This is a genomic window from Adhaeribacter aerolatus (assembly GCF_007991635.1).
Lineage (GTDB): Bacteria > Bacteroidota > Bacteroidia > Cytophagales > Hymenobacteraceae > Adhaeribacter > Adhaeribacter aerolatus.
In genome coordinates this window covers 1-102,577 of record NZ_BJYS01000030.1, presented here as the reverse complement: position 1 = coordinate 102,577, position 102,577 = coordinate 1, and the positions used below count along the sequence as shown (strand labels likewise).

Sequence of the window (102,577 nt, the reverse complement as noted above, 5' to 3'; positions counted from 1 at the left end):
AACTTGGTGAAGCACTAGTAGTGGAAAGGGCTTTCTTTTATTAGGTGGTTAAACCATTTAATAAATTTAAAATTGCGTTTATGCCCGGCTGAACTTGCCAGGCTTTTTCTTTTTAAAGCAACCAACCCGTAATGAAAGCAGTAGATAAACATTAAAATATTTAACTATTGCCGCATGCCTTTCCCCAATTTTCTTAGGTTGTATTTAACCATTTTAAGGGGTAAAACCTTTGCCAATTATTTACCCGGCGAAATTGTATTTGTCTGTTCCGGATTAACTTTGGTGCCGGCCAAACCTTTTACCCTTATAAATTAATACAGCCCCAGCAATTAAAGTTTAGCAGTTAAAAAAGAATTTTGTGGAAAGGACCGAATTAAAAAAGGCCAGCGGGGATGTTTTTCTGGTGGCAGAAAGAATGCCAAACAACACCTATATACTGGCGCATTGGATAGGCTTGCAAACCCTGGAAACGGTTAAAGCGGGTGGCACCTTTTACCCCAGCTGTTTGTAGTCTTCCGCAGGAGACTACAAATTTTTAATGAAACTGGAGGAACTCTGTTCCGGTAAATACGGATAAGGTTTTCCAGCTTCTTTACCAAAGTCTTTGCTCTCTTAGATGTGCAGAGATGTAATTAGCAAACGGCTTCCTTTCTGCCGCTGAAGGCATCAACCTTTCACCAGCAGTCTAATTCGCTAGACGCTGTCTGGCAAGTTGGTCCCGGCTATTTAGAGTTCTCTTGCAGACTACAAACAGCTGAGCTTCACCATCCGCATTAGTTTTATATTATGCGACCAGGAAAGTCAGGAATTACGAGAGGTTGTCTCGTAATTTAATGAATTAACGTTCTATCTTCAATTTCCGCAAAGAGGTCGCGGATTTCAAAAGTTTATCTTTTAGTCAGATTTCGTCAACGGCGTTGACGAATTTAGGTGTGTGTAAGTTTATATAGAAAAAACAGCTCTGTTCCCGCTTCGCACCTCTATGGCACAAGCATACGCTGGCGCTGAAAGGGGGATTCCCATGTTGGGTAATAGTTTTAAGCATTTCCACTTATCCCCGATAGCGCTATTTACGGGTTTTTCCCATACTTAGGCATTACTACCAGAAAAGTCTGTATCCATATTATCTGATTTTGTAGATTTGTTCAAGAACGGATGGTAGCGGAATGTATGAAACGTTGCTGCACCAATTTTAACCCAGGAGGATAGAAATTTAATGCTTACACCAACAATCAGGCTCGCCTTGCTGCTCGTGCTTTCCCTCACGCTGCAACTTACCGCTTTGGCCAAAGAAGTATTCCCGGATGGCACGCCCATACCGGACTGGTTCCGGCAAAACAAACCGACCGATATAACCAAATTAGGCAAGCCGTACCGCATTACCGACTATAACGTCACCAACGACAGCACCCGCCTCCAGACCCAACTTATACAGGCCGTGATAGATAAAGCCGCAACGGAGGGGGGCGGCGTGGTGATTATTCCCAAAGGGACCTTTTTGAGTGGCTCGCTTTTCTTTAAAAAGAATACGCACCTGCACCTGGAAGCCGGCGGCAAGCTAAAAGGCAGCGACGACATCAGTAATTTTCCGCTGGTTACGACCCGTATGGAAGGCCAAACCCTGAAATATTTTGCGGCGCTGGTGAATGCCGACGGTCTGGACGGCTTTACCTTATCGGGGAAAGGCACCATCGACGGTAACGGGCTGCGCTACTGGAAATCATTCTGGCTCCGGCGGGCCTTTAATCCCCAAACCACTAATATGGATGAAATGCGGCCGCGGCTGGTATATATTTCCAACTGCAAAAACGTGCAGCTCTCGGGCGTAAAACTAATCAACTCGCCGTTCTGGACGACACATTTGTATAAAAGCGAAAACGTTAAACTGCTCGATTTGTACATCTACTCGCCGGAAAAGCCGGTAAAAGCCCCGAGCACCGATGCCGTGGATATAGACGCCTGTAAAAACGTGCTCATCAAAAACTGCTACATGTCGGTGAATGACGATGCCGTCGCGTTGAAGGGCGGCAAAGGTCCGCGGGCCGATAAAGACCCGAACAACGGCGGCAACTACAACATCATCATCGAAGATTGCACCTACGGGTTCTGCCACGGCGCTTTAACCTTCGGCAGCGAGTCGGTGCACGACCGCAATATTATTTTGCGCCGGATTAAGATAAACCACGCCGAACGGTTACTTTGGTTTAAAATGCGTCCCGATACCCCGCAGCTTTACGAATACGTGCTGGTAGAAGACATCGAGGGCCACGACATTGGCAACTTCCTCTACATCCGCCCCTGGACCCAGTTCTTCGACCTGAAAGGCGAACCGGTATCGGGCACGTCTAACGTCCGGCACATAACCATGCGCAACATAAAACTGGATTGTACTAACTTTTTTAACGTGGGCGCGGCCAAAGAAACAAAGCCGGCACAAGGCTTTGGTTATCAGTTATCAGACTTCCGGTTTGAGAATATTCAGGTAACGGCCAAAAATTTCCTGGAGATAGCCCCTGCTGTTATTCAGAATTTTAAAGGGAAGAACGTAATTGTTAACAGGAAGAAGCTTTATTAGAAACTAATCGTTCCTGAAGATGCGCCGGCTGAAAGAATGAAACGTTCTGCATAGCCGGCGCGGGCTGGCAGTTCGGGCTTATCTTATTTAATAATTGTAGCCGGTTTGCCTGCACCAGCGGCGGGATGCAGATTATTCAAAAACACTCCTACGCAAGAAACTGCCCTTAAAAAAAGAGCTGGTTATTTAATGGGGTTACCACCGCAATAATCCTGAATTTTACCAGGTTTTAAAAAAAACAAATAGCCCCAACAGCCAGGTTATAAATTAAGTATTTCAACCTAAGTGGTATAAAATACGTATGCCTTATAGATTAATACTTAAAGCTTAGAACTATGAATACTTACAATAATAATCTAAATAATGATCGCCGCGACGATTTGTTCGATGGCACCGAATTACGGGCCCGCGGCAACTGGACCGAACTGAAAGGCAAGGCCCGTCAGCAATACGGTAACCTAACCGACGATGATTTTGAATATGCCGAAGGCAAACAAGAAGAATGGCTGGGTAGTCTTTCTGCTAAAATTGGCCGTTCGATAGACGATGTAAAATCCTGGTTCAGAAGCTTATAAACAGGTAAATTTCTGAAATATTTGAAACCCGTTTAGTTAAAACCTAAACGGTTTTTTTATTTAGCTGGTCTCAGGAAACTTGCCGCCTGATTTTCTAATCAGATAAATTCTTAGAAGGCAGGTAGTAAATACCTTTCTCTTGTGGATGCATAACCAGCTTTGATCACAGTTTTGATTAGAAAAATATTACTATCGGCCGACTATATAAAAAAGGAGCGGAAATAATTTCCGCTCCTAAGTATATCTACCTAATAATTTCTGGCAAAATTATTTCAACCAGGATATATGTTACGGTAAACCGCCGCCACCCATGGCGCCATAAACCTGGCCGGTGGTATAACTGGCATCAGGGGCCGCTAATTGCACGTAAATAGAAGCTAATTCGGCCGGTTGTCCGGGCCGTTCCAGGGGCGTATCGCCGCCGAAACTTTTGAGTTTTTCCATGGTAGCGCCGCCGCTCACCTGCAGCGGGGTCCAGATGGGGCCGGGCGCTACGCCGTTCACCAAAATGCCTTTGGGCGCCAGTTGTTTGGCCAGCGACCGGACAAAGCTGGTGGTAGCGGCTTTGGTTTGGGCATAATCGTACAACTCCGCCGAGGGCGTGGTGGCCTGCTCGGAGGTAGTAGCAATAATGGCGGCGCCGGGTGGCAAATGCGGCAGGGCAGCTTTTATAATCCAGAAAGGCGCATAAATATTGGTTTTAATGGTGCGGTCAAAATCTTCGGAGGAAATATCCAGGATAGATTCGTGGGTCTGCTGATACGCTGCATTGCTCACCAGAATATCCAGTCCGCCCAGTTCGCGCACCGCTTCCGCTACCAGTTTTTGGCAAAAAGCCTCGTCGGTAATATCGCCCGGCAGGGCCACGGCTTTCCGGCCTTCGGCTTGAATAAGCGCAATTACTTCCTGCGCATCCGGTTCCTCGGTGGGGTAATAATTAATGGCAACGTCGGCGCCTTCGCGGGCGTACGCAATGGCGGCCGCCCGCCCCATACCCGAGTCGCCGCCCGTTATCAGGGCTTTACGGCCGGTTAGGCGGCCGCTGCCTTTGTAGCTTTCTTCGCCGTGGTCGGGCTGGGGTTCCATTTGCCCCGCCAGGCCGGGCCAGGGCTGCTTTTGTTCTTTAAAAGGTGGCTTCGGATATTTCTCCAGCGGATTTTCCAGCTTTGTTTTATTTTCGTCTTTCATGGTATTTCAGGCTTTATTTAATTTTTATTAAACCCATTAGCCTTCGGAAAGGTTGTTCTATACCAAGGCGAAGTAATGGCTCAATCAGCAAAACTGGAATAGCATTCTTCTTCGCTGAAATCCGTTCTGGGCGGTAAGGCCGGCGTCCGGTAGATTCGCTTATTTTTTACGGTCTCTTTTTTAAGCCAAGCGCGGGTAGTTTATCCTGGATGTAATTCAAAGAGAGAACCCCTGTATCTGATTCCCTTATTTGCGCGACTTACAAGTAATTCCTATTTCTAACCTTTAAAAATTTATTTTACTTTAGCAGAATAGCTCAAGCCCCTGCCCCATGCAAAGATTCTTATTTTTCCTTTTAATTTGTTTCTTATCGAGCGCCTTCTCCCCTGCTGCTTATACCTGGGTGGCCATCGGCGATTCTATTACTTATCTGAACGACCACCAGGAACAAACTGGAAACCGCGTAACCAAAGGTTACCTGACCCTGGTAACCGAAGAACTGCCGGGAATAAAATACATTAACCAGGGGCATAATGGCTGGACAGCCGGCGGCATTGCAAATAAAATAGAAGATTTGGGTTTGGTAAAAGCTGATGTGTATTCGGTTTTTCTGGGCACGAACGACTGGTGGCAGGGCCGCCCCATTGGCACCCTGGCCGATTACCGAAACAACACCGGTAACAACACTTTTTACGGCTCTTACCGGATTATTATAGATAAAATTCGCAGCCTGAACCCCAAAGCGCCGATACTATTAATGACACCCATGCAGCGAGTAGATTTTGTGTACATCAACAACTATAAAAATAATGCTTACGGCTCCTATAAAGATAAAAATGGCCAATCGCTGGCGGCTTTTGCCGAGGCGATTAAAGCTGTAGGCAAGCACGAAAAATTACCGGTGGTGGATTTGTACAACAAAAGCGGCATGACGCTGAAGAACCTGGTGAAGTTTAAGCGCTTAAAAGATCCGGCTACCGGTGCGTACAAAAACTACCCTTACCCGCAGTTTATCCATATTCCGTTTAACCCCGAAACCGATGAATACCCGTACCCACCCGAAGCCATTGACATGACCTACGATGGCCTGCATCCTTCAGATAAAGGTTATGCAATTATTTCGCGCATGGTAGCCGGTGTCATGAAAAAAGAGTTGAAACTAAAGAAGGCCAAAGCGCAGTAATTATTCCGGCATCATAACTCCGAAATTTGTAGTGCTGCATTGCAACCACAGAGTAACAACAGTTCTTGTGTACGCTCGACAGCGTTTCGCTGTTGATTATTTTATTGGACGCTGTAGTAATACAAACCCTATTTATTGCCTGCGTATATAGTCCGGTAGCGAAAAATATTAGTCCAGGCAGAACGCCCACGCCAGCAAAAGAGCAAAAGCACCGTAAATATGCTGGTTTAAGCTTTTTCTGAAATCAGACGCCGGGCGATGGTAAGGTTTTCAAGCGCATGAAACGACTATTGGTAATTTTTTTATTTTGCTGCGGGCTGGTTATTACCACTTTTCTGTTGTTCGAAGAGGTGGAACACTGGATTACAGCCCATGTTCATTCCGGTCAGTCCAAAGCCACTTACACCTTGCTGAGTTTTTCTTTTATGGCCCTGGATACTTTGTTGCCGGTCCCTTCGAGTTTGCTGATGATTCTGAACGGGAAAATATTGGGTCCTTTCTGGGGCACTTTGCTCTCCTGGGCTTCGAGCCTGCTGGCTTCCTGGTTTGGGTTTTACCTGGGCCGCAGCGCCAATCCATACTTCGATAAATTTTTCTCGGCTCAGGACAAAGCCTATAGCAATAATTTATTCCGAAGGTTCGGGAATCTGGCCATTACTATTTCTAAAGCCTTGCCCGTGCTATCCGAAGCGATTTCTTTTGTAGCCGGCACCACCACAATGCCCCTGAAAACTTTTCTGTTGTATTCGGCTATTGGTCATTTGGTGGTATCGGTGGGATACGCGTACCTGGGAAGTTTTTCTAATGCGATTAATTCGGGTTTAGTTACGGTAATTATTATTGTGTTTGCTGTTCTGTTGGGCTACGGGACGCAACTGGTACTTAAGCGCCGGCACGGACAGAAAGAACTGTCGTAAGCAATTACAATTTTAGTAGGCTTAATAAATTGGGCTAGCCAAACGCTATTTGCGGCCGTCGCCGAGTAAGGCTTGTAAAAAAGCTGGGTAGGTTTCTCCCCCGGCGGTTCCCTGGCCATCCATAAAAGCACCGAAAGTGATGCTATCGCCGAAGCAAAGTATCTTTTTGTTCTTTTTCAGCAGGTGATTTGCTTGCAGGAAATCGTACAAATGCTGCGCCATAAACCGGTAACCCGCTGCGGTAGGGTGCACACCATCGGCTTTGTTAAAATTAGCCTGGTTAATTAGCAACGATTGGGCGCTCGGGTTAGGCGAGCCGGCAGCTTTAAATAGCTTATTTAAATCCATAAAATAAATCTGATTAACCTGCGCCAGTTGCCGGATGATGCTGCTGACGGAATCAATTTTATGGTTAGGGTCTTCGGTAAAAAGCGCTCTTTGGTGCCTTTTAAATAAGTATGCGGTATCTACCGGCGGCGGACTCATAACTACTACGCTAATGTTTTGGGCTTTGAGCTTATTTAGCATGGCCGCATAATTAGCCTGAAACTGCCCGTAAGAAATAAACTTGCCGGAGTTGAGCATATCGTTGGTACCCACCAGCATAATTACCAAATCCGGCTTTTCGGCTAGTACATCCTGGTCTATTCTTTTTATTAAATCGTTGGTGCTGTTGCCCGCAATGCCTTTGTTAAGTACTTCATGTTTTACAGCACAGGAACCCAGCATCAGAAAAGAAAGCGCTATCATCAGCTTCCTTGGTATTCTAAACATCCTATATAATTTTAAAGATAATTTCTGCTTTTAATGGTTCCTCCGTTCGTATTATATCAATCAAACATTATAGTAACCAAACGGTACAAAATTAGAAGCTTTAATTATATGGCGGGTAAAACCAATAAGCCTAAGCAGCTTTTTTTTGACTGAAATAACCTGTTCACAGAAATTAGATTTAGAACGCCCAACTGTTTCTTCTCAAAACTGCTTTTATTTTCTATATTCAGGTTCATTTACCCTAATATTTCCGGCCTGATGCACCGAACACCACAACATACAAATGAGCAAAAAACAATAGCCGATTTTCTGGCCGGGAAATCCGAACATACCGTGGCCTTGTTTAACCATTTTGTACAGCAATACCAGTTAATAGGTCCCGTAACCTTACACCCTGCCAAAACCATGATTGGCATGGCTACTCCCCAACGCCGCATTGCTTACATAACCCAGTTGGGCAAGAATTTTATGCAGGTGGTATTTCCATTCCAGCAGCCCTATCGGGATAATTTATGCTTTGAAAAAATTGCCCAGGTTCCCGGCCAGAATCACCAATATAATCATCATTTCCGCATGTATGCGCCGGAAGACGTAAACGAAGAAATTCAGCAGTTTATGCAAATAGCTTATAACCTCGGCAGCTAAACAATCCTTACCGGTATTGCCCCTCGGTTACAGAACAGACATCGGCTTACTTATTATCTCCGTATTATTTAACGGACTTATAAGAATCTGACTGGCTCTACTTTTTACTTAAATCAACCGGCTCGAAAGAAGTAAAAGCCGTTTCGGGCACCTGCTCCAGCACCTGGAGGTTCGTTAATTTGGCCTGGCCACGGTCGCCGGAAAGTTTGATGTTGCCGTAGGTCTTGTAGTCGAGCCAGGGCATAACAAAAGCCGGAATAGAATCCTGGGCATTTTTGTAATAAGCCCATTGGGCAACGAGGTGGTTATTTTTATCGACGTATACCTTGTATTTGTTGTCGGGGGTAACGCCTACATTCTGGTAAGTAAGCTGCAGCACGTGGGTATCAGGTCCGGTTGGCAGTTTTTCTTCGCCCAAATATTTCAGGGTTACGCCGGAATCTTTCAGTTTAAAGGGCATTACCAGCCAGTAAGAATCGTTAATCCAGGCTTCTTTGCCTTTTTGCAGGTATTTGGCCAGCGAATCGGGTTGGGTTACCTCGGCCCCGTTTTTAAATACTTTGCCTTTGCCCGTATTAATATTTACGAGCGTTTTCGTGTCGTCCTTCAGGTTTTCTATCCGTACGTCGCCGGTATATTTATCCCAAAGCAGCTTCCGGGCATCAAAAAATTGCCACGCAATATACCGGGTAGCATCCCAGTTCTTCCGGCCACCCTGGGCCGCCATTACCGAATCGGCTAGCGCAATAGCTTTGGCATCAGAACCCTGCGCATTAAAACCCTCCATGGGTGGGTTTCCTGCGGTCTCGTTTTCTTTGGGGTTACATTGCTGAAAGATAAACAACAGAAATAAGGCTGGAGTTAGTGTTTTACAGAAAATTTTCATCTGGTAAGCATTAGGAGTGCACCGGAAAAGTTAAAGATATATTTTAATATTTTAACTATAAGCGCGGTAAATATTGCCTTGTTTGGCTTAATTCAAAATTAATCTCCTCCAGGAAAGCTTCATAAGTTGCCTGCCATAATTTAACAGCCGTAACAGCTTAGTTTTATTCTCTGTCAGCATCCGGCGCCATTTTAGATGTTATCACCGCCCATGCTAAAACTTCTGGCAGACTATTAGCTGGTGAAAATCCAAAGTAAGGGCACCAGTCTATTATATTTTTGAAGGCGAACCAGCTTCGAAGTAAAAGCGGTAAACCCCCTGGCTTAATTCCAACTTCTTCCGGTTGATTAAACAGTCCCAAAAAATATTTCTTTATTCTCAAAAAAATATTCTTTACTTAAATAATTTATATTAATCTGGTCTCCCCATTTTTAAATCTACCAACCCAGGCTATGGTTTATTATCACATTTAATCTAATAGCCCAATTATTACCTTCAAATTTTACTTATTTAACTTCATTAAATAAAAAATTAATATTCTGTGCGTATTGGATTATTCTCATACAAACTTATTAGATTAGTATAATCACAGACGCTTTCAGTGCAATTTTCCAGCCAACAACTATAATATTTAAAAGAATTAACAAGACTTCTTGTTTCTACCCAAAATCCGGTTGCTCTATTTAGTACGTAGGTTTCCGCAATCAATACCCAGTTTAATTTTTATTCAACCTTAAACAATTAAAATCTTATGGGAGTTTTTACAAGAACAGGACCAAAGCTCTTGCTGACGGGACTGGCGATAGCAGGGCTATCTGCAATTGGTTTAAAGTACAACAACCTCGAATCGTCCAGCCACCGGGAAGCCCCGATGATAATGAACGACCCGCTGGCGGATAACACCGATGTGTATGCCTTCCGCAACCCGGCAAACCCGAACAATATGATTATTATTGCTAATTATATTCCGGTGCAGGCGCCCCACGGCGGCCCCTATTACTACAATTTCGGGGAAAATATTGCCTACGATATTCACATTAAAAACAATGCCACTACCGCTTACGACGACATTATTTACCGGTTTGAGTTTGTGTTGAAGAATGAGGATCCGACAACTTTCTTTAAATACCGGTTGGGTAAGGAAAATGTAAAGGCCAATTATTTCTGTAGCAAAAGTTTAGATGGCGGTAAAACCTGGTCCCGGATTGTATACCTGGGTAAAGTAGCGCCGCCGGATGCCGGTCCGCGGTCTATTGAAAGTGCCGTTGGCTTAAACACTCCTTACGATGCCTTATTTAATGCGGCTATTGAAACTTCCGGTCAGCGGGAAAAAATATTCGTTGGTCAAGTAGATGATCCGTTCTTTGTTGATATTGGCGGTATTTCTGACTTAGGTAATATTCGTCCGGGTAATGCACCAGATGGCTTAGCCAAATTAAACGTGCATACCATTGCCATGGATATTCCCATCGAAAACCTGCAGAAAGATAAAAAATATGCCAGCCAGGCTAAAAATATTCTGGATCCGGATTATGTAATCGGGGTTTGGGCTTCGGCCAGCCGCCGGCAAATGACTGTTCGTAACCCGGATGGTACTAAGACCGAAAGTGGCCCTTACGTGCAGGTTTCCCGTTTGGGTATGCCCCTTACCAACGAGGTGATTATTCCGGTGGGCCGCAAAGACGAATGGAATGCGATCCCTTCTTCAAAGGATAACCCTAAGTTCGAAAAATACTTTACCAACCCCGAACTGGCGCTTTACATGGATGATGATGATTTTGGTAAGGCGGTCCCGGGATTAGCTAAATTACGAATTCAAAAAAAATCTTTGGGTCAGTTTGACTTTACAAATAATGCCAATGGTTTAGCTGGCTTAAAAGGAAATCCGGCTTTGGCTGGTACCGCCTTAGACGATAAGCTTTTTGGTAATTATTTGCTGCGTCCTGGCCAACCCCGGTCCGTAGATCTTTTACCAATATTTATGACCGGTGTGCCTAACCTGCGGCCTTACCAGTTAGCAACCGGCAAAAATGGTAATCCACTGGCAGCTGGTAAACCACTTATCCATAACTTCCTGCCAACATTCGGCGATATGCTGCGGGTAAACATGGCTACGCCGGCTACTCCCCGGAACCACCCTCAATTTAGCAGCGAAGGTCTTGTGGCCGCTGCCGCCCTGGGTCTAACCACGGCACCTTATAATACTAACAGCAATCTGGAGTTTATTCCTAACATGGATGGCTTCCCGAACGGTCGCCGTTTAGAAGATGATGTAACCCGGATTGAATTACAAGCCGTAGGTGGCGCCGTTCTGGCTGCTATTGGTCTTTGGTACGATGACTTTATCCCAGGAACCAGCGAATCTCCTGTTACCCCGGATTTGGTAGATGTTCTAACCTTTACTACCGGTGTTGAGAAAAACGACAAGCCTTTTATGGCTAGCTTCCCTTTCCTGGCTAAGCCCTGGGACGGCTTTGAGGATGGTCATATTAAGATTAACTGTGATATAAATGGCAACCCAATCTCTACGGTGTCGGCCATGCAACCCGGCGCCAAAGTACCCGGCTCTATGAACCTGGCTACACCCGAAATAATGCTGAAAAAGGTAGAAGCTTATCCGAATCCGTCCCGGAATACCACCACTTTCCGGTATCACCTGGCCGAACCGACCAACGTTTCTTTACAAATTTTTGATTTGGCAGGCCGGTTAGTAGCCAGTCCGGTTGTAAATCAAAATATTAAGGCTGGCACCCACGAAGTACCAGTAAATGTGAGCAAGCTGGATAGAGGCACTTACATTGCCCGTATCCAGAATGGCAACAACGTTTTACAATCGCTGAAATTTACAGTAGATAAATAACCATTTAAGGCCGGGTACAGCTTACCCGGCCTTTTTATTCATTTTTCCTTTACGCGTTACTTATACCAAAGCAGAAACAAGATGAAAAAGAGCTACCTCCTTAATGGCGTATTAGTACTTATAATAGTAGCGGCAGCCGGTCTTTTTTACCAATATCGTAATGTACAAGATCCCATTCCGCCCCTCAAAGAAAGAACCGGGCCCATTTCGGTTACCAGCGAATGGCTGAACACCAAAGCGGCTATCCAGGGCCTGCAACGAAAACTACGCGATAAACCGAATGATTTGAAAAGCAAACTGTTACTGGCCTTTGCCTATATGCAGGAGGCCCGTATTACCGGAGAACACCCTTATTACTATCCGGCCGCCCTTAAGTTAATAGATGATATTTTAGATCAGGGACCGGACGATCCAGCTCTGCTGTACGAGGCAACGGTGGCAAAAGCATCTATCCAACTCTCGCTTCACCAGTTTAACGAAGCCCTGGCAACCGGCAAAAAAGCCTTAGCCATTAACCCCAATATTGCCTCGGTTTACGGCGTGTTGTGCGATGCCAACGTAGAACTGGGCAATTACGAAGAAGCCATTAACATGGCCGACCGAATGACCGCTATCCGTCCCGACCTGAAATCGTATTCCCGAATTTCGTACCTGCGCGAAATTCACGGCGATTTACCCGGTGCCATTGAGGCTATGGAACAGGCCGCTGCCGCTGGCTATCCGGGCTTAGAACAAACCGCCTGGACCCGCTTTACTTTGGGCAGCTTATACGAAAAAACCGGTGATTTGCAGAAAGCTGCCGCCGTGTACGAACGCGCCCTGGCCGAATACCCGAAGTATGCTTTTGCCATTGGCGGGTTAGCCCGCTTGGCCGAAAAAAAGAACAACCCCCAAGATGCTATGCGATTGTATACCGAAGCCGCTAATGTCTTACCCGAATTCTCTTTTCAGGAAGAATTGGTACGTCTTTACCAGCAACAAGGCGCAACCAGAAAAGCGAACAATTTAATGGAGGAACTTATTGCGGGCTTGAAAGAAGATCAGAAATCCGGCCACCTGATGGATCTGGAATTAGCTAATATTTACCTTAACCTGAAAAACGACCCGGATAAGGCTTTGGCATACGCCCGCAAAGAATATAAAAGAAGACCGGAGAATATAGATGTTTGTAAAACACTGGCCGCTATCTATTATAAAAAACAAGATTATCAGCGCGCGAACGCGTTTTTACAAAAAGCAACCCGCACCAACAGCCAGGACCCCACGCTTGTATGTTTAAATGGCTTGGTAAAATACCGGCTAGGCGACCGGGTAGCCGGCGAAACCCTCATCCGGAAATCGTTAGCAACTGATCCCTTTCAGTATACCGCTTACAGCACGGAAGGAAAAAGTTTACTCAGCCAATCGGTAACCAAACTATAACCTTACCGCAGACCCAATATCCCCAATACAGGCAGAAAAATTCCAGCCGGACGCTTGAACCAGCTTTATAAGGGAATACACTTTAGTAGATTTCGCCCCAAACAATTCCACCCGGCGGGCTGCCGAAAGCAGCCCGCCCGGGGCGGAGTTCCGCTTGAGCAAACAATCCATGATCCACCTTTTTTAAATCTTAAGGCAACCCTTTCTACAAACCAAACAGTGTGAAAAAACTTTACTTCTTTCTGTTATCCTTCCTAACGGTTACCACCGGTGCTTTTGCCCACCAACTCGCTATAAAAGGCGTAGTTTACAGCAAAAGCACCAATACGCCCTTGGCCGGCGCTACGGTATCCATACCCGCCATTGATAAAATTTCTACTACCGACCGCTTTGGAGTTTATACTTTTCATGACCTGGCAGCCGGTAACTACGAATTAAAAATAACTTACTTGGGATTTGAGCAGGAAAAGAAAATGGTAGAAGTTAATCCGCTGACTCCACCGGTGCTGGCTACTTCTTATTTGTCCAGTGGCAGCTTACAATTAGCCGAAATAGCCGTATCAGCCAGCCAGGCAGAAACAGCTAATATTATCAGTGCCGTAGACGTACAGCTCCGGCCCATTCAAAATTCCCAGGAAATATTGCGCCTGATTCCGGGATTGTTTATTGCCCAGCACGCGGGCGGCGGCAAAGCCGAGCAGATATTTCTGCGGGGTTTCGACATCGACCACGGCACCGATATTAACTTAACCGCCGACGGCATGCCGGTAAACATGGTTTCGCACGCCCACGGTCAAGGCTACTCCGATTTGCACTTTCTTATTCCCGAAATCATCCAGAACGTAGATTTTGGCAAAGGTCCTTACCGGGCCGATAAAGGGAATTTTGGCACCGCCGGCTACGCCGATTTCCGGACCCGCAGTGCTTTAGATAAGAACAGCATAAAACTGGAGGCTGGCAAATTCGATAATTACCGGACAGTAGGTATGTTTAATTTGTTAGGTGCCCGTGCTCGGCAAAATCAGCAGAATGCTTATTTAGCTACAGAATATTTATTCAGCAATGGTTACTTTCAGTCGCCGCAGGGTTTAAACCGCTTAAATTTGTTTAGCCGCTACCAGGGGGTGTTCCGGAACAACACTATTCTGAGCGGCTCTTTATCGGCTTTCCGGAGTACCTGGGATGCCTCCGGCCAAATTCCGGAACGGGCGGTAGCCGATGGCACCATTACCCGCTTTGGTGCGATTGATGATACCGAAGGCGGCCAAACGGCCCGCTACAATGCCAACCTGAGTTTAGATAAAACTTTCACGGATGGCAGCTACCTGAAAAACCAGGTATATTTTGTCAAATACGATTTTGAGCTGTATTCCAATTTTACCTTTTTCCTGAACGACCCGGAAAACGGCGACCAAATCCGGCAAAAAGAGAAAAGGCAAATTTATGGCTACCAGGGCACTCACCAGAAAGAAGCAACTTTCATGGGCCGCCCGCTCCGGCAAGAAGTGGGTATTGGCTTGCGCTACGACGATATTAATGGTTCTGAATTATCCCGGACGCGCAACCGAAAAACAACTTTATTGGCAGTACAAAAAGGCAATATCCAGGAATTAAATACATTTGCTTACCTGAACCAAACCTGGGATGTTTCTACCCGCTTTTCCGTGAATGCCGCTCTGCGGTTTGATCGCTTATTTTTTAATTATACCAGCCTGTTGGAGGCAGATGCCAGCCGTGCTACCCAAAAAAGTGCAGCAAGCCGGGTTAGTCCTAAACTTAATTTCACTTACGCGGTAACGCAAGCCTTACAACTGTACTTAAGTTCCGGCATGAGTTATCATTCCAACGACTCTCGGGTTTCGGTTACAGCGGTCAGAAAAGAAGCTTTACCCGCTGCTCGCGGGGCAGATTTAGGGTTGAAGTTTAAACCTGTAGAGCAGCTTTATGTAAACGCCGCCCTTTGGTTTTTAGACCTGGACCAGGAATTTGTATACGTCGGCGACGAAGGCATTGTGGAACCATCAGGCAAAACCCGCCGGTACGGGTTGGACCTTTCGGCCCGCTACCAGTTTAATAAAAATTTATTTCTGGATACGGATTTGAACCTGGCCCGGCCCAGAGCGCGCGACGAAGCAAAGGGCAATAATTTTATTCCGTTAGCCCCTGCCATTACCAGCACTGGTGGCCTTAGTTACCAAACAACCCAAGGTCTAAAAGCCAATCTCCGCTACCGCTACCTGGGCCATCGTCCCGCCAACGAAGACAACAGCCTGACCGCCGAAGGCTACTTTCTGGCCGATGCCGTAGTTAGCTATACTTTTAAAAACCTTGAATTTAGAGTAAGCGGTGAGAATTTATTTAACAGCAACTGGAAAGAAGCCCAATTCGAAACGGAATCGCGGTTAAGAAATGAAATAGAACCCGTATCGGAAATTCATTTCACGCCCGGAACGCCCTTTTCCGTAAAGGCCGGCGTTACCTTTTCTTTTTAGAAAATTTCTCCTGGAGTTAAATATTAATTCAGGTTTCGCTGAAGATAATAGAGCCCTAATTTTTTCAGCGGCCAGATGCCGGGTAAAATAGACACGGGCGAGACGCCCGCGCTATAATAAACGCCGAGCCCTATAGCGTTGGCACTGACCTAATATTTTATCTCCAGTATTTTACCTTTGCCTGATGCCCATTGAATATTATTCTCCTTTTAACAACCGGCGGGCAGCAGCTTCATCTACTAACCATATTGGTTCGTTTTGTGGTTGGATAAGTTGGGAAGGGTATTGCTCCGGATTTCTTTCGCCTTCTAAAACTTCGTATAAAGCATCGGCTTTCTTTTCGCCGAAGGTAAGAAAAGCAATTTTACGGGCCTGGTTAATGAATGGTGCCGTTAAAGTTATCCGGTAAATTTGTTTGGGTTCTAAATAATAGGCTACTACCCACTTTTCTTTTTCGTGGAGAACGGCAGTACCCGGAAACAGTGAAGCCGTGTGGCCATCATCGCCCATGCCCAGCAATATTAAATCGAAGCCGGTGTTGCCAAGGTGTTCACGGAGCGTGGCTTCGTACTGTTGCGCAAATATTTCGGGTTCCTGGTTCCCCCACATCGGAAAAATTTGGGATTTGGGTACCGGCACGTGGTTCAGCAACGTTTCAAAAGCCATTTTGGCGTTACTCTGCTCGTCGGTTAAAGGCACCCAGCGCTCGTCGCCCCAAAAGACATAAGTCTGCTCCCAGGGCACCTGCTCCCGGTAAGGCGATTGCGCGAGCAACTGGTGCATTTGGATGGGCGAAGAACCACCCGTCAGGGCTACGTTAAAGCGTCCTTTTTCCTGCACGGCCTCGTTGGCAGCTTGCACAAATAATTCGGCGGCGGCTTGGCTCAGTTCCAGGGTATCTTTAAATATTTGGATCATCCGTTATGCTTGTTTGTAGCTAGATTTAAATGGCTCTGGGCGTGGTAACCGACCAGGTGTGACCTTCCCGGGCAATTAAGGCTTCGGCATTTTCAGGTCCCCACATACCGGCGGCATAATTTGGAAATTCCAAAGACGGCCGGGCTTCCCAAGTTTCCAGAATAGGCGTAATTACATCCCAGGCTACTTCTATCTGGTCGGCCCGCATAAACAAGGTAGCATCGCCCTGCATGGCGTCCAGCAAAAGGGTTTCGTACGCTTCCGGCGAATTCTGCGAATAAGATTTAAAATCAAACACCATTTCGGCCGGGGTAAGCGCCATTTCCAGTCCGGGCCGTTTGGCCGTGAACCGCAGGCGTATATCCATTTGCGGCTGAATATCGATGGTAAGCCGGTTCGGCAGCATATTTTCGGCTAACGACGACGGAAAAGTTTTGTGCGGCACCGGCCGAAACTGTACCGTGATAGAGGAAGTTTTATTTTGCAGACGCTTGCCGGTACGCAGGTAAAAAGGTACGCCCTGCCAACGCCAGTTATCGAGGTAAAACTTAACGGCCGCGTAGGTTTCGGTATTGGAGTTAGGTTTAACGCCTTCTTCTTCGCGGTAACCAGGCACTTTCTCGCCCTCTTTCCAGCCCGGGCCGTACTGGCCGCGTACGGCATATTGGTTTACTTCTTCGTAGGCGAGGCGCCGGATGGCCCTCAGCACATCTACCTTCCGGTTTCGGATTTCTTCGGCCTGGAACATAACCGGCGGCTCCATGGCCACCATGCACAATAGCTGCAACAGGTGGTTCTGAATCATGTCGCGCAGAGCACCGGCTCCTTCGTAATAACCGCCTCTATCCTCTACTCCTACCTGCTCGGCTACAGTTATCTGCACATAATCAATATAATTCCGGTTCCAGAGGGGCTCGAACAAGGCATTGGCAAACCGGAAAGCCAGAATATTCTGCACCGTTTCTTTGCCCAGGTAATGGTCTATCCGGTAGATCTGTTTTTCCTGAAAGGTTTGCGTAAGCAATTGGTTCAGGCTGCGGGCGGTAGCTAAATCTTTGCCAAAAGGCTTCTCCACTATAATGCGGTCGCAGTCTATATTATCGGCTACATTAGCTTGTGCTAGGTTAAGGGTAACCGCTTCAATAAATTGCGGGGCTACCGATAAATAAAATAGCCGGTTTGCCCGCTGGCCCCAGGCAGCATCAAACGCATTAAGCCGCTCGGCCAGTTGCTGGTAAGAATCAGGGTTATTTATTTCGGACTGTAAATACGTAATGTTGTTTTCGAAGGCAGCCCATTTTTCGTCGGTTGGTTGTCCACTCCGTGAAAATTGCGTTAATCCCTCGAACAAATGGCTGCGATAATCCGGATCGTTAAACTTAGAGCGGCCCAGGCCAATTATCGCAAAATTATCCGGCAGCCAGTTTTCCAGAAACAAATTATAAAAAGCAGGTAATAATTTTCGCTTGGTTAAATCGCCGGTACCTCCAAAAATAACAACAACCGTGGGCACGGCTACTTTGGCTGAATTCATTAGTTTTTAATTAAAGCCTCCTATAGGTAGGCTCAAGATAAAAAAGAACTTTATAAAGGTCCGGCAATTGGGCTTTACTACCCAATTGCCGGGCAAATTAATCTCTTAGGCAACCGGCGGAATAGCCGGGGTCCAATCGGTATGAAAAATACCTTCCTGGTCTATCCGCTCGTAAGTATGCGCGCCAAAATAATCGCGCTGCGCCTGAATTAAGTTAGTAGGTAATATTTCGCTGCGATACGCATCAAAATAAGCCAGCGCCGACATAAGAGCCGGTACCGGAATACCTTTGTCTACAGCTAATTTTATGATGTTACGGGTATCGTCCTGGCGCTTTAATAAATCCTGGCCAATTTGCGGGTCGAGTAAGAGGCTGGGCAATGCCGGGTTTTTAGCATAGGCTTGCCGGAAATCTTCGAGGCAGGCCGCCCGGATAATACAGCCGCCGCGCCAGATTTTAGCTACTTCTTCCAGTTCCAGTTCGTACTTGTATTCCTGGGAAGCTAGCCGGAGTTGTACCAAGCCCTGGGCGTAAGTAACCAACATAGCAAAATAAAGGGTGTTGCGGAGTTGGTTCACTATGTCCTGTTGTGCAGTGTTCAACCCGGCAACTGCGCTATTACTGGCCAGCAACTGCGCCGCCTGTACCCTTTCTTCTTTGTATTTAGACATATCGCGCATGACCACGGCCATATCAATAGTTGGGATAGGCGCCTGTAGATCCATAGCATTTTGCGAAGTCCATTTGCCGGTGCCTTTGGAGCGGGCGCGGTCCGAAATAACGTTTACCAATCTTTTACCCGTAACGTCATCAGTTTTTTGCAGAATTTCGCCGGTAATCTGGATTAGGTAAGATTGTAATTCGGTCTGGTTCCATTCCTGGAATATTTGTTGCAGTTCGTCGTCGTTCAGGCCCAAACCCCGCTTCATCAGGTCGTAGGTTTCGGCAATGAGTTGCATAATGCCGTACTCAATGCCATTGTGCACCATTTTTACGTAGTTACCCGCTGAGCCATTGCCCAAAAATGCCACACAGGGTTCGCCGTTTACTTTAGCGGCAATGGCTTCAAACACCGGGCGCAGCCTTTCGTAAGCCTGCCGGTCGCCGCCGGGCATCATACTGGGGCCAAAGCGGGCACCTTTCTCCCCGCCGGATATTCCCATCCCGAAAAAATGAATGCCCGAAGTAGCCAGAGTTCCCACCCGTCGGTCGGTATCGGCAAAGTAAGAGTTGCCGCCGTCTATTACAATATCGCCGGGTTCCAGCAAAGGCAATAAACTGGCAATAACCGCATCTACGGGGTTACCGGCCGGCACCAGTAGCATTAAAGCCCGGGGTTTGCGCAAAGCATTAATAAATTCCGGTGCGGAGGTGGTACCACGTACGGTTCTATCCTGGTTGTTTTCTTTTTCCAGGGCGGCCGCTTTTATGGGGTCCAGGTCCAGGCCTATTACCGCAAAGTCGTGATCAGCCATATTCAGGAGTAAGTTCCGGCCCATTACGCCCAGGCCAACTATGCCAAAATCGTATTGTATATCGTTCATAAATGCGCTTGCATTGGGTTTATCTATTTAAAAAGCGGAGCAACAACAATACGATGCTCCTTGCAATACCTACTTACCGGCCTTTTCGTTCCAGAGCAATTACTTTATCCAGCCGCCGCTGAAATCGTTCTTCTGCGTTATAGCGGGCTTCTAAAAATGTTTGCACCAACTCCCACAATAACATCGGGCCAATTACCCGGCCACCCAGGCAAAGCAAATTCATATTGTCGTGTTCCACACCTTGGTGCGCCGAATACGTTTCGGTAATCAGGGCCGCACGTACACCCGCAATTTTATTAGCCGCCACCGAAACGCCTACCCCACTTCCGCATACCGCAATCCCCCGCGCTACTTCGCCGACGGCAATTGCCCGGGCCAAAGGTAAAATAATATCCGGATAATCATCGCTGGCATCGTACTGGTAGGCGCCATAATCTTTTACCTCGTAGCCGGCCTCGCGGAGTTGCGACAGTAATTTTTCTTTTTGCTCAAACCCGGCGTGGTCGGCAGCTATACCTATCTTCATTGGCCAAAAATATTTAAAAATTTTCTTTGTAAGTAACTTAAATAAAAGCTGTACGCCTGATGCTTCTAAATGCGGTGGAGGTGCAGGAACAAGAGGATGAACTTACTACAAATTAAGGTAATGGACTTACCTTGTTAAATTTAAAGAAAAGCTATTCAAAGTATTTCTTTAACATTCCTTTAATTAAGAAAGTGGTTTATACCTGCGTTTGTTTTAGAAAATAAAGCTGTTCCGCATTTTAAAAATGGACTGAAACAGCTGTCCTTGCGGTGAAGATACCAGCAAGTAATATGGCAGAAGCGTTAAATTTGGCAGTGATAACACCACTAAAGATACCAGATTCTTTTCTAAACCGATATACGAAACACCTTGCATGGGAAATTTCAGGTACGTGTTTGTCTTTCGGATTAAGAATTCCCGAAACGCTACGAGAAAACTTCTGGGCTGTATTATCCCAAGGAAACATAGTACTTTCCTGAATATAAAAAACAGTAAGGCTCTGGCAGAACCTTACTGTGTAATCTTACGAAAGGAGATTCATGGATAGCCACAAAAGCTACCCACAAATCCACCTTATATTTTTGTTCTGTTTATTTATGCCAATTAGCAGAAGCAGCGCTTTGGAGCATTATCTCAGCCTGCCCTAATTAAGTTAAATTAATTGTCAGGAAGGTTACAGCTGCTTTAATCGCATATTCCGATATTCTACTTTCATGGGCGGGCCCACGTGCACCTGTACTCCCAGCAAACCCGACATTTTCCGGTTAGCTGTGTCGTTGTCGGTTACATCGCTCATTAGTACACCATTTACATAATGCTGCAAGCGGTTGCCTTTTACCACCAGGTGTATTTCGTTCCAGTCTTCACTTTTAATTTTGCTCTGCAATTCTTCGGCAGTACCCAAAGCGCTGGTTACATCAGTTTTGGTCCAGGCATTACTCTTAATGCTGGCCTGCAGCGGCCCTGGCGCATCGGCACCGTTTACTACTACTTTCTGGCCGCGGTACGCCAGCGTGGTACGGCCCCGCTCTTCGTAATTTTGTCCGGTATAACGGTTCCGGCCATCTATATCGGCCTGGTAACCGCGCAGCGCATACGGTACATCGGGTAAGCGCTCGCTGCGGTAATTAATACCACTGTTGCCGGTGGCGGTAATCCGGCAATCTACTTTCAGTTCAAAATCGGCGGGCTGACCACCCTGCCAGACAATAAAGGAGTTTGTTTTTAATAGGGTACTGGGTGTTATTTCACCCACCAGGTTGCCATCTTCAATCCGCCAGTAAGTAGGGTCGCCTTCCCATCCTTTCAGGGTTTTTCCGTCGAATAATTTTACAAAACCTTCTTTGTCTTTTTTTTGATTCTGAGCTGTAACTGCGCAACTGCTGATAAAAAAAAGGACCAGCATCATTGCTGCCTGAATTGCTTTAAACTTCATTTTGTCTGTCATTATTATTTATAAGAATAAAATTGCTGTGTCTGAAAAGTTCAGCCTAATAAACAAAGTCCCTGCAGGTTTTAATTTTTATTACCCTAAATACTTTTACCAGGCCAGGTACCTATTTGCTAATATATTATTATAAATGACTTTGCCTATCCTGTTGTATCCTGTTCCGGGAAATATTGTGTAACCCGGAGACGGATGCGGGTTACCCTAATTTACTTCTAACCCGTCTGTTAAGCGCTAAAATCAAGTTACTTATTACCTTCCTCGCTGCTGCTGGATTATTTTATTTTGCCCTGGCGGCTAACGGCAACTTTAGGTTGCGGCTGACTAACCTAAATCGGCTGTTTATTCTGGCATTTAACTTTACCAATACTCCTAACTTATTGAACGTGTTGAGCCTGGGTTCAGACAAAAGCGCCATTTTAAAAATTATAATATTTTATTCAAAATTTACTTATCTATAAGCCTGATGCTTGAATATTTCACAACCAATTAATAATTACCCAATATTACAGCTACTAAGCAGGATAGAACAGGATGCAAAGCATTTAATTTATAGCTATTTTAGGAAATATTTAACAAATTCACTAAACAAAATGCCTATGTAAATATGAATCGCCCATAAGTTTATAGTCTTCAATAATTACCACGGAAAGTACCCTCTTTTATATAATCCACCTTTAATTAAAATCCAACAAACATTATGAAGAACAAACTACTCCAAAAGACGAGGTATTGGTATATACTTCCTCTGTTACTATTACTTTTATCAACGGGTGCCCGGGCCCAAAACACGAGCATTAAAGGCAAAGTAACGGATGAGCAGGGCAGCGGCTTGCCCGGCGTAACCGTGCTGGTAAAAGGCACTACCAATGGCACCGCCACCGATGCTACCGGGGCTTATTCGCTGAATGTACCTGGCGGTACCGGTACGTTGGTGGTTTCTTTTGTAGGTTACCAAACCAAAGAAGTAGCCATTAATAACCAATCGAGTATTAATATTACGCTGGCACCGGATGCCAAAGCCCTGGAAGAAGTAGTAGTGGTAGGTTATGGCAGCCAGCTTAAAAAAGAAGTAACCGGTGCAGTACAAACGGTAAGTGCCAAAGAAATAAAAGACATACCCGTTTCGCAGGTTACGCAAAAGCTGCAGGGCCGGGTAGCTGGCGTACAAATTAACCAGGCAACGGGCAAACCGGGTCAAGGCATGTCGGTGCGTATCCGGGGGCAGTTATCGGTGAGCGGTGGCAGCGATCCGTTGTACGTAGTAGACGGTTTCCCAATTACCGGCGGTATTGGTGCCCTTAACCCCGACGAAATAGAAGATATTTCTATTCTGAAAGATGCCGCGTCTACAGCGTTGTATGGTTCACGGGCCGCTAACGGCGTGGTGCTGATTACGACCAAGAGAGGCAAAATAGGCCAGACCAACGTTAGTGTCAGTGCCTACGGTGGTATTCAGCAAGTACCCGAAAAAGGCCGCATCGACATGCTGGATGCCGTGGAATTTGCCACCTTTAAAAAAGAATATTACGAAGCGGAAGGCAAACCCGTTCCCGACGTTTTCCAGAATCCCTCGCAGTACGAAGGAAAAAATAACGACTGGTACGATGCGTTGTTAAGAACAGCCCCCATTCAGAGCTATAACTTAACCGTTACTTCTAACAAAGACCGGGTAAATACCGCTTTGGTGCTGGGCGTCTTCGACCAGCAAGGAGTGGTGCTAAACAATAAATACCAACGTTTTTCCGGCCGTTTAAACACCGATTATACTGTTTCGGATAAGGTTAAAGTAGGATTAAATATTGCGCCTTCTTATATTTTTGACAATACGCCCCGTACCGACGGCGACCGTGGCACGGGTATTTTGTTTAATGCCCTGCATACCTGGCCTATTATGCCTATTTACGACGAAAACGGCGAATTAACCAAGTTTAATACCTTTCCGGCCAATACCGGCAATATTTACAACTATCCTAACTGGGTACGGGCCGCCGAAGAATTGGTAAACGAAAATAAAATAACCAACCTGCTTTCGAACGCTTACCTCGAATACCGGCCCATTAAAGATTTGGTACTTAAATCAACCATCAATATTGAGCTCTATAATAATAAGTTTTTCTTCTTTAACCCGTCTACGGCTACCAGCAGTATCAACGTTGCCATTCCTACTACAGCAGTATCCATCCGGGAAAATTTCTCTAACACTACCTGGCTGAACGAAAACCTGGCTACTTACTCTAAATCGTTCAACGAACATAATTTTGAGTTACTGGGTGGTTTTACCAATCAGCGATTCCGGATGGACCGCACCCGTATCCAGGCTGATACGTACGCCGACGACCGGCTCCCAACCATTCAGGGCGGGCTGAACATAAACCGGGGCGGTACCACCAGTGGTGTAGAAGAATGGGCGCTAACTTCGCTTTTATCCCGGCTTACCTATAACTACAAAGGCAAATATTTATTCACCGCCTCTATCCGGAGCGATGGTTCTTCCCGGTTTGGTTCCGAAAACCGCTGGGGTACTTTCCCGTCTGCATCAATAGGCTGGGTAGTTTCCGATGAAGGCTTTATGCAGAATTTCAGCAAATTAAACTTTGCCAAACTGCGGGCCAGCTACGGGGTTACCGGTAACAACAACATTGGTAACTATACCCAATACGCCCTGGTTAACAATACTATTAATGCTGCCTTTGGCAACACTGTAGTACCCGGTGCGGCCGTAACTTCTTTGGCCAACTCCAATCTGGGCTGGGAAACCACCAAGCAGTTTGATGTGGGCATGGATTTAGGTTTGTTCGACGACCGCATCCAGTTTATGTATGATTATTACAACAAAACCACTACTAACCTGCTTTACAGCGTGCAGGTACCGCAGGAAGCCGGCTTTGGCAACTTTAACGATAATATTGGCGAAATTAATTTCTGGGGCCACGAATTTGCCGTTACTACCCGTAACACCGAGGGCAAGCTGAAATGGACCACCAATGCCAATATTTCTTTTAACCGGAACAAGGTAGTGGCCCTGGCCGAAGGCATCAACCGGGTTTACGGCACTTACCATATAACCAAGGTAGGTGAGCCGTTTGGCCAGTTTTACGGTTTGGTGAAGGAAGGTCTTTATATGAACCAGGCCGACCTCGATAACTCTCCTAAAGTACCGGGCCGGTCGACGGTAGGTAGCATAAAACTACGCGATGTAAACGGCGACGGCATTATAACCAACGGTGGCGACAACGACGACCGCACGATTATTGGCAATCCGTTCCCGGACTTTACCTACGGCATTACGAACAACCTGAGCTACGGCAAGTTCGACTTTAGCATTGTGGGATCCGGTGCTCATGGCAATGAGCTTTTAGTGCGGCACTTATACAGCACCGCTAACCTCGATGGAGTATTTAACATGGTAGATGGGGTAAAATACCGTTTCCGTTCGCCCGAAAATCCGGGCAAAGGCAAGTTTGGTACTACCGTGGGTGGTGGTAACGTAACCGGTATTGAGCGCGACTGGATGAGCACACACTTTCTAGAAGATGCCTCTTACTTTACGATTAAAAATATTACCCTGGGTTACTCGGTAGGCGCTGTTAACAAATTTTTTAAATCGGCCCGGATTTACGGTTCGGTGCAGCAGGCCTATGTGTTTACCAAATATACCGGTGGCCCTAACCCCGAAACCAGTGGTAACACCGCCGGTAACGGCGATGGCGGTAACCTGAGCCAAGGCATCGACCTTTCGAACTACCCCGTTCCGCGCACCTTTACCCTGGGTGTAAACGTGAATTTTTAATCAGGTAATAGTTAACTAAAATATATCATTAAAATCTTGTTAAGATATAAAATGAAAAAATCATATATAATAACCCTTCTTTTAAGCTGTGGCTTGTTAGGGAGTTGTGGGGATGACTTTCTATCCATTGTACCGGAGACGCAGTTGAGTTCGGCCACCTTCTTTACCAAAGAAGCCGATTTTCAACAGGCTGTTAATGCCGCGTATGTGCCACTGCGCACCATTTTTAACGACAGATCCTGGCTATTGAGCGAAATGCATTCCGATAATACTTATTATGCCCGAAACCCAGCCTTTGGGGCAACCGAGCAACAAGAAGACCTGGCGGATTTTGCGCTACCGGAGGCCAACGGCGTTACCTCCAATACGCACGTACTTAACCAATACCGCCAGGATTATCTAATTATTGCCCGCACTAATCAAATTTTATCTACGATTGATAAAATAGAATTTAGCGCCGACTCTAAAAACAATATCAGAGGACAAGCCTTGTTTCTGCGCGCCTTTGCTTATTTTGAACTGGCCCGCTATTTTGGTAAAGTTCCGTTGCACTTAGAGCCGGTAACTAATCGTTCCGAAGCGGCTTTACCGCTGTCTTCGGAAGAAGACGTATATGCCCAGATTATAAAAGATGCTTCCGAAGCCATTACGTTGCTGCCGGTAAAATCTAAACAGCAAGCTGGCCGGGCTACCTCCGGGGCCGCCAGAACATTACTGGCCAACGTATATATTGTACAGAAAAAATGGGCGGAGGCCGAAAAGCTGCTGAAAGAAATAGTTGCCAGCAACGAATATTCATTAATTCCGGATTATGCCAATGTATTTTCAACTTCTACCGGCAACAAGAATAATCAGGAGTCGGTTTTTGAGGTACAGTTTCTGGAAGGTTCTGCCGGCTTGAATGGCAACTTTCTTTACCAATTTATGCCTCGTAACATTCTGGCTAATGAACTGGTAACCATTACCGGCACCACAAATCCCCAGCCCCTCAGTGGCGAAGGCAACAATATTCCTACCCCCGATATTATTGCGGCTTACGAACCTAATGATGCTCGAAAGGATGTTTCTGTTGGGTATATTACTTTAAGCAGCAGTGCCCGGCAAAACAAAGTATATCCTTACATTAAAAAATACGCTAAACCCCATGCCCTACACGATAATCATGGTATGAACTGGCCGGTTTATCGTTATTCCGAAGTATTATTATTTTTAGCCGAAGCGCTGAACGAACAAGGTAAAGCTGGTGAAGCAGCCACCTTCCTGAACCAAGTACGCAAACGGGCTGGCTTGGGTGATGCCTCCGGCGACCTGCGCGAAGCTATTTATAAGGAAAGACGTGTGGAGTTGGCCTTCGAAAACAAACGCTGGTTTGATTTAGTCCGGACGGGACGGGCCATCGCAACGATTACCGCTTACGGCAATCGTATAAAAGCTAATCCGCAGGCCTATTATTATCCGGAAGGTACAGCTCCGCGGAGCCACGCTTTTAGCAATATTAAGGTGTTCTATCCGCTGCCAGCCGATGAAGCTGCTTTAAGCCCGCATTTCTAATATTTTAATCAGCCGTTTTCTGATAAAACAGAAGTGGTAAAGCACGCCAACAGAAAGGTAATAATCCTGTCTGTTGGTGTGCTTACTTAATATTTAAACAGGTACAAAAGTAATTCATTACTGCTTCCAGGGTAAAAATTTTGTATTTATTAGCAAAAACAGGTTTTATTTATTTACTTACTTTGGCCTAAATAATGGCAGGCAATAGTTTTTAGATTAATATTTATTTTTCTTAAACATTTAATTAAGCAAAACAACAGTTTTGACACCACCAAACTGGAAACATAAAATATCAAACCCGGCCCAACTTGGCGGCATCGAAACTTCGGTGCTCGACAACGGTGCTGGCCGCGGTACCCGCATTGCCTGGATAAATACCGGCACCGGCTTACGCTACAAAGTAGTACTAGACAGGGCTATGGACATTGCCGATGCCTTTTACAACCAGCATAGTTTAGCCTGGCTCAGCCACAGCGGCGTAACCCCACCGCAACCTTTATCAGACAAGGGCATTGCCTGGCTCCGCACCTTTAGCGGCGGACTAATTACCACCTGCGGCTTGTCGCACGTGGGTGGCCCCGAAACGGATGAATACGGTGAACGCGGCTTACACGGGCAAATCAGTAATATTCCGGCCGAGATAGAATCAATCATTCAACCCGACCCACTAACCGGTAACCTGGAAATGAGCATTACCGGGCGCATGCGCGAAACGCAGGTACTCGGTCCTAGCCTGGAACTGAAACGCACCATATCCGGTACCCTCGGCCAACCTGTAATAAAAATTCAGGACGAAGTAATAAATCGCGGCAATACACCCGCACCGCACATGCTGCTGTACCACTGCAATTTTGGCTGGCCGCTGGTAGACGAAGGAACCGAAATAATCTGGCAAGGCAACTGGCAATCACGGGACGCACCCAACAATAAAATATTCCGGGAAGGCAATAATTTCAAGCAATGCCTCGCCCCCACCGACGAACACAACGGCTCCGGCGAAGAAGCCGCTTTTATAGATATTACCCCCGATGCAAATGGTAACTGCACCTGTGGCCTGTACAATAAACAATTGGGATTTGCCCTTGCCCTAAGATTCCCCAAAGCGCAGCTACCCTGGCTTACCAACTGGCAACACTTTGGTAAAAACGAGTACGTAACCGGCCTGGAACCCGGCACCAATACGCCCATCGGGCAAGCCAAAGCCCGGGCGCAAAACCAGCTGATTATGCTGTCTCCCGGCGAAAGCCGCGTTTACAACCTGGAAATAGAAATATTAACCGACGAAATATCCATCAACGAATTTTTAAACAACACCAATCAAGCTCACTAAGAAGTATATTTTTTATGGAAACAATGGAAAAAGTAAGTTTAGCGGGGAAGGCATTAGAGCAGGGAAAAGGCATTTTGCGTTTGGCGCCAACCTGGGTACCGCGCTCGTTTTGTGTACCCGGTCGCCGCATTAAATTGCATCCGGATGATTATTATGTTTTGGGCGGACAGCGCGGCGGCATCGACGAGCGTTGGTTATCTTCTACCACGCCTGCTAAAAACGGACCTTTAACCGGCGAAAATGAAGGATTAAGTGCCATTGTTTTTAATGACGGTAACAGCGAACAGCAAATATTATTAAAAGACGCGATTGATGAACTGAAAGGCGAAATAATCGGCGACCGTTTGTGGAACGAGTACGAATCGTGGCCAATGTATTCTAAGTTCTTCGATAACATGGGCCCGCTGCCGCACCACATCCACCACAACGATGAACACGCGGCTAAAGTAGGTCAGTTAGGTAAACCAGAAGCCTATTATTTTCCGCCGCAACTGAATAACCACGGCGGCGATTTCCCTTACACGTTCTTCGGTATTGCTCCTGGCACTACTAAAGAGCAGATTAAAGAATGTTTGCAAAACTTTACCAAAGGCGACAATAAAATAACCAATTATTCTTCGGCTTACCGCTTAGAGCCGGGTACCGGCTGGGATGTACCTCCCGGAATATTACATGCCCCCGGCAGTTTGTGTACCTACGAGCCGCAAAAAGCTTCCGATATATTTGCCATGTACCAATCATTGGTAAACGAAGCCATTATACCAGAAGAATTATTATGGGTAGGCACGCCCGATGACAAAAAAGGTGATTATGATGAACTGATGTCGGTGATTGATTGGGAAGCCAACGTAGACCCGAACTTTATGCAGAACCATTTCATGCGACCAAAACCGGTGAAAGCATTAGAAGAAATGCAAGCCGAAGGCTACGTTGAAAATTGGATTTGCTACAAGAGCGAGGCTTACAGCGCCAAAGAATTAACCGTGCTTCCGGGCCAGACAGTAACAATTAAAGACAGCGCCGCCTACGGCTTAATTATGATGCAAGGGCACGGCAAAATGGGTGTTTGGGACATTGAAACACCCGCCTTAATCCGCTACGGCCAGTTAACCAACGACGAATTCTTTGTAACTGAAAAAGCGGCTATGGAAGGCGTAACAATTGTAAATTATTCCTCTACCGACCCAATTGTAATGCTGAAACACTTTGGCCCTAACAACCCAGATTTGGTTTTGTAAGCTAATAAACCATTGTTTTTTAAAAGCTAATATTTTAAGTTTAGGTAACTCACTCTTGTCATTCTGGGAATCTTAGGATTCCGGGAGGAAACTATTTAGCAGGTAGCCAAATAGTCTCCTCCTGAAGGACAGGAATTAGCTCAAAAGAAAAATTTTCTAAAGAAACAGTAGCTGGCGCAAGTCTTAGCGATGCGAGACTTGTGATTTTTAATGAAAGCAAGTCTTCAGACTTGTGAAATTATTTAACCTGCAAGTTTAAAAACTTGCCTTCATTTCTAAGCACAAGTGACGCTTCGCTTAACACTTGCGCCAGTTTGATAAATTGTATTTATAACTTTTTATTTTCTCAACTAAATAAATTATTCACTATAAAATCCACCGCATATGACCAATAATAATTATCCGAAATTGCACAATGCCACCTGGCCAGGCCTGGTTGGTAAAGGCGATGGCTCTGAGCCCGTAATTCCGTTTGACACCATGCTGGAAATGACCGCTACGGCTGAAGTAGATGGTATCAAATTCGATGGCATTGATATTGGCCTGATGGACCCGCACATAAATATTGACAGCAGCGACGATGATATTAAGCGGCTAGCCGATAAAGTAGGCAACCTGAATCTGAATATTGGCAGCATGGTTGCGCCTATTTGGGGTGGTCCGGCTATGGGCAGCCAGGCAGAACGCGCTAGTTTCGTAGAAATGGTGCGTAAATCCTGCCATTTCGGTCAGAAATTACGCGACCTGGGCGTACGGCCTTACGGCGTTATCCGCATCGATTCGGCCAGTTCGCCGCAAAGCTGGGCCGTTGACCCGGTAAATAATTCAAAACTGATTGTACAAACCTTCCAGGAAGCCTGCGATGTAGCCGCCGATTTTGGCGAGAAACTAGCCGCCGAAGGCGAAATTTGCTGGGCCGGCATGCACAGTTGGCGGGCCATGATTCAAACTTTAGAAGCCGTAGACCGGCCTAATATGGGTTTCCAGGCCGATATGGCCCATACCCTGCTGTACCTGATGGGTTACAACAGCCCCGAAGACCGCATTTTACCCGAGAACTACGACTGGAGCGACCGGGCACCTTTAACCGCCGGCCTGAAGCAACTTACCGCTGCCCTCCGCCCCTGGACCATCGACTTCCACGTGGCCCAGAACGATGGTACCGTATTTGGCTCCGGCTCACACGATAAAACCGGCCGCCACTGCCAGGCCCTCGACCCCAACGGCAAATTAAATATTGTAGAAGATGCCGGCCACTGGCTGCGCGACGAAAACGGCGAACTGACCAAAGCTTTCCAGCATATTTGCTGGGACGGCTGTATGTTCCCGAACCAGGTAATGAATAACCAGCAAACCTGGAACGATATTCTGGCTACCATGATAAAAGTGCGGGAAGCGCACGGCTGGCAAGCACCGGTAAATGTAAACGCAGAATCTTTAATAAGATAATTAGGTATGACCGCAAAAAAAGAATTAAGAATAGGATTAATTGGCGGTGGTTTTATGGGCCGCACCCACTCTAATGGTTACAAGCGCGTAAGCGATTTTTTCCCGGAACTAGCTTATAAGCCCGTATTAAAAGCCGTTTGTACGCGCAACGCCGATAAAGTACGGGCTTTTGCTGAGCAATGGGGCTACGAATCTTACGAAACCGACTGGCGCGCTGTTATTGCCCGCGACGATATTGATGCGATTGATATTTGTACGCCCAACGATACCCACGCCGAGATTGCCATTGCGGCAGCCGCGGCCGGTAAAATGATTCTGTGCGAAAAGCCTTTGTCCAGGACTTTGGCCGAAGGTCAGCAAATGGTAGATGCCATTGAAAAAGCCGGTGTACCCAATACGGTTTGGTATAATTACCGTCGGTTGCCGGCGGTTTCTTTAGCCAAGCAAATTATTGATTCGGGTAAACTGGGCCGAATATTTCATTACCGGGCTAACTTTTTGCAGGACTGGACCATTAGCGCCGAAGTACCACAGGGTGGCGCCGGCACCTGGCGCCTCGACGTTGAAGCCGCTGGCTCCGGCGTAACCGGCGATTTATTAGCGCATTGCATCGATACGGCTATGTGGCTGAACGGTGGCATTACCGATGTTTCGGCGATGACCGAAACCTTTGTAAAAGAACGTACCCACGCCGTTACAGGTCAGAAACAGAAAGTAGGCATCGACGATGCCTGTATTTTCCATTGCCATTTCGAGAACGGTTCGCTGGGCCTTTTTGAATCTACCCGTTATGCCCGCGGCCACAAAGCGCTGTATACTTTCGAAATTAACGGCGAACATGCTTCCATCCGTTGGGATTTGCACGATTTAAACCGTCTGGAATATTTCGATCACCGCGACGAATCGATTGTACGCGGCTGGCGCTCTATTCACGTTACCGACGGCGACCAACCTTACATGGATAAATGGTGGGTACCCGGTTTGGGTATTGGTTACGAACACAGCTTCGTGCACCAGGTAGCCGACTTCCTGAAGAGTTTAGAAACCGGCGAGCCTTGCTCACCTACTTTCCAGGAATCTTTAGAAACTCAGAAAGTTTGCGAAGCCGTGCTGGAATCGGCTGCTACCAGAAGCTGGAAAGATACCGGCGTAACCAGCCAGGCTAACCTGCAAAATCAGGAAGTGGGCGCTGCTGCCGTGTAATCAGTTTAACTAAAAGTAAAAAATGGCAGCTTAGCTAAGCTGAACTGCTATTACCAATTAACGGGGCTGTTGAATACAGGAGGACCAAAAGGCTTTTCCTTTTTCAACAGCCCTTTTTACAAATATTGTCTATCCCTACTTATTTCACCACGCTATGCTATCCTTCTTACAACCGCTATTTCTATTACCGCTAGTTTTTTTATCGCCAAACCCACCGGAAGAAAAACCAGGAGCCGTTAAATTCCGGAAACAATTTATTTCGGCCGAAAGCTTTGAGTCGGTGGGCGTATTTGATGTAAACGGCGATAAAGTACCGGATTTGGTTTCGGGTTGCTTTTGGTACGAAGGACCGGGCTATAGCAAACGCCATTTTATTACCGATGCAAAACGATTCGGTGAATATTACGACGATTTTGCGACCATACCCATGGATTTAAACGGCGACGGCAAGCTGGACTTTGTAACCGGCGGCTGGTTTGGCGAATCGCTCCGGTGGTACCAAAACTCCGGCAACGATAAACCCTGGCCCGAACAAATAATTGCCAAAACCGGCAATATTGAAACCGTACGGGCCTGGGATGTAGACGGCGACGGCAACTTAGAACTGGTACCCAACACGCCCGGCAAACCGCTGGCCTTTTTTAAGGTTAAACCCGGCACCAACAGCGAACCTGTTTTTACCCGCACCGAAGTAGCTAAAACCCACGAACACGGCTTAGGCTTTGGCGACATTAATGGCGATGGCCGCGGCGATTTTATTATCACTAATGGCTGGCTCGAAGCACCTAAAAACCCACTAACAGAATCCTGGACGTTGCATCAGGAATTCTCCATCAGCCACGCCAGCGTGCCAATTATAGTAACTGATGTAAATAAAGATGGCTTACCCGACCTAATTGCCGGCAAGGGCCACGATTACGGTTTATTTTGGTTTGAGCAACGCAAAGATCGTAAAGGCAAACGTACCTGGCACCAACACCCCATCGACTTGAATAACTCGCAATTCCACGAAATGCAATGGGTAGACATTACCGGCGACGGCCAACCCGAACTTATTACCGGCAAGCGTTACCGCGCCCACAACGGCAAAGACCCCGGCGCTGACGATAACCTGGGCCTATATTATTATACCTGGAATGGCGAAAGCTTTACCAAAAATGTAATCAGCTACGGCCCACTGGGTGAAGGCGTAGGCACCGGCATATTTTTCAGCATAGCCGATTTACGCGGCACCGGTCGCAAAGACATTATTGTAGCGGGCAAGCAGGGGTTGTATGTTTTTTATAACGAAGGGTAAAAAATTAATGCTCTTTCCGAACGTAGGGCTGCACCCTACGCTGGGTTATTGCGCCCTTTCGGGGCTAGGACAAAGCCAATTGCTACTTACTTCAACAAGCCTAAACAAAAGAACGCTAACTGGGTTGCCCGGTTAGCGTTCTTTTGTTTAAATATTCCCAATCAGTTTTAATCCGATTGGCGGTACGAACTTACTTTTTGGTAGCGTTAGTAGTATTGGCTGGGGTTGAATTTTGTGCCAGGAACACTTTATGCTCTTTGTTACCGCCAGCCATCAGGTACGCCATTAAATCTTTCAGTTCTTCTTCGTTTAACCGGTTAATCATGCCCGGCATCATAATGGAAACGTTAGAAATTTTGGTATTTACTACGTCTTTCTTCGAAACCTCGCGGAGTTGTTCTGGGGCAAACGGGTTCTGCGACACCATGAATTTATCGTTATCTTCATTAATGAGGCGGCCCACCACCGAGCTGCCGTCTTTTAAAGTGAAGATAGTAGCCGCATACTGATCCGAAACAACTTTGCTTGGGTGAATAATGGATTCGAGCATATCCTTGGCCGAGAAGCGGGTACCCAACTGGGTTAGATCCGGGCCAACATTGCTGCCTTCGCCGCGCATGTTGTGGCAGGAAATACAACGAGTGGCCGCAAACATGGCTTTACCCTGTTCAAAATTACGATTAGCTAATCCGGATTCTACCAATGGCAAGGCAGCTTCCATAGTCCACTGGCGGCCGGGGCCTTTCGGAGCCGGGGCATTATTAGCCAGGTCATTACCATTACTGCTCAGCATTCCTTCACCCGACATGGTTTTATAATATTCCAGTTTATCCTGGGGTACACTGGCCAACGCCATTTGCCGCGATTTGTTAATAAAGCCTACGTAGCTTAAGCCACCTTTGTAGTTAAAGGCATTTTTAATCCAGGCAAAATATTTCTCGTAAAGCTCGGGCGTCCAGCCGGTTTTGGCACCGCCCAAAACGGTGGCGTAATACATTTGCTGGGCAGGTGGTGCTTTGGCCAGCATATTGGCAATATCCAAACCATACTGCGGGTTACGCAAAATTAAATCCGAAGAAGCCGAGAAAGTTTTCTGGTAAGAAGCATCGTCTTTGGCAGTAGCCATTAGGGCCAGCGTTTTCTGCACTGCAGTTGGTGCGCCCAGGTAAACGAGTACTTTGCTTAAATCGCGGTTTAAATTATTCGTAGGCGCCGGAAATTTACTGTCCAGGTAAGCAATCACTTGGTTTTTTACAGCCGCATCCGGCTGGCCCATACGAGCAACCACCAATTCGAAAGCCCGAATCAGGTCGATCTGCTGCGATTCTGATAACTGATCGTACTTAACAGTATTAACCAAGGAAGTCAGCAATTGGTCGCGAACGCCCTGGTCGCCGTGCCGGGCTAAAGCAATGCTGGCTTGTATTAAAGTAACTGGGTCTTTCTCCTGTAGTACCCGATTTTGCCATTCGCCGACGGGTTGGTGTTCTACGGCAATCCGGGCGGCATAGCGCACAAACCGGTCTTCGTGATTAAGGTAAGGCCAGGCGAAGTCTACGCCACCCGCTTTGGTTGGCGTAGAATGATACGCTTCCAGTTCTTTCCGGATTTTCTGCGCCTTTTTCACATCCTTCGGAAACTTAACCGAAGCTAATTTACCATTGCTCAGGTTATTGTTACCGTAAGTAACCCGGTAAAGATCCGATTCCAGGCGGCGTCCGCCGGTTAGGAAATAAAGCGCGCCATCCGGGCCAATAACCCCATCGGTTAATGGCAGCGGCGAACCTGAGATAAATTCTTCGGCATCGGCCGTGTAAGTAGACCCTTCTGGTTTTAGGTGTACCGCGTAAATAATACCAAAGCTCCAATCGAAAGCGTATAAAGCCCGGCGATATTTTTCGGGGAAGCGGGCATTTTTGCCATGAATCAGGTTAGTAGGCGATCCCTGCCCAATATTTATAGCCGGCGGTAAATTATCGGGAAAATTCGGCGACCATTTGCTGTTACCGGTACGCCAGCCTAATTCGCTACCGCTGGTTACGTGGTTAATGCGGGTAGGCCGGTACCAGGGCATGCCAAAGTCCCATTCCATATCGGCATCATAGGCAAAAAGTTCGCCATCTTCGTTAAAAGCCATGTCAAAAGCATTCCGGTAGCCGGCGCTTATCAGTTCCCAGTTAGTACCTGCCGGATCAATTTTGGCAATCCAGCCACCAGGTGCCATGCGGTCGTTGGCATGGCCGCGCGGGTCTTTAATCAACGGAAACAGGTTGTCTTCTTTCCAAACTTTAGGCAACCGGTAGGCATTCATTTCCGGCACGTCGGTATGGTTACCGGCAATTACATAAAGCGATTTTTGATCAGGCGATAATAAAATACTGTGCGGTCCGTGCTCGCCCTCGCCTTTTAATTGTTTAATTAAGGTTACTTTATCAAACTGGTCGTCGGCATTAGTATCCTCCAACCGGTAAAGGCCACTGGTTTTGCTAAACTCTTCGTTGCCCCGGTGGTTTACCATTACGTACAGGCTGTTGAAAGCATACAAAAGCCCTTGGGCATAGCCCATTCCAACCTTTGGTTTGCCGTCGGCCGTAGTAGGCGTACCTTCTACCGGAATATTTAATTTCTCTACGGTAGGTTTGCCTGCACCAGCACCCACTGCCGGCATTTGTAACCGGTACAAACTGCCATACTGGTCGGAGGTAATCATACGGCCTTTGTCGTCGAAGGTCATGGCCACCCAGGAACCCTGCTTATTTTCCGATGGGCTGTAAAGGTGCTCGGCCCGAAAGCCGGCCGGTAATTTCAGTTTTGCTACCTTGGGGTCTAACGACTGCGCGGCCTGAGCATCGGCGGCCGTTTCCTGGGCGTTGTTAATATTGGCCTCTCTTGCGTTACGACAGGAGTTCGCAAAAAACAGCGATACTGACAACGACAGGACCACTATTAATGGTGATTTGTTCCGATTCATATTGGTTGTTAGGTTTGTTTATTTTAATGTGGTGGATATTTAAATTTAGCAGTGTCTGTGGTTTAGTAAGTTTATAAATTTTCGGTAGCACAGTTAAATAATCTCTTAAGATAGAAAAGATAATTCTCATCCCTATCCTGTTGTGTCCTGCCTACTTAAATTAGGTTCAGATTTACAGTTAAATAACGCTAAAAAATAGTTCTGTTTATAAATATCTAAAATTAAAAACTTAAGGTTTTGTGGCTAGTGCTAATATTGTTTGGCAGTTGAATAAAACCTTAATTGCTTTAAGCGCTTTGCTCCGATTAATTAAATATAGCCTAAAAACCCAACTAAACAGAACTATATTTCCTGAATTTTTAGCTGGTTTAATTTTAGGTTAACACGAATGATTTAAACTGTTTTAGCAAAATATTTACTTTTTTTAGGTCCAGAATCCCGACTGTTTTTTAGATTACCAGCCATTAAGACAAAGGGCACACCTAATTTGTAAAGTTTTCATGAGTCAAAAGCAGAATTATATTCTGGAGGTACAAAACCTTTCCAAAAACTTTTCGGGGGTTAAAGCCTTGGATCAGGTGCAGCTTAAAATCAGAGAAGGCGAAGTACACGCCTTAATGGGCGAAAATGGTGCCGGAAAATCTACCTTAATGAAAATTCTGGCGGGTATGCTTACACCGGACAGTGGTGAAATAGTTTTTGAAGGCACCCCGCTGCACAGCCACCGCGATTTGAAAATATTAAGCGCCGGCATTGCCATGATTCACCAGGAAATGCTGCTGGTGCCGGAGCTAACCGTGGCGCAGAATATTTTTCTGGGCAAAGAAATCCGAAGAGGAAAAACCTGGTGGCTGGATGACCGAAGTTTAAACCAGAAAGCAACCGAACTGCTGGCCCAAGTAGGAATAGCCCTGGATGCCCGTACACTCATGAAAAACCTGAGTGTGGCTGAGATGCAAATGGTTGAGATAGTAAAAGCTATTTCTAAAAATGCCAAAATCATTATTATGGATGAGCCCACCTCGGCCATCTCAGACAAAGAAGTAAAATCACTTTTTAATATTATCGCGGATTTAAAAGCCCGGGGGGTGGCTATTATTTATATATCGCACAAAATGGACGAAATATTCCAGATTGCCGATACCATTACGGTTTTGCGCGATGGCAAATACATCCAGACCAAACCTGCCGCTGAGCTAAACCAGGATTCTTTAATCTCCCTAATGGTAGGTCGCGAGCTAGATACCATGTTTCCGGAGCATACCGAGGCCAAAGGAAATGTATTGTTATCGGTGCAAGGGTTGGGCCGGCAAGGCAAATTTTCGGATATTAATTTTGAGGTGAGCGCCGGGGAAGTACTGGGCATAGCCGGCCTAATGGGCGCTGGCCGCACCGAAATTGCCCGGGCCATTTACGGCTTAGATGCGATCGATACCGGTAATATTTTTATTAGAGGCCAGAAGGCAACTATTAAATCGCCACAGGATGCCATTAAAAACCGCATTGGGTACGTAAGCGAAGACCGAAAAGCAGTGGGTCTGGTGCTGGGCATGTCGGTGAAAGAAAATATTACCCTGGCCAGTATAAAAAAGCACAAACGCGGGCTTTTTGTAGATGATGCCAGCGAGCGCACCGCCGTAGCCAACATGATAGAAGCGCTACGCATTAAAACGCCGCACCCGGACCAGCCGGTTAAAAACCTAAGTGGCGGTAATCAGCAAAAAGTAGTTATTGCCAAGGTCTTACTTTCCTCACCCGAAATTATTATTCTGGACGAACCCACCCGCGGCATAGATGTAGGGGCCAAATTCGAAATTTATAAATTGGTAAAAGACCTGGCTGCACAAGGTATGGCTGTAATCATGATTTCGTCGGAGTTGCCGGAAATATTAGGCATGAGCGACCGGATTCTGATAATGGCCGAAGGCAAACAAACGGCTATCCTGCGCAAAACAGAAGCCACCCAGGAAATAATTATGCAATACGCCATGCCGCAATAGTGCTTTAAAATAGTTTATTTATCTCCAATGAAAGACAGCATTCCCAACCTTGCACAAAACAAACCTCGCGTAAATCTAAATATTGGCAAATACGGCCTTTTGGTGGCTTTACTCGTATTGTGCACCGCCTTAACCATTATCACGCCTAAGTTTTTAACCCTGCCCAATATTATGATTATATTAACGCAGGTTACCATCAACGCCTTGCTGGCTTTTGGCGTTACGTTTGTAATCATAACCGGCGGCATCGATCTTTCGGTAGGGTCAGTAGTAGCGGTTACGAGCGTGGTTACGGCTACTTTCGCCCGCGCCGATAATTACCCGCTGGTCGTACCACTGGCTTTGGGGTTACTCGTAGGGCTGGCTTTTGGATCGCTTAACGGCCTGGCTATTACCAAAGGCAAAGTACCGGCTTTTATTGTTACTTTAGGCACCATGACCATTGGCCGGGGCCTGGCCCTAATTCTGAGTAAAGGTCGGCCCATTTCTAATTTGTCGGATAGTTTTAACTACATTGGCAGCGGCAATTTATTGGGCATTCCATTGCCCATATTAATATTAATAGTAGTTTTTATCATCTGCACGCTACTCTTAAGAAAAACGATTATGGGTCGGTACGTGTATGCGGTGGGCGGCAACGAACAGGCGGCGCGGGCATCGGGCATTAATGTAAACCAGGTAAAGCTTTTTGTGTATACTTTAGGTGGAGGCTTAGCTGCTTTGGCGGGTATTATTTTAACGTCCCGCATTTCTACCGGTCAACCCAACGTGGGCATCGGCTTTGAACTAAGTGCTATTGCCGCGGCTATTATTGGAGGCACCAGTACTTCGGGCGGCGTGGGCACTATAACCGGCACCTTGCTGGGCGCTTTGTTAATTGGCGTTATCAGCAACAGCCTCGATTTACTTAATGTTAGCTCTTATTACCAGCAAGTAGTAATGGGGCTTATTATTATTGGCGCCGTACTACTCGATAGTTTAAATAAGAATAAGCGTAATTAAGTATTTGGACATTGGATATTAGATGCTCAATAGTTTTATAGGTTAAGTCGAGGAAAGAGAGAACACTTGAATCTTTCATCTACTTATGAAAAGTATTACTCTTGTTTTAGGACCTCACCCTAAATCCCTCTCCTAAAGGCGAGGGACTTAAATTACTTATCCGATAAATTGTAATTTAAATAATACTCTTGCTTATGGTTCTTAAATGCATGGTAAGTAAACTATCGTCAGACCGGCACCCCTTCGCCTTGAGGAGGGGGATGAGGTGCTAGTGTTTACTTCACCGGTTAGTTAAAATCTTTAAGCCGAAGCAGAATATTTAGGAATCAATATTTAAAAATAATAATTCTTAGTTCTTTTAAAATACCCACTTATGCACCACAAATTGTTAAAGAAAACCTCATTTGCTGCTTTATTTACCCTAATCCTGTTTTCCGGTTGTAACCGCGGAACAACCGAAGAAGCCGGCGGTGAAAAGCTGGTAATCGGCGCTACCATGCTGAGCATGCAAAACGAATTTATTGTAAACATCGCCGACGAGATGCAAAAGAAAGCCGACGAGCTAGGCGTAGAATTGGTCTCGGTAGATGCCGAGCGCTCGGCTTTAAAACAGGTTGAACAGGTAGAAAGCTTTATTGCCCAAGGCGTAGACGCTATTATTCTGAACCCCTGCGAGGTAGAAGCCAGTTCAGCAGCAGTGCAAAAAGCAAAGGCGGCCAATATTCCCATCATCAACGTTAACTCCGCTACCAGCGCTACGCCTACCGCCTTTGTGGGCTCCGACGATGTAGAATCCGGCCGTATTGCCATGAAGCATATTGCCGAAAAACTGGGTGGCAAGGGTAATGTATTTATTATTCACGGCTACATGGGCCAGGCTGCGCAGTTACAGCGCGATAAAGGTGCCAAAGAAGTTTTGAAAAATTACCCTAATATTAAACTGGTAGCCGAACAAACCGGCGAATGGGACCGCGCAAAAGCCATGTCGCTTACCGAAAACTGGATTCAATCGCACGGAGATAAAATTAACGCCATCTTTGCCCACAACGACGAAATGGGCATGGGGGCCGTAAAAGCCCTCGAAAACGCCAACCTAAACGATAAAGTGGTGGTAGTTAGCATCGATGCCATAGCCGATGCGGTCCAGGCTGTAGAAAAAGGACGGTTAGATGCCACCGTTTTTCAGAATGCCCAGGAACAAGGCGGTAAAGCCATCCAAACCGCGGTAAAAATTGCCAAAGGTGAACCGTACGAGAAAGAAGTGATGGTTCCTTTTAAATTAATTACCCAGGCCAATGTGGCCGAGATTGCCAAGTAAGGCCTATTTCAGGTTAAGTATTTAAGAAGCCTTTGGTATCGTGCGGTGTCAAGGGCTTTTTACTTTCAGTGAAAAGTTTGGTTAAAGCAGAATGGCTTAAATATTTTGTTCGTAATCTATTAGATTTAAGGAAATCGAATAACCCATTCTAATTTTTATATCCTGCCCAACTTAAGCTTAACTTCCTCAAAAATTTTAGAAAACTTTTAATTATTTAACTTTTAATTCATACTTTAGAGGTTATTAGTTTACCGCTCACCTCTATTCCTGCATTTTTCGCAGGAATATTCTTTTTTTTGAAATTCTCTTAATTATATAAAATCACAGGAGTACGCTTATAGAAACTTTTATTTCATTTTAATTAAAAAGTGCTTTGCTGATGACCAGGAGGCTATATTATTATCTGGGAATAATTACAGTTATCGGTTTGGGACAAGCTTGTAATTCCGACGTTGCCCACCAGGCTTCCGAAGAAAAGCTGCCCGAAAAAATCAGCTATAATTTTGATGTCCGGCCTATTTTATCGGATAATTGTTTTGCCTGCCACGGTCCGGATGCGAACAAGCGCGAAGCCGGCTTACGGTTGGATATTGCCGAAGAAGCCTACAAAGCCTTAGAAGAGAACCCTACCGCCCATGCCTTAGTCCCCGGCAAACCCGAATTATCAGCCGTATTTCAGCGCATTTCGAGCGAGGATACGGCTATGGTAATGCCGCCGGCCGGTTCTAATCTTAAATTAACTTCCCGCGAAATAAAGCTTATTCAAAAATGGATAAAGCAGGGGGCCAAGTACGAACCCCACTGGGCTTTTGTGCCGCCAAAAAAGCCCGCATTACCCCAGGTGAAACAAAAAGACTGGCCCCGCAACCCCATTGATTATTTCGTACTCGAAAAGCAAGAGCAAAAAGGCTTGGAACCGAACCCGGAAGCCGACAAAGAACGCCTGCTGAAGCGGGTAAGTCTGGATTTGGTTGGGTTGCCGCCTACTATCGAAATGATGGACCGCTTCCTGGCCGATAATAGCGCCAATGCTTACGAAAAAATAGTAGATGAGCTGTTGCAGAACCCGGCTTACGGCGAAAAAATGGCCGTACACTGGCTCGATGTAGCCCGCTACGCCGATTCGCACGGGTTTCAGGACGATGGTTACCGCACGCAGTGGCCCTGGCGCGATTGGGTAATCCATGCCCTGAACAAAAATATGTCTTATCAGGATTTTATTACCTGGCAACTGGCCGGCGATTTGATGCCCAATGCCACCAAAGAACAAATATTGGCTACCGGCTTTAACCGCAACCATAAAATAACCGAAGAAGGTGGCGTGGTAGACGAAGAATACCGGGTGATGTACGTGAGTGACCGCAGCGATACTTTTGGCAAGTCGTTGATTGGGGTTACCATGGAATGCGCCCGTTGCCACGACCATAAATACGATCCGTTTTCGCAGAAAGAATATTATCAGCTTTATGCCTTTTTTAACAATGTAAAAGAAGTAGGCATCGAATCGGTAATTGGCGGCCCCGAAACTTACGCGAAAAAACCCTTCATCGAAATCAGCAACGAAGAAGTAAAAAATATTCTAACCTTTATTAATAAACAGGATACCAGCCGGCTGATTGTTTCGGTAATGGGTGACCTGGATACTTTGCGCCGTACGCATGTACTCAATCGGGGCACTTACGACGATCCCGGCGCCGAAGTACAGGTTGGTACGCCCAAATCCATTCTGCCTTTCAACAATTCGTATCCTAAAAACCGGCTGGGCCTCGCGCAGTGGCTATTCGATAAAAAAAATCCGCTTACCGCCCGCGTATACGTTAACCGGGTGTGGCAGGAATTTTTCGGGAAGGGCCTGGTGAAAACTTCCGGGGATTTTGGCATGCAGGGCGAATTACCTTCCCATCCGGCTTTGCTCGACTGGCTGGCCGTTGATTTCCGGGATAATGGCTGGAATGTAAAGCGCCTGGTTAAGCAACTGGTTACCTCGGCTACTTACCGCCAATCGGCCGTCATATCACCCGAAAAACTAAAAGCCGACCCGAATAATATTTTGCTGGCACGGGCACCCCGGTACCGTATACCGGCCGAATTCGTGCGGGATTTAGTACTGGCCAGCAGCGGCTTGCTAAATAAAACCATTGGTGGCCCCAGCGTTAAACCCTACCAGCCGCCCGGCCTGTGGGAAGGCGCTACCTCCGGCCGCGGCCTGCTTTCGGTTTATAAACAAGACCATGGCGCCAACCTGTACCGCCGGGGTATGTACACCTTAATTAAACGAACCGTTCCGCCGCCCAGCATGAGTATTTTTGATGCCAGCAACCGCGACCAGTGCGAAGTAAAAAGGTTAACCACCAACACCCCTTTGCAGGCCTTAATCATGCTGAACGACCCAACGGTACTGGAAGCTTCGCGGGTACTGGCTGCTAAATTATTAGCCCAAAATGATTCTGCCACCGACAAAATCCGGAAGGCTTTCCGCACCATAGTCTGCCGGCAACCAAACGAAAGGGAAATAGAACTTCTGAGTAAATATTACCAGGAAGAGCTCAAAAACCTAAAAAAGCCCATTGCGGAAAAAAGAATTGCCGTGGGCGAATACCCGTTGCCGGCAACAGCAGATAAAGTTAAGCTGGCCGCCCTGATGCAGGTAGTAACCACCATTTATAATTTAGAAGAAACCTTAGCCAAATCCTGATTGATGGAAAAAGAAATATTGGAACACGGCTTTAATTTTAACCGCCGCCACTTCTTGTCCAAATTAAGTTTAGGCTTGGGCAGCGTAGCGTTGGGCTCCCTGTTAATCCCGGATTTGTTTAAAGGCAGCGGTATAGATGAATCTGGCTTAACGCCGGGCATTCCGCACTTCGCGCCTAAAGCCAAGCGGGTTATTTACTTGTTTCAGAACGGCGCTCCCTCGCAACTGGAATCTTTCGATTACAAGCCTAAACTGCGGGAGATGTGGGGGCAGGAAATACCGGCCTCAGTACGGGGTAACCAGCGCTTAACCGGCATGACCGCTAACCAGGCCTCTTTTCCGTTGGTAGGCTCTTTTATCGATTTTAAGCAGTACGGCGCGTCGCGGGCCTGGGTAAGCGATTTGTTTCCGCATACGGCTAAAATTGTAGATGATATTTGCATTGTGAAGTCGATGTTTACCGAGGCCATTAACCACGACCCGGCTTTAACCTTTGTGCAAACGGGTTCGCAGCAAGGTAACCGGCCCAGTATGGGCGCTTGGCTGAGTTACGGTTTGGGCAGCGAAAATAAAAATTTGCCGGCTTTTACGGTGCTGCTTTCCCGCGGCATTGGCAATGGGCAGGGCGTATATTCCAAGCTCTGGACCAACGGCTTTCTCGATTCTATTCACCAGGGCGTACAATTTAGCAAAGGCGATGACCCGGTGCTTTATATCAAGGATCCGGAAGGCCTGGACCGGCAGGCCCGCCGGAAAATGCTGGATAATTTATCGGAACTAAACCAACTGGCTTACCAGGAATTTGGTGACCCCGAAATTACTGCTAAAGTGCAGCAATACGAAATGGCATACCGCATGCAAACGGCCGTACCCGAAGTAATGGATGTTTCGAAAGAGCCCGACGATGTCATAAAACTTTACGGTCCGGAGTGCTTAGTGCCAGGAACTTTTGCCGCTAACTGCCTATTGGCCCGAAAACTATCCGAAAACGGGGTTCGGTTTGTGCAACTGTACCACCAGGGCTGGGACCAGCACGGAAACCTGCCTTACGAAATTACGAGTCAGGCCAAAGACGTAGATCAGGCTTCGGCCGCTTTGGTTACCGATTTAAAACAGCGGGGTTTACTCGACGAAACCCTGGTTATTTGGGGTGGCGAATTTGGCCGCACCAGCTACAGTCAGGGCAAGTTAACCAAAGATAATTATGGCCGCGATCACCATCCGCGTTGCTTCAGCATCTGGATGGCCGGCGGTGGCATTAAACCCGGCATTGTGTACGGCGATACCGATGATTTTGGTTATAATGTCATCAAAGATCCGGTGCACGTACACGATTTTCAAGCTACCGTTATGAACCAGTTAGGGCTAGACCACGAGAAATTAATTTTTAAACACTTGGGCCGCCGCTACCGGCTCACCGATGTGGCCGGCAAAGTGGTGAAGGATATTCTGGTGTAAATATTTAAACTTGTTGTTGCACCTCATCCCCCAACCCCTTCTCCTTTGGGCGAAGGGGAGCCGGTCTGACGGTAATGTAATTACAACTACTTTAGTGAGGGCGGGAATATCTAAATTACAATACTTTAAATAAGATAAATTAAGACTCTCGCCTTTAAGGTGGCTTCCACCCGGAGAGAGATTTAGATTGAGGTTTACAAAAAATTTAGGAAAGTTGGTCTTTGCATTAGCTGGCGCAAGTGTTAAGCGGAGCGTCACTTGTGCCTTTCTATAATGTAAAGTCTCTGACTTTACGCAAGCCGGAGGCCTGAAGAAAACTTCACGATCGGGACGCTCGCGAAAGTAGTATCGGTTTTTTGTTGTTCAGGTTGGCTGACAGCAAAAACCTATTTATCAGCTATAATTTAAAATAATAATACTTCCCCTTTAACCATGAACAGCAACCTGAAAGGTTATGCCGAAAATCTGCTTTTTGCTTTTAATATTTTCATTCTATTCTTAGTCGTTTTTGAAAGCAAAATAACCGTACCAAACTGGTTGCAGCCCATAGGCAGGATGCACCCGATGGTACTGCATTTCCCGATTGTAATATTGCTGCTGGCCGTGGTACTGGAGTTTTTCCGTTTTAAGACCAAGTACCGTACCCAGGAATTTTACGAAACTTTTACGGCGAATTTATTCCTGGCCGGTATTCTTTTTTCGGCCATAACCATCTTAATGGGCTTGTTTCTATCGAAAGAAGGCGGGTACGAAGGGGCGGCGCTGCAATGGCATAAATGGCTGGGCATAGGCATCCTGTTTTTCACGTCCTTTATTTACTGGAGCCGGAATGCCCGGTGGTACAACGACCGGACGGCCAAAGCCGGCGCCCTGATTACCACCTTTTCGCTCATTTTTGTGGGACATTACGGGGCCGTACTTACCCACGGCGAAAACTTTATTCTGGAACCAGTAACAATTACCGAAAAGCCCATTATACCCCTGGAAGAAGCCATTGTTTTCGACCACGTGATTCAACCCATTTTTGAGCAGAAGTGCGTTAGCTGCCACAATCCGGATAAAGTAAAAGGCAAGCTCCAGCTAACGGACGCCGAATCAGTATTAAAAGGGGGCAAAACCGGTAAATTATTTGAGGCCGGCAAGCCCGAACTTAGCTTGCTGCTGAAACGAATTTATTTGCCGGTAGAAGACAAAAAGCACATGCCGCCTAAAGGGAAGGCGCAACTCACCGACGAAGAAAGTACCTTGCTGTATTTATGGGTTAAAGCAAATGCTGACTTCAGCAAGAAAGTAACTGATTTACCTGCTAATGATTCGCTGCGGTTGCTGGCCGCCACTTTCTTAAAGCCGGCCGCCGCATCCGAAACAAAATATACCTTTGCTGCCGCCAACGACCAGACCATTCAGAAACTGAATACCAACTACCGTGTGGTGGCCCCGCTAGCCAAAGAATCGCCGGCTTTAGCGGTAAATGTTTATAACAAGCAGGCTTATTCCGCTAATACCCTGGCCGATCTTAAAGAAGTAAAAGACCAGATTGTAGCACTGGATTTAAATAAAATGCCGGTAAAAGATGCCGATTTAAAAAATATAAACCAGTTCCGGAATCTGCGCCGCTTAAACCTGAACTTTACCGATATTACCGGTCGCGGTCTGGCCGAATTAGCAGTATTACCAAACCTCGAAAATTTATCGATGGCCGGTACCAGTATCCGGCACAAGGACCTGCAGCAACAACTGCCCGCTTTTAAAAACCTGAAAACAGTGGTGCTGTGGAACACCGGTTTGGTTTCTACCGAAATAGAACAATTACAAAAGGCCTATCCGGCTATTAATTTTATTTCGGGCTTTAAAGACGATGGCACCACTCCGATTAAACTAAACCCGCCGCAACTGAAAAACAGCTCCCCTATTTTCCGGGAGACCTTGCCGTTGCAGTTACATCATCCCATCAAAGGCGTTGCTATCCGGTATACTACCGACGGCAGCGAGCCCGACAGCCTACATTCGCCGCTATTTAAACCCGGCACTACCTTAGCCAACATGACTACTATGAAAGCCAAAGCCTACAAAACCGGCTGGCTGGGCAGCGACGTAGCCGTGTTTAACTTTTACCGGAGTGCCTATAAGCCTGATAGTGTGCGTTTGGTTTACCCCCTTAACCGGGTACACCAGGCCAACGGCGCCAAAACATTCTTCGACGGCGAATTAGGTACTTTTAACGCCAACAGCCCGGCCTGGGCCAATAACTGGGCCGGATTTTATAAACACCAGATGGAGCTGATTTCGGAATTTAAGCAGCCCGTTAACTTATCGGCCATCGCCCTTAATATCCTTATCGAGTCCGAAAACAATATATTTCCACCGGCGGTAGTGGAGGTATGGGGTGGCCCCACAAAAGAAAAACTACAGTTATTAACCACCCTAAAACCAGACCAGCCCCAGGAAGTAAAAAAACCAATCATTAAATTAATAGAGGGTAAATTCAAGCCGCACCAGGTTACTTATCTGAAAATTATTGCCAAACCTGTTCTGGAGTTGCCGGCCTGGCACCGGAGCAAAGGCAAACCCGCGCTGCTGCTGATAGACGAAATATTTCTAAATTAAAAGACAAAAATTTTCCAGACAATTATTATAAAACATTCAAGATTAAAATTAAACTACCAAAAGATTTCTATGCATTTATTAAAATAATTAATAATTATATATAACCAGTTATAAACCAGGATACCACAGGATTGTTAACTCAGAATTATTCTATACATTAAAAAATTAATTATTACAGTTTGTTCCGCAGGGGAGGCATCAACCTCAATGGGCAGTTCATTAAACCACATTGCTTTATGCATGACGTATTAGCTCAGTTAAATCTGCCAGCGCCTGTAAGACCAGCCGGGTTTTAACACTTATTACGACGTCTTCATTTAATCAATTTGGTATTAGAACCGAAATATACTGCGTACCCAAAAATCACCCGGCTTCCTTCAGGAGCTTCTTAGAAGATATTTAGAAGATTAATTAATAAAGCTTTACCCGATTGCTCCTTACCAGCTTTCGGCTGAATTTTATTTACAGTACCAGAATACAATCTATTTCCAGCGTACCATTTACCTGATTTTGTATTACCCTGATTAATTATTTCTAGCTTTTCTAATTTATCCACCACACCTTAAATGATGTTTTATGAAGGACTATTTACAATCTAAGCTGAGGCATTTGCTGCTCCTCCAGCTATTTTTAAGTTTTGCGGCCGGGGCCTGGGCCCAGAATATTGCGGTAACGGGCAGAGTAACCGACGACAAAGGCGAGGGCTTACCGGGCGTTACCTTATTACTCAAAGGTACTACCAACGGCACCACCACCGATCCTTCAGGTAACTACTCGCTCAATCTGCCTAGCGGGGCGGGTACCCTGGTTGTTTCTTTTATAGGCTATGCCACCCAGGAAGTACCGGTTAATAACCGCAGTAACATCAATATTACGTTGGCTGGCGATGCTAAGGCCCTGGAAGAAGTAGTGGTAGTGGGCTACGGAACCCAGCGCAAACGCGACATTACGGCGGCGGTATCTAATATTAGCATGGAAGATATTGGCGAAGTACCAGCCTCTAACGTAACCCGGCTTATTCAGGGACAAGCGCCCGGGGTGGCCGTAAAACAGAAAAACGGCACACCCGGCAGCCAGTTTGAAGTACGGGTAAGGGGCATCAGTTCTTTGGGGGCAGGCAGCAATCCCTTATATGTGATCGACGGATTTCCCGTGGGCACCTCAGTGGGCCAGAATCTCAACCCGAACGAGATCGAAAGCATCACTATTTTAAAAGACGCTGCCTCTACAGCTATTTACGGCGCCCGCGGGTCCAACGGGGTAGTGCTCATCACCACCAAGAGCGCCAAAGAGGGCAAGGTTAATTTAAGCTTCAGCGCCGATTACGGCATCCAGAATATTCCCGATTCCCGCAAGGTAACCGTATTAAACGGGCCGGAATTTGCCCAGTTCAAAAAGGAAGCCTTCATCGACCGCTACCGGTACGTCAATAACGGGAAAGAACCAGCCCTGGAAGAGATTCCCCTGGGTTTCCGGTTCCCCGAACAAACCAAATATTCTACCAACTGGTATGACGCTATCTTAAACAAAAACGCCCCCTATGCCGATTACAACCTGACGCTATCAAACGGCAAAGGCCCCGTTAAATCGGTACTGGCTTTAGGCTATTTCAAGGAAGAAGGTACTATTATTGAAACGAACTACGACCGGATCTCAGCCCGCGCCAATTTAACCGGCGAAGTAAATAAATTCATTACGGTGGGTTTAAATTTAAATGGCACCTATTCCAGACAGCGCCTGGCTAATACCGATGGCCGCAGTGCCGTAGTAGGCTCTACGCTGATCATGGATCCCCGGGAGCCCATTTACGATGATCAAGGCAATTTGCGGCCTTATATTGTCGGTCAGGATGGTGTATTTGGCTTCCCCAACCCGGTGTTTATGCTTAAGAACATCAACCGGAAACGCAATATTGCGGATGTCTTGTCTAATGCTTATGTAGACATTACCCTGCTCAAAGGTCTTAAATTCCGGACTGCCGCCAATGCGAAGGTGACTTTCAACAATTACAATGAGTACGTGCCTTCTACCATTGGCTTGCCGGTGCAGCAGGGAGCCTCCGGTGCGCCGCCACGGATAGCAACCGCCTTCGAAGACATGGTGCAAACATACAACCTGTCGGCTGACCAACTGCTAACCTACCAACCCGAGCTGGGCGCCGAACATCATCTGGACTTTATGTTGGGCTATACTGCCCAGAAGGAAACTGCCCGGGCACTGTCCGGCTCTGCCAACACCTTCCCCGATGACCTGGTGCCTTATTTAGGCGCCGGCTCGATCAGATCGGCTGGTTCAAGTGAAGCTGGCTGGACCCTATTGGCTTACCTGAGCCGGGTTAATTACTCTTTCAAAGACAGATACCTGTTCTCCGCTTCCATGCGCCGGGAAGGTAGCAGCCGCTTTGGAACCGAAAACAAATACGGCAACTTTCCCGCCGTTTCGGTGGGCTGGCGCCTGTCGGAGGAATCGTTCATGCCTAAATATGCCTGGCTCTCCGACCTGAAACTGCGGGCTAGCTGGGGTAAAACCGGTAACAATGACATCGGTAACTACTCACACCTGGCTTTCATGAACGCCAGCAATTACATTTTAGGCAACGCCTTTGCCCCCGGTAAAGTAGTAAGCCAGTTTGCCAACTCGGAGCTGCGCTGGGAGAAATCCAATCAGTTGGATTTAGGCCTCGATCTTTCCTTATTGGAAAACAAGATTGTTTTTACCGCCGAAATTTACCGGAAGCTAACCAACGATATGCTGCTGCCCATCGCCATTCCTGCCGTATCGGGCTTTACCTCCAGCCTGGCTAATATTGGTGAAGTGGAAAACAAAGGCGTTGAACTGGGCCTTAACTTCAATACCCGCATTGGCCAGGTTAATTTCCGCACCAGTCCCAACATTACATTTAACCGCAACAAGATTCTGGCTATTAAAGGCGAGAACGACATGCTTTGGTTCGGCGGCTTCTACGGCGGCTATAACGTGCAGAAAGTTGGCCGGCCTATTGGGATGATCTACGGTTATCGCAAGCTGGGGATCTTTAACACCCAGGCCGAAATTGATGCGGCGCCAAAACAAGACGGCGCCATCCCGGGCTCTATGAAGTTCTGGGATGCTGACGGCAATGGCGTTATCTCTTACGATACCAAGGATATGGTAGAGATTGGCAATCCTAATCCTTCCTTCACCTGGGGATGGAATTTTTCTGCGGACTACAAAAAGTTTGACCTGAGTGTTTTGTTTATGGGTGCCCAGAACTACGATGTGTACCGCAACATAGAAGCTTCAACCATGAACATCGACGGGGTATTTAACGTGCTCGATAAGGTGAAGGACCGCTGGCGGTCACCGGAAAACCCGGGCTCTAATCCTAACCACAAGAATTCACAGGGTGGTACGGTTGACTGGAAATGGTCGCGGGAAAGCAGTGGGCGCTACGTTTACGATGCCAGCCATATTTGGGTGAAGAACGTGACGCTGGGCTATGCCCTGCCCCGTTTCAAGTCCTACATTCCCGATACCCGCATCTTCCTCAATGCCTCTAATTTATTCCTGATTACCAACTATCCTGGCAACAACCCGGATGCCAGCATACGGGGAGGGAACGAACTGAACAACGATGACGAGTCTTATCCTGTTCCAAGAACCTTCTCGCTGGGTGCCAGAATTAACTTTTAAAGATTTATGAAGATGAAGAAATTAACCGCTATAAGTATTTTTCTGCTGAGTCTGATGCAGTTTTCCTGCGACGACGACTTCCTGGTAACCACCGACCCTACGCGTGTTGGATCTGAACTGTTTTATAAGGATCAAAAGCAGGTGGAGCAGGCCCTTAACGGCGTGTACGGTCAGCTACAGGGCATCACCAACACTGCCTATATCTTTCAGGAGTTTACCTCCGACAATACCACGCTGGATTTTAACCCCGTAGACCGGGGCGGAGCTGCCGGCTGGGAGGCGTTTGAGTTTTCTACGGTAAACTCGGGTAACGGCGAGATTTCCAATTTGTGGAACAATTATTATTCAGCCTTGTATAACATTAATTTTGCGCTGGAGAAACTATCCGGCAGCACCACCATCGATGATGCGGCCAAAGCACCCCTGGAAGGTCAGCTTAAATTCATGCGGGCCTACTATTATTTTAACCTGGTGCAATACTTTGGCGATGTGGTGCTGGTAACAACTACGCTCAGTAAGCCCGATGCGGCTTTTGCCCTGCTGCGCTCCCCGCAAGCCGAAGTAGAAGCGCAGATCGAAAAAGATCTGAAAGAGGCCATTGCCGGCCTGCCCGATAAATACAACGCCGCCAATGCCGGGCGGGTTACCAAAGGGGCGGCTTTATCTTTGCTGGGCAAGTTTTACCTGACCCAGAAGAAGTACGCCGAGGCCGTCACAACGCTCAAGCAGGTGCTGCCGCTGGGTTACGCGCTGAATCTTAATTATGCCGATAACTTCGACCCGGCCAAGAAAAACGGGGTGGAGTCTATCTTTGAGGTGCAGTACCAGGGCGGTAACGACCTGGGCGAACAAAGCAACTTCATGTACGTGTTTGCGCCCCGCTTATCCGGTGGTTCTATTACGGGCTTCGCCAACGTAACGCCATCGGGCCGCAACATTCCTACCCGCGACCTGATAGCCGCTTACGAGACCGGCGATGTGCGTAAGGACATTTCCCTGAAAGAAGGCTATACCAATGCCAAAGGCGAGTGGGTACCCACGCCGTTCGTCAACAAGTACCGCCATGCCCATACCCTTTCGGGCCGGACAGATAACAACTGGCCAATACTCCGGTTTGCCGATGTCTTGCTGATGCTCGCCGAGGCCCTTAACGAACAAAGTGGCCCTACAGAGGAGGCCCACGGTTACCTTAATCAGGTGCGCAGCCGCGCCAAATTGCCCGAAGTACGCGGCCTGGATAAAAACATTTTCCGCCAAAAGGTACTCCAGGAAAGAAGAGTGGAGCTGGCCTTCGAAAACCACCGCTGGTTCGACCTGAAGCGGACGAAGACCCCGGCGGAACTGGCGCAGTTCATGAACGCCTACGCAGCCAAGGAAAAAGCTAACCCTACCGTAGATAGGGGTGGCGTGATTTATAGTACGCTCGACTATGTGTATGAGCCGCACGAACATGTGTTTCCTATACCAGCGCCGCAGATTTTAATTAATGAAAAGCTAAGCCAGAATCAGGGCTATTAGATTACTCCGCGCTTTAAAAGCAGATAATGCTATCCAATTTTCGGTTAGTATTATCTGCTTTTAGCTGTGGGGCCGCGTACATAATAATTTTTACGGGTTTCAGTCTTTCCAACAAAACGTATGGCTGCACCAATTCCAAGTAATAAATACCAGCATATATTAGCTACCCTCTTATTCCTATATAGCACTGCATAATTTGTTAATGTTGAATATCAAAGAGATAGATCAATATTTATTAGCCAAATTATTTGCATAAGTCCTTAAAAATACGGATACTTAAGGTTAATCTGCTTTTTTGCGTTAACGTACCCGCCAAACAGGACAGTACAGGATAGTTTTTTTATGATAGCTGCACATATTAGAAATCCCTTTAATCCGACTCAACCGGCAATATTTTTTAAAGCCCTAATAACATTACTTAAATGAATTCGAAAGCTTTTAATAAATATAAGTTTCTGGCGCTACTTCTACTTTTAGTAGCAGTATTATACCCTTTCTTTTTAGCCGATGTCTTGGCTGACCCGGTTACCGAAGCAGCTACCAGCACGGCAAATGATACTTTCTGGCTTTTTAAACTACTGGGACGGCTGCATCCGCTGGCGGTGCATTTTCCGGTTACGTTATTGTGCCTGGCTGCTTTGCTGGAAGTAGTTACGCTAAAAGACTTCAACTCCCGGCTCCGGCCCGGCATTGATTTGCTGGTAATATTAGGCGCGGCGGGAGCGGTACTTTCGGCTCTATTGGGGTGGATGCTGGCCGGCCAGGAAGATTACGGCGGCGATACCTTAGCCATTCACCGGTGGACGGGCGTAGCAACCGCGGTATTGGGTATTATGGCGGCTTATCTCCTCTATACCATCGAAAAACAGAACCGCTGGGAATTAATAAAATATTACCGCGGGCTAATTTTATTTACAGCGGTAGGTGTTACGGCGGCCGGGCATTACGGTGCTTCCTTAACGCACGGCGATATGTATCTCACCAGTGTTATTCCCTGGAGCGATGATTACGAGGGAGCACCGGGCAGCAAAAGCAATTTTAGCTTGGTTTCGTTAAAAGGCAATAATAAGCTGAGCCACGAGCAGGAAATAGAACTGAATACCCAGGTGCGGGCCATCTTTGCGCACAATTGTTATAAATGCCACAGCTCCGATAAAATTAAAGGCGAACTGCGCCTCGACCAAAAAGATATGGTATTTAAAGGCGGCAAACACGGACAAATAATAGAACCCGGCAAGCCGCACGAGAGCGAAATTATCCGGCGGATAAACCTGCCGCGCAGTCACAAAGAGGCTATGCCGGGCAAAGGCAAACCGCTGAGTAAAGAAGATATCCAGCTAATTACCTACTGGGTAGAGAAGGGCGCTCCCTGGCCCGATAAAGGACAAAAGAATATTTTCCGGGTAGCCGAACTGAAGCCCAGAAACCCATCCCTGCCCAAGGCTACCCAAAACCTGCAAAACCCGGTAGACTTGTGGGTAAACGAATATTTTAAAAAGAATAACGTCGCCTGGACCAATGTGGTCAGCGACCGGATTTATTTAAGAAGAATTTACCTGGATATTATTGGCGTAGTGCCTACCCCGGAAGAACTGGACGCCTTTGCCCAGGATTCCCGTGCTGATAAGCGGAATATTTGGGTGCGGCAACTCCTAAATCGCAACGATGATTATGCGCTGCACTGGCTTACCTTCTGGAACGATGCCCTCCGCAACGACTATTCCGGCACGGGCTATATTACCAATGGCCGCACTAATATTTCAGACTGGCTGTACAAATCGCTGCAATCAAATAAACCTTATAACCAGTTTGTGAAAGAACTGCTAAACCCCGGCAAAGGTTCGGAAGGTTTTATTAATGGCATTAAATGGCGCGGGGTGGTAAATGCCAGCCAGCGCACCGAAATGCAGGCGGCGCAAAATGTATCGCAGGTTTTACTGGGCCTTAACTTAAAGTGTACCTCCTGCCACGATAGCTTTATCAGCGACTGGAAACTGAAAGATGCTTACGCGTTTGCGAATATTTTTTCTGATAGCACCCTGGAAATAAACCGTTGCGATGTGCCCACCGGTAAAATGGCCGAAACCAAAATATTGTGGGAAGAACTGGGCACCATAGAAGAAGCAGCTCCGGTGAAAGAAAAACTACGACAACTGGCCGAAAACCTGACTAAACCTGCCAACGGACGCCTTTACCGCACCATCGTAAACCGCATCTGGGCGCAAATGTTTGGGCGCGGCATTGTGGCGCCGGTTGATGCCATGGACAACGAACCCTGGAGCCAGGATTTACTGGATTGGCTGGCCTCCGATTTTGTAGCCCGCAATTACGACCTGAAAGAGCTGATTTACCTGATTGCGACCTCCAAAACTTACCAGTTGCCATCGGTTAAAATAATGGACGAGCAAAAAATTAATGCTCCCGATTTCCGTTTTGCGGGTATGCTGCGCAAGCGCATGTCGGCGGAACAATTTGCCGATGCCGTTAGTAGCGCCATTCAGCCGGTTTACGCCGATTCGGCGGTTCAGTACAAGCATTTTCCCGAGCTTAAGCCCGAGCAGGCCAGCACGCCTTTTGTAAGGGCCTCTTTGGTTAAAAACGATGGCTTTTTAACCGCCCTTGGTCGGCCAAACCGTGAAACCGTAATTACGGGCCGCGACTCGCAGGCCAATCTGTTGCAAGCCCTGGAACTTACCAATGGCAAAGCCTTTAACGCCGTGCTGAAGAGAGGCGCCGATAGCTGGGTTGCCCGCTACAAAGACAGCGATACCATCATCCGGGAAGTTTACCGCAAAGCCTTGGGCCGGGCACCAGTACCCAAAGAAATTAACGTAGCAAAACAAGTACTCGGCCCAACCCCTAATTCCGAAGCGGTGCAGGATTTTCTGTGGGCAGTAGTGCTGCTACCCGAGTTTCAGTTGATATATTAACCTAAGTAGCATCTTTTGTAATTGATAATTGGGGAATATTTCAGATTAATGAATATTAGAAATTAAATTTATTCTTGCCATGCATTCCAAATGGAACCGAAGAGAATTTTTAAAAACGGCTAGTGCCGCAACGCTGGGCGCCTTGGCGGCTGGTGCACCGATGGCCGGTTTATTATCCTCCTGCAGCAGTAGTAGCGATAAAAATAAAAAACTACTGGAATCGGATGCGGTTAAACAGCGTTTAGCCAATTCAACTGCCGATACCGTAATTTTGCTCTGGATGGCCGGTGGTATGGCCCATACCGATACTTTCGACCCGAAACAATATACCCCTTTCGAAAAAGGCCTGGACTCTAACCGGGTACTGAGTACGTTTAAAGCAGTACCAACCGTGCTCGATGGCGTTAATTTTTCGGAAGGCCTGGAGTCGATTGGTAAAATAATAGATAAAGGCACCTTAATCCGGTCTTACGTAGCGGCCGATTTAGGTCATATTCTGCATTCGCGCCACCAATACCACTGGCACACCTGTTACGAGCCGCCCCAATCGGTGGCAGCGCCCCACATGGGTGCCTGGATAGCCAAAGAATTAGGCCCTAAAAATCCGGTTATTCCGGCTTTCATCGACATTGGCCAGCGTTTAACTTTAGGCGAAGGCGAAGAACTAAAGGCATTCCATACTTCCGGCTTCCTCGGCAACGAGTTCGGCCCGTTCATGATTCCGGACCCTACCACCGGTCTTGATAGTGTGAAGCCGCCGGTGGGCATGTCGTACAAGCGTTTCGAAAAGCGTAACGAATTATATAATAAACTAATCAGCGAGAGTGCATTCGGCGAATTTGGCAGCGATTACCAGAAAGAATCGCTTCGGCGGGCGATGGAGCAATCGTACATGCTGCTGAACTCACCGGAAGCCAAAGCCTTTGATTTAAGTACCGAGCCGAAAGAAAGCTACGATATTTATAACACGGGCCGGTTTGGTTTAGGCTGTTTGCTGGCCCGCCGGCTTACCGAAAAAGGCGCCCGTTTTATTAGCGTAACCACCGAGTATGTGCCTTTTATGGGCTGGGACACCCACGAAAACGGCCATACTCGAATGAAGGGCATGAAAAAAGAGATAGATGCCCCGGTAGCCCAGCTCATAAAAGACCTGGAACGTACCGGCCATCTGGATCGCACCTTAGTTATTCTGGCCAGCGAGTTTAGCCGCGACATGATGCTGGAAGGCCGCCCCGGCGCCGAAGTGAAGCACCAGGTAGACCAGCCCACCATCATCAACGATATTAAAAACTACGGTATGCACCGCCACTTTACCGACGGGTGCTCTATCCTGATGTTTGGTGGCGGTATTCAGAAAGGTCACGTGTACGGCAAAACTGCCGACGAGCGGCCCTGCAAAACCATCGAAAAACCGATAAAGATTGATCAGATCCACCAATCTATTTATCATGCCTTGGGCATACCCGAAGATGCCCATGCCATTATTGAGGAGCGGCCTTTTTATACCACCCCGGATGGCGTAGCCAAGCCGGTAATGGAATTATTTGGCAAGAAGGAAGTAAAAGAAGACACTGAGGAAGATGAAGTGAAAGAGGCTTAGCAAAATTTGATTATTTAGCTGTAAAAAGCTAAGTTTAAGTAACCCAACACTGTCATTCAGGAGGAACCTATTTGGCAGGCAGCTACATAGGTAGCTCTTGAATGACAAATTTTAATTCCTGCAAAATTTATTAAAATTAAGCTCCAATTAATAAAATATCAACCAGTAATAAGTAATGGGAAACACCACAAATAACAATAGACGTGAATTTTTAAAAAAAACCAGTACCACTTTAGCCGTGAGTGCTTTCTTCCCGACTATTTGGGTAAAAAAGAGTTTTGGTCAAAAATTGGGAGCTACGCTGGGGCATAATTCGCACCGCTACCGGGTAGTAGAAGGCTGGGGTGTTTTGGATGCCGGCAAAAACCCGGTAAACGACTGCCACGAAATGGTAGAAGATGCCAAAGGCCGGTTAATCATGCTGACGAACGAAACCCGCAATAATATTTTAATTTACGACAAATCGGGCAAACTGCTGGAAACCTGGGGCAACAGCTACCCCGGCGGCCATGGCTTAACTTTAGGTAACGAAGGCGGCGAACAATTTTTGCTGATTACCGATACCGACCGGAACCAGGTAATTAAAACCGACCTGAAAGGGAAAGAAATATTTAAGATTGATTATCCGCGCGAAATAAAAGATTATAACCACCCCGGCGAATTTAAGCCTACCGAAACGGCCATAAACCCGGCTAATGGCGATATTTACGTGGCCGACGGCTACGGCCGTAATTTTGTAACCCAGTACAACAGCAAAGGCGAATATATCCGGCATTTTGGTGGGAAAGGCGCCACCGACGGCACTTTTGAATGTTGCCACGGCGTACTGGTAGATACCCGCGACGCAAAAAATCCAACCCTGTTGGTAACCGACCGCTCGCACACCAGCCTGAAACGATTTACTTTAGACGGAAAATATTTGGCTACTATACCGGTTCCGGGTTCCTTTATTTGCCGGCCCGTGCTCAAAGGCAAAAACCTGTACGCCGCCGTTTACCGCAGCACTTCCCAGGATTACAAAGATTCGGGCTACATCACTATTTTCGACGAGAAAGACCGGGTAATTTCTACGCCGGGCGGCACCGAGCCCAAGTACGTAAAGAATGTATTACAGGAACAGCGCAAAGACCGCTCCTTCATGGGTTTTCTGCATCCGCACGATGTATGTGTAGATTCCGACGAGAGTATTTACGTACCCCAGTGGGCTTCCGGTAAAACGTATCCGGTTAAATTAGAGCGGATTTAAAACCGAAAACAGGCGGCTCTTTGTACTTAAAGGCTACAACCTTTAAAGAAATATTAAATCAAAGTAAGTAAGTAAGTAAGTAAGTGGAAAGTTATAAGTAATAAGTTTTAAGTATATAAATTATTGAAATTTGTATATCAAAGTAATTATGTCCCCTTAATCAGTTTAAAATAATTGTTATCCACTGGTGGCAAGGAGGAGGAACCTAAGCAGCAGGTAGTAACAGGCCGCCAAATAGGTTTCTCCTGCACAATACCTGTGAGATCTATTGGCAATTACACACCCCCTCTGCATAATACACCCTCCTGCTAAAGCATACTAGCTTTAAGTTCTTTTATCAAAGCCAGGATGCTTTTATGGGTGGCCTTTTCCAATAACTTATTAAGTATTTCTTTCTTCTCTTTAGGGTCTGTTCCGTTTTTAGTTAACACCAAAGCCTCTAAAGGCACTTTACTTTTGTGGGCTTTAACGCCGGCCGCGTTAGGTAATTGCTCCCCCTCTAACAGAAAATCGGTAATACTGTACCAGTAGCGGTCATCTTCCATTTCTAGTTTTACCGTGTACCATAACCGGTAGGTCTGCGCTTTATTCCCATCGGGCACCGAAACGAACCGGTAATTTCGACCAACTAGCAAACCATTCGCCAAATCGTCTGTCTGCAACGCTTTTTTGTTTTTGCCGGCAGCAAACCAGGCTTTAGCGCGGTGATACAAATCAAATTGGGGCCCGTCTTTCACCAGCACTTCTTCGGCGTAATATATTTTACCCGAAAGTGGATCCACCGGAAAAGTCTGTGCCCAGAAATTAAAAGATAATAAAGAAAAGAGCAGCAACAGTTTCACAGGATTAAAAATACTAAAATATTCTTTGGCAAGGGTGCTCCACTCAGTATTTTGGGTTTAGTCAGGTTTACCAGGCGCACTAGTTGCATCCGAATATTTATACCGACTTGTTATATCTACTTGCCTGATGAATTATTTATTCGCTTAGATAAACCCGGTTATTCCGGCGAAACTACCGGGTTCTAAAAACTTAGTACCACTTCTACTTTCATCTAATTCCGTATCGTTAATATATGCTATAGGGCTCCATCAGCGTTGCGTCTTCCCTTAGAATTTCTGAGGATAATATTGCCTCTGCCTTCCCTTTATTTCTTAAGTTATCTCCAAAACATTTATTCTGACGATAAAACACAAAAATCCATTAAAAATTATAAATATTATATATATACTACTTCTTTAAGCCTCATCTAAGAGAAAACGTTACCAATTTTAATATTCTTTAAGGATCAGCCTTTATTAAAAAATTTTTAATAATTTTCTTTTATAGGCAGGATAGCACAGGATAGTTAAGGTGTATAATCCGCCTAAATTAGAAAATATCTAATCTGATTATCGACTTAAAAATAACAGCCAAGAGGTTGGCTAAAAGGTTGGCTAAACCACTAATCAGAAACCAAACCAGCATTATTCACTTTCACCTAAACCAAACAATCATGAAAAACAGTTTACTTAAAAAAGCAAGGTATCTGTTGATACTGCCGCTTTTTCTGCTCGCCACGGCGGGCGCCTGGGCCCAAAACGTTGGAATAAAAGGAAAGGTCTCTGATGAGCAGGGTGGTGGTTTACCCGGTGTTACGGTATTGCTGAAAGGCACTACCAATGGCACCACCACCGATGCGAGCGGGACTTATAACTTAAATATACCCGGCAGCGGTGGCACGCTGGTAGTTTCCTTTATTGGTTACCAAACCAAAGAAGTAGCTATTAATAACCAGACCACCATAAATATTACCCTGTCTCCGGATGCCAAAGCACTGGAGGAAGTAGTGGTAGTAGGTTACGGTACACAGCGGAAATCCGATATGACCGGTGCGGTAAGTTCGGTAAAGGCCGAAGCATTGCAGGAACGGCCGGCAGCTTCCTTAAACCAGGCTTTGGCAGGTCGGGTAACCGGCGCCAACGTATCGGTTAATTCCGGCCGCCCCGGTGGTCGTGCCAACATTCGTATCCGCGGCAATACTTCGGTAAGTGTAACGAATAACCCACTTTATGTAATAGACGGTGTAATCCTGAACGTAACCAACCTGGCCAACGGCAGCACCCCCATCGATTATATTAACCCCAACGATATTGCCTCTATTGAAGTGCTGAAAGACGCGTCGGCTACCGCTATTTACGGTGCCCGCGGCGCTAATGGGGTAATATTGGTAACTACCAAACGGGGCAGCCAGGACGGTGGCCGCGTAAACTACGATACCGACTGGAGTGTGGGCATACTGGCCCGCAAAATGGACCTTCTGAATTCCAAGGAATTTTTAATGGTAGAAGATATTGCTTACCAGAATGCCCAGAAGTTTGACCCGGTAGGCTGGGCCGGCGGCAAGTACAAAGATCCTAAACTCAAAAGAACCGATCCCCGGCTTTTCGACGCTAACGGCAACCCCAAGTACGATACTGACTGGCAGGAAGAAGCTACTCAGAAAGCAATTAGCCAAAATCATCAGTTATCTTTTACCGGCGGTAACAATAAAGACAGCTACGGCGTGTACATGGGCTACCGGAACGAAAACGGTTTAATGCGCGGCTCCTGGCTGAAGCGTTATTCCGGCCGCTTTGTATTCGACAGCCAGGTTAAAAACTGGCTAAAAGTGGGCGGTACACTTAGTTACAACGACCAGAACGAAAACCAGATTGACCCGCTGGGTGCTGGCGGTATTATTGCGATGCGCCAGGTGTTAGAAGCATTACCCATTATTCCGGTAAAATACCCCGACGGCAAATGGGCTGGCAACGAAGACTATCCCGGCATGGAGGGTGGTGGTAACCCATTAGATATTATTGAAAACCGTAAATACGAACTCAAAACCCAAACCATGCTGGGCAACGTGTTTACCAATATTACCCTGGCCGAAGGTTTGGAACTGCGGACTACCCTGGGGACCAATATTATTAACCAGCGCATTGATTACTACGGCGGCCGCACGCTTAACTATATCTCCCGGAACCAGGGCGGCGATGCTTCGGTGAGCAATGCCCGGCATAACTCCTGGCAGTTCGAAAACTACCTGACTTACAACAAACGGTTCCGCGAAATGCATTCCTTTACCGGTATGTTAGGTTTATCGTGGCAGCACGTAGATGCATTTACCGCTACCGCTCAGTCGCAGCGTTTCCAGGACGATTACTTCGGGGTTAATAATTTAGGCGCCGGTGCCAACCCGGTAGCGCCGAGTTCCGGGACCAGCGCCTACGGGCTTAACTCTTATTTCGGCCGCTTTAATTATGGCTTAAAAGATAAGTATCTGGTTACTTTCACTGGTCGCGCCGATGGCTCGTCTAAATTTGGTTCGGCTAACCGCTACGCGTTCTTCCCTTCTGCGGCTGTGGCCTGGCGGGTTTCCGAAGAAGAGTTCCTTAAAAGTATTCCGGCTATTTCTAACTTAAAACTGCGTGCCAGCTACGGTGTAACGGGTAACTCCGAAATTACAGCTTATCAGGCGCTCGCCGGTTTGGGCAATTACTCAGTTATTTTCAACGGTGCCCGTACTATTGGTATTGGTATAAGCCGTTTAGCTAACCCCGATTTGCGTTGGGAAAAAACCCACCAGGTGGATGCCGGTTTGGAACTGGGACTGTTCGATAACCGCCTCTCACTCGAATTTGATGTGTACCGCAAGCTGACTACCGATATGCTGCTGAGCGCGCCGGTACCATCCAGCAGTGGCTATACCACCGTAACCCGCAACGTGGGCAGCATGGAGAACCGCGGGGTTGAATTTGCTATTAACACGGTAAACATTAACGCTGGCAATTTCGGCTGGAATACTACCTTCAATATTTCAGCAAATAAAAACAAAGTAATTGCCTTAACCGGTGGCGCCGATATCTTCCAGGGTCCGACTATTATCCGGGAAGGTGAGCCCGTAGGTTCTTTCTTTGGCTACATCCACCAGGGCACCTGGGGCACTGCCGAAGCCGATATGGCCGCTAAATATTTGAAGAAACCCGGCGATATTAAATACCAGGATGTAAACGAAGATGGCCAGATTAACCAGCTCGACCGGGTAATTATTGGCAAAGGTATTCCGGATGGTTTTGGCTCCATGATTAATACCTTCCGCTTCAAAAACTTCGACCTGACGCTGGATTTGCAGTACATGTTCGGCAACGATATTCTGTTCCGTACCAAGCACTCCACCGAAGACCGCCAGGGTATTGCTAACAGCTTAGGCACTGTGCTTAACGCCTGGACACCCGAAAACCAGAACACTAATATTGCCCAGTTGCGGCCGGTATCGGCCGGTTATAACACCAACGAAGACTCCGACCGGATCATGGACGCTTCTTTCCTAAGAGGCCGCAACCTGCTGTTGGCTTACCGCTTCTCGCCCGAAATAACTCAGAAATTAAAGTTAAATCGCCTCCGGATTTATGCCTCGGCCCAGAACTTCTTCCTGAGCACCAAATACACCGGCTACGACCCAGAAGCCTCTACTTCCGGCGGTACTTTCGAGCAGGGCGTGGTTTTGTACGACTATCCGAAGCCCCGGGTATTTATGATGGGTCTGAACATTGGTCTTTAGTAACATTCTTAAAAGCGTTAAATCAACATGAAAAATATATTTAAAACCACCAGCCAAATATTCCTCTGCGGGGCCCTACTGCTCAGCGCCAGCGGGTGCGAAAAATTCCTGGAAGAACCCGACAAGTCTAATTTCACGATGGAAAATTATTTTACCAAGCCGGAGCATGCCGAAAGCGTGGTAAATTCAATCTATGAAAGCTTAAGAGCCACCACCGGCGGGGGCTTTAACGGCGCCCCCTGGATGATGCTGGAATTCTCTACCGGTTTAGCCAACACCGAGTTGGGCCAGGCCCAAAGCAGCATTAACGTACGCAACCTGGTAAATAATGCCGACAACGAATACGGCAACACCTGGTGGGTAAGCAGTTACCGGGCCATTGGGAACGCCAACCTGGCGATTGCTAAAATTCCGGATATCCAAATGGATGAAGCCCAGAAAAAGAAATATTTAGGCGAAGCGCAGTTCCTGCGGGCTTTTAATTATTTTAACCTGGTACGCATTTTTGGGAAGGTGCCGCTCATTGATAAACCCGTTGACCTGACCTCACCGGAACTCTACCCCGAACCGGCCACCGAAGAAGCTGTATACGGGTTAATTGTAGCGGACCTGATTGAGGCTGAAGCATCTGGTTTACCCATGTCTGATGTGAGCGGCCGGGCCACCTTAGGAGCGGTTAAATCTTTATTAGCCAGCGTCTACCTGACCATGGCGGGCTACCCTTTACAAAAAACTGAATACTACCAGAAAGCCGCCGAAAAAGCCAAAGAGGTGATAGATTCGGGTAAATTTAAATTGTTTGGTTCTTACGACGATCTGCACAGCTACGCTACCAAAAACCGCGACGAGAATATTTTTATGGTGCAGTTTGTGCCCAATGTGCTGGCTTCTAACTGGCAGACTTCTATTATTCCTTATAACCAGGGTATCTCGGCTTATTCCGACGAAACCGGGGCTATTTTTGCGAATAAAGAATTTGTAGAATCGTATGAGCCGGGCGATAAACGAACCAAAGAAAAGCAGTTTTACTACCGTACCTATACCTTAAGCAGCGACCGCAGCAAAACCGTAGACCTGGGTGGATACTACATTTACAAGCATTTCGATACCGAGGCCCACCTGACCACCACCAGCAGCGGACTGAACTGGCCGCTTATCCGGTACGCCGAAGTACTGCTGACCTATGCCGAAGCCGCTAATGAAGTGAGTGGCCCGACAGCCGCCGCCTACCAGGCCATAAACGCCATCCGCAGCCGGGCCGAGCTACAGCCTTTGGCGGGCCTGACCAAAGACCAGTTCCGCGAAGCAGTCTGGAAAGAACGCTGGTATGAGCTAAGCTTCGAAAACAAGACCTGGTTTGATATGGTGCGCCTGCGGAAAGCCTTTAACGTAACCACGAAATCCTTCGACAATTACGTTGGCCATAAGTTTTCTTACGGACCAACCCTAAAAGAGCGGGAACTGTTATTTCCTATTCCTACAGCCGAAATCCGCAACAACAATAAACTGTCGCAGAATAAAGGTTATTAAAAATTAATGCGTTACGAAGTTAATTTTTAATTCTATGCTAAGTTCATTAACTTAAACAGATCAAATAACAGCAGAAACTACCCTGGCCCCGCCCGGATAGTTTTTGCTGTTAATATTAAGCCATCTAAAAGCTATTAAGGTGCCTTATTTAAGGTACAGTGCTTTACAATAATATTTTCATTAAAATTATAAGTCTAATTTATTAAACCCATGCGGTATATAGTTAAAATCTTCGTAGGCGTTTTAATCCTGGTGGGTTGTAAAGCCTCCTGGACTAGCCTTACTGAGAGCAACCAAAATGCTCTTAAATTCAGGAAAGGGTCCCATATTGTTTTAATTGGCAATAACCTGGGGTCCCGGATGATGAACTACGGCCATTTCGAAACCGAAATGCACCTGCGTTACCCCGATAGCCTGCTGTTTATCCGCAACATGTGTGATCCGGGTAATACCCCTGGCTTCCGGCCGCATTCCAGCCGCAATTCGCCGTGGGCTTTTCCGGGAGCCGAAAAATTCCAGACCGAACTGGCGCAGAAGTCGGGCAGCGAAGGTCATTTTGACACGGAAGAGCAGTGGCTTACCCGCCTGAAAGCTGATGTAATTATTGCTTTCTTCGGCTACAACGAATCATTTCAAGGCGAAGAAGGTTTGCAAAACTACAAGGCCGAATTAGATGCTTTTGTGCAGCATACTTTAAACCAAAAATACAACGGCACGGCGGCTCCGCAATTAGCCCTGGTATCTCCTATTGCTTTCGAAGATTTATCGAAGCAGTATGATTTACCCAATGGCAAAAAAGAAAACGCTAACCTGGCCATGTATGCCGAAGCGATGAAAGAAATTGCCGCCCGGCACAAAATACACTTTATAGATGCCTTTACCCCTACCAAAGAATGGTACGACAGCAGCGACAAGCCTCTTACCATTGATGGCTCCCAACTAACTGATGCCGGTTACGCCAGATTCTCGAAATTACTCGCCGACGAAAGTTTCGGCAAAGCTGCTCCTAAAGCCGAAAAGAACCGGGCTTTGGTGCATGCCGCCGTAATGGAGAAAAACTGGATGTGGCATAACGATATCAAAATACCCAATGGCGTACATGCTTACGGCCGTCGGTATAATCCTTTTGGTCCGGATAATTACCCCGCCGAGATAAAGAAAACCCGCGAATTAACTGCTATCCGGGATGAAGCTATCTGGCAGGCGGCTAAAGGCAAAAAAATGGATATTGCCGCCGCCGATAAAAATACCACCCAATTATTGCCGGTAAAAACCAACTACAACCCCGAAAAAAATGGCAGCCTGGAATATTTGTACGGACAGGATGCGCTTAATAAACTAAAAGTAGCACCCGGTTATAAAATAGAGCTTTTTGCCTCCGAAAAAGAATTTCACGATTTAGCCAATCCCTGCCAGATTACTTTCGATAACAAAGGCCGCCTGTGGGTAGCTACCATGCCCACTTATCCGCACTACCGGCCCGGCGATGCCAAGCCGAATGATAAGATTATTATTCTGGAAGATACCAACAACGATGGCAAAGCCGATAAACAAACAATATTTGCCGAAAACTTACACCTGCCGGTTGGCTTTGAACTGGCGCCCGAAGGCGTTTATCTGTCGCAAGGCACCAACATGGTACTCTTAAAAGATACCAACGGCGACGACAAAGCCGACTCGAAAGAAATATTACTAAGCGGCTTCGACGACCACGATACGCACCATGCCCACCACGTGTATACGCTCGACCCATCCGGTGCTATTTACATGGGCGAAGGTGTTTTCCTGCATACCAACGTAGAAACTTCTTATGGCCCGGTGCGGGGCACCAACGGTGGCTTTTACCGGTACACCCCGCAACGCAAGATGCTCGAGCGCACTGCCCAGCTTTCTATTCCTAACCCTTGGGGTATTATGTTTGATGAGTGGGGCCAGAACTTTTTTGCCGAAACCTCCAGCCCCGATGTGCGCTGGATGATGCCTGGCACGGTAAAACCAAGATATGGCGAAGCTACGCATAAATCGGTGCAGTTAATAGAAGACAAGCACCGGGTACGGCCAACGTCCGGTATCGAAATTATTTCCAGTCGTCATTTCCCGGACGATGCCCAAGGCGATTTCCTGATTAACAATACCATTGGTTTCTTAGGCACCAAACAACATACCTTAAAAGACGATGGTACCGGTTACAAGAGTCAGCACCGCCAGGATTTGTTGCAGTCAGAAGACCGTAATTTCCGGCCGGTAGATATGGAATTTGCCCCCGATGGCTCGCTTTATATTGCCGACTGGCATAACGTACTAATTGGTCACATGCAGCATAACGCCCGCGACCCGCTCCGCGACCACGTACACGGCCGGATTTACCGCATCACCTATCCATCGCGCCCATTAATTAAGCCCGCCAAAGTGGCTGGTGCCAGTATAAACGAATTGCTGGATAACCTGAAACTGCCTGAATACCGGACCCGCTACCGCACCAAACGCGAACTGCGGGGCCGCCCTACTGCCGAAGTACTGGCCAGCTTAAAAACCTGGGTAGCCAACCTCGACAAAAACGATCCGAAATATGAGCACCATTTATTAGAGGGATTATGGGTTACCTGGGGCTTAAATAAAGTGGATGAAACTCTGCTGCGCCAGTTGCTGCAAGCCAAAGATTATCATGCCCGTGCCGCCGCCGTACGCGTGGTGCGCTATACCGGCCACCAGGTAGCTGACCAAGCCGATTTATTGATGCAGGCTGCCCGTGATGAAAACAGCCGGGTTCGGCTGGAAGCCCTGGTGGCTGCCTCGTGGCTGGACAAAGAGAAAGGTTTGGCTATTGTAAACGAAGCGGCCAAAAAACCTTTGGATGACTGGATGATACATGCCCACGAAGCCGCTGTAGCCCACCTGAATGGCCGGGCCGTAGAAGCGAAAAAGCCCGAAGCTGTTACCACTAATTTAAAAGGAGCTGAACGTGACCTTTTTGTTAAAGGCAAAGCCATTTATGCCCAGGAAGGATTCTGTGGTACCTGCCACCAGCCCGATGGTAAAGGCTTAACGGCATCCGGATTTCCGCCGCTTTCCGGTACGCCTTGGGTAACCGGCAACGATGAGCGCCTGATTAAGATTGTATTAAAAGGATTGCATGGCCCGATTGAAGTAGCCGGTCAGAAATACGCCGGCCAAGTACCTATGACCCCGTTTGGCGGCATGCTGAAAGACGAGGACGTTGCGGCTGTATTGACCTACGTGCGTAACTCCTTCGGTAACAAAGCGCCTGCTATCTCGCCGGATAAGGTTAAAGAAGTACGGGCAGCAACTACTAACAAAACCGGTTTCTATTCGCCTACCGAATTGCTTAAACTACACCCTATGGAAACCGGTGTTCAGTAACCTTCTTCAAGATTTCGATTTGCTTATTTATTCTTTTAATACCTTATGAGAAAATTAAAAAACTTAAAGTACTTGTTCTTATTGTCGTATTTCTTTATCGCGGTTTCCTGCGTTAACGCGCAGCCTAAAGCAAAAGCCAGCGCTAAAAAGCCCCTCATCGTTTTTGTAGCCGGCGACCATGAATACAGCGGTGAAGGCACCTTGCCACTTTTGGCGGCAGAATTAGAGAAGAATTACGGCTTTAGAACCAAAGTACTCAGTGCTTATCCGGACCAAAATGCGGAGGAAAATATTCCGGGCTTAGAAGCTTTAAAAGAAGCTGATTTAGCCGTGTTTTTCCTGCGCTGGCGGCGTTTACCCGCCGACCAGGTAAAGCATATTGAAGATTATTTAAAAACTGGCAAACCCGTAGTCGGCTTTCGTACCACTACTCACGCCTTTAATTACCCCAAAGGGCACGAACTGGAAAAATGGAATGCTTTCGGCGAAATGGCCTTTAACGCGCCTCCCGGCTGGGGCGGTGCCGCCAAACATACGCACTACGGCCACAACTCCAGCACCGATGTTACCATTATACCCGAAGCCGCTAAAAACCCAATCCTGACCGGAGTAGACAGTAAATTTCATGCCCGCTCCTGGTTATACCGGGTATTGCCCGATTACCCAACCAAAGGCTCTACCTGGCTATTAATGGGCCACGCGGTAAATCCTGATAAAGCAGCCATTGATAACCCGGTTGCCTGGACCGGGAAAAATTCGTTTGGCGGCAAATTTTTTATGACCACCTTGGGCCACCCCGAAGATTTTGATTTAGAACCTTTTCAGCGACTGGTAATTAATGGTATTCACTGGGCAGCTGGCAAACCGGTACCTAAAAAATGGGCCGGCAAAATTCAGATGAATGTGCCTTACCATGGCATTCAAACCAGTAAATAATATTTATTACCTAACTTTAAACCTTACGCTTTACCCTTTCCGTTTAGCTGCAGCCTAACCGGAAAGGGAATTCATGTTTCCGCCTCCTCCTACTGCGGAAGTGGCTGTTTTCCGAACATTACGGTTCTATTATTAGTAAAGCGCCTGATTACCCGTTTAAACTTACTTAAATTATTACCTCTTTAAACTATGAATAAAATTGGATTTAATGTGCTGGCCTGGTCGGCGGTAATTTCTGATGATTTAAAGCCTATTCTCGATCGGTTAAAAGCAATCGGTTACGACGGTGTTGAGTTTTTAATAGGTTCGCCGGATGAAGCGGCTTATAAAAGAATAGGTAATTATGCCAAGAATATAGGCTTAGAAACCACTACTGTTTTTGTTGTGGGCCAGGATGAGAACCCCATTAGCGATGATGCCGCCACCCGGGGAAAAGCGTTGGACCGCATCAAATGGGCCATCGACCGGGCATACGACTTAAATGCCTCTGTTATCTGCGGGCCTTTCCACTCGGCCCATGCTGTTTTTGCCAAAAGAGCACCGCTAGAACAGGAATATACCTGGGGCGCCGAAGTATTACGCGTCGCCGGCGATTATGCCGCCAAAGCAAATATTGTGATGGGACTGGAAGCACTTAACCGGTTTGAATGTTATTTGTGCAACACAATGGAGCAACTAACCAAACTCATTAAAACCGCCGATCACCCCAACGTAAGAGCCATGTTCGATACGCACCACGCCAACATCGAAGAAAAGAATTTTACCCAGGCCATCCAAACCATTGCCCCGGTACTGGCGCACGTACACATCAGCGAAAATGATCGCGGTACCCCCGGCGATGGCCACATCAATTTTGACGAAGCTTTTGCGGCTTTAGCCGGCATCAATTACAAAGGCTGGCTAACGATAGAAGCCTTTTCCCGGAACGATCCGGATTTTGCCAACTCAATTGGGGTATGGCGCGAATACTCTAAACCCTGGGATATTGCCGAAAAGGGACTGAAATTTATTCAGGAAATGGGGCAGAAACACGGGTTATAAATATTGAAGCTGTTTTGCATTTAATAAAATAGGCAGAATCTGAGTCCATACTACTTGTTTCACCAGCAAGAAGCCTGACCGATGCTTTAGCATTGGCGGTAATAATACCCCATGGCGACAAACCCTATTCAAAACAGAAATACGAACAAGCTTCCTTATTAACTTTATTTATCCAGGCAATCAGCAGCTAGCCCTCTATCAATAGCGTACAATACAGGTGGCGCAGAATATTGGCAGCTGATATTTTATTAGTTTTAAGGAGAGATAAAAGCGCATCTACCTTATAAGCAAAGCGCAGTTTAAATATATTATAACGGAGCCGGTAAAAAATCAGCTTAATGCCTCATACCGGTTCCGGCATAATACTCCTACCAATAAATTATCTGTGCAACGATAAAGCACATGCTGATTTTTACAATTTATTACACCTGTTATTTCACCTCTATTGTATAATGGCTTAATAAAACCAAAAGCACTGAAGCCTCCAGATTACCTCCAAATAAATTTCAGCCCAATAATTCTTGTTTTAATTGCTCGTTATAAAAAGAAAATCTATTCGCCATTTAGCGGAGACTTGTTTACTAAATTCAATATGCCATAAATAATTAGCAAATTAATACATTAGTAAAAATTAATATTTAAAATATGCAAATTACAATCTATACAAGACCCGACAATTTATTAGATAAACAATAACAAACGTTTATTCTCAACCAGAAAATGCGCTTTTCTCACATATTATTACAACTCCGAATTAAATCATGAAATAAAAATATTCCATTTTGTTACAAAAAAGCATATTTATAACACTTCTTATTAGTTAAAAAGGTCTATACAGCTTGTATTAGCATTTTTTATTGTTTGTACTTTAAAAAAATACATGTTACGTTTAACCACACATTGTCCTTTTATAAATATATAGTTAGCGATATGTTTGTAGTATCAAATGCCTAATAACATGAACACTACCGAAATTCTGAACAAATCGTTGGCTTGGTTATACTACAACAAAGAGCGGAAGACAACTGGTATCAACCAGAACACACCCAATTTGTCAGCAGTAACTAATTCGTATAGAACCAGCCAGGTAACCGGTTATGATTCATACGAAAAAAGTACCCGGCGCAACAACATAGGTAACGGGTTTAAATCAGCGGTTTACCAGCCGGCAGAAGCCAATCACTTTGCTTCTGTCGAGCCACACGAACTTTATATTCTTACCCAAGTAATTTTAAATACACTTAACACCGAACCCGACAGATTTCATGATATGTCGGAGATCCCGGGTTTAGAAAGCCGTCAATGGTCCCAGTTAGGACAAATTGCCTTGTATCTGCTAAAACAAGAATGGATTGAAGCCAAAGCAACCAGCACGGGCTTTTTAATAAAACTAAGTATGCAGGGCAAGATTTACCTGGGCAACAACGAAGCTTGGGCTTAATTCAGCTACATGCAGCAGTTTTACAGCGCCCGGCGCATTTTATAAATACTACCTGCCTTGCTGCCAATTATGGCTATTCAAATATACTACAGCCTTCAGATTTACTTTCTGAAGGCTGTTTTACTTTTAAGGCCTAATTATATTAACCTTCGTTGGCGGCGCTATCTCTTTTATTTAAGTAATCAATCACCTCCGCAACAGAAGCCAGATCGCCTTTTGCATGGTAGGTAGTTATTCTGTCGGCTTCTCCCTGAATCAAGTCTTTCCGAAGCGCCTTTTTGTTGCCTTGCGAATGAACTGCCTCGCCTAGCCAGGGTAATGCCTCACCGGGCAGGCTGTATAGCCGCAACTCCGGATACAGCCGTAATGCAGCCGTAATAGCCGTCATGAAAGCGCGGGGCTGATGAAAAGGCGGTGCTATAACCACCATGGTACTGTAGCCTTGCTGCCTGGCTTTTTGCACCATGGCCTCCGCTTCCGATAAAGTATGTAATATTACATCGTATCCAACGGGCACTCCTTCTATACTGGTTTTGGCAATGTTCCAGGTTAATAATTGCTGCTGCCAAACCTCAAACCCCAAATAGCCACTCCGCTCGCCGGTTTGCGCAAATAACAATCGGGGCGTAATTTTATTCTCCAGAAGTTGTCGCCCTTTAAACAATACCGATGCCTGATTATCGGGGGTTTGGGCAAATAAATAGGCAGCATCAACGGTATGGGGGCAAGTATCGCACAGGGCCCGGATTACCAGTTCAAACATGTTTCTTATCTTTTAAGTAAATCAAATATAAGGCAGCTATACGGCTTACCCGAACTGTACCCCATTTTATCAAGCGGAAAACCTGTAAATATATCCCTCACTAAATTTAAATAGCCAAAAATATCTGCCGCTAAATGCCGCAACCCTCTTATAAATCAGTGCCAAATAAATTTGTAAATCCTCATAAATGGGCCCACCCTGAACAGCGCTCTTCAGGGATTGACGCTTGGCGCTGATGAAGTTTTGTAAAATCAAGGCGGTGTCTATTCTGGCTCAGATAAAAATTGATTAAATCCTAAACAACATCTTTAAAACTGCGTTTTTAAACATTTAACCTTCATTTTTTTAAATTTTATGATTTATGAAAAATTTATTCTCCCTTCTATTAATCCTGCTTATGGCTGCCTTTGAGGTAGCTGCCCAGGATATTACAAAACCCCAGACTACCGCACCGGTAGCGTTTGATGCCGTACAAAGAGGCAACTGGCTGGTTGGTGCCGATATAGGAAATATCAGTCATAACTTTAAGTCCGAAACTTTTTCTATCAATATAATGCCCCGGGCCGGCTTCTTTATAAGCGATAACGCAGCCATCGGCGCGCAGGCCCAAATTGGACTTACGCTTTACGACGGCGGCGAAAATTTTTATTACGGGGCAACGCCATTTGTGCGGTATTACTTCCCGGAAGGAGCAGCGCCTACCCACCGCTGGTTTGGCGAAGCGCTGGCGGGATTTGCCGGTAGTTCTATTAAAAACAGTGAAGGTGATGCTATACTTTCGTCGGTATTTGGTTTAGGGGCGGGCTATGCGCATTTTGTGGCCAGCAATGTGGCCCTGGAAGGTATGTTGCGTTTTACCCGCACCAATGCCGATATTTCGGTCGGCGACGGCATGTCAGGCTTGTCGCTGAGCCTGGGATTACAAGTGTACTTGCCTGGCCGCGGAAACCGGTAAGCACATAATAATTAGGCCCGGCCTGGAATAACAAAAACTACCAATGTGTTTTTGTTATTTCAGGCCGGGCCTAATGGTTTGTAGGATGTACAAAAACTAAAAAGGCGTTCTCTCCTACCATTTTAGAACTAGCCTGCGGAGGTGGTTTAACCTTTAAGGCAATACCATACTGGCTTCTTTTTTCTTTTCGGCGGCATAGGCCGAAGGCAAACAGTTAAATTCTACTTTAAAATATTTGGTAAAGTATTTTGGGTTATTGAATCCAACTTCGTAAGCCACTTCCGAAACAGTAAGCTGGCTCTCGGTTAATAACTGGGCAGCTCTTTTCAGGCGTACGGTCCGGATGAATTCCAAAGGAGCTTTACCCGTAAGCGCCAGCAGCTTCTTGTATAAATATACCCGGCTCATACCCATTTCGCGACTCAGGTCTTCTACCGAAAAATCCGGATTCGAAATATTCTTTTCGGTGTATGCGATGGCCTTCCGGATTAGTTTATCATCCAGTGAGGTAACCTGAACCTCCTGCGGTTTAACTTCTATTTTCGGCTGCAAGGCCTCCCGGAAATTAGCGTGCTGGTTAACCAGGTTGCGGATGCGGGAAAGCAAAATCTCGAAATTGAAAGGCTTAACAATGTAATCGCTGGCGCCGGTTTGGTAACCCACCATTTGCTGCTCTTCGGAGGCATTGGCGGTTAACAGAATAACCGGAATATTGGCGGTGCGCGGGTCTTTCTTTAATTTCCGGCTCAGCGTAATACCATCCATTTCGGGCATCATAATATCACTAACCACCAAATCAGGGTTACAGGCCAGTACCTGCTGCCAGCCCTGCTTGCCATCGGCCGCCTCTTTAATGGTGTAATAGGCCTGTAAATTATCTTTGAGATAAAACCGGAAATCTTCGTTGTCTTCGATTAATAGCACCACCGGCTTTTTACCATTTTTGCTTCCAGCCATCGCCCCACCGGCCAAGTCGCTTACCACCGGCAAAGCTGCCGACTGCTGAATTTCCTGCACAACTGGTTCGGGAGCTGCTTTGGCGGTAAAAGCTTTGGCCACCGGCAATACTACGGTAAAGCAACTCCCCTCGCCGGGCTGGCTCTGCACCGTAATGGTGCCGCCGTGCAGCCGTACAAACTTTTTGGTAATGGCTAACCCAATGCCGCTGCCCTGGTTCACCATCGAACCCGGGACATCGCTCTGGAAAAATTGCCGGAATATTTTTTCGTGGTTCTCGGCTGGTATACCAATGCCGCTATCTTTTACTTTAATTATTAACTGCTGCCCGCTTTTTCCATTTTTCCGGGTAGCCGCCGTTAAATGTAAATTAAGGCTAATCTCTCCGCCTTCGGGGGTAAACTTAAAAGCATTCGAAAGCAGGTTAAACAATATCTTTTCCAGTTTATCCGGGTCAAATAGTATTTCCAACTGCTCCACCTCCGATACCAGGTTAAACCGGATATTCTTTTTCTCCGAAAGGTCAGAAAAAGAGAAAGCAGTTTCTTTGATAAAACAGATAATATCGGCTTTGGTAGGTTGCAGATGAATTTCCTGCACCTCCATCCGCCGGAAATCGAGCAATTGGTTTACCAGGTTTAACAAACGCCGCGCATTGCGGTGCATGAGCAACAAATGGCTTTTCTGGCCTTCGTCCGTTGTATTTTTAATAATCTTTTCCAGCGGGGTCAGAATCAGGGTTAAGGGCGTGCGGAACTCATGGCTAACGTTGGTAAAGAATTTAATTTTCATTACATCGAGCTCGTGGCGGCGCTTGGCTTCCTGTCGCTCCTGCACAATCCGGAAACGAAGACGTTCGCGCTCCACCAGGAAATGACGGGCCAGCCACAATAGTAGCAGCACTACCATTACATAAGCCGCTATAGCCGGTTTAGATTGCCAGAAAGGCGGCAAAATGGTTATTTTAAGCTGAATTCCCTCCTGGTTCCAGATGCCATCGTTATTAGCGGCCTTTACCCGCAGCACATAATTACCCGGGTCGAGGTTGGTAAAAGTTACCTTGCGCAGTTTACTATCAACGGCTAGCCATTCATCGCTGAAGCCATCCAGGTGGTACACATACCGATTCTTTTCCGGCTGCAAGTAGTCTAAAGCCGCAAATGCCACCGAAAACATATTTTCATGGTACTTCAGGGTGATTTCTTTTTTTCCGGTAATAGCTTTCTCCAGCACGACGCGTCCGTTCAGGGTATCGCCTACGCCTATACTCCGGTTAAATATTTCGAAATCGGTAAACACCAGAACCGGAATAGCTTTATTCCGGGTAATGCGCTCGGGCTGAAAAATATTAAACCCATCAGCTCCGCCAAATACCAACTCGCCGCGTTTGGTTTTCCAGGCCGCATTGTTGTTAAACGCTTTGTCTTGCAAGCCATCCTGCTGGTCGTAGCTTTTAAAACTAAAATCAAATCCACCGTCCTGTTTTCTACCTATAATTAAACTAGACAGGCCTTTGGGCGTGCTCACCCATAAGTTATGCTGATTATCTTCCACAATGCCCAGAATTGAGTTGTCCAGCAAGCCATCCTCCTGCCGGAAGCTCCGGAAAGCATTACATCTTTTGTCGTACAGGTTAAGACCTTCGTTGGTACCCATCCAAATCAGGCCCCGGCTATCCTCGATAACCGTGGTAACATTATTATTGCTTAAGCCTTGGGGATTATTATTCCGGTTAACAAAGTGCTTAAACACCCCGGTAGCGGGATTATATTGATCCACCCCGAAAGCGGTGGCCACCCAGAGGTAACCCTCCCGATCTTCGGTGATGGAGGAGATAAAATCTGAATGTACCGAGTTAGGCCGACCCGAGCGGTGGTGCCGGAAAGTATTTGTTTTCCGGTCGAGCAAATCCAAACCGCCGCCCAGGGTACCCACCCATAAGTTACGTTTAGCGTCTTCGAATATTTCCCATACCCGGTCGTCGGACAGGCTGCTTGGGTCATCGGGGTTGTGCCGGTACCGGGTAAATTTCTGGCCGTCGTAAACGTTTAAGCCCCCAAAATAAGTGCCAATCCAAAGCTTCTGGTCCCGGTCGAGGTGCAGCCCCACTATAATATTATTGCTAAGGCTATTGGGGTCATTGGCATCGTACTGGAATTGTTTAAATTGATTGTTCGCCCGGTCGAAGTAAATAAGGCCTCCCCCGTTGGTGCCCAGCCACAAATTACCTTTGGCATCTTCTACCACCCGGTTTATATCGTTAAAAGGTAAACTGGCCGTATTGGCCGGCAAATGCTGGTATAATTTAAACCGGATTACATCGGGATGGTAATAATTAACACCCTCTTTATAAGTACCTACCCACACAATGCCGGCTTTATTCGTATATACCGAATAAACACTATTCTGGCTTAAACTCCGGAAATCATCGGGTTCGTTCACCAGGTATCTTACCGTAAATGTTTTCTTATCCAATAAATTAATGCCGCCGTGGTCGGTGCCTACCCATATTCTATGGCGGTTATCCTGGGTTACCCCCCGTACAATATTGGCGTTTAGCTTTACTTTGTCAGAATCGTGGTGAATGTGGGTAAAAACCTGTTTTTTAGCATCGAAGTAAAATAAACCCTTGGCTTCGTTGTTCATAAATATCCAGGCATCGCCATCGGCATCCGAAAAAAGGCCATATCCCTGGCTGGTCTGGCCAAATTTTCGGTTCAGGAAATAGTTCCGGAAAATAACCTTACCTGTTTTGCTGATTTTCTCCAGCACACCATCGTAGTGCATTAACCATAAATTCCCTTTTCCGTCTTCGGTAATATCCGAAATCTGGTTCGAGTGAATAGTTAAGGAATCGGCGGTACTATAAGCCAGCCGGATAGTCTTTCTCAAGTGGCTGTCGTACTTAAAAATGCCTTCGCGGGTATGAACAAACCAAAAATTTCCCTGCTGGTCTTTAATTACTTTTTCTACCGAAGCATCCGGAACCCCGTACTTGCGCAAAAAATTATCGGGTTTGCTCAGAAACCGCTCGGTACGGGGGTTATAAATATTCAGCCCCGACCACCGGGTAACCACCAGCAGCATTTGCTCCGGCCCTTCGGCCAAATTGCTGATGTAGTTGTTGCGGATAGAGGTGGAGTCGCGGACATCATGCCGGAACGCTTTAAAATTATACCCGTCGAAGCGGTTCAGGCCCGACATGGTACCAAACCACATAAAACCTTGGCTATCTTCCAAGATACAGTTTATCTGGTTATGCAAAAGCCCCTGGGTATTGTTCAGCCGGGTAAATTTATAATCGCCGGTTTGAGCCAATACCCCTGAACAAAGAAACCAGAGCAGAAAAGTACTTAAATAAATTTTATAACGCATGCGGGTTAAATCCACCACCAACCTAAGGCAAAACGAAGATAAATATTTAAAAAACAGCGCCCAAAATTCTAACAAAAAGACTAGAATATTAGCCCTAGAACGTTGAATTATCTCCAGAAATTACAAATTCAAAAATAACCCGTTGCGCCTAAATATTAATGGCGTTTCCGGGCTAAACAAGAAAGCTTATCCGGCACAGAAAAGTTCTACTAAGGCTGGCCCGTTGCCAAAATATTTTAGGGCACCGTAAATTTTGAAGAGGATATTCTTAAGCAAGCCGGAAAGCCGAAATGGCCTCAATGAAAAGGACCGGAACAGGGGAATGGAGCCAAAGTAACCAGGACATTTGAATGAGTGATTACTTTGGCCGGCTCTCAGGGAATAATGGGGCAGTAGGAAAGTTAAGGTTATTTGTTTTTGTTCCTCTTCTTAAAGTAGCGGGTCTTTTTAGCGGTGTTCCGGATGCTATATTTATCGGTAACAGCTACTTCTAATCCCCAGTCTACCAGGCCAGCAAATTGGCCGTTTTGCGCATCATTGGTCATGTCCATCAGGGCGCAATCGCCGTTATTTTGCAGGCCCCACGACCAAGCCAGCCAACCAATCTGGTTTTTAAGGCATTCCTCCATAATGGTTTTATAGTCGATATATTTCTTGCAGCCAACGCCCATGGGGGCAAACTCGCCTACTATCAATGGCAAGTTCATGGCAACCGATTCTTTAATTTCGTTCTGAATGCGGGTTTTGGCGCCATCCGGGGCCGTCCACCACATGTGTACCGAAAATAATAAATTTTTCTGCGGATCTTGTTCAATTAAATATGGTCCATTGGCCTGTAAAATATCAATGTTCTGGCCCCAGCCGGTTCCGTCAATAACCAGCGGGCATTTCAGGCCGGTACTCCGAATTTGGGTAATGGCCCGGGTGTAAGCTTCGCGAAACTGTTCATCTTTTATTTCCCACCCGCCTACTTCATTTGCAATATTCAGTAACAAGTAAGGTTCATGTTTCTTCAGGACGGCCACTACTTCGGGCTTCACCCAATAATCTACCTGTTGCTGCAGTTTGCTCCAGTTACCCGTAGCGCCGTGGAGTTCGGGCATGGGAATCATGCCCTGGGCAATGCAGTTAGAAATAATTTTATCGAGGTTGGCCGCACTGCCTTTCGGGTTTTCATCGCTGCTGAGCCAGACCAACCGCACCACATTGGCCCCGGTTTTAGCTATTTCGGGGAAAGTTCTCTCACCAGTTAAATCCGATGACCAGATAAACATTTCGTTAACCCCGCGCAAAATCACCTTTGCTCCTTTCGGGTCGTACAAAAATCGCCCTTTTACCTGCATGGCCGCTTGCGCCTGCACCCGAACAGAGGTGATTGCAAATAATAAAACCAGAACCAGAAATACTTTTAGCAACGGCAACTTAAGCATACTTATTAATTAACGCCGTCCTGATTACAGGCCGGCAGAACCAGGTCAAATATAATTAGCGTTGAAGCTTATGGTTAGCTTAAATGTTAAAGATTACGGGCGCTTTTGTTAATTTTCAGCCTTTCGGGTTTTATTGGCCTTCAGTTTTAATTGTTTCAAGAGCTACTAATTTTTCTGAATGCCCAAATTTGTGCTTTAATTAATTTAAAATCAATGATTGCCTACTGCAGGATTTTTAAAAGTTGATATCGCACTAACTTCCGGTAAAGGCTGAGGATAGCGGGGCGTATATTTAGCCAGCAACATATCATAAATCAATTTAATCCATAGTAAAATACAGGGCACAGCTTTTACTACATAAGGCTGAAAATATTCTTTGCGGATAAACCGGGGAAAAATATCGGTGGGTGCCAGTTGTGTAAAAATGAAGGCCAGCATAAACAGCACCAGGTTTTCGGGTTTGCGTTCCTGCGAAAAATACCAGATAACCACCCCGCTCATAGCAATTATAAAAGTGGCCGACTCAGCCCGGTGGTTAAATATAACGACCCAAATCAGCACCGAAGCCAGGCCCTGCAGCCGGAAATAATAATCGGGGTAACGGTCTACGCGCAATAAGGGTAAACAAAACAACAAGGCTCCTATCAGCAGCACATGCAGTTTGTCCGGCCTAAAATCAAACCAGGTTCTGAACCAACCCATTACCGAAAAACCATCCGAAATAGAATGGTCGTTGACGAGCAGGTTATACCAGTTCTGATACAAAAACCAGAACTGACCTGGTTGTACCACCACCAGCGGCAATATAAAAAGCAACAAAACCCAGGCAGTCGTATATAGTCCTATTTTCCATTTGTGCGGATAAAACAGGTACAAGGCCATGGCTACGAGGCCGAATAATTTTATATAAACGCTGAACACTATACAACCCGCTGCCCACCAATAATGCTTACGCTCCAGCAAAGCAAAACCCAATATAATCAAGCCGCCCGTCAGGGCATTGCTTTGCTCGTTTTGCAGCGAGGTTAATAACTCTAAAGCAATGGCTAATAGCATAATAGCTTTAGTTTTACCGGGTAATTGGGGCAAGTAACGCATCCCCAGGAACAGCACCGACGCATTTACCAAATTCCAGAAAAGTAAACCAACTAAATTGGGTAGTAACGCGAAAATGCCGAAAAGAAGCGAGAAAACCGGGCTGTATTTATATAAGTCCCATTGTTCCAGTAAGTAATGCCGGTACAAATCCTTTCCGGCCAGCAGGTGGAAAAAAGATTGCTTAAAAATTATGTAGTTATTGTAGTGGGTATAATACCGGCCGTTGCTGGCATTTAAAGACCAGGGTTTTAGGTAAGCTTGGACGGAAGCAAAAACAGCAAAAGAAACAAAAACGATTAATACGAATTTATAATCTATTTCAATTTCTTTTATGCGCTTTAACATCCGGCAGATACCTTTAAGTTTTTAAGATACTACCGAAACAGCTGCTTTTAGTTACAGAATATTCCCCAGATTGCTGCCAAACATGCCGGAAATTCTATTCTTAATTACTGGCGGCTTTATTGAGAATTGTACCTTACTCTCAATAAGTTTCCTAGGCTTATGGTAAAAGAAAGCTTTCATACGTTTACTTTTTTTCTTTACACCATTTTAAGATTAACAAAATTGGTGCGTCTCGTTTCAACCTGGGTGGCAAAGGCAAAAAAAAGAAGCATTAGCCAATGCGCTGGCGCTATCCTTTAATATAAACGTTAGGCAAAGTTTAGCTGGAGCACAGGCTACGAAAACAAACCGCCAAGTTACTTAAAGGCACTCCGCATTCTTCTACTGCCCTTGATTTAGCTTCTCAAATTCTTTACGGGTAACCTTAAACACCGTACCGTGGCGCATCCCTTTTGGGAAAACCATCTGGTCCGAGATATCAGTCCAGTTTTCTAAATCAGCGGATTGCACGGCACCCATTTTGCCTTCGGTATATTTATCAAAATACACAATCCATTTGCCGCCCAGTTTTAAGCCGGTAGGCCCTTCGGCCCAGTATTTTCCCGTAATAGGCGGACCGGCTTTGGTATAAGGGCCGGTAAGGTTTTGGGCTTTGGCTACCTTTAAATTTTTCTGGGCCGGTTCGCGGGTTTCATCTTTCAGAAACATAATAAACTCTTTGCCATCGGCTACAATATTGGCGTCTATTACGTTAAAACCAGGCTCGTATAAAAGCTTGGTCGGGCTGAAAGTTTTAAAATCTTTGGTAGTTACGTAATACATGCGGTGGTTATAACCATTATCTTCTTTCGACTGGGTTTCGGGGTAGAGCCCGGTAATGGTGGTGGCCCAGTAAATCATGTATAGTTTTGTTTTGGGATCGTAGGTTATTTCGGGAGCCCAGGTATTACGGGCGTTGGGCTCATGCTCCATTACCGGAATATATTTTTGCTCCGACCAATTAATTAAATCTGCGGAGGTGGCATAGCCAATACCTTTTTCGTTCCAGCTCACCGTCCAGACCATGTGAAATTTACCGTCGTGCCCCCGGATAATATTCGGGTCGCGCATTAACTTGTCTTTTCCGGCGGTAGGCTTTAAGAATATTTTATCATTTTGTAAAGCGGTCCATTTATAACCGTCGGTACTGTAAGCCAGATGCAGCCCATCGCCATTGCCCTTAAAATATGAGAACAGCAGTACCTCATCTTTTTTTAATAAACTTTGGCTGTTAGCTGAAATGCTGACCAATAGCAGCAGGCAAAGCAGAAACTTAATCTTATTTAAAAAGTTCATCATTACACTTCTCGATTTTTGTTCCAATTTAGCAAATAATTCTGCTTAAACTTACCTTTAACCCTGTAGTAAGTTCGTTATATCCGTTCTTTCATTCAGGTAAAAATAAATCAGCACCTGTTTACCAGAATAAATCTGGTAAACAGGTGCTGATTTATTCAATCTGGTATTTAAGGCAACTTTGCAGTAAGCGGCTGCCGTTATTTCTTCGCTAAGCCGGCTTTATCTTGCAAGGCTTCGATACCCGATGCCAGGTATACAAAAGGTGCATTCCAGTTGATGGCTATTTCGTTAGACGCATAAGAGCAATCATGGTCAATATACATTTCGTCGGCAGAGGCATTAGCGGGGTAGCCCGCGCATTTATCCTGCACATTGGCCCGGGCGTTGGTACCACCGGATAATAAACCCGGTACCGGCTCTTTAATGCCATCGGCCACCGAAGGGCGGTGATGCGGGTTTAGGGTAGATTTTTCGCCGAAGCCGGTTAAGAAAGAATAACCAACGGCATTGCGCCCGAGCAAATAATCGAGGTTAGAAATGGCGCCTACGATATATTTTTTGTCGCCGGTAAGTTTATAAGCATTAATTAAGGCAATTCCCTGGTTAGCGGCTACCGAACTGCTGCCCCAGATATAATCTTTCTCGGTTTTGCCCATAACAGTGCGGTAAGTTCTTGCGTCTACGCCGGCTATTAATTCATCGGCAAAAGCCCGCAGCCGCTCTTTCAGCGCCGGTACATCTTTTTTAGCTAAGGGGGTCAGGTTATTTTGGTGACGAGCCAAGGTGTAATATCCCAGCAAACGCACCTGGTTCCAACTCGGAAGCGGCATGGTATCATCGGGGAATAAATTTACGGCCGTATAATATTTATCTTGTTTGGTAGAGACGTATAATTCCGAAGCGGCCCAGATAAACTCATCGCTGAACTCGCGGTCGCCGTAAGCCCCGGTAGTTACCTGGGGCGCAAATTGTTTATTATTAGCATCCTGGTCGTAAATGGCTTTGGGGTTCTTTTGTGCCCACTCCCATGCCCGGGTAGCTGCCGTTAACATGGTATCGGATAAACCCGGGAAATCTCTGTTAAAGTTTTTGTAAACACGGCTGGCCTGGGCCATTACAGCAGCGAAATTTAAAGCGGCACCCGTTCCTTTTTGCACCACATAGCGCGGCTTGTCGGCTTTATCAGGCATTATCATCCCATCGAAGGCCGGGTTGGTTAACTTATGGTAAACCCCGCCATCGTTCGGGTCTTGCATAGTCAGCATCCAGCGCAGGTTCCACAAGGCTTCATCTAAAACATCAGGTACCTGGTTGCTGCTCTCGGGAATATTTAGTTTCTGGGTTTTAAAATACTCCGGAAAGTCTTCGTAAGCGGCTAATAAGGTACCGGTAGTAATGCCGCTGTTTACAATGTATTTGTTGTAATCGCCGGCATCGAGCCAGCCGCGCGTAGAATAAATGACCGTACCGGCCGGGCGTTTGTCCGAAGCGGCTGATGGATGTACTATCGCTTTGCTGTCGGGGTGCCCGGCTTTCCGGTGCCATTTACCGGCATATTTTTCCGGCAGGTCAATCGACATGCGCTGGTAATAAAAGCCCTTCAGGCCGGCAGCAGCTACCGCCTGGTGTACATCGGGTTTAATATCAAAAGAATAAGACTTACCTACTCCCGGAATTTCTAAAACATAAGATCCCGGTTTACTGAAGCCGGAAAAATTGGCAATGCGGATTGGTTTTTTCGAAAATTCGTTAAGTTTGCTCTGGGTGAGCTGACCGGTAAAAACAGTTTTGGTACCGTCGGCAGTTTTCAGGTAAAATTCACCTCCGTTATTTTCGCCTACTACAACGGCCACTTTTGGCGCCCCGGGGTAAAACCCAATTTGGTTAAGCCGAATATTATCAGGTACCGCCTGCCCTTGAGCAGATGAAATTAAAAGAGAAAAACCGGCAACTGTGAGTATTTTTTTTAATGCATGCATGCTTATAAGTAAATGTAACTTAAACTGTGTTTAACTGGGGTTTCCTTCTGCTGAAGTGGTTTGGGGAAAAATTTTAGTAGAATTTTAGAATATTTTGGTATTGGTTAAGGCTTATTTGACTTTGTAAGAATCAACCTCTTCTTATCCCGGCAAAACAGGTATCTTCTTAAACTATAAAAGTTTCCCCGGGGGAAACCTTTATAGTTTATTAGCTGTCGGCAGGCATTCTTAGCAGTTCTGGCCAAAGTCCAGGACTGTTTCGGAAAATCTACCAAAAAGAGGAAAGTTTAAATCTTTAGACTTAGCGGGCAACCGTATTTACTATGCGCATATTATCGATAGCAATGGTAGCCGGTACATCTGCAGCATTGGTATTGACAATAACAGCCCGGTAATGCTTCTCTCCTTTTTTGTTGCCTTTTAATAAATCGCCGTATTTAGCCAATTTGGTACTGCCATTAGCCAGGTTTGCTAACGGAACCGCAACCGTATACCATTTGCCATCGGTGCTGCGTACAAAATCTTTTAAATTAACGTTAGCGGTTAATTCCTTATCGGTTGCTTCTTGGGTCATTACCTGCAGCTGCAAACCATTTAAAGAAGCCGTGTTGGTAACTGCTACTTCCATTCTGGCTTCGAAGTTGGCAATCGGATCCTCGGCGTTATACATATTAGCAGGTTGCGTAGGGAAAATTTGCGCACCATTATAATCGGCTAAGTTGATAACCTTATCGTTGCTCCAGCCATAACCACCTGGCAGGGCCATGCTAATTAAAGCAAATTTACCATCGAGGGCGGTAATGCCCGGTGCGGTATTGGTAATATTGGTAGCCGGATTAATGCCCCAGCCAAATGGGTTTTTATCATCGAAGTTACCAACCATACCTACACTATACAGTCTGGTCCGGGCATTAGCTACAGAGCGGCCGCTTTCAGAGGTTACAACAACATCGCCTTTAGAAGGATCAACCCCGCTAGGCACAGTAACCGTAAGCGATAAACCATCTGGAGAAGCAGTAACGTTTGTGCCTTTTACACCACCGGGGAAGGTAACATCTTTTACAAAGTAAAAATATTTACCATAAAGGGTAAGGGTTTGGCCGGCTTTAACAAATTCGTTGCTCATGGCTTCTATCAACGGAACCGGCGGCAATACTGTGAAATCGTAAACCGCTTCGCCTTTAGAATTGCCCACTACTAATTTGTTAGGAACGTTGGCGGCAGTTGCAACTGTTGGCGTTAACTCCGGAATGCGAACAATTACATAGTTATCGGATGCATAAGCCGTATTGAAACTAGCGTTGTAGCCATTAAAAGTAATTGTACGGGTATTTTCCAGGTTTTGCCCTTTGATAACAATAGTTGAACCCAAAGTTGATTGGGTAAAAGTACTGTCGGCTTTGGCTGGATTCATGGAACGAACCGCCTCAATTACGGGAGCAGCTTTGGCTTCGGCCGGGGCCGTAGGATCTTCTTCCTTACAGGAGGAAAGGGCTCCTGCTACGAAAAACAGCAGCAGAAAGCTTATTCGATTAATTGAATTTATGGTAAACTTCTTCATACATCATTTTATTTTAGCTGTCTGCCCTAATAAATATTAGGACAGACAGCATATTAACCTCTATTTAAATTGATAAGGAACTGGCGTTTTCCGTAAGTTAGGCGCCCGGCTAAGCTCTGCCGCTGGATAGGGCACAAAGAAGCTGGCCTCATCTACCGAATAAAATTGCGGCGTAACCGACTCAATCGTCCAGGAAGTAGCGTTTACTTTAGCATTCGGAATAATCCGGTACGTTCCTCTGTCCTGCTGGCTCAGTTTCTGTAAAGCCAACGTTGGGTTATAATAATGTAACCGCGCGATGTCGTACCAGGATTGTCCTTCCATGGCTAATTCTACCCGTCTTTCTTTATAAATATCTTCCCAGGTAATGCTGGTTTTAGCGGGTACGCCACCTCTTACGCGCACCGCGTTAAAGGCATTCAGCGCTCCTGCATTAGACGTTGAAGCATTGTTACCCAAAATAGCTTCGGCGTAAATTAATAATACCTCGGCATAGCGCATCAGGTAAGTCTGGATCTCCGTACCCATCTGCACTACTTTTCCATCATTATCTTCCGGACGGCCAACCACGTATTTTTTAATATTAGCCCGGGTTTTAAATTCAGCGGTACCATTATTATCGGTAGTTACCTGCAGTGGCCGTTTCATTTTGGCACCCGGTTTATTTGGGTCGTTCACTTCTTCGGTAATGTAAGAATAAGTATCGCCGGGGAACATGTAAGTAGCTTTCCGCCGTTTATCGCCAGTTTCGTAGGTTTTTAACATGTCCATGGTCGCACCATGGTCGCCACCCCAGCCATCGCCAAAGCCGGTAATGCTCGAAGAAAAGGCCATGTAAGCCTGCTGGGTATTTTGGGCTCCCCAATAAGTATTACCGCCGTTGTACACCCACTGCAAGGCAGCTACTGTTTCTTCGTTGCCATTGTTTTTGGTTAAGAACAAATCTTCGTAAACGGGCAGCAACTTAAAGGCGTTGGCATCCATAACCGATTTTGCGTAGTAGGCAGCGCTATCTAAATCTGCCTGCCGGCGCGTACCATTACTACCTACCCCAGCCCGGGTCAGGAACATGCGGGATAACATACCCTGGGCAGAATATTTGGTAAGCCGCGATTTTTGCACCGGAGTTGCCGGTAAAACCTTAGAGGCATATCTGATATCCCGGATAATGAACTCCCAAATACTTTCCACTGTATTGCGGCTTACCGATGTATCGGTTAGTATTTTCGTGTTATCCTCAATCAGTGGCACCGGTCCGAAAGTCTGCACCAGGTAAGAATACGCTAAACCCCGGAAAAACCGGGCCTCGCCCATGGCGTGCAGTTTAATATTATCCGGCACCGTTGGGGCAGCGTATTTCTGCACGTTATTAATTACCGCATTTGATTGCCCAATAATATTAAAGAATGACTGCCAGGCACCATTCACCGATTCCTGGGTAGACGAACTGGCTAAGCGAACGTGCTCCATTTCATAGGAAGGAGAAAAGAAAGTTCCGCCCCGGCCGTCGCCAATCCCTACCGCCGCTTTATCATTGTAGCCAAACCATACACCGCTATACAACGGAGCAGTTGCCATTAATACCTGATCGGTGGTTTTGTAATATTCTATATCCGTAATCCTATCTAGTGGCGGACGCTCCAGGAAATCTTCTTTACAGCTGGTGAATAAACCTAAAAGCATCAGGCCCGCTGCAAACTTTTTATAACTTATGTTAAACATTTTCTAAACTGTTAATTATTAAAAATCTACTCCTACACTTAAAGTATACATTGGTGTTAATGGATAGCGGCCAAAGTCTACCCCAATGGTTTGCGCACTTACCTGGGCATCACGGCCAACATAAGCACCTACCTCCGGATCAAATCCTTTGTATTTGGTGAAGGTGTAAAGGTTCTGTACACCTAAAGTTAACCGGGCACCCTGTACCACACTTTGTTTAGCCAGGAATGTTTTGGGAATATTATAGCCAAGCTGCACGTTTTTCAACCGGATGTATGATCCGTCTTCTACATATTTGCTGGTAATCCGCTGGAAGTTACCGTTAACGTTGGCAGCGGTAATGCGAGGCACATCGTAACCCGGGTTTAATAAAGTCGGATTATTGGCATCGCCACCCACTCTGGCGTAGTTATAGGTTTCTTTCATCATGTTCTGACCAACGTTGATGTTATTCGGGTTGGTGTTATAGAAACGTACATAGTTGTAAATATCATTACCATAAGAACCGGTTAACAACACCATCAGGTCGAAGCCTTTGTAGTTTAAAGTGTTGGTTAAACCAAAGGTTGCTTTTGGCCAAGGGTTACCAAAGAAAGTCTGGTCTCTTTCGTCAATTACGCCATCCTCATTTATGTCTCTGTATTTGGTATCACCTACCCAAACGCCAGTTTCAGCATTTACCGGTAACTCTACGCCATTCCGGGTTGGCAAAGCACTATTTTCAATTTCTTCTTTAGATTGGAAAATACCGTCTTCGATATAACCATAGAACTGCCAAGGAGCCTGACCAACTACCGCACGCTGCGAAAAATAACGCATAAACCAGGCAGAACGCTCTACAATGGCGGAAGCAGAGTAGAATTCGGTTACTTTAGGCCGGAAGCCCGATACGTTAAAATTAGTGTTCCAGGTAAATCCACCCCGGTCGATGTTAATGGTATTTAAACTAAGCGCATAACCTCTGTTTTCCAGCGAACCAATGTTAACGGTTGGTTTACCAATACTGCCGTTACCGGTAGCACCTAAATAATCAGGCAGTGGCTGTACCAATAACAGGTTATCGGTTTTCTTAATATAGAAATCACCTTCTAACTGAATCCGGTTTTCCAGTAAACTCAGGTTAAAGCCTATGTTGTTGGTTTTTGTTTCTTCCCATTGCAAATCAGGGTTACCATACTGACCAACCACAAAACCTGAACCCCAAGTAGTAGGAATGGTACTCATAGGCGAATAAATACCGCCGCCGCCGCCTTGATTACCGGTTAAACCTGTTTCCAAACGAAGTTTAAAATCATTAACTACCGGCACTGATTCCATGAAAGCCTCCTGTGAAATATTCCAGGCAGCGGAAACAGACGGGAAAACACCCCACTTATTTCCCGGACCAAAGTTTGCAGAACCATCGGTACGGACAGCCCCCTGCAGTACATACTTATCATTGAAGGTATAAATAACCCGTCCTAAGTAAGATTCCATTGCCCAGTCGCCAAGGCTACTGTTATTGGTCTGACCTTGGGTATTACCGGCACTTAACACGGGGAAATCATTTGATAAAAAGCCTTGTCTTTGCCCCGAAATACCCTGATTTCTGCTCTCTTGAGATTCGTGGCTGACCATTGCATTGATGGCGTGCTTACCAATTGTTTTATTGTATTGCAACAACTGGTTCAGGTTCCAGTAAGTACCGGCTGAATTACTGGTATTTAATGTGGCAGTTGGGTTATTGCGGCCACCAATCTGGTAAGAAGGCACAAAATAATTGCTGTTACCAAAATTAGCATTACCACTGAAGGAGGTCCGAAAGGTTAATCCTTTTAAAATATTAAAATCTGCATTTAAGCCGCCAATAACGCCTCTTCTAAGCAAATCGTTTTGCACCAAATTGGCCATGGCAATAGGGTTTATCGGCGTATATTGAACAGCCGCCCCATTGGTTTCGTCTGCACCACCCCAGGTACCATTGGGATTTACTACCGCAATACCCGGAGACATTTGCAGCGCCGTTAAAATCACGTTTTCCTGCGTAGAAGACAAGTTTTCGTTTGTCTGGTTCACAGATAAATTAGTAGATAATTTAAGCCACTTACGTGCCTGGTTATCAACATTTAAACGGAAAGAGTAACGTTTAAAGTTTGAACCGATGGCTATACCGTCCTGGTCGAAATATTCACCTGACATATAAACCTGGGTCTTCTCTCCCCCGCCGGATAAACTCAACTGATGCTTATTTAAAGGAGCTCTTTTAAATAATGCTTCCTGCCAGTTAGTTCCTTCACCCAGAATAGAAGGGTCCGCAAAATCAAGATTTGGTGTTGCCCCGGTTAAGGCCCGCATTTCATTCGTCATGGTCGCATACTCCCGCAAACTCATTACTTCAACTGGTTGGGGCTTATCTTGCAAAGAGTAGGTATAACCATAAGTTACCTTCATGTCACCAGATTTACCTCTTTTGGTAGTAATCAAAACAACCCCATTTGTTCCTCTGGAACCATAAAGTGCTGTTGCCGACGGGCCTTGCAAAATTTCCATGGATTCAATATCCGCAGGGTTTAATCCGGCTAAAGGGTTGGAAGAACTGGTAGATCCAAAACCAACGTTACCTGGTTGAATCTGAACCCCATCCACTACGTAAAGCGGCTCATTAGTACCATTAATGGAGTTAATACCCCGAACGTTTACCGAAACCCCGCCACCCGGCTGACCGGTGTTTTGGGTTACGTAAACACCGGCCGCCCGGCCTTGAATGGCCTGCTCAATGGTGGTATTAACCGTTTTCTCTATTTGAGCGGCTCCAATGGTAGTTTGAGCACTGGTCAGGTCACTACGTTTTACTTCACCGTAACCAACCACTACTACTTCACTCAGCATTTTAGCATCTTCTTTCAGGCTAATATTAAGGGTTGTTCTGTTACCTACTGTTACCTCCTGGGTAGTAAAACCAACAAAAGAAACCACTAAGACATCGGTAGGCGCCGCTTCTAAAGAGAAGTTACCGCTTACATCGGTAGCTGCGCCATTATTAGTGCCTTTAACTACAATACTAACGCCCGGTAAAGCCGAGTTGTCGGAAGCAGAAGTTACTTTACCAGTAATGGCACGCTTGGCTGCCTGCGCCATACCGTCATAGGCCTGGGTAAAAAGGGCCAATAAAATGACCACAATTTTCCAGGCTGTTTTAAATTGAAAGACACGATTACTTTTTAGATAATCTTTGTCTGGGTACATGTTTTTAATCATAAAGGAATTTGAATTAGGTGGTAAATTTTAGTTTGTGTGTGTGTGTGTGTGCATTAATTATTTGTTTGCTCAATCTGTGTTTTAGGGGTTAAACTTTACTCTATTAATTTAAAAATTGCTTCTTCAATCCATTTTAGAATCTAACTTTCTACTCTTATTACACTACCTAGATAGTAGCGGCACCAGGGTAAAACTTCATATATTATGATGCTAACGGGTATTTCAGTTCAACTGCGCAGTCCTGCTCCTATCTTATTCTATTCTTTAATTCGCAAAAGCTGTTTAATTCAGACTTCCTTCTTACATCAGAATTTATCAGGTATTTTCAGGCAAGGCCACAACTTTATCTCGTTTCGAATATAACCTGACTTAAAAACCTTGTTCTACTTACTTATATCCTCAATTTGATTCGCCTTATCGAGCCCTTCTGTGCTTCAGTTAAAATTGAACTTTTCTAACCACTGGCAATCCAATTTAGCTTCGTTCCACACCCAGATCAATGCAGATAATTTATTTCGGTCTTAAAAAATTCCTTTGGATAAGAATATTCTGTAAAAACTTCTCGCTTTGTCTATCATAAATGTAGGCAAGTTCTGTTAACTACAGGCTCTCAAATGTTTTAGATGTAGGGTCGAAATGTTAACAACCTTATAAGTTTGGGTACTAAAGGGCCCTTTTTGTTAAGTTCTTTAGAATAAATCAGACTTCAAATCATCAGATTAGCGCCTGAGCCCTTTCATTTAAGTTTACATTTAATATTCATGAATCAGAAGAAAGTGCCTCTTACATATATAAACATTTTAATAACACTTATTTTAAATTTTACACGAAATTAAGGCAATTTATTAGCTAAATATTCAATATAAATTTTGATTTATAGTATACTTTTCAATAAACATAATGGTTTATTATAAAATAAATAATTGCATAAATTATTTAAACATACTTATAAAACATAGCTTGGCATCTATATTTAATAACGACAGAAATTAGTATTTTGAAGAGATACTGTTATAGATAAGCTCCAATTTATTCTGATTAAATTTTAATGGTTCTGATTAATCCAGAGTAATTGTAATAACTCGGCCGGATTAAAACCTATTAAGTTGCAGGAGTAAGACCTAAGAAGTATGGAGGAAAGCTGAAGCTACCTTCTAGGTGCAAGGAGCTTTGGCAGCGTTTAGAGATGGGTAAAAGTCAGCAGCTTCAGCCAAGCGGCTGGAACTACTGACCTTCCAAATATTCCGATGAAAGCAGGTGTCTTTGAAAAATTCGCTGCTGATATTTAAGGAAACAGCAGGAAAAGGGAAAAACAGCTGGTAAACCCAGATGCGCATTAGGCTGATATAGGCAACTGGAAATCTAGTACATGCAAGGCGTCCGGAAGCAGAACGTTATAAAAGAACTTTCAAATGCACTGTTGCCCCGGTTCGTGCCTTTCTGATTAAACTACTGCCCTAATCAAGGCAGCAACGCCCACCGCAAAAGATTACTTCTTTGCTGAAGCTGTGTTCAACCATCTGGCCATAAATTTTACGCCATCATCTACCACCGCCTCGTGCCCCCCTTCGTGTAAGGTTAGTTCTATTTTTTCGGGCATATTTAGCTTTTGATAGTGCACTTTAGCTTTGTCGTACTCTTCAATTAATTGCGGCCAATGAGCGATACCATCTTTTTTGCCGTGCTGAATCATTAATGGCCTGGGCGCAATCATCGAAACCGCATCATAATCTGTAAATTCGGTTAACCACCCGTTAAAAAAAGCATGTTCTTCGGTTGGAGCAAAACTGGAGTAACGGCTATCTTTTATGACCATTTTATTCCGCCGTTCGTTAAACCAACCCGATACCACGCCGGCCTTAATGCGTGGCTCCAAGGGCATCCAGAACATGGTGGCCATACCCCCCAAAGAAACGCCCCACATGCCTACCCGCTCCGCATCCACTCTCGGGTCAGCCAATACCACATCCAGCAGGTGCTGCACCCTTACCAGTTCAATACCGGGTAAGCTGGTACCGGCCAAACGGGCATAGCGTTCTATATTATTCCGTCGTTCTACCGATCGCAAATTCATTGGCACTAATACCGCAAAACCGGCTTTCAGCAAACCCTTTGCGTATTCGTGGTAGCCACCCGGCGAAAAGGAGGTTTCGGGTGAACTGCCGATACCGTGTTGCACGATTATGAGCGGGACTGGTTTTTGTTTACTTGCTTTAGCCGGGAAAGCCAGAACGGCCTGCGCAGTTAATAATCCCAGCGGAAGCTCAATCCACTCACCTTGTACATCGCCTAACGGGTAGGGTTTCCGGGCAAGCGGCCCGGTCTTGGCAAGCATCGGCGGACTTAAAACAGCCTCCCATCTTCTGCGGTTAGGTTCCACACTGCGAATTAAAGCTTCCGGACTGCTGTAATCCCGGTTCCAGGCCTTTGCCGAACGGGCTTCGTACTCATCTACGAGATAATGTTGCAGATAATTCTCCAGTTGTTTTTCGTAAGCATCGGTACGGACCGTCTCCGCTTCGTCTGAAATTAACTTATTACCTTGGCTGGCCGCTTTAAAAGGTTGGATTAACAGGAAGGTGGCTAATAGGCAGAGAAGAGGCTTGTAAAATCTTTTATACATTTAGTGGTGAAGTTTAAAATTAGAACGATTTAAGTGAAGTTAGACGGAGTAGGGACCTCATCCCCCAACCCCTTCTCCTTGAGGCGAAGGGGAGCTCTGGTAACGCATTTTTTAAGGGAAACGCTTTTAACAGCCGGAGATAATTACAATAGCTGTAAGAGTAATCAAAGTCCCTCTCCATTTTCAGGAGAGGGATTTAGGGTGAGGGCCTCGTTACCAGCCAGGATTCTGAACCAGTTTATTGTTCAAGGTAAGTTCATGCTGCGGCAACGGATTTAAATAATCCCGGTCCAGCTTAAAACCATAACCCGTGGGCAGGGCATTTTTAAACGGATCTAGAAATCCATTTTCATCGGTGGGCAAAGCAGGTTTATTCGTAAACTGGGAGACTTTTGCGCCTTTGGGCCGTTTTCCTACAATTAATTCATCGGCGGCGGCCCAGCGGGCAATATCATCCCAGCGGAATTCTTCTAATGCCAATTCTACTTTCCGTTCTCTTCTTATTTCGTTAATTACCGGTGCTAAAGCCGGGAACTCCCAATTCGGGTCGGTCTCGATGTTGGCCAGTTCTAAATTAGGCATTCCTACCCTATCCCGCAGTTTTTTAACTGTTTTGTCAATATCGGCCTGCGTAATCTGGCCTAATTCGGCTTTGGCTTCAATATAATTTAATAGAACCTCGGCGTAGCGGTATTGAATAGTGGGCGATTCTTCAAAATTTAAATGATGATACGCCACTGTAGGATTATAATCTTTGCGGCGCACATAGCCGGTGCCGGAAGAATAAGTAGAGTTGGAGTATAATTTGGCGTAGGCCTCCTGCCAGTTCCGGATGGCGCCATTGGCCTCGATGTACCACGGTGACCCCGGTGTAAATATGGTTTGAATAAAGCGCGGATCGCGATTTTCAGTCTCTAAGATAATATTATCATAACCTTTAAACAAGGGGCTTTTAGAGATTGGTTTACCGTCTTTGCTTAAATAAGAATCAGCTAATTGTTTGGTTAAGCCAAAACCCTCGGGTGTTTCCAGGCGGTAAAGTTTGCTATGGGAATGGATTCCCAAACTAAGATTCATTTTGGTCCAGAATAGCACCTCTTTATTCGTAGAATAATCTCTTAGCCCAAATAAATCATTATAATCCTGATTAGGTTTTCCGGTCAAATAAACATCATATAAGCCGGAGTTCATTACGCTGGAAGCGGCCTCTACTGCCTTGTTAAAATATTTGGCTGGGTCGGCGGCGGCAACCCCAAACTTGGTACCAGCATGATATTTTTCCCAGGTACCTTCGTACAGCGCCACCCGCGATTGGAATAACAGGGCTATCCACTTATTAATCCGGTCATGACCATTCGATTTATTGGCTGAAAGATATAAGGCTGCCGAATCCAAATCCGAAATAATTTTATCGGCCACTATATTTCTGGGACTTCTGGTACCGTACAGTTCCGGCGAACTGGTTGTAAGTACCGACTCCACCAATTGTACATCGCCAAAACTTTTTAGCAGGTTAAAATAGAACATGGCCCGGAAAAAGAAGGCTTCGCCAACGTATTGCTGGTATTCTTTAAAATCCGCTTCGCATTTTTTATAATTTTGGAAGAAATAATTTACACTTCTGATATTGGTATAATTAAGACCCGGCGCGCTGTTTATACTTCTGCTGCCTTCCAGCCTCGGATTAATGGAAGATTCTGTGATATAAATATCGGTTCCTACATCGCCTTTCCCTTTTTCCATCACCGGAAAATTACTCCGGTTATAATATTGGTTCATGTAAATCTTCAGGTCATTCGGGGTCTTAAAAAAAACCGGTTCGGTAACCGCATCCAGGGGGTATCTGTCTAAAAAATCTTCTTTCTGACAAGCGGCCAGCAGGCCGCCTAGCAGAATAATGAGGATATATTTTAATCTATGCATGATTTCTAAAGTTTTAAGGCCGGTTAAAAAGATAAGTTGACACCTACGGAAAACATTTGGTTAATCGGATATATTTCGCCTAAATCAACCCCGCCCTCCCGGGGGTTAGAAGCAACGCTCGTTTCGGGTTCATACATTTTGGGCAGCTTCGAAAAGGTTAAAAGGTTCTCGCCGGAAACGTAGAATCTGGCCCGTTGGATAAAGAACTTGTTTAACACTGCCGGCGGAATGGTATACCCAATCTGCAGGTTCTTCAGCCTTAAATAAGCGGCATTTAACACATAGCGGCTCTGGTCCTGGGTATTTTTGCTGCGCTCGGTAAAAGAAAAATAGGGTTTGGGAAAATAAGCATCGGTGTTAGGCCCTAACAGATTTGTTTCATTAGCCGGCCGCCAGTAATCCAGCATTCTACCGCCTTTAAATATCCCAGAACTGTTGGGAGATCCCATCAATCCCCAGAAATATTCCGAATTAGCGTTTGGCAGGAAGTCCCGCTTCCCGATGCCTTGCCAAAACATATTAAAGTCGATGTTTTTCCACCGGAACCCACCGCTGATGCTGTAATTATATTTAGGAGCAGTATTGGCAATTACCGATAAATCCCCGTGGTCCTGCAGGGTACGCTTGCCTTCGTTAATAATACCATTGTTATCCAGGTCTTTGTAAATAATATCACCGGGGCCCCATTTGTTATGATAAAAGGATTGGTCCGGCCTATCCTCGTCGGCCGATTGCATAATTCTATCGGTGGTTAGCCCCCAGACATCGCCGTACACTCTTCCTTTGTACCACCCGTTAATAGAGCCGGACTCATTTAAATATTCCAGAATGGTGGTTTTATTATTGCCTAAAGTCACGCGGGCATCGTACGAAAAGTCATTGGAAATTTGGCTTCGCCAGCCCAACGATAATTCGAAGCCCTTGGTTGATAATTTTGCATTGTTGCTGAACGGAACACCACTGCCTAAAACGGATGGCAACTGCACCGATGGCCCTAACATATTAGAAGTAGTGCGGTCATACCAGTCAAAAACCAGGTTTAAACGGTTCTGCAGAAATCCGGCTTCTACCCCAGCGTCCAGGGTAGTAATGGTTTCCCAGGTTAAATTATCGCTGATGAGGCCGGGCGGGCGGGCATATAACGGAATTTCATTATTTATAAGGTAACCCGGATTAGCAAAATCAGAAGCGTTACGCTGGTAGGCGATGGGAATGGTGGGTAAATACAAATAATTAGCTACATTCTGATTACCTAAAGAACCATAAGACGCCCTTAGTTTAAAGGTATTTACGTAAGGTTCAACCGGCGACCAGAAAGATTCTTTTGAAATATTATAACCGGCCGAAAAAGAGGGGAAGAAACCCCACCGGGAATCCGGCGCAAAACGGGAAGAACCATCGTAGCGGGCGCTGAACTCCAATAAATATTTTTCGTCGAAATTATAATTTAAACGGCCGAACACCCCTTTGGTGGCCCAGTGGTTCATATAGTCATCTAAGGTAAAATCGCCGAGGGCCGTGCTTATGGAAGGCACTTCGGCAGTTATTAAATTCATTTTTGAGCCTAATAAGCCGCGGTTGTAGTCGGCATCTTGTTCGTACCCAACTAAGCCTTTGAAGTAATGCCGGCCTAATAATTTTTCGTAAGAGGTAAATAAACTTACCTGGGTATACTGCCCTTGGCTTAAACTAGAACGGTAGCCGGTGGTGGCTTCGCCAATATTTCCGGTTGATCCGTTCGGAATGGGCACTGGTACTGGTTTGGGGTCTTGGGTGTTAGAACCCCAGCGGTAATTATACCGGTAATTTAAATTGGTTTTCCAGCCTTTTATGGGTTCTAGTTCGGTACCAATATTCATCCATAAATCATGGTTCTCGGAAACAATTCTGCCGCCTTTTTCCAAAGCTAAGATGAGGGGGTTCGCGATAGAGCCGTCAATATTATATTTAGGCATGGTGGGCCAGAAATCAATAAACTGCGACCAGGTATAAGTCCGGTCTAAGCCTACTACTCCAATCGGCACATCGGTTTCGCTTCGGGCATACTTGGTACTAAAGTTAAACGAAACCCAATCTTTTACCTGCGAGTTTAGGTTGGCTAAAATATTATACCGCTTATAGCTATCGTCTCCCCAACTGTAGGTTCCAGGTTGGTCAAATACGCCGGCATTTATGTAATACTGGCTCTTTTCGGTGCCGCCGCTTAGGTTGAGGTTGTGTTTTTGGTGTAAGGCGTACTTCTTGTAATATTCTTTCGTCCAGTTATAGTTGGCATTGCCATCCCAGCGGCCCCGCCATTGGCTTACCGGCGGACTATTTGGATTGTATTCTGTTTTATAGGTGCCGTCGATATAACCTTTTATTCTTTCTACCTGTTCGGCGGGAAAGGTGGGCGTTATACCGGCATTTACCGCGGCCTGGTTAAAGGCGGTCGCATATACCAGCGAGTTCTCCATACTCGGAATATAAATAGGCACCGAGAAGGAGGTGTTGTTGCTGTACTCTATCCGAACCGGCTGGTTTTTTGCTCCTTTTTTGGTAGTGATTAATATTACCCCAAAGGCAGCTCGGGAGCCGTAAACAGCTGAGGCAGAGGCATCTTTTAAGATGGAAACACTTTCTACCGTTGCCGGATCGATGTAATTGATATTCGTTTCGACGCCATCTACCAGAATGAGTGGGTAAGTATTGCCCGAAATAGAGCCAACGCCTCTTAATTGCCAGGATTGCGTAGCTCCGGGTTCGCCGCCAAAACTATTTAAGCCAATATTTAAATTAGGCGAAACGCCCTGAATGAGTAAAGAAACGTTGGCCGCCGGCCGGTTAGACAGCTGTTCACCCGAAACCACATCAACCGCCCCGGTTAAATTAACCTTTTTCTGGGTGCCGTAACCCACTACCACCACTTCTTCCAGCTTCGCGAGGTCTTCTTTCAGCACAATATTTAATGGCCCCTGGGTTTTTACATCTACTTCCTGGGAAGTATAGCCGATATAACTAAATATCAGCACGGCTTTATCGTCGGGTACCGAAATGTCGTAAGTGCCATCGGCGTTGGAAACCGTGCCTAAGGTGGTTCCTTTCACCTGAATGCTCACGCCTGGCAAAGCCTGATTTTTTTCGTCGGTTACTTTGCCCCGCACTGGAATCGGGAGAAAAACCTCTGTTTTGTCCGGAGCTTTTTCTTCATTTGTTTTTCGGATTACCACCGTTTTATCTATTATTTTATAAGTGAGCGGCAAGCCTTTTAAACAAATATCCAAAGCGGTTTCCAGAGAAACATTGTTTACATTAATGCTGATAATATTCTTTTTCAGCACCGCGTCGCGGGTAAAAAAAACATAATCCGTTTGCTTCTCTATATTCTTAAAAACCTTCTCTAAAGAAGTGTTTTTACCCTGCAGGCTAATTTGACTAAAGCCTTCGGCGCTTACCTGCATAAGCGCAATAATCATAAAGAAGGTAGTTAATTTCATAACCATGATTATTTTTCTGGATAAGCGCGGCCAGGCAACGGGCACGCGTTGCGTATAAGCATTTAATATCATACTTTTATGATTTCTGGGTTAATAATAAATCAAGTCTCTATTGCATTTTTTATCCCTGCTCCGGGGATAGGAGGTTAGCTCAGATTATATTCCGCAGAGGTGCGCCAACACTTCTGCGGTTTTTTTCTGCCTCATGGGTGGACGGATGGAGGTAGTTATTTCTGCATGTTTCTAAGTTTAGTTAAACAATCTATTTCTTTTGAATCATTCGCTTAAGGGGTAATAATCAATTTCTGGCCTTCCATTTTAAAATTAATTTGGGCATAGGAAAGAATATCCAACACTTTCGCCAGGCTCATATTCCGCTGTACCTTGCCCGTAAAGGTTTCAGATGATATTTCGCCGGCATAAACGACATCTACATCGTACCACCTCGATAACTGACGCATTACGGTCTGTAAATCTGCCTCCTCAAAACTGAAATAGCCGTTTTTCCAGGCTACTGCGTCTTCGGCGTTTATTTCTCTTACCTGAAAATTATTATTTCTTAAAATAGCCTGCTGTCCCGGTTTTAAAACGGTTTCATTATTAGCACCTGAATATTTTTTTGTTCCGGAAAGGTTGGGAGAAACCTTAACGGCTCCTTCTAATAAAGTAGTTGTCACAGCCGCTTCATCGGAATAAGCATTAATATTGAAATGTGTTCCTAATACCTCCACCGTTTGAGAGGCGGTACTTACGAAGAAAGGAATTCGTTTTCCGGTCTTTGTTTTCTGGCCATTCACTTCAAAGTACCCTTCGCCCTTTAGCTCCACCCGCCGGGTATTAGAAGTAAACTGAACCGGATAACGCAGGGAAGAAGCAGCATTCAGCCAGACTTTGGTGCCATCGGGTAATATAATTTTATGTTGCCCGCCGCGGGGCGTAGCTATCTGATTAAAGCCAATAGAAGTTGCTTGAGCTGCATTATTGCCAGAGGCGGAAGTTTCATAGACAACCTGGCCATCGGCAGTTTTGCGGATGGTAACACCAGAAAATTCGGCTATTCTGCCGGTTCTAACCTCATCTAGGGGCACCACCGTACCATCTGCTAACGTAAGCAGCGCTTTGTTACTGCCGGGAGCAGCATCGTTTTTAAGTGGTTTGGCTGTTTGCTTTAGCGCTGTTTCTGACCCCGGCTTTTTGTTGCTATAATTATTAAATAGGATGGCGCTTATAAGGACAATAACAAAAACGGCAGCAGCTGCCGCATAACTACTCCAATAAGAAAAGCCTGATTTCTTTTTATCTGATGGCAGGAGTTTTTTTAAACCTTGCGTTTTCATTAATTCGAGCTCGTTCTGGCTCAAATCAAATTCGCCTCCCTGCCATTCCAAGTACCAGCTTTCTACTAAAGCTTTTTCTTCTTCCGTACAGTTACCCGCTAAATATTTATTTAATAGTTCTTTTGCTTCCCTATTATCCATGAGGGTTTCTATCCTTATTTAAATAGATAGACAGTTGAAAGCAGAACAGGAGGTAGAGAAACTGAAAAAAATATTAAAAATTTTTATTGAATAAAAAATAGAGGAAGATGAGCAAGCCTAATTTGGTTCTGAGGATACGCAAGGCATTGTTTACCTGTTTTTTTACCGTTTGCTCCGATAAGTTCAGTTCGGCGGCAATTTCTTTATGGCTTAAATGCGCATTTCGGCTTAAACTGAAAACCTCCTGCATTTTAGGCGGCAAGGCTGCTATTTCTTTTTCGATTAAGGTCTGTAGTTGATTTTCTCTAACCAGATGATCGGTTTGGCACACGCCCTGGTTGATAAATTGCTGCAGCGATTGGAGGTAGCTTAACTCGTATTTTCTGTGGGCGAGATTATTCAGTATTCGATTCCGAACGGCCGTAAACAGATAGGCCGGTAAACTACTGGTTAAAGAAATATGCTCCCGCTTGTCCCAAAGGGCCGCAAATACTTCCTGGATTACATCCTGGGCCTCTTCCTTATTCTGCAATCTCTTATAGGCATGAATATACAACACATCGAAGTACCGCTCATAAATTTCTTTAAAAGCAGCTTCATCTTCAGACTTTACCAAGTCGAAGAGCACCTGATCGGCTAAAGTGTGGTAAGAAACTATATTCATCTCTGCCAACCAATATAAGAAATAAAAAAGAATTTTTATTCGTTTTCTTGTATCTGTACATGGCTGTAAAGTTTGATTGGGAAAGCTTGAGTAGCCAATCAAGCAATTCGCAGTACTATTAGCAAGCGCATTCCGCCGCAATAACAGGTGCCGCCCGCTTATGCTATAAAATCAAACCGGTTCTATGAAATTTATATGCAGGCAAATTTGTTTCTGCTGTTAAATATTTAATCCGAGATGGAGATCTGTCTTAGATTGATTAATTTTATATTTTCCTAAATACCACAAATGCCACCTTTTCATATTAATGTCTTTCTTGTACTGGCAACAGCAATATGTCTGTTAACTGGTTGTAAAAAGAAAGGCGCAACCGAAAAAGCGCAGCTGCCGGCAGCCGAAACTTTGTTCTCGTTATTACCGCCCGAAAAGACAAATATTACCTTCAGCAATACCCTTACCGAGAGCGCTACCGGCAATGTACTAACCTACCAATATTTTTATAACGGAGGCGGCGTGGCCGTTGGCGATATTAACAATGATGGCCTGCAGGATATTTATTTCTCCGGCAACATGACTCCTAACCGCCTGTACCTGAACAGAGGCAATATGCAGTTTACGGATATTACCGAGGCGGCGGGCGTAACAGGCAAAGCATACGCCTGGAAAACCGGAGTTACCATGGCCGACGTGAACGGCGACGGCCGGCAGGATATATATGTGTGCTATTCGGGCAATTTGCCGGAAGAGAGTCGGATGAACCAGCTTTTTATTAACCAGGGAACAGATGCGCAGGGCACCCCTACGTTTTTAGAAGAAGCTAAAGCCTACGGATTGGCCGATTCTGCTTTTAGCACCCACGCCAGCTTTTTCGATTACGACCGCGACAACGACCTGGATATGTTTCTGCTGAACCATAATCCAGAATTGTTCCGTAACCTCGACGATATAGCGTTTAAAGAAATTCTGAAACGCACCGAGCCGATGATGCGGGTTAAATTATTTCGCAACGACAACGGGCATTTTTCTGATGTGTCAAACAAGGCCGGTCTGCACGGTTCAGCACTTACCTATGGTTTAGGGGCCGGCATTGCCGATGTAAACCAGGATGGCTGGCCGGATATTTATGTCTCGAATGATTATTCCGCACCGGATTATTTATACATAAATAATGGGAACGGCACCTTCAGCAATAAGCTGCCAACCAGTATCGGCCATATTCCTATTTATTCGATGGGTAACGATATTGCCGATATAAATAATGATGCTTTACCGGATATTTTCACGCTGGATATGCTGCCGGAAGACAACCGCCGGCAAAAGCTATTGTTCTCGCCGGATAATTACGAACACTTCGACCTTTTCCTGCGGATTGGGTTTCATTACCAGTACATGCGCAACATGCTGCAGGTTAATAACGGCAACGGTACTTTTAGTGAGGTTGGGCAGTTAGCCGGCTTATCTAATACCGACTGGAGTTGGGCGCCTTTATTTGCCGATTACGACAACGATGGCTGGAAAGACTTATTTGTTACTAACGGTTTTCTGCGCGATTTCACAAATCTGGACTTTATTAAGTACCGGAGTTCTTATATGCAAAGCCTGAACGGCCGGGGCGGCCCGCAGGATATTGAGACTTTATTAGCGAAAATACCTGCTTCCAACGTTAAAAATTATATTTTTAAAAACAACGGCAATCTTACTTTCGCGAATAAAGTGGCTGATTGGGGAATAAATTTTCCTTCGAACAGCAACGGTGCAGCTTACGCTGATCTGGACAACGACGGCGATCTGGACCTTATTTCTAATAACCTCAACCAGCCGGCTTTTATCTACCAGAACCAATCCGATAAGCAACTAAAGCACCATTATCTGCAGCTGAAACTCGCCGGTAGCGGCAAGAATACGGATGGTGTAGGAGCCAAAGTGTTTCTTTACACCCAGGGCAAACAGCAATATCAAGAGCAAATGCCCTTCCGGGGATTTCAATCGAGTGTAACGCCGGTATTACATTTTGGGTTAGGCCAGGATAATAAAGTAGATTCTTTGCGTATTGTGTGGGTAAGCGGCAAACAGCAGGTACTCCGCAATATTTCGACCAACCAATTGCTGACGCTGCAGGAAAAAGATGCCAACGGCACTTATCGCAACCAGGCGGCACATTCAAAACCAGCTTTTACGGAAGTAAAATCACCGTTAGTATATACGCACCAGCAGGAAGGGGTAAATGATTTTAAACGGCAGCCCTTGCTGGTGAACCCGCAGTCCTTCGCCGGACCATGTCTGGTGCAAGCCGATGTAAACGGCGACGGCCTGGAAGATGTGTACGCCGGCGGCGGCAAAGGCCAGCCCGGCACCTTGTACCTGCAAAGTAAAA

The 102,577-nt window shown here is 45.9% G+C and carries 61 protein-coding genes; 35 read left to right on the top strand and 26 right to left on the bottom strand.

Going from position 1 to position 102,577, the window contains the following annotated elements:
• The first annotated feature begins 358 nt into the window (after positions 1–358).
• The 3 genes from AAE02nite_RS26385 (at position 359) to AAE02nite_RS18800 (ending at position 3,150) form a co-directional block, all read left to right on the top strand.
• The gene (locus tag AAE02nite_RS26385) at positions 359–511 is read left to right on the top strand and encodes a hypothetical protein (RefSeq protein ID WP_170252645.1); all 153 of its coding nucleotides are present in this window, start codon (positions 359–361) and stop codon (positions 509–511) included.
• A 705-nt stretch (positions 512–1,216) separates the two neighbouring features.
• Complete coding sequence (locus AAE02nite_RS18805) at positions 1,217–2,575, top strand: rhamnogalacturonidase (RefSeq protein ID WP_146901363.1); 1,359 nt, start codon at positions 1,217–1,219, stop codon at positions 2,573–2,575.
• A gap of 335 nt (positions 2,576–2,910) precedes the next feature.
• Entirely contained in the window at positions 2,911–3,150 is a 240-nt protein-coding gene (locus AAE02nite_RS18800) for a CsbD family protein (protein WP_146901361.1), read from the top strand.
• Positions 3,151–3,438: 288 nt separating this feature from the next.
• Here AAE02nite_RS18800 and AAE02nite_RS18795 read toward each other — a convergent pair whose 3' ends face one another.
• Positions 3,439–4,338: an SDR family oxidoreductase gene (locus AAE02nite_RS18795; RefSeq protein ID WP_146901358.1), complete on the bottom strand. Its 900-nt coding sequence runs from the start codon at positions 4,336–4,338 to the stop codon at positions 3,439–3,441.
• Between the two features lie 331 nt (positions 4,339–4,669).
• Here AAE02nite_RS18795 and AAE02nite_RS18790 point away from each other — a divergent pair, with 331 nt between their 5' ends.
• Positions 4,670–5,521, top strand: coding sequence for an SGNH/GDSL hydrolase family protein (locus AAE02nite_RS18790; protein ID WP_146901355.1), 852 nt, complete (start codon positions 4,670–4,672; stop codon positions 5,519–5,521).
• A 278-nt stretch (positions 5,522–5,799) separates the two neighbouring features.
• Positions 5,800–6,438 (top strand): TVP38/TMEM64 family protein, encoded by a 639-nt coding sequence (locus AAE02nite_RS18785; RefSeq protein WP_146901352.1) that lies wholly within the window; start codon positions 5,800–5,802, stop codon positions 6,436–6,438.
• 45 nt (positions 6,439–6,483) lie between these two features.
• On the opposite strand, the gene AAE02nite_RS18780 is transcribed toward AAE02nite_RS18785, so the two are convergent.
• Positions 6,484–7,212 carry an SGNH/GDSL hydrolase family protein gene (locus AAE02nite_RS18780; protein WP_146901349.1) on the bottom strand — a complete coding sequence of 243 codons (729 nt, stop codon included), beginning with the start codon at positions 7,210–7,212 and terminating at the stop codon, positions 6,484–6,486.
• A gap of 258 nt (positions 7,213–7,470) precedes the next feature.
• Between AAE02nite_RS18780 and AAE02nite_RS18775 the strand changes: the two genes are divergently transcribed.
• Positions 7,471–7,857, top strand: coding sequence for a DUF5655 domain-containing protein (locus AAE02nite_RS18775; RefSeq protein WP_146901346.1), 387 nt, complete (start codon positions 7,471–7,473; stop codon positions 7,855–7,857).
• A 97-nt stretch (positions 7,858–7,954) separates the two neighbouring features.
• Here the strand turns inward: AAE02nite_RS18775 and AAE02nite_RS18770 are convergent, their stop codons facing one another.
• Positions 7,955–8,743, bottom strand: a complete 789-nt coding sequence (locus tag AAE02nite_RS18770; protein ID WP_246151152.1) for a hypothetical protein — start codon at positions 8,741–8,743, stop codon at positions 7,955–7,957.
• Between the two features lie 163 nt (positions 8,744–8,906).
• Complete coding sequence (locus AAE02nite_RS18765; RefSeq protein ID WP_146901343.1) at positions 8,907–9,125, bottom strand: hypothetical protein; 219 nt, start codon at positions 9,123–9,125, stop codon at positions 8,907–8,909.
• Positions 9,126–9,494: 369 nt separating this feature from the next.
• Here AAE02nite_RS18765 and AAE02nite_RS18760 point away from each other — a divergent pair, with 369 nt between their 5' ends.
• The 3 genes from AAE02nite_RS18760 (at position 9,495) to AAE02nite_RS18750 (ending at position 15,517) form a co-directional block, all read left to right on the top strand.
• On the top strand, positions 9,495–11,603 hold the full coding sequence (locus AAE02nite_RS18760; RefSeq protein ID WP_146901339.1) for a DUF4331 family protein: 2,109 nt from the start codon (positions 9,495–9,497) through the stop codon (positions 11,601–11,603).
• Between the two features lie 81 nt (positions 11,604–11,684).
• Positions 11,685–13,025 carry a tetratricopeptide repeat protein gene (locus AAE02nite_RS18755; RefSeq protein ID WP_146901336.1) on the top strand — a complete coding sequence of 447 codons (1,341 nt, stop codon included), beginning with the start codon at positions 11,685–11,687 and terminating at the stop codon, positions 13,023–13,025.
• Between the two features lie 221 nt (positions 13,026–13,246).
• A complete protein-coding gene (locus tag AAE02nite_RS18750) occupies positions 13,247–15,517 on the top strand; it encodes a TonB-dependent receptor (RefSeq protein WP_146901334.1) in 2,271 nt (756 codons plus the stop codon).
• A 198-nt stretch (positions 15,518–15,715) separates the two neighbouring features.
• Here AAE02nite_RS18750 and pgl read toward each other — a convergent pair whose 3' ends face one another.
• From pgl to AAE02nite_RS18725, 5 genes are all read right to left on the bottom strand, one after another.
• Positions 15,716–16,435: a 6-phosphogluconolactonase gene (gene pgl, locus AAE02nite_RS18745; protein ID WP_146901331.1), complete on the bottom strand. Its 720-nt coding sequence runs from the start codon at positions 16,433–16,435 to the stop codon at positions 15,716–15,718.
• Positions 16,436–16,460: 25 nt separating this feature from the next.
• Entirely contained in the window at positions 16,461–17,969 is a 1,509-nt protein-coding gene (gene zwf, locus AAE02nite_RS18740) for a glucose-6-phosphate dehydrogenase (protein ID WP_146901329.1), read from the bottom strand.
• 105 nt (positions 17,970–18,074) lie between these two features.
• Entirely contained in the window at positions 18,075–19,514 is a 1,440-nt protein-coding gene (gene gnd / locus AAE02nite_RS18735) for an NADP-dependent phosphogluconate dehydrogenase (protein WP_146901326.1), read from the bottom strand.
• 73 nt (positions 19,515–19,587) lie between these two features.
• Positions 19,588–20,040: an RpiB/LacA/LacB family sugar-phosphate isomerase gene (locus AAE02nite_RS18730; RefSeq protein WP_146901323.1), complete on the bottom strand. Its 453-nt coding sequence runs from the start codon at positions 20,038–20,040 to the stop codon at positions 19,588–19,590.
• A gap of 673 nt (positions 20,041–20,713) precedes the next feature.
• Positions 20,714–21,487 carry a 3-keto-disaccharide hydrolase gene (locus tag AAE02nite_RS18725; protein ID WP_371863490.1) on the bottom strand — a complete coding sequence of 258 codons (774 nt, stop codon included), beginning with the start codon at positions 21,485–21,487 and terminating at the stop codon, positions 20,714–20,716.
• A gap of 700 nt (positions 21,488–22,187) precedes the next feature.
• Between AAE02nite_RS18725 and AAE02nite_RS18720 the strand changes: the two genes are divergently transcribed.
• The 7 genes from AAE02nite_RS18720 to AAE02nite_RS18690 all read left to right on the top strand — a co-directional run bounded on the left by AAE02nite_RS18720 (position 22,188) and on the right by AAE02nite_RS18690 (position 33,348).
• Positions 22,188–25,280 (top strand): SusC/RagA family TonB-linked outer membrane protein, encoded by a 3,093-nt coding sequence (locus AAE02nite_RS18720; protein ID WP_146901320.1) that lies wholly within the window; start codon positions 22,188–22,190, stop codon positions 25,278–25,280.
• Positions 25,281–25,331: 51 nt separating this feature from the next.
• Positions 25,332–26,831: a RagB/SusD family nutrient uptake outer membrane protein gene (locus tag AAE02nite_RS18715; RefSeq protein ID WP_146901318.1), complete on the top strand. Its 1,500-nt coding sequence runs from the start codon at positions 25,332–25,334 to the stop codon at positions 26,829–26,831.
• 262 nt (positions 26,832–27,093) lie between these two features.
• On the top strand, positions 27,094–28,161 hold the full coding sequence (locus tag AAE02nite_RS18710) for an aldose 1-epimerase family protein (RefSeq protein WP_146901315.1): 1,068 nt from the start codon (positions 27,094–27,096) through the stop codon (positions 28,159–28,161).
• Positions 28,162–28,175: 14 nt separating this feature from the next.
• A complete protein-coding gene (locus AAE02nite_RS18705; protein WP_146901312.1) occupies positions 28,176–29,399 on the top strand; it encodes a cupin domain-containing protein in 1,224 nt (407 codons plus the stop codon).
• Positions 29,400–29,783: 384 nt separating this feature from the next.
• Positions 29,784–30,848 (top strand): sugar phosphate isomerase/epimerase family protein, encoded by a 1,065-nt coding sequence (locus AAE02nite_RS18700; protein ID WP_146901309.1) that lies wholly within the window; start codon positions 29,784–29,786, stop codon positions 30,846–30,848.
• Positions 30,849–30,854: 6 nt separating this feature from the next.
• Positions 30,855–32,051: a Gfo/Idh/MocA family protein gene (locus AAE02nite_RS18695; protein WP_146901306.1), complete on the top strand. Its 1,197-nt coding sequence runs from the start codon at positions 30,855–30,857 to the stop codon at positions 32,049–32,051.
• A gap of 154 nt (positions 32,052–32,205) precedes the next feature.
• On the top strand, positions 32,206–33,348 hold the full coding sequence (locus AAE02nite_RS18690; protein ID WP_146901304.1) for an FG-GAP repeat domain-containing protein: 1,143 nt from the start codon (positions 32,206–32,208) through the stop codon (positions 33,346–33,348).
• Between the two features lie 190 nt (positions 33,349–33,538).
• On the opposite strand, the gene AAE02nite_RS18685 is transcribed toward AAE02nite_RS18690, so the two are convergent.
• Positions 33,539–36,319 carry a c-type cytochrome gene (locus tag AAE02nite_RS18685; RefSeq protein ID WP_146901301.1) on the bottom strand — a complete coding sequence of 927 codons (2,781 nt, stop codon included), beginning with the start codon at positions 36,317–36,319 and terminating at the stop codon, positions 33,539–33,541.
• A 500-nt stretch (positions 36,320–36,819) separates the two neighbouring features.
• Between AAE02nite_RS18685 and AAE02nite_RS18680 the strand changes: the two genes are divergently transcribed.
• From AAE02nite_RS18680 to AAE02nite_RS18655, 6 genes are all read left to right on the top strand, one after another.
• Positions 36,820–38,319: a sugar ABC transporter ATP-binding protein gene (locus AAE02nite_RS18680; protein WP_146901298.1), complete on the top strand. Its 1,500-nt coding sequence runs from the start codon at positions 36,820–36,822 to the stop codon at positions 38,317–38,319.
• 27 nt (positions 38,320–38,346) lie between these two features.
• Positions 38,347–39,321: an ABC transporter permease gene (locus AAE02nite_RS18675; protein WP_146901295.1), complete on the top strand. Its 975-nt coding sequence runs from the start codon at positions 38,347–38,349 to the stop codon at positions 39,319–39,321.
• Between the two features lie 373 nt (positions 39,322–39,694).
• Entirely contained in the window at positions 39,695–40,639 is a 945-nt protein-coding gene (locus tag AAE02nite_RS18670) for a substrate-binding domain-containing protein (RefSeq protein ID WP_146901292.1), read from the top strand.
• Positions 40,640–41,018: 379 nt separating this feature from the next.
• Positions 41,019–43,334, top strand: coding sequence for a PSD1 and planctomycete cytochrome C domain-containing protein (locus AAE02nite_RS18665; RefSeq protein WP_146901289.1), 2,316 nt, complete (start codon positions 41,019–41,021; stop codon positions 43,332–43,334).
• Positions 43,335–43,337: 3 nt separating this feature from the next.
• On the top strand, positions 43,338–44,792 hold the full coding sequence (locus tag AAE02nite_RS18660; RefSeq protein ID WP_146901286.1) for a DUF1501 domain-containing protein: 1,455 nt from the start codon (positions 43,338–43,340) through the stop codon (positions 44,790–44,792).
• A gap of 432 nt (positions 44,793–45,224) precedes the next feature.
• Positions 45,225–47,399, top strand: coding sequence for a c-type cytochrome domain-containing protein (locus AAE02nite_RS18655; RefSeq protein ID WP_146901283.1), 2,175 nt, complete (start codon positions 45,225–45,227; stop codon positions 47,397–47,399).
• Positions 47,400–47,787: 388 nt separating this feature from the next.
• On the opposite strand, the gene AAE02nite_RS26380 is transcribed toward AAE02nite_RS18655, so the two are convergent.
• Positions 47,788–47,955 (bottom strand): hypothetical protein, encoded by a 168-nt coding sequence (locus tag AAE02nite_RS26380; protein ID WP_170252644.1) that lies wholly within the window; start codon positions 47,953–47,955, stop codon positions 47,788–47,790.
• 20 nt (positions 47,956–47,975) lie between these two features.
• Between AAE02nite_RS26380 and AAE02nite_RS18650 the strand changes: the two genes are divergently transcribed.
• The 5 genes from AAE02nite_RS18650 to AAE02nite_RS18630 all read left to right on the top strand — a co-directional run bounded on the left by AAE02nite_RS18650 (position 47,976) and on the right by AAE02nite_RS18630 (position 58,365).
• Positions 47,976–51,071, top strand: coding sequence for a SusC/RagA family TonB-linked outer membrane protein (locus AAE02nite_RS18650; protein ID WP_146901280.1), 3,096 nt, complete (start codon positions 47,976–47,978; stop codon positions 51,069–51,071).
• Positions 51,072–51,083: 12 nt separating this feature from the next.
• Entirely contained in the window at positions 51,084–52,589 is a 1,506-nt protein-coding gene (locus tag AAE02nite_RS18645; RefSeq protein ID WP_146901277.1) for a RagB/SusD family nutrient uptake outer membrane protein, read from the top strand.
• Positions 52,590–53,011: 422 nt separating this feature from the next.
• Positions 53,012–55,519, top strand: a complete 2,508-nt coding sequence (locus AAE02nite_RS18640) for a DUF1549 domain-containing protein (protein WP_174761973.1) — start codon at positions 53,012–53,014, stop codon at positions 55,517–55,519.
• 79 nt (positions 55,520–55,598) lie between these two features.
• Positions 55,599–57,119: a DUF1501 domain-containing protein gene (locus AAE02nite_RS18635; protein WP_146901274.1), complete on the top strand. Its 1,521-nt coding sequence runs from the start codon at positions 55,599–55,601 to the stop codon at positions 57,117–57,119.
• A 175-nt stretch (positions 57,120–57,294) separates the two neighbouring features.
• On the top strand, positions 57,295–58,365 hold the full coding sequence (locus AAE02nite_RS18630; RefSeq protein ID WP_146901271.1) for an NHL repeat-containing protein: 1,071 nt from the start codon (positions 57,295–57,297) through the stop codon (positions 58,363–58,365).
• 308 nt (positions 58,366–58,673) lie between these two features.
• Here the strand turns inward: AAE02nite_RS18630 and AAE02nite_RS18625 are convergent, their stop codons facing one another.
• Positions 58,674–59,207, bottom strand: coding sequence for a DUF4468 domain-containing protein (locus AAE02nite_RS18625; RefSeq protein ID WP_170252643.1), 534 nt, complete (start codon positions 59,205–59,207; stop codon positions 58,674–58,676).
• A 653-nt stretch (positions 59,208–59,860) separates the two neighbouring features.
• Between AAE02nite_RS18625 and AAE02nite_RS18620 the strand changes: the two genes are divergently transcribed.
• The 6 genes from AAE02nite_RS18620 to AAE02nite_RS18595 all read left to right on the top strand — a co-directional run bounded on the left by AAE02nite_RS18620 (position 59,861) and on the right by AAE02nite_RS18595 (position 71,279).
• Complete coding sequence (locus AAE02nite_RS18620; RefSeq protein ID WP_146901265.1) at positions 59,861–62,950, top strand: SusC/RagA family TonB-linked outer membrane protein; 3,090 nt, start codon at positions 59,861–59,863, stop codon at positions 62,948–62,950.
• Positions 62,951–62,977: 27 nt separating this feature from the next.
• Positions 62,978–64,480, top strand: coding sequence for a RagB/SusD family nutrient uptake outer membrane protein (locus tag AAE02nite_RS18615; protein ID WP_146901262.1), 1,503 nt, complete (start codon positions 62,978–62,980; stop codon positions 64,478–64,480).
• 210 nt (positions 64,481–64,690) lie between these two features.
• A complete protein-coding gene (locus tag AAE02nite_RS18610; RefSeq protein ID WP_146901259.1) occupies positions 64,691–67,861 on the top strand; it encodes a PVC-type heme-binding CxxCH protein in 3,171 nt (1,056 codons plus the stop codon).
• 45 nt (positions 67,862–67,906) lie between these two features.
• Complete coding sequence (locus AAE02nite_RS18605) at positions 67,907–68,797, top strand: ThuA domain-containing protein (RefSeq protein WP_146901256.1); 891 nt, start codon at positions 67,907–67,909, stop codon at positions 68,795–68,797.
• 189 nt (positions 68,798–68,986) lie between these two features.
• Positions 68,987–69,838, top strand: a complete 852-nt coding sequence (locus tag AAE02nite_RS18600; RefSeq protein WP_146901253.1) for a sugar phosphate isomerase/epimerase family protein — start codon at positions 68,987–68,989, stop codon at positions 69,836–69,838.
• 958 nt (positions 69,839–70,796) lie between these two features.
• Positions 70,797–71,279, top strand: coding sequence for a hypothetical protein (locus AAE02nite_RS18595; protein WP_146901250.1), 483 nt, complete (start codon positions 70,797–70,799; stop codon positions 71,277–71,279).
• Positions 71,280–71,421: 142 nt separating this feature from the next.
• Here AAE02nite_RS18595 and AAE02nite_RS18590 read toward each other — a convergent pair whose 3' ends face one another.
• On the bottom strand, positions 71,422–72,042 hold the full coding sequence (locus tag AAE02nite_RS18590) for a YdcF family protein (RefSeq protein ID WP_146901247.1): 621 nt from the start codon (positions 72,040–72,042) through the stop codon (positions 71,422–71,424).
• Positions 72,043–72,403: 361 nt separating this feature from the next.
• Between AAE02nite_RS18590 and AAE02nite_RS18585 the strand changes: the two genes are divergently transcribed.
• Positions 72,404–72,997 carry a hypothetical protein gene (locus AAE02nite_RS18585; RefSeq protein WP_146901244.1) on the top strand — a complete coding sequence of 198 codons (594 nt, stop codon included), beginning with the start codon at positions 72,404–72,406 and terminating at the stop codon, positions 72,995–72,997.
• A 153-nt stretch (positions 72,998–73,150) separates the two neighbouring features.
• On the opposite strand, the gene AAE02nite_RS18580 is transcribed toward AAE02nite_RS18585, so the two are convergent.
• The 13 genes from AAE02nite_RS18580 to AAE02nite_RS18520 form a co-directional block, all read right to left on the bottom strand.
• The gene (locus AAE02nite_RS18580; RefSeq protein ID WP_146901241.1) at positions 73,151–77,329 is read right to left on the bottom strand and encodes a two-component regulator propeller domain-containing protein; all 4,179 of its coding nucleotides are present in this window, start codon (positions 77,327–77,329) and stop codon (positions 73,151–73,153) included.
• Positions 77,330–77,736: 407 nt separating this feature from the next.
• Complete coding sequence (locus AAE02nite_RS18575) at positions 77,737–78,759, bottom strand: glycoside hydrolase family 5 protein (protein WP_146901238.1); 1,023 nt, start codon at positions 78,757–78,759, stop codon at positions 77,737–77,739.
• 210 nt (positions 78,760–78,969) lie between these two features.
• Positions 78,970–80,202, bottom strand: coding sequence for a glycosyltransferase family 87 protein (locus AAE02nite_RS18570; protein ID WP_146901234.1), 1,233 nt, complete (start codon positions 80,200–80,202; stop codon positions 78,970–78,972).
• Positions 80,203–80,583: 381 nt separating this feature from the next.
• Positions 80,584–81,540 carry a glycoside hydrolase family 43 protein gene (locus AAE02nite_RS18565; RefSeq protein WP_146901231.1) on the bottom strand — a complete coding sequence of 319 codons (957 nt, stop codon included), beginning with the start codon at positions 81,538–81,540 and terminating at the stop codon, positions 80,584–80,586.
• A gap of 197 nt (positions 81,541–81,737) precedes the next feature.
• Positions 81,738–83,519, bottom strand: coding sequence for a glycoside hydrolase family 9 protein (locus tag AAE02nite_RS18560; protein ID WP_146901228.1), 1,782 nt, complete (start codon positions 83,517–83,519; stop codon positions 81,738–81,740).
• 301 nt (positions 83,520–83,820) lie between these two features.
• Positions 83,821–85,080 carry a glycan-binding surface protein gene (locus AAE02nite_RS18555; RefSeq protein WP_146901226.1) on the bottom strand — a complete coding sequence of 420 codons (1,260 nt, stop codon included), beginning with the start codon at positions 85,078–85,080 and terminating at the stop codon, positions 83,821–83,823.
• Between the two features lie 60 nt (positions 85,081–85,140).
• Positions 85,141–86,802 carry a RagB/SusD family nutrient uptake outer membrane protein gene (locus tag AAE02nite_RS18550; RefSeq protein ID WP_146901223.1) on the bottom strand — a complete coding sequence of 554 codons (1,662 nt, stop codon included), beginning with the start codon at positions 86,800–86,802 and terminating at the stop codon, positions 85,141–85,143.
• 18 nt (positions 86,803–86,820) lie between these two features.
• A complete protein-coding gene (locus AAE02nite_RS18545) occupies positions 86,821–90,039 on the bottom strand; it encodes a SusC/RagA family TonB-linked outer membrane protein (protein WP_246151150.1) in 3,219 nt (1,072 codons plus the stop codon).
• A 1,489-nt stretch (positions 90,040–91,528) separates the two neighbouring features.
• Positions 91,529–92,662 carry a dienelactone hydrolase family protein gene (locus tag AAE02nite_RS18540; protein ID WP_146901220.1) on the bottom strand — a complete coding sequence of 378 codons (1,134 nt, stop codon included), beginning with the start codon at positions 92,660–92,662 and terminating at the stop codon, positions 91,529–91,531.
• Between the two features lie 213 nt (positions 92,663–92,875).
• Positions 92,876–94,585: a RagB/SusD family nutrient uptake outer membrane protein gene (locus AAE02nite_RS18535; RefSeq protein ID WP_146901218.1), complete on the bottom strand. Its 1,710-nt coding sequence runs from the start codon at positions 94,583–94,585 to the stop codon at positions 92,876–92,878.
• Positions 94,586–94,608: 23 nt separating this feature from the next.
• Complete coding sequence (locus AAE02nite_RS18530) at positions 94,609–98,133, bottom strand: TonB-dependent receptor (protein ID WP_146901215.1); 3,525 nt, start codon at positions 98,131–98,133, stop codon at positions 94,609–94,611.
• Positions 98,134–98,345: 212 nt separating this feature from the next.
• Positions 98,346–99,539 carry a FecR family protein gene (locus AAE02nite_RS18525; RefSeq protein ID WP_146901213.1) on the bottom strand — a complete coding sequence of 398 codons (1,194 nt, stop codon included), beginning with the start codon at positions 99,537–99,539 and terminating at the stop codon, positions 98,346–98,348.
• A 73-nt stretch (positions 99,540–99,612) separates the two neighbouring features.
• Positions 99,613–100,203 (bottom strand): RNA polymerase sigma factor, encoded by a 591-nt coding sequence (locus AAE02nite_RS18520; RefSeq protein WP_146901210.1) that lies wholly within the window; start codon positions 100,201–100,203, stop codon positions 99,613–99,615.
• Between the two features lie 288 nt (positions 100,204–100,491).
• Here AAE02nite_RS18520 and AAE02nite_RS18515 point away from each other — a divergent pair.
• The coding region (locus AAE02nite_RS18515) for a CRTAC1 family protein (RefSeq protein WP_146901208.1) at positions 100,492–102,577 on the top strand (2,086 nt) is incomplete at its 3' end.

Bases quoted from the DNA above. Each gene is read 5' to 3' on its own strand.
- AAE02nite_RS18545 (WP_246151150.1), bottom strand. From the start codon at position 90,039: ATGATTAAAAACATGTACCCAGACAAAGATTATCTAAAAAGTAATCGT.
- AAE02nite_RS18770 (WP_246151152.1), bottom strand. From the start codon at position 8,743: ATGAAAATTTTCTGTAAAACACTAACTCCAGCCTTATTTCTGTTGTTT.
- AAE02nite_RS18670 (WP_146901292.1), top strand. From the start codon at position 39,695: ATGCACCACAAATTGTTAAAGAAAACCTCATTTGCTGCTTTATTTACC.
- AAE02nite_RS18775 (WP_146901346.1), top strand. From the start codon at position 7,471: ATGCACCGAACACCACAACATACAAATGAGCAAAAAACAATAGCCGAT.
- AAE02nite_RS18780 (WP_146901349.1), bottom strand. From the start codon at position 7,212: ATGTTTAGAATACCAAGGAAGCTGATGATAGCGCTTTCTTTTCTGATG.
- AAE02nite_RS18665 (WP_146901289.1), top strand. From the start codon at position 41,019: ATGACCAGGAGGCTATATTATTATCTGGGAATAATTACAGTTATCGGT.
- AAE02nite_RS18720 (WP_146901320.1), top strand. From the start codon at position 22,188: ATGAAGAACAAACTACTCCAAAAGACGAGGTATTGGTATATACTTCCT.
- AAE02nite_RS18705 (WP_146901312.1), top strand. From the start codon at position 28,176: ATGGAAACAATGGAAAAAGTAAGTTTAGCGGGGAAGGCATTAGAGCAG.
- AAE02nite_RS18645 (WP_146901277.1), top strand. From the start codon at position 51,084: ATGAAGAAATTAACCGCTATAAGTATTTTTCTGCTGAGTCTGATGCAG.
- AAE02nite_RS18795 (WP_146901358.1), bottom strand. From the start codon at position 4,338: ATGAAAGACGAAAATAAAACAAAGCTGGAAAATCCGCTGGAGAAATAT.
- AAE02nite_RS18590 (WP_146901247.1), bottom strand. From the start codon at position 72,042: ATGTTTGAACTGGTAATCCGGGCCCTGTGCGATACTTGCCCCCATACC.
- AAE02nite_RS18650 (WP_146901280.1), top strand. From the start codon at position 47,976: ATGAAGGACTATTTACAATCTAAGCTGAGGCATTTGCTGCTCCTCCAG.
- AAE02nite_RS18595 (WP_146901250.1), top strand. From the start codon at position 70,797: ATGAACACTACCGAAATTCTGAACAAATCGTTGGCTTGGTTATACTAC.
- AAE02nite_RS18600 (WP_146901253.1), top strand. From the start codon at position 68,987: ATGAATAAAATTGGATTTAATGTGCTGGCCTGGTCGGCGGTAATTTCT.
- AAE02nite_RS18695 (WP_146901306.1), top strand. From the start codon at position 30,855: ATGACCGCAAAAAAAGAATTAAGAATAGGATTAATTGGCGGTGGTTTT.
- AAE02nite_RS18580 (WP_146901241.1), bottom strand. From the start codon at position 77,329: ATGCGTTATAAAATTTATTTAAGTACTTTTCTGCTCTGGTTTCTTTGT.
- AAE02nite_RS18725 (WP_371863490.1), bottom strand. From the start codon at position 21,487: ATGACAGACAAAATGAAGTTTAAAGCAATTCAGGCAGCAATGATGCTG.
- AAE02nite_RS18675 (WP_146901295.1), top strand. From the start codon at position 38,347: ATGAAAGACAGCATTCCCAACCTTGCACAAAACAAACCTCGCGTAAAT.
- AAE02nite_RS18755 (WP_146901336.1), top strand. From the start codon at position 11,685: ATGAAAAAGAGCTACCTCCTTAATGGCGTATTAGTACTTATAATAGTA.
- AAE02nite_RS18630 (WP_146901271.1), top strand. From the start codon at position 57,295: ATGGGAAACACCACAAATAACAATAGACGTGAATTTTTAAAAAAAACC.
- AAE02nite_RS18560 (WP_146901228.1), bottom strand. From the start codon at position 83,519: ATGCATGCATTAAAAAAAATACTCACAGTTGCCGGTTTTTCTCTTTTA.
- AAE02nite_RS18660 (WP_146901286.1), top strand. From the start codon at position 43,338: ATGGAAAAAGAAATATTGGAACACGGCTTTAATTTTAACCGCCGCCAC.
- AAE02nite_RS18680 (WP_146901298.1), top strand. From the start codon at position 36,820: ATGAGTCAAAAGCAGAATTATATTCTGGAGGTACAAAACCTTTCCAAA.
- AAE02nite_RS18520 (WP_146901210.1), bottom strand. From the start codon at position 100,203: ATGAATATAGTTTCTTACCACACTTTAGCCGATCAGGTGCTCTTCGAC.
- AAE02nite_RS18540 (WP_146901220.1), bottom strand. From the start codon at position 92,662: ATGTATAAAAGATTTTACAAGCCTCTTCTCTGCCTATTAGCCACCTTC.
- AAE02nite_RS18570 (WP_146901234.1), bottom strand. From the start codon at position 80,202: ATGTTAAAGCGCATAAAAGAAATTGAAATAGATTATAAATTCGTATTA.
- AAE02nite_RS18620 (WP_146901265.1), top strand. From the start codon at position 59,861: ATGAAAAACAGTTTACTTAAAAAAGCAAGGTATCTGTTGATACTGCCG.
- AAE02nite_RS18535 (WP_146901218.1), bottom strand. From the start codon at position 94,585: ATGCATAGATTAAAATATATCCTCATTATTCTGCTAGGCGGCCTGCTG.
- AAE02nite_RS18690 (WP_146901304.1), top strand. From the start codon at position 32,206: ATGCTATCCTTCTTACAACCGCTATTTCTATTACCGCTAGTTTTTTTA.
- AAE02nite_RS18635 (WP_146901274.1), top strand. From the start codon at position 55,599: ATGCATTCCAAATGGAACCGAAGAGAATTTTTAAAAACGGCTAGTGCC.
- AAE02nite_RS18615 (WP_146901262.1), top strand. From the start codon at position 62,978: ATGAAAAATATATTTAAAACCACCAGCCAAATATTCCTCTGCGGGGCC.
- AAE02nite_RS18640 (WP_174761973.1), top strand. From the start codon at position 53,012: ATGAATTCGAAAGCTTTTAATAAATATAAGTTTCTGGCGCTACTTCTA.
- AAE02nite_RS18655 (WP_146901283.1), top strand. From the start codon at position 45,225: ATGAACAGCAACCTGAAAGGTTATGCCGAAAATCTGCTTTTTGCTTTT.
- AAE02nite_RS18555 (WP_146901226.1), bottom strand. From the start codon at position 85,080: ATGAAGAAGTTTACCATAAATTCAATTAATCGAATAAGCTTTCTGCTG.
- AAE02nite_RS18790 (WP_146901355.1), top strand. From the start codon at position 4,670: ATGCAAAGATTCTTATTTTTCCTTTTAATTTGTTTCTTATCGAGCGCC.
- AAE02nite_RS18715 (WP_146901318.1), top strand. From the start codon at position 25,332: ATGAAAAAATCATATATAATAACCCTTCTTTTAAGCTGTGGCTTGTTA.
- AAE02nite_RS18785 (WP_146901352.1), top strand. From the start codon at position 5,800: ATGAAACGACTATTGGTAATTTTTTTATTTTGCTGCGGGCTGGTTATT.
- AAE02nite_RS18805 (WP_146901363.1), top strand. From the start codon at position 1,217: ATGCTTACACCAACAATCAGGCTCGCCTTGCTGCTCGTGCTTTCCCTC.
- AAE02nite_RS18565 (WP_146901231.1), bottom strand. From the start codon at position 81,540: ATGATGAACTTTTTAAATAAGATTAAGTTTCTGCTTTGCCTGCTGCTA.
- AAE02nite_RS18550 (WP_146901223.1), bottom strand. From the start codon at position 86,802: ATGTTTAACATAAGTTATAAAAAGTTTGCAGCGGGCCTGATGCTTTTA.
- AAE02nite_RS18530 (WP_146901215.1), bottom strand. From the start codon at position 98,133: ATGATATTAAATGCTTATACGCAACGCGTGCCCGTTGCCTGGCCGCGC.
- AAE02nite_RS18525 (WP_146901213.1), bottom strand. From the start codon at position 99,539: ATGGATAATAGGGAAGCAAAAGAACTATTAAATAAATATTTAGCGGGT.
- AAE02nite_RS18605 (WP_146901256.1), top strand. From the start codon at position 67,907: ATGAGAAAATTAAAAAACTTAAAGTACTTGTTCTTATTGTCGTATTTC.
- AAE02nite_RS18585 (WP_146901244.1), top strand. From the start codon at position 72,404: ATGAAAAATTTATTCTCCCTTCTATTAATCCTGCTTATGGCTGCCTTT.
- AAE02nite_RS18760 (WP_146901339.1), top strand. From the start codon at position 9,495: ATGGGAGTTTTTACAAGAACAGGACCAAAGCTCTTGCTGACGGGACTG.
- AAE02nite_RS18800 (WP_146901361.1), top strand. From the start codon at position 2,911: ATGAATACTTACAATAATAATCTAAATAATGATCGCCGCGACGATTTG.
- zwf (WP_146901329.1), bottom strand. From the start codon at position 17,969: ATGAATTCAGCCAAAGTAGCCGTGCCCACGGTTGTTGTTATTTTTGGA.
- pgl (WP_146901331.1), bottom strand. From the start codon at position 16,435: ATGATCCAAATATTTAAAGATACCCTGGAACTGAGCCAAGCCGCCGCC.
- gnd (WP_146901326.1), bottom strand. From the start codon at position 19,514: ATGAACGATATACAATACGATTTTGGCATAGTTGGCCTGGGCGTAATG.
- AAE02nite_RS18610 (WP_146901259.1), top strand. From the start codon at position 64,691: ATGCGGTATATAGTTAAAATCTTCGTAGGCGTTTTAATCCTGGTGGGT.
- AAE02nite_RS18575 (WP_146901238.1), bottom strand. From the start codon at position 78,759: ATGCTTAAGTTGCCGTTGCTAAAAGTATTTCTGGTTCTGGTTTTATTA.
- AAE02nite_RS18685 (WP_146901301.1), bottom strand. From the start codon at position 36,319: ATGAATCGGAACAAATCACCATTAATAGTGGTCCTGTCGTTGTCAGTA.
- AAE02nite_RS18730 (WP_146901323.1), bottom strand. From the start codon at position 20,040: ATGAAGATAGGTATAGCTGCCGACCACGCCGGGTTTGAGCAAAAAGAA.
- AAE02nite_RS18700 (WP_146901309.1), top strand. From the start codon at position 29,784: ATGACCAATAATAATTATCCGAAATTGCACAATGCCACCTGGCCAGGC.